At 70.5% G+C, this 109200-nt stretch carries 121 protein-coding genes, 1 tRNA gene and 1 riboswitch; of the genes, 75 read left to right on the forward strand and 47 right to left on the reverse strand.

The window, feature by feature from the left end; all coding sequences use genetic code 11:
* Positions 1-159 precede the first annotated feature (159 nt).
* Positions 160-1602: an MFS transporter gene (locus tag ACLQ28_RS20450; protein WP_425687876.1), complete on the reverse strand. Its 1443-nt coding sequence runs from the start codon at positions 1600-1602 to the stop codon at positions 160-162.
* 85 nt (positions 1603-1687) lie between these two features.
* Positions 1688-1924 (reverse strand): hypothetical protein, encoded by a 237-nt coding sequence (locus ACLQ28_RS20455; RefSeq protein ID WP_030491902.1) that lies wholly within the window; start codon positions 1922-1924, stop codon positions 1688-1690.
* Between the two features lie 145 nt (positions 1925-2069).
* Here ACLQ28_RS20455 and ACLQ28_RS20460 point away from each other — a divergent pair, with 145 nt between their 5' ends.
* On the forward strand, positions 2070-3227 hold the full coding sequence (locus ACLQ28_RS20460; protein ID WP_425687877.1) for a geranylgeranyl reductase family protein: 1158 nt from the start codon (positions 2070-2072) through the stop codon (positions 3225-3227).
* Between the two features lie 82 nt (positions 3228-3309).
* Positions 3310-3483 carry a hypothetical protein gene (locus tag ACLQ28_RS20465; RefSeq protein ID WP_425687878.1) on the forward strand — a complete coding sequence of 58 codons (174 nt, stop codon included), beginning with the start codon at positions 3310-3312 and terminating at the stop codon, positions 3481-3483.
* 54 nt (positions 3484-3537) lie between these two features.
* On the opposite strand, the gene ACLQ28_RS20470 is transcribed toward ACLQ28_RS20465, so the two are convergent.
* A complete protein-coding gene (locus ACLQ28_RS20470) occupies positions 3538-5328 on the reverse strand; it encodes a bifunctional metallophosphatase/5'-nucleotidase (RefSeq protein ID WP_425687879.1) in 1791 nt (596 codons plus the stop codon).
* A 180-nt stretch (positions 5329-5508) separates the two neighbouring features.
* Between ACLQ28_RS20470 and ACLQ28_RS20475 the strand changes: the two genes are divergently transcribed.
* Complete coding sequence (locus tag ACLQ28_RS20475) at positions 5509-6414, forward strand: SDR family oxidoreductase (protein WP_425687880.1); 906 nt, start codon at positions 5509-5511, stop codon at positions 6412-6414.
* 212 nt (positions 6415-6626) lie between these two features.
* Here the strand turns inward: ACLQ28_RS20475 and ACLQ28_RS20480 are convergent, their stop codons facing one another.
* The 3 genes from ACLQ28_RS20480 to ACLQ28_RS20490 are packed head-to-tail and all read right to left on the reverse strand — an operon-like array spanning position 6627 to position 8424.
* Positions 6627-7286 (reverse strand): nucleotidyl transferase AbiEii/AbiGii toxin family protein, encoded by a 660-nt coding sequence (locus tag ACLQ28_RS20480; RefSeq protein ID WP_425687881.1) that lies wholly within the window; start codon positions 7284-7286, stop codon positions 6627-6629.
* Entirely contained in the window at positions 7283-7624 is a 342-nt protein-coding gene (locus tag ACLQ28_RS20485) for a hypothetical protein (RefSeq protein ID WP_425687882.1), read from the reverse strand. Before ACLQ28_RS20485 ends, ACLQ28_RS20480 begins: the two co-directional genes overlap by 4 nt.
* 35 nt (positions 7625-7659) lie before the next feature.
* Positions 7660-8424, reverse strand: coding sequence for an alpha/beta fold hydrolase (locus ACLQ28_RS20490; protein ID WP_425687883.1), 765 nt, complete (start codon positions 8422-8424; stop codon positions 7660-7662).
* Positions 8425-9308: 884 nt separating this feature from the next.
* Here ACLQ28_RS20490 and ACLQ28_RS20495 point away from each other — a divergent pair.
* The 11 genes from ACLQ28_RS20495 to ACLQ28_RS20545 all read left to right on the forward strand — a co-directional run bounded on the left by ACLQ28_RS20495 (position 9309) and on the right by ACLQ28_RS20545 (position 21738).
* Positions 9309-9893 (forward strand): hypothetical protein, encoded by a 585-nt coding sequence (locus tag ACLQ28_RS20495; RefSeq protein ID WP_425687884.1) that lies wholly within the window; start codon positions 9309-9311, stop codon positions 9891-9893.
* Between the two features lie 646 nt (positions 9894-10539).
* A complete protein-coding gene (fdh, locus tag ACLQ28_RS20500) occupies positions 10540-13812 on the forward strand; it encodes a formate dehydrogenase (RefSeq protein WP_425687885.1) in 3273 nt (1090 codons plus the stop codon).
* Positions 13802-14731 (forward strand): 4Fe-4S dicluster domain-containing protein, encoded by a 930-nt coding sequence (locus tag ACLQ28_RS20505; protein ID WP_425687886.1) that lies wholly within the window; start codon positions 13802-13804, stop codon positions 14729-14731. Before fdh ends, ACLQ28_RS20505 begins: the two co-directional genes overlap by 11 nt.
* Positions 14728-15837 (forward strand): NrfD/PsrC family molybdoenzyme membrane anchor subunit, encoded by a 1110-nt coding sequence (gene nrfD, locus ACLQ28_RS20510; protein WP_425687887.1) that lies wholly within the window; start codon positions 14728-14730, stop codon positions 15835-15837. Before ACLQ28_RS20505 ends, nrfD begins: the two co-directional genes overlap by 4 nt.
* 38 nt (positions 15838-15875) lie before the next feature.
* Positions 15876-15971 (forward strand) — tRNA-Sec (locus ACLQ28_RS20515).
* 22 nt (positions 15972-15993) lie between these two features.
* Entirely contained in the window at positions 15994-17298 is a 1305-nt protein-coding gene (gene selA, locus ACLQ28_RS20520) for an L-seryl-tRNA(Sec) selenium transferase (RefSeq protein ID WP_425687888.1), read from the forward strand.
* Between the two features lie 2 nt (positions 17299-17300).
* Positions 17301-19085, forward strand: coding sequence for a selenocysteine-specific translation elongation factor (gene selB, locus ACLQ28_RS20525; protein WP_425687889.1), 1785 nt, complete (start codon positions 17301-17303; stop codon positions 19083-19085).
* A gap of 58 nt (positions 19086-19143) precedes the next feature.
* Positions 19144-19893, forward strand: coding sequence for a hypothetical protein (locus ACLQ28_RS20530; RefSeq protein WP_425687890.1), 750 nt, complete (start codon positions 19144-19146; stop codon positions 19891-19893).
* 40 nt (positions 19894-19933) lie between these two features.
* A complete protein-coding gene (locus ACLQ28_RS20535; protein ID WP_030327722.1) occupies positions 19934-20131 on the forward strand; it encodes a hypothetical protein in 198 nt (65 codons plus the stop codon).
* Positions 20132-20204: 73 nt separating this feature from the next.
* A complete protein-coding gene (locus ACLQ28_RS20540; RefSeq protein ID WP_425687891.1) occupies positions 20205-21482 on the forward strand; it encodes a hemolysin family protein in 1278 nt (425 codons plus the stop codon).
* Between the two features lie 70 nt (positions 21483-21552).
* Entirely contained in the window at positions 21553-21738 is a 186-nt protein-coding gene (locus ACLQ28_RS20545) for a hypothetical protein (RefSeq protein WP_036410487.1), read from the forward strand.
* 6 nt (positions 21739-21744) lie between these two features.
* Here ACLQ28_RS20545 and ACLQ28_RS20550 read toward each other — a convergent pair whose 3' ends face one another.
* Positions 21745-22395 carry a hypothetical protein gene (locus ACLQ28_RS20550; protein WP_425687892.1) on the reverse strand — a complete coding sequence of 217 codons (651 nt, stop codon included), beginning with the start codon at positions 22393-22395 and terminating at the stop codon, positions 21745-21747.
* 134 nt (positions 22396-22529) lie between these two features.
* Between ACLQ28_RS20550 and ACLQ28_RS20555 the strand changes: the two genes are divergently transcribed.
* On the forward strand, positions 22530-22733 hold the full coding sequence (locus ACLQ28_RS20555) for a hypothetical protein (RefSeq protein ID WP_425687893.1): 204 nt from the start codon (positions 22530-22532) through the stop codon (positions 22731-22733).
* On the opposite strand, the gene ACLQ28_RS20560 is transcribed toward ACLQ28_RS20555, so the two are convergent.
* From ACLQ28_RS20560 to ACLQ28_RS20570, 3 genes are all read right to left on the reverse strand, one after another.
* On the reverse strand, positions 22734-23210 hold the full coding sequence (locus ACLQ28_RS20560; protein WP_425687894.1) for a hypothetical protein: 477 nt from the start codon (positions 23208-23210) through the stop codon (positions 22734-22736).
* Positions 23207-23419, reverse strand: a complete 213-nt coding sequence (locus tag ACLQ28_RS20565) for a phosphatidylethanolamine-binding protein (RefSeq protein WP_425687895.1) — start codon at positions 23417-23419, stop codon at positions 23207-23209. Before ACLQ28_RS20565 ends, ACLQ28_RS20560 begins: the two co-directional genes overlap by 4 nt.
* A gap of 89 nt (positions 23420-23508) precedes the next feature.
* Positions 23509-24390 (reverse strand): universal stress protein, encoded by an 882-nt coding sequence (locus ACLQ28_RS20570; RefSeq protein ID WP_425687896.1) that lies wholly within the window; start codon positions 24388-24390, stop codon positions 23509-23511.
* A 117-nt stretch (positions 24391-24507) separates the two neighbouring features.
* Between ACLQ28_RS20570 and ACLQ28_RS20575 the strand changes: the two genes are divergently transcribed.
* The 15 genes from ACLQ28_RS20575 to ACLQ28_RS20645 all read left to right on the forward strand — a co-directional run bounded on the left by ACLQ28_RS20575 (position 24508) and on the right by ACLQ28_RS20645 (position 36198).
* On the forward strand, positions 24508-25254 hold the full coding sequence (locus tag ACLQ28_RS20575) for an SAM-dependent methyltransferase (protein ID WP_425687897.1): 747 nt from the start codon (positions 24508-24510) through the stop codon (positions 25252-25254).
* Positions 25255-25325: 71 nt separating this feature from the next.
* The gene (locus ACLQ28_RS20580; RefSeq protein WP_425687898.1) at positions 25326-26504 is read left to right on the forward strand and encodes a PP2C family protein-serine/threonine phosphatase; all 1179 of its coding nucleotides are present in this window, start codon (positions 25326-25328) and stop codon (positions 26502-26504) included.
* Between the two features lie 56 nt (positions 26505-26560).
* Entirely contained in the window at positions 26561-27025 is a 465-nt protein-coding gene (locus ACLQ28_RS20585) for a MarR family winged helix-turn-helix transcriptional regulator (protein ID WP_425687899.1), read from the forward strand.
* Between the two features lie 291 nt (positions 27026-27316).
* Positions 27317-27949: a CDP-alcohol phosphatidyltransferase family protein gene (locus ACLQ28_RS20590; RefSeq protein ID WP_425687900.1), complete on the forward strand. Its 633-nt coding sequence runs from the start codon at positions 27317-27319 to the stop codon at positions 27947-27949.
* Positions 27946-28890, forward strand: a complete 945-nt coding sequence (locus ACLQ28_RS20595) for a DUF881 domain-containing protein (RefSeq protein ID WP_425687901.1) — start codon at positions 27946-27948, stop codon at positions 28888-28890. Before ACLQ28_RS20590 ends, ACLQ28_RS20595 begins: the two co-directional genes overlap by 4 nt.
* Positions 28887-29219, forward strand: coding sequence for a small basic family protein (locus ACLQ28_RS20600; protein WP_030327710.1), 333 nt, complete (start codon positions 28887-28889; stop codon positions 29217-29219). Before ACLQ28_RS20595 ends, ACLQ28_RS20600 begins: the two co-directional genes overlap by 4 nt.
* Positions 29220-29230: 11 nt before the next feature.
* Positions 29231-30250: a DUF881 domain-containing protein gene (locus ACLQ28_RS20605; RefSeq protein WP_425687902.1), complete on the forward strand. Its 1020-nt coding sequence runs from the start codon at positions 29231-29233 to the stop codon at positions 30248-30250.
* A 60-nt stretch (positions 30251-30310) separates the two neighbouring features.
* Entirely contained in the window at positions 30311-30691 is a 381-nt protein-coding gene (gene gcvH, locus ACLQ28_RS20610) for a glycine cleavage system protein GcvH (protein ID WP_354996485.1), read from the forward strand.
* Positions 30692-30905: 214 nt separating this feature from the next.
* Positions 30906-31358, forward strand: a complete 453-nt coding sequence (gene odhI / locus ACLQ28_RS20615; protein ID WP_007071101.1) for an oxoglutarate dehydrogenase inhibitor Odhl — start codon at positions 30906-30908, stop codon at positions 31356-31358.
* Positions 31359-31408: 50 nt separating this feature from the next.
* Positions 31409-32110 carry a MerR family transcriptional regulator gene (locus ACLQ28_RS20620; protein WP_425688066.1) on the forward strand — a complete coding sequence of 234 codons (702 nt, stop codon included), beginning with the start codon at positions 31409-31411 and terminating at the stop codon, positions 32108-32110.
* A 186-nt stretch (positions 32111-32296) separates the two neighbouring features.
* Positions 32297-32761: a bifunctional nuclease family protein gene (locus ACLQ28_RS20625; protein ID WP_354996482.1), complete on the forward strand. Its 465-nt coding sequence runs from the start codon at positions 32297-32299 to the stop codon at positions 32759-32761.
* Positions 32762-32955: 194 nt separating this feature from the next.
* Positions 32956-33552 (forward strand): MerR family transcriptional regulator, encoded by a 597-nt coding sequence (locus ACLQ28_RS20630; RefSeq protein ID WP_425687903.1) that lies wholly within the window; start codon positions 32956-32958, stop codon positions 33550-33552.
* A 259-nt stretch (positions 33553-33811) separates the two neighbouring features.
* Complete coding sequence (locus tag ACLQ28_RS20635) at positions 33812-34210, forward strand: group I truncated hemoglobin (protein ID WP_425687904.1); 399 nt, start codon at positions 33812-33814, stop codon at positions 34208-34210.
* Between the two features lie 2 nt (positions 34211-34212).
* Positions 34213-35394, forward strand: coding sequence for a globin domain-containing protein (locus ACLQ28_RS20640; protein WP_425687905.1), 1182 nt, complete (start codon positions 34213-34215; stop codon positions 35392-35394).
* Positions 35395-35502: 108 nt separating this feature from the next.
* On the forward strand, positions 35503-36198 hold the full coding sequence (locus tag ACLQ28_RS20645; RefSeq protein ID WP_425687906.1) for a DivIVA domain-containing protein: 696 nt from the start codon (positions 35503-35505) through the stop codon (positions 36196-36198).
* 167 nt (positions 36199-36365) lie between these two features.
* On the opposite strand, the gene ACLQ28_RS20650 is transcribed toward ACLQ28_RS20645, so the two are convergent.
* A complete protein-coding gene (locus ACLQ28_RS20650; protein WP_425687907.1) occupies positions 36366-37286 on the reverse strand; it encodes an AraC family transcriptional regulator in 921 nt (306 codons plus the stop codon).
* A gap of 78 nt (positions 37287-37364) precedes the next feature.
* On the opposite strand from ACLQ28_RS20650, the gene ACLQ28_RS20655 reads away from it, so the two are divergent.
* Positions 37365-38468, forward strand: a complete 1104-nt coding sequence (locus tag ACLQ28_RS20655; RefSeq protein WP_425687908.1) for an alpha/beta hydrolase family protein — start codon at positions 37365-37367, stop codon at positions 38466-38468.
* Positions 38469-38664: 196 nt separating this feature from the next.
* On the opposite strand, the gene ACLQ28_RS20660 is transcribed toward ACLQ28_RS20655, so the two are convergent.
* Positions 38665-38943, reverse strand: a complete 279-nt coding sequence (locus ACLQ28_RS20660) for a DUF1905 domain-containing protein (RefSeq protein ID WP_357113245.1) — start codon at positions 38941-38943, stop codon at positions 38665-38667.
* A gap of 22 nt (positions 38944-38965) precedes the next feature.
* A complete protein-coding gene (locus ACLQ28_RS20665) occupies positions 38966-39622 on the reverse strand; it encodes an NAD(P)H-binding protein (protein ID WP_425687909.1) in 657 nt (218 codons plus the stop codon).
* A gap of 145 nt (positions 39623-39767) precedes the next feature.
* Here ACLQ28_RS20665 and ACLQ28_RS20670 point away from each other — a divergent pair, with 145 nt between their 5' ends.
* The 3 genes from ACLQ28_RS20670 to gcvP all read left to right on the forward strand — a co-directional run bounded on the left by ACLQ28_RS20670 (position 39768) and on the right by gcvP (position 45046).
* Entirely contained in the window at positions 39768-40835 is a 1068-nt protein-coding gene (locus ACLQ28_RS20670; protein ID WP_425687910.1) for a MerR family transcriptional regulator, read from the forward strand.
* A gap of 277 nt (positions 40836-41112) precedes the next feature.
* Complete coding sequence (locus ACLQ28_RS20675; protein ID WP_425687911.1) at positions 41113-41964, forward strand: NAD-dependent protein deacetylase; 852 nt, start codon at positions 41113-41115, stop codon at positions 41962-41964.
* 87 nt (positions 41965-42051) lie between these two features.
* A riboswitch (glycine riboswitch) is annotated at positions 42052-42150 on the forward strand.
* Between the two features lie 73 nt (positions 42151-42223).
* Complete coding sequence (gene gcvP / locus ACLQ28_RS20680) at positions 42224-45046, forward strand: aminomethyl-transferring glycine dehydrogenase (RefSeq protein WP_425687912.1); 2823 nt, start codon at positions 42224-42226, stop codon at positions 45044-45046.
* Between the two features lie 123 nt (positions 45047-45169).
* On the opposite strand, the gene ACLQ28_RS20685 is transcribed toward gcvP, so the two are convergent.
* Entirely contained in the window at positions 45170-45370 is a 201-nt protein-coding gene (locus ACLQ28_RS20685; protein ID WP_007460326.1) for a DUF5999 family protein, read from the reverse strand.
* Between the two features lie 123 nt (positions 45371-45493).
* Here ACLQ28_RS20685 and ACLQ28_RS20690 point away from each other — a divergent pair, with 123 nt between their 5' ends.
* Complete coding sequence (locus ACLQ28_RS20690; protein ID WP_425687913.1) at positions 45494-46768, forward strand: chorismate-binding protein; 1275 nt, start codon at positions 45494-45496, stop codon at positions 46766-46768.
* Between the two features lie 30 nt (positions 46769-46798).
* Entirely contained in the window at positions 46799-47308 is a 510-nt protein-coding gene (locus ACLQ28_RS20695) for a peptide deformylase (protein WP_425687914.1), read from the forward strand.
* Positions 47309-47322: 14 nt separating this feature from the next.
* Here ACLQ28_RS20695 and ACLQ28_RS20700 read toward each other — a convergent pair whose 3' ends face one another.
* Complete coding sequence (locus tag ACLQ28_RS20700) at positions 47323-48105, reverse strand: GNAT family N-acetyltransferase (protein ID WP_425687915.1); 783 nt, start codon at positions 48103-48105, stop codon at positions 47323-47325.
* Complete coding sequence (locus ACLQ28_RS20705; RefSeq protein ID WP_425687916.1) at positions 48105-48878, reverse strand: sulfite exporter TauE/SafE family protein; 774 nt, start codon at positions 48876-48878, stop codon at positions 48105-48107. Before ACLQ28_RS20705 ends, ACLQ28_RS20700 begins: the two co-directional genes overlap by 1 nt.
* A 184-nt stretch (positions 48879-49062) precedes the next feature.
* Here ACLQ28_RS20705 and ACLQ28_RS20710 point away from each other — a divergent pair, with 184 nt between their 5' ends.
* The 4 genes from ACLQ28_RS20710 (at position 49063) to ACLQ28_RS20725 (ending at position 53780) form a co-directional block, all read left to right on the forward strand.
* Positions 49063-49842 (forward strand): endonuclease/exonuclease/phosphatase family protein, encoded by a 780-nt coding sequence (locus ACLQ28_RS20710; RefSeq protein WP_425687917.1) that lies wholly within the window; start codon positions 49063-49065, stop codon positions 49840-49842.
* Positions 49843-49952: 110 nt separating this feature from the next.
* On the forward strand, positions 49953-50753 hold the full coding sequence (locus ACLQ28_RS20715) for an alpha/beta hydrolase (protein ID WP_425687918.1): 801 nt from the start codon (positions 49953-49955) through the stop codon (positions 50751-50753).
* Positions 50754-50904: 151 nt separating this feature from the next.
* Positions 50905-53013 carry a M14 family zinc carboxypeptidase gene (locus ACLQ28_RS20720; protein WP_425687919.1) on the forward strand — a complete coding sequence of 703 codons (2109 nt, stop codon included), beginning with the start codon at positions 50905-50907 and terminating at the stop codon, positions 53011-53013.
* A gap of 89 nt (positions 53014-53102) precedes the next feature.
* Positions 53103-53780: a fasciclin domain-containing protein gene (locus ACLQ28_RS20725; protein WP_425687920.1), complete on the forward strand. Its 678-nt coding sequence runs from the start codon at positions 53103-53105 to the stop codon at positions 53778-53780.
* An 8-nt stretch (positions 53781-53788) separates the two neighbouring features.
* Here the strand turns inward: ACLQ28_RS20725 and ACLQ28_RS20730 are convergent, their stop codons facing one another.
* Positions 53789-54784 carry a tyrosine-type recombinase/integrase gene (locus ACLQ28_RS20730; RefSeq protein WP_425687921.1) on the reverse strand — a complete coding sequence of 332 codons (996 nt, stop codon included), beginning with the start codon at positions 54782-54784 and terminating at the stop codon, positions 53789-53791.
* A gap of 58 nt (positions 54785-54842) precedes the next feature.
* On the opposite strand from ACLQ28_RS20730, the gene ACLQ28_RS20735 reads away from it, so the two are divergent.
* From ACLQ28_RS20735 to ACLQ28_RS20745, 3 genes are all read left to right on the forward strand, one after another.
* Positions 54843-55394: an AAA family ATPase gene (locus tag ACLQ28_RS20735; RefSeq protein WP_425687922.1), complete on the forward strand. Its 552-nt coding sequence runs from the start codon at positions 54843-54845 to the stop codon at positions 55392-55394.
* Between the two features lie 187 nt (positions 55395-55581).
* On the forward strand, positions 55582-56151 hold the full coding sequence (locus tag ACLQ28_RS20740) for a hypothetical protein (protein WP_425687923.1): 570 nt from the start codon (positions 55582-55584) through the stop codon (positions 56149-56151).
* A 265-nt stretch (positions 56152-56416) separates the two neighbouring features.
* Complete coding sequence (locus ACLQ28_RS20745) at positions 56417-56773, forward strand: DUF6193 family natural product biosynthesis protein (protein WP_425687924.1); 357 nt, start codon at positions 56417-56419, stop codon at positions 56771-56773.
* A gap of 120 nt (positions 56774-56893) precedes the next feature.
* Here ACLQ28_RS20745 and ACLQ28_RS20750 read toward each other — a convergent pair whose 3' ends face one another.
* Positions 56894-57745: a helix-turn-helix domain-containing protein gene (locus ACLQ28_RS20750; protein WP_425687925.1), complete on the reverse strand. Its 852-nt coding sequence runs from the start codon at positions 57743-57745 to the stop codon at positions 56894-56896.
* 119 nt (positions 57746-57864) lie between these two features.
* Between ACLQ28_RS20750 and ACLQ28_RS20755 the strand changes: the two genes are divergently transcribed.
* Positions 57865-59052, forward strand: coding sequence for an MFS transporter (locus tag ACLQ28_RS20755; RefSeq protein WP_425687926.1), 1188 nt, complete (start codon positions 57865-57867; stop codon positions 59050-59052).
* A gap of 86 nt (positions 59053-59138) precedes the next feature.
* Here the strand turns inward: ACLQ28_RS20755 and ACLQ28_RS20760 are convergent, their stop codons facing one another.
* From ACLQ28_RS20760 to ACLQ28_RS20770, 3 genes are all read right to left on the reverse strand, one after another.
* Positions 59139-59585 (reverse strand): hypothetical protein, encoded by a 447-nt coding sequence (locus ACLQ28_RS20760; protein ID WP_425687927.1) that lies wholly within the window; start codon positions 59583-59585, stop codon positions 59139-59141.
* 278 nt (positions 59586-59863) lie between these two features.
* A complete protein-coding gene (locus ACLQ28_RS20765) occupies positions 59864-60586 on the reverse strand; it encodes an alpha/beta fold hydrolase (protein WP_425687928.1) in 723 nt (240 codons plus the stop codon).
* 213 nt (positions 60587-60799) lie between these two features.
* The gene (locus ACLQ28_RS20770; RefSeq protein ID WP_425687929.1) at positions 60800-62389 is read right to left on the reverse strand and encodes a beta-N-acetylhexosaminidase; all 1590 of its coding nucleotides are present in this window, start codon (positions 62387-62389) and stop codon (positions 60800-60802) included.
* Positions 62390-62591: 202 nt separating this feature from the next.
* Here ACLQ28_RS20770 and zwf point away from each other — a divergent pair, with 202 nt between their 5' ends.
* On the forward strand, positions 62592-63971 hold the full coding sequence (gene zwf, locus ACLQ28_RS20775; RefSeq protein WP_425687930.1) for a glucose-6-phosphate dehydrogenase: 1380 nt from the start codon (positions 62592-62594) through the stop codon (positions 63969-63971).
* A 139-nt stretch (positions 63972-64110) separates the two neighbouring features.
* On the opposite strand, the gene pip is transcribed toward zwf, so the two are convergent.
* Positions 64111-65085, reverse strand: a complete 975-nt coding sequence (pip, locus tag ACLQ28_RS20780) for a prolyl aminopeptidase (protein ID WP_425687931.1) — start codon at positions 65083-65085, stop codon at positions 64111-64113.
* 183 nt (positions 65086-65268) lie between these two features.
* Here pip and ACLQ28_RS20785 point away from each other — a divergent pair, with 183 nt between their 5' ends.
* On the forward strand, positions 65269-66681 hold the full coding sequence (locus ACLQ28_RS20785) for an OFA family MFS transporter (RefSeq protein WP_425687932.1): 1413 nt from the start codon (positions 65269-65271) through the stop codon (positions 66679-66681).
* Positions 66678-66803 carry an MFS transporter small subunit gene (locus ACLQ28_RS20790; RefSeq protein ID WP_425687933.1) on the forward strand — a complete coding sequence of 42 codons (126 nt, stop codon included), beginning with the start codon at positions 66678-66680 and terminating at the stop codon, positions 66801-66803. The genes ACLQ28_RS20785 and ACLQ28_RS20790 overlap by 4 nt, the downstream gene beginning before the upstream one ends.
* 30 nt (positions 66804-66833) lie before the next feature.
* On the opposite strand, the gene ACLQ28_RS20795 is transcribed toward ACLQ28_RS20790, so the two are convergent.
* Complete coding sequence (locus tag ACLQ28_RS20795) at positions 66834-67562, reverse strand: SDR family NAD(P)-dependent oxidoreductase (RefSeq protein WP_425687934.1); 729 nt, start codon at positions 67560-67562, stop codon at positions 66834-66836.
* 218 nt (positions 67563-67780) lie between these two features.
* Between ACLQ28_RS20795 and ACLQ28_RS20800 the strand changes: the two genes are divergently transcribed.
* Entirely contained in the window at positions 67781-68242 is a 462-nt protein-coding gene (locus tag ACLQ28_RS20800) for a peroxiredoxin (RefSeq protein ID WP_425687935.1), read from the forward strand.
* 83 nt (positions 68243-68325) lie between these two features.
* A complete protein-coding gene (locus ACLQ28_RS20805; RefSeq protein WP_425687936.1) occupies positions 68326-69015 on the forward strand; it encodes a hypothetical protein in 690 nt (229 codons plus the stop codon).
* A gap of 6 nt (positions 69016-69021) precedes the next feature.
* Here ACLQ28_RS20805 and ACLQ28_RS20810 read toward each other — a convergent pair whose 3' ends face one another.
* Positions 69022-69474: a MarR family winged helix-turn-helix transcriptional regulator gene (locus ACLQ28_RS20810; protein WP_425687937.1), complete on the reverse strand. Its 453-nt coding sequence runs from the start codon at positions 69472-69474 to the stop codon at positions 69022-69024.
* A 96-nt stretch (positions 69475-69570) separates the two neighbouring features.
* On the opposite strand from ACLQ28_RS20810, the gene ACLQ28_RS20815 reads away from it, so the two are divergent.
* Positions 69571-70017, forward strand: coding sequence for a hypothetical protein (locus ACLQ28_RS20815; RefSeq protein WP_425687938.1), 447 nt, complete (start codon positions 69571-69573; stop codon positions 70015-70017).
* Positions 70018-70255: 238 nt separating this feature from the next.
* On the opposite strand, the gene ACLQ28_RS20820 is transcribed toward ACLQ28_RS20815, so the two are convergent.
* From ACLQ28_RS20820 to ACLQ28_RS20830, 3 genes are all read right to left on the reverse strand, one after another.
* Positions 70256-71449 (reverse strand): GNAT family N-acetyltransferase, encoded by a 1194-nt coding sequence (locus ACLQ28_RS20820; RefSeq protein WP_425687939.1) that lies wholly within the window; start codon positions 71447-71449, stop codon positions 70256-70258.
* Between the two features lie 131 nt (positions 71450-71580).
* Entirely contained in the window at positions 71581-72579 is a 999-nt protein-coding gene (gene cydB, locus ACLQ28_RS20825) for a cytochrome d ubiquinol oxidase subunit II (RefSeq protein ID WP_425687940.1), read from the reverse strand.
* Positions 72580-72593: 14 nt separating this feature from the next.
* Positions 72594-74006 carry a cytochrome ubiquinol oxidase subunit I gene (locus tag ACLQ28_RS20830; RefSeq protein ID WP_425687941.1) on the reverse strand — a complete coding sequence of 471 codons (1413 nt, stop codon included), beginning with the start codon at positions 74004-74006 and terminating at the stop codon, positions 72594-72596.
* A gap of 159 nt (positions 74007-74165) precedes the next feature.
* Between ACLQ28_RS20830 and ACLQ28_RS20835 the strand changes: the two genes are divergently transcribed.
* The gene (locus ACLQ28_RS20835) at positions 74166-74933 is read left to right on the forward strand and encodes a lysophospholipid acyltransferase family protein (protein WP_425687942.1); all 768 of its coding nucleotides are present in this window, start codon (positions 74166-74168) and stop codon (positions 74931-74933) included.
* A gap of 181 nt (positions 74934-75114) precedes the next feature.
* Positions 75115-76005, forward strand: coding sequence for a hypothetical protein (locus tag ACLQ28_RS20840; RefSeq protein ID WP_425687943.1), 891 nt, complete (start codon positions 75115-75117; stop codon positions 76003-76005).
* Positions 76006-76022: 17 nt separating this feature from the next.
* On the opposite strand, the gene ACLQ28_RS20845 is transcribed toward ACLQ28_RS20840, so the two are convergent.
* The gene (locus ACLQ28_RS20845) at positions 76023-76985 is read right to left on the reverse strand and encodes an SAM-dependent methyltransferase (protein ID WP_425687944.1); all 963 of its coding nucleotides are present in this window, start codon (positions 76983-76985) and stop codon (positions 76023-76025) included.
* A gap of 38 nt (positions 76986-77023) precedes the next feature.
* On the opposite strand from ACLQ28_RS20845, the gene ACLQ28_RS20850 reads away from it, so the two are divergent.
* Positions 77024-77161: a hypothetical protein gene (locus ACLQ28_RS20850; protein WP_425687945.1), complete on the forward strand. Its 138-nt coding sequence runs from the start codon at positions 77024-77026 to the stop codon at positions 77159-77161.
* On the opposite strand, the gene ACLQ28_RS20855 is transcribed toward ACLQ28_RS20850, so the two are convergent.
* The gene (locus tag ACLQ28_RS20855) at positions 77147-78046 is read right to left on the reverse strand and encodes an alpha/beta hydrolase (RefSeq protein ID WP_425687946.1); all 900 of its coding nucleotides are present in this window, start codon (positions 78044-78046) and stop codon (positions 77147-77149) included. The genes ACLQ28_RS20850 and ACLQ28_RS20855 overlap by 15 nt on opposite strands.
* A 56-nt stretch (positions 78047-78102) precedes the next feature.
* Between ACLQ28_RS20855 and ACLQ28_RS20860 the strand changes: the two genes are divergently transcribed.
* The 4 genes from ACLQ28_RS20860 (at position 78103) to ACLQ28_RS20875 (ending at position 81617) form a co-directional block, all read left to right on the forward strand.
* Positions 78103-78579: a MarR family winged helix-turn-helix transcriptional regulator gene (locus ACLQ28_RS20860; RefSeq protein ID WP_425687947.1), complete on the forward strand. Its 477-nt coding sequence runs from the start codon at positions 78103-78105 to the stop codon at positions 78577-78579.
* Between the two features lie 87 nt (positions 78580-78666).
* Positions 78667-79434: a glycerophosphodiester phosphodiesterase gene (locus ACLQ28_RS20865; RefSeq protein ID WP_425687948.1), complete on the forward strand. Its 768-nt coding sequence runs from the start codon at positions 78667-78669 to the stop codon at positions 79432-79434.
* 18 nt (positions 79435-79452) lie between these two features.
* Positions 79453-80844: an MFS transporter gene (locus ACLQ28_RS20870; protein ID WP_425687949.1), complete on the forward strand. Its 1392-nt coding sequence runs from the start codon at positions 79453-79455 to the stop codon at positions 80842-80844.
* A 56-nt stretch (positions 80845-80900) separates the two neighbouring features.
* A complete protein-coding gene (locus ACLQ28_RS20875; protein WP_425687950.1) occupies positions 80901-81617 on the forward strand; it encodes a thymidine kinase in 717 nt (238 codons plus the stop codon).
* Here ACLQ28_RS20875 and ACLQ28_RS20880 read toward each other — a convergent pair.
* Together ACLQ28_RS20880 and ACLQ28_RS20885 are read right to left on the reverse strand one after the other, a co-directional pair.
* Positions 81584-82822 carry a low temperature requirement protein A gene (locus tag ACLQ28_RS20880; RefSeq protein ID WP_425687951.1) on the reverse strand — a complete coding sequence of 413 codons (1239 nt, stop codon included), beginning with the start codon at positions 82820-82822 and terminating at the stop codon, positions 81584-81586. The two genes, ACLQ28_RS20875 and ACLQ28_RS20880, sit on opposite strands and share 34 nt — an antisense overlap.
* On the reverse strand, positions 82809-83267 hold the full coding sequence (locus ACLQ28_RS20885; RefSeq protein WP_425687952.1) for a hypothetical protein: 459 nt from the start codon (positions 83265-83267) through the stop codon (positions 82809-82811). Before ACLQ28_RS20885 ends, ACLQ28_RS20880 begins: the two co-directional genes overlap by 14 nt.
* A 147-nt stretch (positions 83268-83414) precedes the next feature.
* Between ACLQ28_RS20885 and ACLQ28_RS20890 the strand changes: the two genes are divergently transcribed.
* From ACLQ28_RS20890 to ACLQ28_RS20900, 3 genes are all read left to right on the forward strand, one after another.
* The gene (locus ACLQ28_RS20890; protein WP_425687953.1) at positions 83415-85118 is read left to right on the forward strand and encodes an acyl-CoA dehydrogenase family protein; all 1704 of its coding nucleotides are present in this window, start codon (positions 83415-83417) and stop codon (positions 85116-85118) included.
* A gap of 31 nt (positions 85119-85149) precedes the next feature.
* Positions 85150-86322 carry a PQQ-binding-like beta-propeller repeat protein gene (locus ACLQ28_RS20895; RefSeq protein WP_425687954.1) on the forward strand — a complete coding sequence of 391 codons (1173 nt, stop codon included), beginning with the start codon at positions 85150-85152 and terminating at the stop codon, positions 86320-86322.
* A gap of 68 nt (positions 86323-86390) precedes the next feature.
* Positions 86391-86762: a VOC family protein gene (locus ACLQ28_RS20900; RefSeq protein ID WP_425687955.1), complete on the forward strand. Its 372-nt coding sequence runs from the start codon at positions 86391-86393 to the stop codon at positions 86760-86762.
* A gap of 26 nt (positions 86763-86788) precedes the next feature.
* Here ACLQ28_RS20900 and ACLQ28_RS20905 read toward each other — a convergent pair whose 3' ends face one another.
* The 6 genes from ACLQ28_RS20905 to ACLQ28_RS20930 form a co-directional block, all read right to left on the reverse strand.
* Complete coding sequence (locus ACLQ28_RS20905; RefSeq protein ID WP_425687956.1) at positions 86789-87787, reverse strand: tyrosine-type recombinase/integrase; 999 nt, start codon at positions 87785-87787, stop codon at positions 86789-86791.
* Between the two features lie 84 nt (positions 87788-87871).
* Entirely contained in the window at positions 87872-88297 is a 426-nt protein-coding gene (locus ACLQ28_RS20910; protein WP_425687957.1) for an Hsp20/alpha crystallin family protein, read from the reverse strand.
* 102 nt (positions 88298-88399) lie between these two features.
* On the reverse strand, positions 88400-88894 hold the full coding sequence (locus tag ACLQ28_RS20915; protein WP_425687958.1) for a GNAT family N-acetyltransferase: 495 nt from the start codon (positions 88892-88894) through the stop codon (positions 88400-88402).
* 42 nt (positions 88895-88936) lie between these two features.
* On the reverse strand, positions 88937-89350 hold the full coding sequence (locus tag ACLQ28_RS20920) for a DUF6069 family protein (protein ID WP_425687959.1): 414 nt from the start codon (positions 89348-89350) through the stop codon (positions 88937-88939).
* A 76-nt stretch (positions 89351-89426) separates the two neighbouring features.
* Entirely contained in the window at positions 89427-89903 is a 477-nt protein-coding gene (locus ACLQ28_RS20925; RefSeq protein ID WP_425687960.1) for a MarR family winged helix-turn-helix transcriptional regulator, read from the reverse strand.
* Positions 89904-89955: 52 nt separating this feature from the next.
* A complete protein-coding gene (locus tag ACLQ28_RS20930; protein WP_425687961.1) occupies positions 89956-90471 on the reverse strand; it encodes a DUF2087 domain-containing protein in 516 nt (171 codons plus the stop codon).
* Between the two features lie 109 nt (positions 90472-90580).
* Here ACLQ28_RS20930 and ACLQ28_RS20935 point away from each other — a divergent pair, with 109 nt between their 5' ends.
* Complete coding sequence (locus tag ACLQ28_RS20935; RefSeq protein WP_425687962.1) at positions 90581-91198, forward strand: GrpB family protein; 618 nt, start codon at positions 90581-90583, stop codon at positions 91196-91198.
* A 24-nt stretch (positions 91199-91222) separates the two neighbouring features.
* Here the strand turns inward: ACLQ28_RS20935 and ACLQ28_RS20940 are convergent, their stop codons facing one another.
* The gene (locus ACLQ28_RS20940) at positions 91223-91738 is read right to left on the reverse strand and encodes a MarR family winged helix-turn-helix transcriptional regulator (RefSeq protein WP_425687963.1); all 516 of its coding nucleotides are present in this window, start codon (positions 91736-91738) and stop codon (positions 91223-91225) included.
* A 69-nt stretch (positions 91739-91807) separates the two neighbouring features.
* Here ACLQ28_RS20940 and ACLQ28_RS20945 point away from each other — a divergent pair, with 69 nt between their 5' ends.
* A complete protein-coding gene (locus tag ACLQ28_RS20945) occupies positions 91808-93040 on the forward strand; it encodes an MFS transporter (RefSeq protein WP_425687964.1) in 1233 nt (410 codons plus the stop codon).
* A gap of 17 nt (positions 93041-93057) precedes the next feature.
* Here ACLQ28_RS20945 and ACLQ28_RS20950 read toward each other — a convergent pair whose 3' ends face one another.
* Both ACLQ28_RS20950 and ACLQ28_RS20955 read right to left on the reverse strand, forming a co-directional pair.
* Entirely contained in the window at positions 93058-93249 is a 192-nt protein-coding gene (locus ACLQ28_RS20950) for a DUF397 domain-containing protein (protein WP_425687965.1), read from the reverse strand.
* Positions 93240-94007 (reverse strand): DUF5753 domain-containing protein, encoded by a 768-nt coding sequence (locus ACLQ28_RS20955; RefSeq protein ID WP_425687966.1) that lies wholly within the window; start codon positions 94005-94007, stop codon positions 93240-93242. The genes ACLQ28_RS20950 and ACLQ28_RS20955 overlap by 10 nt, the downstream gene beginning before the upstream one ends.
* Here ACLQ28_RS20955 and ACLQ28_RS20960 point away from each other — a divergent pair.
* From ACLQ28_RS20960 to ACLQ28_RS20975, 4 genes are all read left to right on the forward strand, one after another.
* Positions 93930-94454, forward strand: coding sequence for a hypothetical protein (locus ACLQ28_RS20960; protein ID WP_425688073.1), 525 nt, complete (start codon positions 93930-93932; stop codon positions 94452-94454). The two genes, ACLQ28_RS20955 and ACLQ28_RS20960, sit on opposite strands and share 78 nt — an antisense overlap.
* A gap of 82 nt (positions 94455-94536) precedes the next feature.
* Entirely contained in the window at positions 94537-95112 is a 576-nt protein-coding gene (locus tag ACLQ28_RS20965) for a GNAT family N-acetyltransferase (protein WP_425687967.1), read from the forward strand.
* Positions 95113-95191: 79 nt separating this feature from the next.
* Positions 95192-95938 (forward strand): hypothetical protein, encoded by a 747-nt coding sequence (locus ACLQ28_RS20970; protein ID WP_425687968.1) that lies wholly within the window; start codon positions 95192-95194, stop codon positions 95936-95938.
* Positions 95935-96096, forward strand: coding sequence for a hypothetical protein (locus ACLQ28_RS20975; protein WP_425687969.1), 162 nt, complete (start codon positions 95935-95937; stop codon positions 96094-96096). Before ACLQ28_RS20970 ends, ACLQ28_RS20975 begins: the two co-directional genes overlap by 4 nt.
* Here the strand turns inward: ACLQ28_RS20975 and ACLQ28_RS20980 are convergent.
* Genes ACLQ28_RS20980 through ACLQ28_RS20990 form a run of 3 tightly spaced genes read right to left on the reverse strand, consistent with a single transcriptional unit; the run spans position 96093 to position 98261 of the window.
* A complete protein-coding gene (locus ACLQ28_RS20980) occupies positions 96093-96698 on the reverse strand; it encodes a GNAT family N-acetyltransferase (RefSeq protein ID WP_425687970.1) in 606 nt (201 codons plus the stop codon). The two genes, ACLQ28_RS20975 and ACLQ28_RS20980, sit on opposite strands and share 4 nt — an antisense overlap.
* A 22-nt stretch (positions 96699-96720) precedes the next feature.
* Positions 96721-97227, reverse strand: a complete 507-nt coding sequence (locus ACLQ28_RS20985; protein WP_425687971.1) for a DUF664 domain-containing protein — start codon at positions 97225-97227, stop codon at positions 96721-96723.
* Positions 97224-98261, reverse strand: a complete 1038-nt coding sequence (locus tag ACLQ28_RS20990) for an aldo/keto reductase (RefSeq protein WP_425687972.1) — start codon at positions 98259-98261, stop codon at positions 97224-97226. The genes ACLQ28_RS20985 and ACLQ28_RS20990 overlap by 4 nt, the downstream gene beginning before the upstream one ends.
* Positions 98262-98383: 122 nt before the next feature.
* Here ACLQ28_RS20990 and ACLQ28_RS20995 point away from each other — a divergent pair, with 122 nt between their 5' ends.
* Positions 98384-99937 (forward strand): ArnT family glycosyltransferase, encoded by a 1554-nt coding sequence (locus ACLQ28_RS20995; protein WP_425687973.1) that lies wholly within the window; start codon positions 98384-98386, stop codon positions 99935-99937.
* Positions 99938-99970: 33 nt separating this feature from the next.
* Here ACLQ28_RS20995 and ACLQ28_RS21000 read toward each other — a convergent pair whose 3' ends face one another.
* Positions 99971-101500, reverse strand: a complete 1530-nt coding sequence (locus tag ACLQ28_RS21000; protein WP_425687974.1) for a GMC family oxidoreductase — start codon at positions 101498-101500, stop codon at positions 99971-99973.
* A 79-nt stretch (positions 101501-101579) separates the two neighbouring features.
* Here ACLQ28_RS21000 and ACLQ28_RS21005 point away from each other — a divergent pair, with 79 nt between their 5' ends.
* Together ACLQ28_RS21005 and ACLQ28_RS21010 are read left to right on the forward strand one after the other, a co-directional pair.
* Positions 101580-101975 carry a VOC family protein gene (locus ACLQ28_RS21005; protein WP_425687975.1) on the forward strand — a complete coding sequence of 132 codons (396 nt, stop codon included), beginning with the start codon at positions 101580-101582 and terminating at the stop codon, positions 101973-101975.
* Between the two features lie 216 nt (positions 101976-102191).
* Positions 102192-102770: a nucleotidyltransferase family protein gene (locus ACLQ28_RS21010; RefSeq protein WP_425687976.1), complete on the forward strand. Its 579-nt coding sequence runs from the start codon at positions 102192-102194 to the stop codon at positions 102768-102770.
* 221 nt (positions 102771-102991) lie between these two features.
* On the opposite strand, the gene ACLQ28_RS21015 is transcribed toward ACLQ28_RS21010, so the two are convergent.
* Complete coding sequence (locus ACLQ28_RS21015; RefSeq protein ID WP_425687977.1) at positions 102992-103483, reverse strand: MarR family winged helix-turn-helix transcriptional regulator; 492 nt, start codon at positions 103481-103483, stop codon at positions 102992-102994.
* 148 nt (positions 103484-103631) lie between these two features.
* Between ACLQ28_RS21015 and ACLQ28_RS21020 the strand changes: the two genes are divergently transcribed.
* The 5 genes from ACLQ28_RS21020 to ACLQ28_RS21040 all read left to right on the forward strand — a co-directional run bounded on the left by ACLQ28_RS21020 (position 103632) and on the right by ACLQ28_RS21040 (position 106363).
* Positions 103632-104183 (forward strand): TetR/AcrR family transcriptional regulator, encoded by a 552-nt coding sequence (locus ACLQ28_RS21020; protein WP_425687978.1) that lies wholly within the window; start codon positions 103632-103634, stop codon positions 104181-104183.
* Between the two features lie 10 nt (positions 104184-104193).
* Positions 104194-104664, forward strand: coding sequence for a hypothetical protein (locus tag ACLQ28_RS21025; RefSeq protein ID WP_425687979.1), 471 nt, complete (start codon positions 104194-104196; stop codon positions 104662-104664).
* A 311-nt stretch (positions 104665-104975) separates the two neighbouring features.
* The gene (locus tag ACLQ28_RS21030; protein ID WP_425687980.1) at positions 104976-105593 is read left to right on the forward strand and encodes a TetR/AcrR family transcriptional regulator; all 618 of its coding nucleotides are present in this window, start codon (positions 104976-104978) and stop codon (positions 105591-105593) included.
* Positions 105594-105644: 51 nt separating this feature from the next.
* Entirely contained in the window at positions 105645-105992 is a 348-nt protein-coding gene (locus ACLQ28_RS21035) for a DUF6069 family protein (protein WP_425688067.1), read from the forward strand.
* 5 nt (positions 105993-105997) lie between these two features.
* Positions 105998-106363 carry a VOC family protein gene (locus ACLQ28_RS21040; RefSeq protein WP_425687981.1) on the forward strand — a complete coding sequence of 122 codons (366 nt, stop codon included), beginning with the start codon at positions 105998-106000 and terminating at the stop codon, positions 106361-106363.
* 393 nt (positions 106364-106756) lie between these two features.
* On the opposite strand, the gene ACLQ28_RS21045 is transcribed toward ACLQ28_RS21040, so the two are convergent.
* Complete coding sequence (locus ACLQ28_RS21045) at positions 106757-107239, reverse strand: NUDIX hydrolase (protein ID WP_425687982.1); 483 nt, start codon at positions 107237-107239, stop codon at positions 106757-106759.
* A gap of 35 nt (positions 107240-107274) precedes the next feature.
* The gene (locus ACLQ28_RS21050; RefSeq protein WP_425688068.1) at positions 107275-107502 is read right to left on the reverse strand and encodes a zinc-binding dehydrogenase; all 228 of its coding nucleotides are present in this window, start codon (positions 107500-107502) and stop codon (positions 107275-107277) included.
* 229 nt (positions 107503-107731) lie between these two features.
* Between ACLQ28_RS21050 and rox the strand changes: the two genes are divergently transcribed.
* Positions 107732-109153 (forward strand): rifampin monooxygenase, encoded by a 1422-nt coding sequence (gene rox / locus ACLQ28_RS21055; RefSeq protein WP_425687983.1) that lies wholly within the window; start codon positions 107732-107734, stop codon positions 109151-109153.
* The last annotated feature ends 47 nt before the right edge of the window (positions 109154-109200 follow it).

A 109200-nucleotide genomic window follows, 5' to 3' on the forward strand; every position in this document is an offset into this window, starting at 1 on the left:
GCCTACCCCGACGCCTACGCCCAGTGGGAACAGCAGGCCGCCGACCTCGTCGGCCAGTACTGGAACAGCTGACCACCGCACCACCGCACAACCCGAACGGCAAGAACGACCGCTGGCCGGCACCCCAAACCCGGGGTGCCGGCCAGCGGCGTACCCCTGTCAGTTCTTGTTCTGGTTGTGGGTGCGGACGATGTCGATCAGCGCGGCGATCAGCGCGAGCGTGATGATGCCGGCGGCCAGCATGAGGGACTTTTCGAAGGCCATGCTCCAGTTGCCGCGGCTGTTGGCCACCGACGAGAAGAACAGCGAGCCGACGGCGGCGATGCCAGCGGCGGCCCCGATCCGCTGCCCGGTCTGGAGCATGCCCGCGGCACTGCCTGCCTGCGGTAGCGGCACCTCGGCGAGGGTGAGCGTCTGGTTGGGGGCGATCACCAGCCCGCTGCCGATGCCGGCGATGAGCAGTGGGCCGGCGGTGACCCAGGGCGCTGGGGCGTCCGGCGCGAGGTGTAGCGCGACCACAGTTGCGGCCAGCCCGACCACCACGGCGAGCAGACCGCTGGCGACGAGTGGTCGGCCGAAGCGGTTGACGATGCGGCCACCCAGCACCGCGGCCGCCGCCGAACCGAGGGCGAACGGGGTGATGGCCAGGCCGGCTACGAGCGCGCTGTAGCCGAGACCCATCTGCAGGAACAGGGTGAAGATGAAGAAGATCGCCGTGAATCCGCCGAAGTAGACGAGCGCGATGAGCGACCCCAGGGTGTACGACTGGAAGCTGAACAACCGAAGGTCGAACAGGGGTTGGTGGTGGCGTGCGTACCGCCGTTCCCAGAGCCCGAAGGCGATCAGCACCGCCAGGCCGGCCGGGATGAGCGCCCATTTCCACGGGGTGTGCCACTGCTGTTCCTGCACCAGCGGCAGCAGGAGCAGGAATACGCCCACGCCGAGCAGCAGGATGCCGACCGGGTCGAGTCGGTGCCAACCGCGTTGACCGGCGGGGCGGCCGGGCAGCAGGCGCCAGCCGAGGATCACCGCGAGGATGCCGACCGGCACGTTGACGAAGAAGACCCACCGCCACCCGTGTTCCTCGCCGCCGATGGCGATGAGCAGCCCGCCGAGCAGCGGCCCGACGGCGGTGGAGATTCCGATGGTGGCGCCGAGCAGGCCGAACGGGCGGGCCCGTTCCGGTCCTCGGAAGAGTTGTTGGATCAGCCCGATGACCTGCGGGTTGACGATACCGGCGGCGGCGCCCTGGAGTAGCCGGGCGATGACCAGCCACGCCGGTGAGGTGGCGAGGCCGGCGAGTGCGCTGGTCAGGGTGAACAGGGCGATACCGAAGACGAACGCGTTGCGCCGACCACGGGCGTCGCCGAAGCGGCCGGCGGGCACCAGTGCCAGGCCGAAGGTGAGCGCGTACCCGGAGAGGATCCACTGCAGGTCACTCGACGAGGCGTGCAACGCCCGGTCGATGGACGGCACAGCGACGTTGACGATGCTCACGTCGAGCAGCGTCATGAACGCGGCGACCAACCCGACGCCGACTGCCTGCCAGCGTCGCCGGTTCTCGGCCGCGTCCACGGGCTGCGGCGTTTGTGCCGCACTCATCCTGCCCCCCGTTGACCGTCGATCACGAATTGCTGACTGCTACCCCGGTCACCGGGGGGCGAATCCTCTCGGGTGGTTCCGCGGGTCACGCCATCTGGCGGGCGCAGAACCGGGGGCCGAAGTCGAGGCCCGCCATCGGCGAATCCTCGCGGTGCAGCAGGCCTTTTTCGGTGAGCAGGTGCAGGGGGCTGCCCACCTGCTCCTCGGTCAGCCCGGACTCCTCGGCGATCAGGTCCGGGTACGGCACCTGCCCGCGTGCCTCAAGGGTGGTGACCGCCTGGTACACCCGTTGCTCAGCCTCCGACAGTTGCACCTGCTGCATAGTTTCCTCCTTCGTTCGTCCGCCATCGCGGCGGCGGTTGCCCCGGCCGGTTACCCCCTCGGTGACCGAAGATGCCCACCCGATCGGGCGGTCGGTGTGGTGTGCTGGCCGGCCTTCTCGGCAGGTGGTGCCCTAGGCTGCTTTCGTGATCATTTGGGATCTCGTCGTCGTCGGTGCCGGCCCCGCCGGGCTTTCCGCTGCATACGCTGCTGCCCGCGCGGGTGTCTCCACCCTGGTTGTCGAACGCGCCGCGCACCCGCGGTACAAGACCTGCGGCGGTGGCCTGATCGGCACCTCCCTGGCCGCCGTTCAGGATCGGATCGAGGTGCCGGCGCACGACCGGGTGGACCGTGTCACGTTCACCCGTGACGGCCGCCGGGAGTTCACCCGCCGCAATGACAGTCCAGTGGTGACCATGGTGCGCCGCGAGGAGTTCGACGACCGGCTGCGGGCGGCGGCGGTCGCCGCCGGCGCGCAGATGCGTGAGCGGGTCGCGGTCCGCGCGATCGAGCAGGACCCTGAGGGGGTACGCCTGCGGCTGGCCGACGGTACGACGATCGCGGCTCGCGCGGTGATCGGGGCGGACGGTTCGTCGGGGGTGACCGCCCGGCATGTGGGGGTCCGCTACCGGCAGGTGGACCTGGGTCTGGAGCTGGAGATTCCGGTGCCGCCCGCGGAGCAGGAGCGCTGGCGGGGGCGGCTGCTGCTGGACTGGGGTGCGATGCCGGGCTCGTACGCCTGGGTCTTTCCCAAAAACGACACATTGACTGTCGGTGTGATCGCCGGTCGGGGCGCGGGGGAGGGGACCCGGGACTACCTGCGGCAGTTCGTCGACCGGTTGGGGCTGACCGGGTTGCCGGCGGAGCACGACTCCGGTCACCTGACCCGTTGCCGCGAGGAGGATTCGCCGTTGCGCAACGGCCGGGTGCTGGTCGTGGGGGATGCGGCGGGGCTGCTGGAGCCGTGGAGCCGGGAGGGCATCAGCTTTGCGTTGCGCTCTGGTGAGCTGGCCGGTGCGGCGGTGGCTGGCGGAGATCTGGCCGGGTACGAGCGGGCGGTCGCCGAGCGCCTGGTGCCGGAGATGCGGGCGGGGTTCCGGCTGCTCGACGTGTTCACCCGCCGCCCGGACGTGTTCCACGCCCTGTTGGCGACTCCGCCGGGCTGGCGGATGTTCGTCCAGTTCTGTCAGGGGCGGTCGAGCTTCGACGAGATGCTGCGCCGCCGACCCATCCGGGCTGCCCTCGCGGTGCTCGATCGGCTACCCAACCCGCGCCGGCCCACAGCTATTCACCCAGGATCCTAGGATGCCGTACGCGGTGTGACGTCGCGCTGGTGCTGAACGCCCCGGCCGCTGGACAATGGCAGGGGAGTAGCAGGGGGTGCTGATGACCGAGCAGCCGTTCACCGACGACGAGTACGCGTTCCTGCGCCAGATCCGGTTCGGCGAGTTACCGCCCGCCGTGCGCCCGGAGGACCGCGTCGCCCTGACGGAGACCGACCCCGGACGTGACCGGCCGGAGGAATCCGAGGACCCGGTCCGCTGGAACGTGCAGGGCTGAGAACGCGCGACGGGCCGCAGGTGTCACCACCCACGGCCCGTCGGTGATGTGCGATCAGAAGACCGGCACGCCTTCGCGTACCAGCCGCCAGTTGGGCTGGAAGAAGTCGTCCGGGTTGATCGTCCCCTTGGCCTGCGCCCAGTCGATGAGCAGCTGACGGATCTCCTGCTGCGCGTTGTAGACCTGCGTCTTCACGATGCCGGGGAAGTTGCCGCCGCCGCTGCGCCGGTAGTTGTTCACCGCCACCACGAACTGCGCGTTGTCGGCCACCGGCGTGTCGGTGCCGGTCAGCACCAGCCGGGTGATCCGCTGGCCGACCGGCTTCGAGATGTCGATGTCGTAGTCCACACCGGAGAAGACGTCGTAGTTGTAGTCCGGCACCGCCGGGTCGCTGATCTGCTCCGGGTCGACCGGGGCGCCCGGCGCGAGGGTGCGGAAGAACTTCGCCGAGTACTCCAGGTACGCGCGCACCTCCGCGCCGCTGAGCACGACCGCCTCGAGGGTGTTGTCGTACACGTACAGGCCGGCCACGTCGCGGATCTTGACGTCACCGGCCGGGAAGACCGCAGTGCGGCTGAACGGTGCCGCGATCGACAGCACCGGCAGGTCCGCGTACGTGGTGCCGGCCAGTGCCGCGCCGACGACCTCGGTCTGCACGTGGTTGATGAAGTCCAGGATCGGGGTGTCCTTGTACCGCGACTCCGCCGCCGACAACTCCACAGTGGACGTGGCGACGACCTGGTTGACGTACGCCACGGTCTTCTGGTGCTGGGCCCGCACGGCGGCGAGCACCTTCGGGTCCTCGACCACCGTGTTGGTGTTCAGCATGGTCGCGGCCTTCTTGGTGATCGTCCAACGGCCACGCGCACGGGTGAGGGTGAAGTCCATCCGGGTGAGCCGCTGACCCCACTTCGACGGCTCGGAGAGCAGCACCTGCGCGCCAGTCCGCTCGTTGGTGACGAACCGCTCGACCACCTCGTTGTGCGCGTGCCCAAAGAGGATCGCGTCGATCCCCGGCACCTGCTGGGCGATCAGCGCCACCGGGTTCTCGTTCGGCAGCTCCGGGCCGTAACTGGAGGTGCCGCTGTCACCGCCGTGCGCGGAGATCAGGACGAGGTCCGCGCCGCGGGCCCGCATGATCGGCACCCACTTCGCGGCGGTCGCCACCATGTCGTCGAAGCGCAGCTTGCCCTCGACGTTGCCCTTGTCCCAGATGGCCACACCGGGGTTGGTCAGCCCCAGGATGCCGACCCGCAGCGTCGGCGCGGCGAAACCGAGAGAGACCTTCTTGATGACGTACGGCAGGAAGGCCGGCTTGCCGGTCTTCGCGTTGACCGCGTTCGCAGCGAGGGCCGGAAAGCCGAGCTGGCGGATCCACAGGTCCAGCAACGGCAGACCGTAGTTGAACTCGTGGTTGCCCAGCGTCACCGCGTCGTAGTCGATGACGTTCATCGCCCGGGCCATCGGGTGCTTCTCCCCGGTGGCGGTGATCGGCTCCTGCTTGGCGTAGTACGTGGCCAGCGGCGTGCCCTGGATGGTGTCGCCGGCATCGAGCACCAGCGTCGCCTTGCCGTGCCGCTCCCGACGGATCTGGTTGATCAGGGTCGCCAACTTCGCGACGCCGATGTCGTTCTGCTTGCTGTCGTCGTACTCGACGTCCCGGTAGTAGTCCCAGTTGTAGACGTTGCCGTGGGTGTCCGACGTGCCGAGGAGGGTGAGGTCCCAGGTGCGTGAACGGGCCGGGCCGGACGCCTGCGCGGGCGCGGCGGCGATCAGTGGGGCGGTCGCCGCCGCCGCTGCGGCGACGAGCACCTGACGGCGCGACGGGCCGGGGGGAGAGGTCATGACGTGCCTTTCCATGGGGGTGGACGCGCCTTGTGGGCGCCTCGCGCACCATAACCAGCGGTCAGCGCTCCCGCCACGCCAGCCCTGATCGTTACAGCGGTTTTCGCAGGCTGCCGCAGGGTAGGGCGGTGAGGGACGAGATTTCGCGGGAGAAACCCCGCTTCCGCACGGCGCGAGGAGATGTCGGTGAGTGACCAGCACACCCCGCAGGACCCAACCAACCAGTACGGACAGCAGTCTGGCCAGCCCGCTCAGCAGCAGTCAGCGCCCGGCTCGACCGGGAAGATGACTCCGAAGCCCGACCACGGCGAGAAGTCGTACCGGGGCAGCGGCAAACTCGACGGCAAGCGGGCGCTGATCACCGGTGGTGACTCGGGGATCGGGAGGGCTGTGGCGATCGCCTTCGCCCGCGAGGGCGCGGACGTGCTCATCTCGTATCTGAGCGAGGAGGAGGACGCCGACGCCCAGGAGACCGTGCGGCTGGTCGAGGACGCCGGCCGGCGGTGCGTCGCCGTACGCGGTGACGTCACCGACGAGGCGCACTGCCAGGAGTTGGTCGATCGGGCGGTGCGTGACCTGGGTGGCATCGACATCCTGGTCAACAACGCGGCCTACCAGATGTCGCAGGACAAGGGGATCCTCGGCATCAGCACCGAGCAGTTCGACCGGGTGCTCAAGACCAACCTGTACGCGATGTTCTGGCTCTGCAAGGCCGCCATCCCGCACCTGGCCGAGGGGTCGGCGATTATCAACACGGCGTCGATCCAGGCGTTCGACCCGTCACCGCAGCTGTTGGACTACGCGACCACCAAGGCGGGGATCGCCAACTTCACCAAGGCACTCGCCGCCGACCTGGCCGAGCAGGGCATCCGCGTCAACGCGGTCGCACCGGGCCCGGTCTGGACGCCGCTGATCCCGTCCACCATGCCGGAGGAGAAGGTGAAGCAGTTCGGCACCGACACCCCGGAGGGCCGTCCCGGCCAACCGGCAGAGCTGGCTCCCGCGTACGTCTTCTTCGCCTCGCAGGAGTCCAGCTATGTCACCGGCGAGATCCTGGGGGTCACGGGCGGTCGACCGACCAAGTGAACCGCCGCTGGCGGGCGTTCTTCGGGTCGCCCCGCCCAGCGGCGTGGCTCGTCCCGGGTTCGCGGCTGGTTCGCGGGTATGCGGCTGGTTCGGGCGGCGCGGCGTCGGGGCGGCTGGGCTTGTTCGGGGCGGCTCGTTGCGGGTTCGTTGGTCGCTGGTCGCTGGTCGTTGGTCGCCGAGTTGCGGTCTGCGGTCGCCGGTCTGGTGTCGGCTCAGCGCGGCCAGGCGGCGAAACGGTGCCGGATCTGGGCGACGTCGGCGGTGCCCAGGCCGTAACGGCCGAAGCGTTGGTCGGACAGCCGGTCCAGGTAGCGGCCGGCGGCCCGCACGTCCGCCGGATCCAGCACGGGGTCGACCTGCCGTGCCAGCACCAGCAGTTCGGTCACGTCGTAATGCTCAAGCGCCGCCGCCACGTCGATGAAGTCACGGACCTCCCGCCGGTTGACCAACGCCGCGATCTTGTTGGCCACCAGGTCACGGACGTCCATCACCGGGCCCAAGTCCATCACCACCGGACTCTGCTGGCGGTCCAGCCGGGCGAGGCTGAGCCGGATCTGCCGTCCGTCACGGCTCACCACGAAGTCCTTCATGTCCTGGTCGTACCCGTCGAACAGCTCGTGCAGCTCACTGTCCGGGTCGGCATCGGTGACGACGAACCCGGCCCGCTCCAAGGCCACCCGCACCCCAGCGGACGCCGCCGCGGCGGCGCCTTCCACGTCTGCGAACAGGTCGACGTCCTCCGTTGGGCGGGCGACCAGCCCGTGCGCCGCCCAGGCCACCCCGCCACCCAACACGAACCGGTACGGCCCGGCGGCGGTCAGCGCCACCCGGGCCACCTCCCGGTAGAACTCGTGCAGATGAGGGCCGATCACGCCGCGCGCAGGCTGCGGTGCCGGCTCTCCCACGCCTGGCGTACGCCCCGAGGCAGATTGAGCAGTCGCCACACCCGGCGCAGCGTTCGCCCATTGATGAGGGAGCGCAGGTCGTCGGCACGGGTGGTTTCGCGGAGCACGTTCTCGTACATCCAGAGCAGTTGGTCGGGGTCGCCGAGGTCGAACGTGCGCTCGGCGTTCCACATTAACCGCAGCGGCAGTTCCACCACGCCCCGGGTGGGGCCGGCCAGCTCAGCGAGGGTCCTCGCCACCACGGCAGGGCGACCCGGACGTGCCAGGAAGGTGACGCCGGTCGAGGTGGGAGAGACTGCCTGCATGGTGCCAGGGTAACGCCCACCGGAGCCGGTGTCGCTCAGGACGACGATCCCAGAAAGGCGCGGACAGTGGCGGCGAACTGCACTGGAGCGTCGTGATGCACCACGTGACCGGCTGGCAGCTCGACAAGATGGGCCTGGCCGGTGTGACGGGCGATCATCTCGCGAGCGTGGTCAGCTGTCAGTCCGTCGCTGCGCGTTCCGCGGATCAGGAGGGTGGGGCTGCTGACGGATACCCAGTCCTGCCAGTGGTCACCGTCGAGTGCTTGCTGCGATGCCACCGTGTCATCGATCTCGAATGAGTAGCCCCAGCCATCCTCCGTCTGCCGGAAGGAACCCTCCAGGTAGGGGGCCATCGCGCCCAGGGCCGAGGCCAGCGCCTCGCGGGATGGCGCGTGGCGGGGAAGTTTGGTGGTGGTTACCCAGTCGACCTCCACAACCGCGCCGATGTCCTCGACGATCAGCGCGGTGACCTGGCCCGCATGCCGGGCGGCGTACTGGTAGGCGTTGACCCCGCCGAGTGAATGGCCCAGCACCGCCACGGGGCCGACTCCCAGATGCTGATGAAAGGCGGCGACGTCGGCAACATAGTCGTCCCGCTCGTAGCTCTCGGCGCGGTCTGACTCTCCATGCCCACGCTGATCGAGTGCGATCACCCGCCACTGCGGTGCCAACGCCTCAGCCAACGGCGCCCAGGCCAACGCTTCGTTGTAGTGCCCGTGCAGAGCCAGGAGTGGGGTACCCGGACCGCCAAAGTCCAGGTACGAAAGCCGCCGACCCTCAACCGCGAAGAACCCACGCATGACCCAGGATGCTAGATCATCTCTGCCGACCGTGCGTCAGAGTTTTGTCCCGGTCTCATGCGGTTTAAAGCGCACCGTGCGCAGTGTCGAGGTCGACGCGCTCTCCTGCCGTCAGCACGACAAGGCCCGGCGCGACGGGGTCTTTGCGTGGTTAATCGGGTTTGGCCTCGCCTGCCGGAAGGTGGGCCGCAATGGTTTCCGCCCCACCGTGATCGACCTGGCCGGTGATCGCCGCCGTGCAGGGGCAACGCGATCGTCACGATGACGTTGGCGCGTGACAGCGCCCCGGACGCCGCATGTCGGCGATGTCCCGTGCGGGTGATCTGGCACCAGCCCGGACGGGCTCCCGGGTGATTTGCCCGGTATAGGGAGTGCCAGGCCTGTGACCGGTCGCACCCGTGGCTCGGAATCATGGCCGGGTCGGGGTCGTTGCATACCCTGACGATCGCAGGACCACGGCCCGGCACCCCGCGACCCGGGGTTGGAATGCGGGCCCTCGCCCGGTCGTTGCAGTCCCCGCGAACGACCACCCGGCTACCGCCTCCACGAGGGTGCCAGCGGATGGGCCAGCCCGGAATGACCCCGGTCCCCGGGTCGTTACACACAGACCCGGCGGCACGAGCCCTGCGCCCGTTGCCGCCACCGGGGAATGGCCCCGGCCCCCGGGTCGTTACATCTGGCCTGGCCGCCCGTAGCCGCCGCCCGGAATGACTCCGGCCCCCGGGTCGTTACACCTGGACCCGGCGCCACGAGCCCTCCGCTCGCAGGCCGCCGATCCCCGCAGACTTTCCCCTTTGTGTATGTGCAGCGCCGGACGAGGTGCTCACACCCTGAACCGGCCCCCGTCGGTGCGGGTGTTTCCTACCCCCGAAGGAGCTACCCCCATGAACACGATCATGCGTAAGAGTGTGCTGTCCGTTGCTGGTCTCGCGTTCGCCGGTGGTGTGTTCGCCGGTCCGATCGCCGCTCACGCCAACCCGGTCGACGCCAAGCCGGTCGCGGTCGCCGTGCAGGCCGACAAGCCCGACACGGCCAAGCTGATCCCGCACGGCACCCAGGGCGACCAGTCCCACATCACCCTCGACGACGAGCAGACCGCCAATGCCAAGGCGATCATCGCCGCCACGAAGAAGGCCGGTCTGCCCGAGCGGGCCGCGGTGATCTCGATCGCGACGAGCCTGCAGGAGTCGAAGCTGGAGAACCTGGGTCACCTCGGTGACATGAACGACCACGACTCGCTGGGCCTGTTCCAGCAGCGCCCGTCCAGTGGTTGGGGTACTCCGGAGCAGATCACCAACCCTGAGTACTCGACCACCGCGTTCCTGAAGGGTCTGAAGCAGGTCGACGGGTGGCAGGACATGCCGCTGACCCAGGCCGCGCAGACCGTGCAGGTCTCGGCTTACCCGGACGCGTACGCCCAGTGGGAGCAGCAGGCCGCTGACCTGGTTGGCCAGTACTGGAACAGCTGACCACCGCACAACCCGAACGGCAAGAACGACCGCTGGCCGGCACCCCCAACCCGGGGTGCCGGCCAGCGGCATACCCGCGCCGCCCCGCATCCGTACCGCCCGCACCCGCCCCGCACTCGCGCCCCCGGGCCCGGCGCTCCATGCCCGGCGTCCGCAGCAACCACCGGTTGAGTCCGCCCCCGGACGGAAACTGTCCAAGATCTCAGCCGCCGAGCCGCCGAGCCGCCGAGCCGTCGAGCCGCCGAGCCGGATGGTGTGGCCAGACGAGCCGGGCATTGGGCGACAGCGCAAGCGGGGCGAACCGAGCGGCCAGGCCGGTCGTGCCGGTCGTGCCGGTCGAGCCGGTCGAGCCGGTCGAGGTGGGTCGGGCCGGTCGGGCCGGTCGGGAACATCGTGGGGGTCGGGCTGGTTGTGGACAGTGTCGGTGTGACTCAGTGTCCCCGGGCCTCACCTAGTATCGCCTTCGCGGAATACCGTTCGGCTGGAGCCGCGTCGCGCCACTCGCCGAGAGGCGACCTGCACACCGACACCAGCGCCGCCCCCGACCAACCGGCCGGGGGCGGCGCTGTTTGATTTCCCCACTCGCGTACGTGCCCCAGTTGACCTATCTTCATGGGGTCGCTCGCGTGGGAGGGGGTGTCGGGGCATGGGGTTGCGTACCTTCATTGAGGGTTGGCCGGTCTATCGCCAGCTGACCGGCACCGATCCGCTCGGCAGGGGTGCCGCGGCGAAGTCCGCGGGATCCCGTGCGCTCACCGCCCGTACCGACACCGCCGACTCGGTGGCCCGGTCTGTCTGCCCGTACTGCGCCGTCGGCTGTGGTCAGCGGGTGTTCGTCAAGGACGGGCAGGTCAGTCAGATCGAGGGCGATCCGGACAGCCCGATCTCGCGGGGTCGGCTGTGCCCGAAGGGCTCGGCGAGCAAGAGCCTGGTGACCAGCCCGTTGCGGCAGACGAAGGTTCGCTACCGCCGGCCGTACTCGACGCAGTGGGAGGATTTGGAGCTCGACACCGCGCTCGACATGATCGCGGATCGGATGCTCGCGGCTCGCGAGCAGACCTGGGAGGACGTCGACGACGAGGGTCGGCCGCTCAACCGGACGTTGGGTTTCTCCAGTCTGGGTGGGGCGACGCTGGACAACGAGGAGAACTACCTCATCAAGAAGTTGTTCACCGCGATGGGGGCGCTCCAGATCGAGAACCAGGCCCGTATTTGACACTCCGCCACCGTCCCCGGTCTGGGGGCCAGCTTCGGTCGTGGCGGTGCGACGGATTTCCAGCAGGACATCGCCAACGCTGACGTCATCGTCATCCAGGGTTCGAACATGGCGGAGGCACACCCGGTGGGCTTCCAGTGGGTGATGGAGGCCAAGCGGCGCGGTGCCAAGGTGTTCCACGTCGACCCGCGGTTCACCCGGACCAGCGCGGTGGCTGACTCGTACCTGCCGATCCGGGCGGGCACGGACATCGCGTTGCTCGGTGGGGTGGTGCGTTACATCCTGGACAACGAGTTGGACTTCCGGGAGTACGTGCTGTCGTACACGAACGCGGCGACGATCGTCAGCGAAGAGTTCGTTGATACCGAGGACGGCGATGGCTTCTTCTCCGGGTTCGATCCGGAGACCGGCACCTACGTGCAGGACAGTTGGCAGTACGAGGGGCACGGGAGCTCGTCGGGCAGTGGGCACACCGCTCAGGAGCGGGACAGCGCAGCGGGGCTGGCGCACGAGTCGCACGGCGCGCAGGTGGGTGGGCAGACCCGGCGCGACGAGACGTTGCAGCATCCGCGTTGCGTGTACCAGATCCTCAAGCGGCACTTCTCCCGCTACACCCCGGAGATGGTCGAGCGGGTCTGTGGGATTCCGCAGGAGAAGTTCCTGGAGTTGGCGAGGGCCTGGACGGCGAACTCAGGTCGGGAACGCACCGGCATGTTGATCTATTCGGTGGGCTGGACGCAGCACAGTGTCGGTGTGCAGTACATCCGTACCGGGGCGATCATCCAGTTGTTGCTGGGCAACATGGGTAGGCCGGGTGGCGGGGTCATGGCGTTGCGCGGGCACGCCAGCATCCAGGGCTCGACGGATATCCCGACGTTGTTCAACCTGCTGCCCGGCTATCTGCCGATGCCGCATCACGCCGAGCACCCGAGCTTCGACGAATGGGTGGACAGCATTCGGCATCCGGGGCAGAAGGGGTTCTGGGGCAACGCGCGGTCGTTCGCGGCCAGTCTGTTGAAGGCGTACTGGGGTGACGCGGCGACACCGGAGAACGACTACTGCTACGGCTACCTACCCCGACTGACTGGTGATCATGGGACGTACCAGCAGGTGCTCGACATGATCGACGGGAAGATCAAGGGGTACTTCCTGTTGGGTCAGAACCCGGCGGTCGGGTCGGCGCACGGTCGGGCGCAGCGGCTGGGGATGGCCAATCTCGACTGGTTGGTGGTTCGGGACCTGTTCGAGATCGAGAGCGCCACGTTCTGGAAGAACGCGCCGGAGGTCGAGACCGGCGAGATCGTCACCGAGGAGTGTCGTACGGAGGTGTTCTTCCTGCCTGCGGCGTCGCATGTGGAGAAGGAGGGCACGTTCACCCAGACGCAGCGTTTGTTGCAGTGGCGGGAGAAGGCCGTCGAGCCGCCGGGCGACGCCCGCTCGGAGTTGTGGTTCTTCTACCACCTCGGCCGCATCATCCGGGAAAAGCTGGCCGGTTCGACGCTGCCGCGCGACCGGGCGTTGCTCGACCTCACCTGGGACTACCCCACGCACGGTCCGCACCTGGAGCCGAGCGCCGAGGCGGTGCTGCGTGAGATCAACGGGTACGACGTGGCGACCGGCCGCCCACTGTCCAGCTTTGCCGAGGCACGCGCGGACGGTTCCACGGCGATCGGTTGCTGGATCTACACGGGGGTGTACGCGGACGGGGTGAACCAGGCCGCTCGGCGCAAGTCCCGACACGAGCAGGACTGGGTGGCCGCCGAGTGGGGTTGGGCCTGGCCGGCGAACCGGCGCATCCTCTACAACCGTGCCTCCGCCGACCCGGACGGCAACCCGTGGAGTGAGCGCAAGCGCTACGTCTGGTGGGATGCGGAGAAGGCCGAGTGGACGGGCTACGACGTGCCGGACTTCGAGAAGACGAAACCGCCGTCGTACCGGCCGCCTCCTGGCGCGTCCGGAACGGAGGGCATCGCCGGCGACGATCCGTTCGTCATGCAGGGCGACGGCAAGGGCTGGCTGTACGCGCCAAGTGGTGTCCTGGACGGCCCGTTGCCGACGCACTACGAGCCGGTCGAGTCGCCGGTGCGTAACCCGTTCTACGGGCAGCAGGCCAACCCGACCCGCAAGATGTACGCGCATCCGGTGAACTCGGTGAACCCGAGCCCGCCGGAGGAGCACAGTCAGGTTTTCCCGTATGTGTTCACCGTCAGCCGGCTCACCGAGCATCACACCGCCGGTGGGATGAGCCGCACGGTGAGCCCCCTGGCCGAGCTGCAACCGGAGATGTTCGTCGAGGTGTCGCCGGAGTTGGCCACCGAGGCTGGTCTGACGCACCTGGGCTGGGCTCATCTGGTCACCGCACGGGCGGCGATCGAGGCGAAGGTGTTGGTGACGGATCGGCTCACTCCGTTGCGGGTCGACGGCCGGATCATCCACCAGGTGTGGTTGCCGTACCACTTTGGTTTCGAGGGTTTGGTGACCGGTGACTCGGCCAACGACCTGTTCGGGATCAGCCTCGACCCGAACGTCCTGATCCAGGAGAGCAAGGTCGGCACCTGCGACGTTCGCCCCGGCCGGCGCCCGAGAGGAGGCGACCTGCTCGACCTGGTCGCCGATTACCGGCGGCGCGCCGGGATCGCCCCGGGCCGGAACGCCCCGGCGGTCACCACCGACAGCTCGGGGGAGGAGCGCGGTGCTTCCTGACCCGAACAGCCTGTACGGGCCGCTCGATCCGGCGCCGGAGGCCGGATACGAGGATGCGCCACCTCGGATGGGGTTCTTCACCGACACCAGCGTCTGTATCGGCTGCAAGGCATGTGAGGTTGCCTGCAAGGAGTGGAACGGTGTTCCGGAGAGTGGGCTCGACCTGCTCGGGATGTCGTACGACAACACGGGCGCGTTGACCGCGAACTCGTGGCGGCACGTCGCGTTCGTCGAGCAACCCCGCCCGGCCGACGTGTTGGGTGAGCCGGTCGCCACCAGTGCGGGGCCGCAGTTCCTCGGGATGCCGGGGTCGCAGCCGCCGGGGCGGGGGTCCGGTGCGCAGGGTCGCACGGACTTCCGCTGGTTGATGATGTCCGACGTGTGCAAGCACTGCACCCATGCGGCCTGCCTGGACGTCTGCCCGACGGGTTCACTGTTCCGCACCGAGTTCGGCACGGTGGTGGTCCAGGAGGACATCTGCAACGGATGCGGGTACTGCATCTCCGCCTGCCCCTACGGCGTGATCGATCAACGAAAGGATGACGGCCGGGCGTGGAAGTGCACACTCTGCTACGACCGGTTGGGTGCGGGCATGACCCCGGCCTGTGCCCAGGCGTGTCCGACCGAGTCGATCCAGTACGGGCCGCTGGACGAGTTGCGGGAGCGGGCTGCCGCGCGGGTCGAGACGTTGCACGAGCGGGGGGTCCCCGAGGCGCGCCTGTACGGTCACGACCCGGCCGATGGTGTCGGTGGTGACGGCGCGTTCTTCCTGCTCCTCGACGAGCCCGAGGTGTACGGGTTGCCACCCGACCCGGTCGTGACCACCCGTGACCTGCCGGCCATGTGGAAACGCGCCGGCTTCGCCGCGCTGGCCATGGCGGCGGCGACCGTCGCCGCGTTCGTCGGAGGTTCCTCGTGAGTCCAGACCGTCCCCCGGTGGGTGAGCGCTTCCGTCGCTTCCGCGACCGGCTCACCGCCGAAGACCCCGTGAATGGCGCACCGACCGACCTGGCCGCACAGCAGCCCCGCAACCCGGGCCGCCGGGGTGGGCGTCGCGGCGGTGGCGAGGAGTTGCGGGTGCCGGAGGCGGCGTTCACGTCCTACTACGGTCGGCCCATCCTGAAGGCGCCGGTCTGGAAGTGGGACATCGCCGCGTACCTGTTCACCGGCGGGCTGGCCGCTGGCTCGTCGCTGCTCGCCGCGGGTGGGCAGCTCACCGGGCGTCCGGCGTTGCGTCGCGCCGGTCGGGTCACCGCGCTGGCAGCCGTCAGCGCCAGCGCGGTCTTCCTGGTAAAGGACCTGGGTAGGCCGGCGCGGTTCCATCACATGCTCCGGGTGGCCAAGCCGACCTCGCCGATGTCGATGGGCACCTGGATTCTCACCGTGTACGGGCCGGCTGCGGGCGTCGCGGCGATCGCCGAGGCCGCCGGTCGGCTGCCCCGCCACGGCCTGCTCGGCCTGGCCGGTCGGGCGTTGCCGTCGATCGGGCACACCGCCGGGCTGGTCGCCGCCGGCACCGCGCCCGCGCTGGCCACGTACACCGGGGTGTTGCTCGCTGACACGGCGGTGCCGTCCTGGCACGAGGCGTACCCCGAACTGCCCGTCATCTTCGCGGGCAGCGCGCTGGCCAGCGGTGCCGGCGTGGGTCTGCTCGCCGCGCCGCCGGCCCAGGCCGGGCCGGCCCGCCGGATGGCGGTGGCGGGCGCGGCCCTGGAGCTGTACGGCGCACATCGGGTGGAGACCCGTCTCGGCCTGCTCAGCGAGCCCTACCGGCTGGGCCGGCCCGGTCGGCTGCTGCGCGCCGGGCGGCTGCTCACCGTCGGCGGGGTCGCCGGTGCTCTGCTCGGCCGGCGCAGCCGGTTGGTCGGCGCGCTCTCCGGTGTCGCGCTGCTGGCCGCGTCGGTGGCGACCCGGTTCGGCATCTTCTACGGCGGCGTCGCCTCCGCCCGCGACCCGCAGTACACGGTGGTGCCGCAACGCGAGCGGGTGAATGCGCGGCGGACCGGGGGCGGATCTGGCGGCTGACTGAGCGGCCACACCGCCGTTGTGATCGAATGTCCGACGGAGGCGTTCAGGAGGCTGGTGCCCCTCCCGGTCTTCAAAACCGGAGTGGTCCGGGACCCGGGCCAGGCGGGTTCGATTCCCGTCCGTCTCCGCCAAACGGCTGCAGGAGATGACGCGATGGGCGACGGCCCGGTGGACCCGCGACGCCGCGTGCCCCGCACCGACAGGCTGCTCGCCGACCCGCTGCTGGCCGCGGCCACCGCGACGCTGGGCCGCGACCAGGTCAAGGCGGTCGTCACCCGGGCGCAGGACCGGGCCCGCCGCGGCGAGATCAACCCCGACGAGGTACGCGACGCAGCGGTCGCGGCGTTGCCGACGTCCGGCCCTCGCGTGGTGCTCAACGCCACCGGCGTCGTGCTGCACACCAATCTGGGCCGGGCGCCCCTGTCGCCTGCCGCGGTCGCCGCAGTGGTGGCCGCCGCCGGGCACACCGACGTCGAACTGGACCTGACCACCGGCCGGCGTGCCCGGCGAGGCCGCGGCGCACTCGACGCGCTGGCCGCCGCCGTGCCCGACGCGGGCGCCGTGCACGTGGTCAACAACGGCGCCGCCGCGCTGGTGCTGGCCGCCACCGCGTTGGCCGCCGGTCGGGAGATCGTGGTCAGCCGAGGCGAACTCGTCGAGATCGGCGACGGCTTCCGCCTGCCCGACCTGCTGGAGAGCACGGGTGCCCGCCTGCGGGAGGTGGGCACCACCAACCGCACCACCCTCGCGGACTACGCCGCAGCCCTCGGCCCGCAGACCGGCTTCGTGCTCAAGGTGCACCCGTCGAACTTTCAGATCACCGGGTTCACCTCCGCCACTCCAGTACGCCAACTGGCCACCCTCGGCGTGCCGGTGGTCGCCGACATCGGCTCCGGCCTGCTCTCCGCAGATCCGCTGCTGCCCGACGAACCGGACGCCGCCAGCACCCTCCGCGCCGGCGCCGCACTGGTGACCGCCAGCGGCGACAAACTGCTCGGCGGCCCGCAGGCGGGTCTGCTGCTCGGTGCCGCGGACCTGGTCGACCGGCTGCGCCGCCACCCGCTGGCCCGGGCGCTGCGCGTGGACAAGCTCACCCTGGCCGCGCTGGCCGCCACCCTGCACCAACCGGACACACCAACCCGGGCGGCCCTGCACGCCGAGTCGGGTGCCCTGCGCCAGCGCGTGGAGCGGCTGCGCGACCGGCTCGGTGTGGACGGCCGCAAGGCGGAGGTGGTGCCGGCCGTCGCGGTGGTCGGCGGCGGCGGCGCTCCCGGGGTGGAACTGGACTCGTGGGCGCTGAGCCTGCCCGAGCGGTACGCGGCCCCGCTGCGCACCGGCGACCAACCGGTCCTGGGCCGGGTGGTGCGGGGCCGCCTCCTGCTCGACCTGCGCTGTGTGCCCGCCGACGCCGACGAGGCCGTCCGAGTGGCCGTGCTGCGCGTACCCGGGGACGACTGAAAATGTTCGTCGTCGCCACCGCCGGGCACGTCGACCACGGCAAGTCGACACTGGTCCGGGCGTTGACCGGGATGGAGCCCGACCGGTGGGCCGAGGAACGCCGCCGGGGGATGACCATCGACCTGGGCTTCGCCTGGACGACGCTGCCGTCCGGCGGCACCGTCGCGTTCGTCGACGTGCCCGGGCATGAGCGGTTCGTGCCGAACATGCTCGCCGGGGTCGGCCCGGTGCCCGCGGCGTTGATCGTGGTGGCCGCCGACGAGGGGTGGATGCCGCAGTCCGCCGAGCACCTGGCCGCGCTCGACGCGCTCGGTGTCGCGTACGGCCTGCTGGTGGTGACCCGCGCGGACCTGGCCGACCCGGGACCGGCGACGGCCCACGCCCGCGCCGAGATCGCCGCGACCAGCCTCGGCGCGGTGGAAGCGGTGGCGGTCAGCGGCCTGACCGGTGCCGGTCTGCTGGAGCTGCGTGCCGCCCTGGACCGGCTCGCCGCCCGACTGCCGGCCCCCACGGTGGACGACCCGGTCCGGCTCTGGGTCGACCGCAGCTTCACCGTGCGGGGCAGTGGCACCGTCGTCACCGGCACCCTCGGCGCCGGTCGCCTTCGGGTGGGTGACGAGCTGGAGTTGGCCGGTCACGACGAACCGGTCCGGGTCCGCGGCCTGCACGCACTCGGCGAGGCCCGACCGGAGGCCACGGCGGTGGCCCGGGTGGCGGTCAACCTGCGCGGTACGCCCCGCGACCGGCTCGGCCGCGGCGACGCGCTGCTCACTGCGGGCCGGTTCCACCACACCGACCTCGTCGACGTTCGGCTCACCGGGGACCCGGCCGCTGACCTGCCGGCCACCCTCACCCTGCACGTCGGGTCGGCGGCGGTGCCGGTACGGGTTCGCCCGCTCGGCCCGGACACTGTGCGGCTGCGGTTGGCCCGTCCGCTGCCGCTGCTGGTCGGTGACCGGGCTCTGCTGCGCGACCCGGGCCGGCATCACGTGGCCGGCGGGGTGCGGGTGCTGGACGTGGCACCGCCACCGCTGACCCGCCGGGGCGCCGCCGCCGCCCGCGCGCAGGTCCTCGCCGAGCTGGACGGTCGACCAGACCTGGCCGGTGAGCTGCGCCGCCGCCGGCTGGTCCAGGCCGGTGCGCTGATCCGGATGGGCGTGCCGGTGCACACCGAATCGGGGGCCGGTGCGGTGAAGGCCGGCGCGGTGGTGGCCGGTGACTGGTTGGCCGACCCCGCGCATTGGCAGCGGCTCGGCGACCAGCTGACCGAGGAGGTCGCCCGCTACACCCGGGAGCACCCGTTGGAGCCCGGGATGCCGGTGGACGCGCTGCGTCAGCGCCTCGCCCTGCCCGACCGGATCCTGGTCGAGGCGCTGGTCCGGCCGCCGCTGCGGATCCATGCCGGGCGGGTCGGTGCGGCGGGCGCCGACGCGCTGCCCGAGCCGGTCGCCCGGGCCGTGCAGCGGGTCCGCGCCGAGTACGGTGACCGGCCGTTCCGCGCCCCCGAGGCCGACCACCTCGTCGACCTCGGGCTGGGCCCCCGGGAGATCGGAGCCGCGGTGCGCGCCGGCGCCCTGCTGCGGCTGGCGGACAACGTGGTGCTGCTGCCCGACGCGCTCGACGACGCGGTCCGGGTGTTGGCCGGGCTGCCGCAACCGTTCACCCTCTCCGCGGCCCGGCAGGCGTTGGACACCACCCGCCGGGTGGCGGTGCCACTGCTGGAGCTGCTGGACCGTCGAGGCGCGACCCGGCGACTGCCCGACGACGCCCGGGTCGTCGTCACCTGAGCGCCAGCCCGGCGGTTCGGGGCTGACAGGGCGGCCGCCGGGGTGCGACCGTAACGGGGTGCTCGAGGCGTCCCCCACCCCGTCGCGGCCGTTCGGCGGCCGGTGGCGGGTCGTCGTCCCGGTGGCGCTGCGCTGGGGGCTGCCGCTGCTCTGGGTGCTGTGGGTGCCGCTGGCCTGGTGGGTGGAGCCCCGCGAGTCGACCGAGGCCCAGCTCGACCGCGATCTCGCGACCGGCCAGGTGGTGGCCTTCCAGCGGGCGTCCGGCTGGGCCGACGGCGGCGCGTACTGGGGGAGCCGGCCTCGGCCGCAGTATGCGACGAACGGCGGGATGCTGGCCTGGACCGTGCCGAACGGCCAGATCCGGTACACCTTCGGTGCACCGCCCGCCTCGGACTCGTACCTCGCCGAGCCAGACGCGTCGGCGGGCACCTGGCCGAGCTGGCGGGACACCCAGCTCGCCGCCATTTCTGCCACCGGGCCCGCGGACAGCGGCCCCGGCCCGCGGATCGGGAACGCCGCGGCGCTGCTCGCTGGCGCGCTGACCGTGCTCTGGCTGGGCCGGTTGATCGGCGGTGCGCCGCCGCTGGTCGGCACCCGGTGGTTCTGGTTCTGGGTCGGTTTCCTGCCGTTCGGGGTGGGTGTGCTGGCCTGGACCTACCGGGAGCTGTGGAGACCACCGCCGGTGCCGGTGCCCGACCGTGGCTCGGGGTGGCGTGGGTTCGGCTGGCTGATCCTCGCCGCAGTCGGGATCAGCCTGGTGGTGTCCGTTGCCCGCATCGTGTTCGGGACGACGGTGGTGCCGGGCTAACCCGCCCCCGGGGTCGGCGGCGGTCACCTACCGTGACGCCATGGACCCTTCGGCGGTCTGGCGGGACCGGCAGCACCGGTGGCGGATCGAGGCGTACCGCGCCCCCGACCTGCGCTTCGCCATCTACGCCACCAACGGCCCCACCGAATCGGTGCCGCTCTGGCTGTTCGGTATGTCGGCGCTGGCCCGCTGGTTGATGACCCACGCCATCTCGCTGGACGACCTGGAGGTCGACTGAGCGGGGCCGGAAACGGACCCGGAGCCGGCCGCGCTGCGGTTGAGTGACCTGAGGCGGCGGACGGGGGTGCGCGATGGGCGGTCAGCTCGGGCAGTTGGCGCTGGTGGCCGTGCTGGTCCTTGTCAACGCCGCGCTCTCCGGCAGTGAGATGGCACTTGTGACGTTGCGCGAGGGGCAGCTGCGGCGGCTGGGCCGACGGACCCGCGCCGGTGACCGGTTGGTGCGGCTGTCCCGCGATCCGAACCGCTACCTGGCCACGATTCAGCTCGGCATCACCCTGGCCGGGTTCCTCGCCTCGGCGGCAGCCGCGGTGTCGCTGGCCGGGCCGCTGGTCGGGCCGCTGGGCTTCCTCGGGGGCTTGGCCCGCCCCGCCGCGGTGCTGGTGGTGACCGTGCTGCTGACGTTCGTCACGCTGGTGCTCGGAGAGTTGGCCCCGAAGCGGCTGGCCATGCAGCGGGCAGAGCGCTGGGCGCTGCTGAGCGCCGGCCCGCTGGACCTGCTCGCCCGCGTGTCCCGACCGGCGGTGTGGCTGCTCAGCCGGGCCACCGACGCGGTCGTCCGGCTGGCCGGCGGTGACCCGCGAGCCAACCGTGAGGAGATGACCGAGGAGGAGCTGCGGGAGATGCTGGCCAGCCAGCGCGGCCTGTCGGCCCAACAGCGGGAGATCCTGACCGGCGCGTTCGACATCGCCGGTCGGACGTTGCGGGAGATCCTGGTGGCCCGGCGGGAGGTGACGACACTGGCTTCCGGTCTGACGGCCGATGAGGGGGTTCGTCAGCTCGCCGCCGCCGGGCGGTCCCGCGCTCCCGTCACCGGCCCGGGTGGCCTGGACGAGGTGCTCGGGGTGGTGCACATCCGCGATCTGGTGCAGGCCGGCACCGCCTTGGTGGGCGAACGGGTCCGTTCGCCGTTGTTGCTGCCGGTCACCCTGCCCGTCGCCGACGCGTTGCGTCAGCTCCGTCAGGAGCATCAGCAACTCGCCCTGGTGGTCGACGAGCACGGCGGCATCGACGGCATGGTCACCATGGAGGATCTGCTGGCCGAGGTGGTCGGCGAGTTGTACGACGAGACCGACCGCGACGTGCACGGGGTGATCCGGGAAGCGGACGGGTCCCTGCTGGTGCCCGGTGATTTTCCGCTGCACGACCTGCCCGACCTGGGGGTGCGGTTGAGCTTTCCGTTGTCACGGGACTACACCACGGTGGCGGGGCTGGTGCTGGCCCGGCTACGGCACCTGCCGAGTGAACCGGGGGAGACGGTGCGGCTGCCCGGGTTGACCCTGGAGGTGGTGGAGGTCGGTGACCGGGCGGTGCGTCGGGTGCGGCTGCGGGGTTTCGCCGCCAACCGCTGACCACCCCCAAAGAGGGATATTAGGGTCAAATTACTCCTTGCGTGGATGTGGCCCACCTAGCGTGCGACACGTGAAGGACCGAGGATTGCGTACGTTCGTCACGGTGCTCGCCGGCCTCGCGGTGATCTATTTCGGCAGCGCCGGCCGCAGCCCCGAGGAGGGCCGAGGCATCTCCGGCGGGGTGGTGGTCCTGGCGTTGCTCGCCGCATTGCTGGTGTGGCACCTGACCCGGCCGGGCGACAAGACGGTGAAGTAGACCGCCTCACCGGGCGGCGACGCGGGTGACCTCGCCGGCGGACTCCTCGCCGAGCGCCACGCGCACCAGCGCTGAGGCGAGCCGGCCGAAGTCCGGCTCGTCGACGAGGCCGGCCAACCGGTCCGGAGAGCCCGGCAGGCCCAGTCGCTTCGCCCCGGCCAGGGCCCGACGGTCGGCGTACGGGCGCAGATCCGACCAGACCGTCTGAGCTTCGCGCAGGTAGATGTCCGCCCCGGTGGGGCCGATGCCGGGGAACTCGGTGAGCCGCCGCCGCAGACCAGCGGGGTCGCCCTGGGCGTCGCGGTGCAGCCGTCGCAGGTCACCGTGCCAGCGGTCCAGGCACAGCCGGGCACCGGTGCCGAGCATGGTGGCGGTCCGCTCGTCGTAGCGGCGGTAGTGGGCCCGGCCCAGCGCGTCGACGCGTTCCTGCCAACTGGCCGCCTCCATCGCCTGCGGCGTGCGGTAGCCCGCGGCGAACAACTCCCGTGCGGCGTCCACCGCCAGACACGCCCGGATCCGGGTGCTCAGCAGGGTGGCCAGCACCAACAACTGGTAGAGCGGACCGGGGCGGTTGGAGAGCCGGATACCGGCCTCTTCCGCGTACGTGCGGCCACGCCGGTCCAGGAGGACTCGCACCACTGTTCGATCGTTGCCCACCCGGACGGGTTACCCGATCCGGAACCCGCTAGCCGTTCCCCCGGTGACCGGGGCCGGAATGCCGCCGGAGCGGGCGGGTATGCCGAGGCGTGGAGGCGGTCGATGCCGCCTGCCGTACCGGAGGGAGACACCCCGTGACGAACCCGCAACAGCAGGAGCTTCGCCGCAACGCGCTGGGCGCAACCAGTCAGGACAACAAGGGCCCCGCCCCGGGTGGGCACCCGGCCAACCGTGGCACGTCGCGCGGCGACGACGGTCGACCGGTGCCCAAGGGGCAGGTGTCGCCGTACGGGCCGGCCGGTGAGCCGGTGGCCGACGACGACAGCGACAACCGCTAACTAGTGACCGCGACCTGACGGCCGCCGTAACCTGTTCCAGGTTGCGGCGGCCGTCAGTCCGTATGCCAGGTGCGGGATGATGTCGGAGATCCAGTCGGAGCGCCGCCAGGTGCGCGGGTCACTGATTCCGAGCGCGGTGATGGACCCGTCGGTCATGGTCATGACGCCGGCGCCGAGCAGGCCGGTGGCCATCGGCAACGGTTGGCGCCGACCACCCGCGTACAGCGCGAACGCGACGCCCGCGGCGATGCCGAGCCCGTAGCCGATCAGGGGCCCGAGGCCCGAGCGGCGGTTGGCCGCCTGGTCCCCGGACCCCAGGTCCACGTGCGCGATCCCGGCCAGCCGGTCGACGGTCTCCTGCGGGACGTTGCTCTCCGGCCGCCCCCGTAGCGCTATGTCGAGGTAGCTGACCACGTTCAGCGCGGTGCTGCCGACGGCGCCCGCGATGGCGCCGTCGGCCACGTCGACCTTCCTCACTTCGGGTCGCCCGGTTCACGCTCGCTCTTCGGGCCGTAGGTGCGTTCGCCGCGCACCACGCCCCGTTGGCCGCGATCCTCCTGGAGGATCTTGTTGGCGACCTGGTTGGCCTTGCCGTCGGGCACCCGGCGTCCGGAGTCGTCGATCGCATTGCGCAACCGCGCCCGCTGCTTGTCGTAGGCGTTACTGCCCGGCCGTGGTCCTGCCATCTGGAGCCTCCTTCGTCGCCATGGGCGTACCGCGGCCGTCTACCCGTCTGGTGGCGGGCCAACCTCGGGTCCTACCGGTGCGCCGGGTCCTACCGGGGCTCGTGGACCACAGCGACAGGGCACTGCGCATGGTGCAGCATCGACTGGCTCACCGACCCCAGCAGTAACCCGGTCACCTCGCCGCGCCCCTGCCCACCCACCACCACCAGTTGGGCGCAGCGGGACGCCTCGGCGAGCACGGCGCCGGTGCGGCCGCGTACCGCCCGGCAGGTCAGCCGCAGCTCCCGGTGGTCCTCGGTCAGCCCGGTCAGCCACCCGGCGAGCGCCCGCTCCTGCTCGCCGTGCAGCTTCGCCTCGTCGTACACCAGGGGTTGCATGTCGCCTGGGCCGTTGCTGCCCGGGTGTCGGTAGGCGTGCACCGCGACCAGTGGCACGCCGCGCGACACGGCGGTCTCGGCGGCGAAGTCGGCCGCCAGTCGGGAGGCCGGCGAACCGTCCACCGCGACCAGCACCGGCTCGTCGGGTCGTTGCGCGCCGCGCGCCACCAGCACCGGACAGTCGGCGTACGCGGCGACCTGCACCGCGACCGAGCCGACCACCAGCGCGGAGAAGCCACCCAACCCGCGGTCGCCGAGCACGATGAGCGCGGCGGTGGGGGACTCGCCCACCAGCACCGCGGCGGCCTCACCGTCGATGATCTCGCCGGAGATCGACAGCCCGGGTACGGTCGCCTCGGCCTCGGCCACCGCGGCCTGGACCAGTTCCTCGGCCCGATGGCGCAACCCGCCGCCGGGCGGCGCGTTCGGGGCGGGGGAGACTGGCACGTGCAGCAGCGGCCAGCTGAACCCGTGTACGACACGTAGTGGCCGATGGCGACGCGCTGCCTCCGTGGCGGCGAGGCGTACGGCGCGCAGCGCCGGCTCCGAGCCGTCCACGCCGACCACCACTGCCGCGCTGTTCGCCGAGTTCACCGCCCACCTCCCGCCCGGGGCCAGTATCACGGGAGCGAACGCCTCCGCGCCGCGATACCGCTGAGCGCGTCGGGGTCGGTACGCTGGCGACGACCGGTCGGGGAGGGAGCATTGTCGATGGGTGAACCGGAGCAGCCGAGCACCGCACGCATGATCGACTTTTGGCTCGGCGGGGAGCACCACTTCCCGGTCGACGTGGCCGGTGCGAACGCGTTCGAGCAGGCGTACGGGCCGTGCGGGCCGGTTTTCCGGGAGTTGCGGGCGTTCCTGGGTCGGGCGGTGCAGGCCATGGTCGCCCACGGCGTGGACGGTTTTCTGGTGTTCGGTGCCGGGGTGCCGACGATGGGCAACGTGCACGAGGTCGCGACCGAGGCGACCGTGCTCTACACCGACGTCGATCCGGTCACCATCCGGCTGGGGCAGAGCATCCTCGCTGGCAGCGACCGGGCCGGCTACGGCTTCGGTGACGCGACCGACATCGGCACGATCGACCCGGCGCAGCTGCACCGATTCGTTCCGGGTTGGGGCCGCAGGCCGGTCGGCGTGGTCTTCCTCGGGCTCGCCGCGTTCCTCGACGACGCTTCGCTGACCCGCACGCTCGACGAGTTGTACGCCGCTGCGGCGCCGGGCAGCCTGCTCGCCGTGGACTTCGACACCGAGGAGCTGGTGGGTCATCCGCAGGCGCTGGCGATGTTGGGGCCGCAGTTCCGGATGCGCTCACCGGCGACGTTCGCGCCGCTGCTGGGTCGGTGGGCGCCGACGGGGGACGGAATCGTCCCGATCGCCCAGTGGCGGCCGGAGGGTCCGCCGGCGCAGGTGCCCGATGCGTTCCATGGTGTGCTGGCGACTCGCGGAGGCGACTGACCGGGCGGATTCGCCGTCCGGGGTCGTCCGTATGATGCTTGCCCTGTAGCAAGCTTCTGGAGAGGACGACCATGGTGGACCCGCCGGACGTGGTGTCGCGCGCGCTGCGCGAGGCCCCGCCCGACCAGTTGGCGGAAGCGGCCGACCAGGCGATCCGGTCGACGCTGGGTGCGCTGCGCACCGACGTGTTCGTCGCCGACTACCGGATCAGCGGGCTCTGGCCGGTGCTGGATCCGGACCTGCCGGCGGCCGGGTTCCTGGCCTGTCACACCGTGGCGCAGCGGTGCTTCAGCAGCCAGCAGCCGGTGCGCGACGGCGTCGGTGACGGTCCCTGCCGGCTCTACCTGCCGTTGACGGTGTGGGGGGAGCGGCTGGGCGTGCTGCTGATCGAGCTTCCCGCCGTCCCGGGTCCGAGCGTCACCGGCCAGGCGGCCGACATCGCCGGTGCTCTCGCGGTGGCGATGCGCGCGGCGGACCGGGAGACCGACCGTTACCGGCGGGCCCGTCGCCGTGAGCGACTGACGATGGCCGCTGAGATGCAGTGGGACCTGCTACCCGGTCGCGGTGTGGCGCACCACGCGTTCGATCTGGCCGGCCAGCTCGAACCGGCGTACACCGTGGGTGGGGACCACTTCGACTGGTCTCTGGACGGCGACTGTCTCACCGTGACGGTGCTCAACGGTGAGGGCAGTGGCTTGCCCGCGTCGATGCTGACGGCTGTCACGGTGAACGCGATGCGCAACGCGCGCCGCTCGGGTGGCGGCCTGGTCGAGCAGGCCGAGCTTGCCTCGGACACGGTCTTCTACCAGCACCGGGGCCGCCGGTACGTGGCTACCCTGCTGCTCGAAGTGGACACGCGCACCGGCCGGGTGCGGGCGGTCGACGCGGGCTCCCCGCACCTGCTGCGGATGCGTGGGGCCGTGGTGGAGCCGATAAAGCTGGATCAGCAGTTGCCGCTGGGCATGTTCGCGGAGACCCGCTACGAGCTACAGGAGTTGCAACTCGTGCCGGGTGACCGTCTCTTCGTGGTCAGTGACGGGGTGTGGGCCGCCGAGCCGCCGGGCCAGGAGCCGTACGGGCAACGGGTGATGGCCCGTTCCCTGCGCGCCACACGGTTGCAGCCGGCGGCCGAGGCGGTTGGTACGGTGATGCGCGAACTGCACGCCTACCACGCGGACTCCGATCTGCGCGACGACGCCGTCGTGGTCTGTTTGGACTGGCATGGTCCGCGTGAGCGGGGCAGCGGGTGAGGATCACCGCCGCTCCGTCGGGCCGGCACCAGCGCGACGACGGCAGGGGACATCAGGTGGAGCGACCTGCGGATCTCGCCGCGGCGATCGACGCGGCTGCCGGGACACTGATCGCTGTGCTCGACTCGGCCGCGTCGCGGCACCAGGTGCCGCCCACGCAGTTGCGGGTACTGACCCTGATCAGCAGCAGATCGGAAACCAATGTCAACGGCTTGGCGGAGCTGCTCGATGTGGTGCCTTCGTCGGCGAGCCGCCTCTGCGACCGGCTGGAGGCGACCGGTCTGCTGCGCCGGGTGCCCGATCCGCGTGACCGGCGTGAGGTGCGGTTGGTGCCGACCGCGGCCGCGCTGACTCTGCTAAGGCAGTTGGCCGAGCAGCGGCACCGAGCGGTGCAGTCGGTGTTGGATCGGATGCCGGCGAGGGTGCAGCACGATCTGTTGTTGGCGTTGGTCGCGTTCGGTCGGGCGGCGGCTCAGTCGGTGCCCGAGCAGCAGACGGATCCGGTGGTTCAGACGGCCTGAGCCCGACCACCTCATCCTCTAGTATCCTAGGACGCTTTACGCGTGGTGATCCACGCCACAGTGCGGCAAAGCCGCACCGACCCGCACATGGCGGCGCCCGGGGCGCCGAGGGAAGCCCGATATAGTGACAGCGCACTTACCCGGCCCGTGATCATCGAGATCGCGGGCCGCGTCAGGGAAGAGGCCCCGCCCGGGGCCGTAGGGGAGCCGGCGCTGGCCGGCCCGACAGCGCGTACGACCCTCCGCCGCGCCCGACGTCGGCGGGGGCCTGCGTGCCGTGGAGGAGGATCGGTGTCGCGTCGGCCGGCTCGGGCAGAGCAACCGCCGGACACCGGTGACGAGGCCCCCGGTAACCAGGTGCTCACCGTGCCCAACCTGATCAGCTTCGTGCGGCTGCTGGGCGTCCCACTCTTTCTCTACCTGTTCCTGGTCGAGCGAGCCGACGTGGCGGCGATCGTCGTCCTGGCCATCGGCGGCACCACGGACTGGGTCGACGGGTGGATCGCCCGCCGCTTGCACCAGGTGAGTCGCCTCGGGGAGCTGCTCGACCCGTTCGCCGATCGCCTCTACATCCTCGCCACGCTGGTCGCCTTCACCGCGCGGGAGGTGGTGCCGTGGCAGTTCACCGCGGCGCTGCTGGCCCGTGAACTGCTGCTGCTCGGCTCGCTGGGGGTGCTGCGCCGCTTCGGGTACGGGCCGCCGCCGGTGCACTACGTGGGCAAGACCGCCACGTTCCTGCTGCTCGCGGCGTTCCCGGTGCTGTTGTTGGCCACCGAGTGGAGCGCGGCGGCGACGGCGACGGCCGCCATCGGTTGGGCGTTGGCCTGGTGGGGGCTGGTGCTCTACTGGGTGGCCGGTGGGATGTACGTGGTGCAGGCGGCTCGGCTGGTGCGCGCGGCGCGCGGCCGTGGAGCGGCGGCGTGAGCGCGCCACGGCCCGGGAAACCCCGCCAGGACCGGGTGTACGCGCCGGATTTCCTCACCGAACTGTTTCGCAACCCGTTGGACCCGGGGTACGCGGATGCGGCGGCTGCCCGGCGAGGCTCGGGGTCCGGTGAGCCGGCCCGGGGGTGGCGTGCCTGGCCGACACGGTCGGTCAGCCTGGTCGTGGTGGTGATGCTCGGTTTCCTGTTCGCGGTCGCGTACCGACAGACGTTGGCGGACGAGCCGGGGCGCAGCAAGGCCCGGTCCGGTCTGGTGGCGCAGATCCGGGATCGGGAGAGTCAGACCGATCGGTTGTCCACGCGTGCGGACCAGCTGCGCGAAGAGGTCAGTCGGCAGCGGGACGCGGCGTTGAGTGGGTCGGCCGCCGCCCGGTTGCGGGACCTGGAGGCGAGCACGGGGCTGGGTCGGGTGCGCGGCGATGGTGTGGTGGTGCGGTTGGCGGACGCACCGGACAACGCGGACGCGGTGACGGGTGCCGGCGCTGGGCCGTCGCGGGTGCTTTACAGCGACCTGCAGGGGGTGGCGAACGCGTTGTGGAGTGCTGGCGCGGAGGCGATCGCCATCAACGGGCAGCGGTTGACGGCGACGTCGACGATCCGGTCGGCGGGTGAGGCGATGCTTGTGGATTTCCGGCCGGTGACCGGGCCGTACGAGGTGTCGGCGATCGGTCCGGGTTCGCTGCGGCGCAAGTTTGAGGACAGCCCTAACGCGGATTTGATGCGGGATGTGGCGCAGAAGACGGGTTTGTCGTTCGGTGTGCGGGAGTCGGACGACCTCACCCTGCCGGCGGCACCGGAGCCGCAGCTACGCTACGCGAAGCCTTCGGTCAGTCCGAGCCCTTCTGCGTCGGGTGTCCCGTCCGGCAGTCCTGGGTCGTCCGGCCCGAAGACGACCACTAGCCCCTCCGGAGGTGGCCGATGATCGCGGTGCTGGCGTTGCTCGCCGGTGTGGTGCTCGGTGTGTGGCTTGATCCCACGGTGCCGGCGGCGTTGCAGCCGTACCTGCCGATCGCGGTGGTGGCCGCGTTGGACGCGGTGTTCGGTGGTGTGCGGGCCAGGTTGGACCGCATTTTCGACGACAAGCAGTTCGTGGTGTCGTTCATCTCGAACGTGCTGGTTGCTGGTCTGATCGTGTATCTGGGTGACCAGTTGGGGGTGGGCGGGCAGTTGTCCACCGGTGTGGTCGTCGTGCTGGGGGTCCGCATCTTCGGCAACGTGGCGGCGATCCGTCGGCACCTGTTCCGGGCGTAGGTTTGACAGCGATGAGTGACGAGCAGACCGACACGGGGACCGGGTGGCCGCAGCCGGCGGGGCCGGCGCGGCCGGGTGGGCCGGCGGGTGAGCCGGATCCGCGGCCGGATGCGCCGGATCCGGACGAGTTGAGCCCGTTGGCTCCGCAGGAGCCTGTGGAGCCGGAGCAGCCGGACGAGGATCCCGCTGTGGAGCCGGTTGATGATGGTGCGACGGTGGACCTGAGGGCGGTGTCGCGGTCGGGGGAGCCGGTGGCGGGGTCCGACGGGTTGGCGGAGCCGGCCGTGGAGTCGGAGCCGGCCGTGGAGTCGGCGGCGCCGGTGGCGGCGGGTCGGTCCCGGTTGAGTACGGCCGGCGTGATGATCGCGGCGTTGTTGGCGTTGCTGGGCTTCACGTTGGTGGTGCAGCTGAAGACGACGTCGACGGATCCGACGTTGGGGGCGACGCGCCAGGAGGACCTGGTCCGGATCCTGTCGGATCTGGATGCGCGGGAAAGCCGTCTCCAGCAGGACATTCGTGCCCTGGAAGACAGTCAGCGGCAGTTGCGCTCGGGTGAGCAGGGCCGTCAGGCGGCGTTGGACGAGGCGACGCGGCGGGCGGACGAGTTGGGCATCCTGGCCGGTACGTTGCCGGCGGTCGGGCCGGGGTTGACGGTGCGGTTCGACGCGGCGACCAAGCCGATCACGGCGAACCGGGTGCTGGACGCGGTGCAGGAGCTGCGGGGCGCGGGTGCGGAGGCGATGCAGATCTCGGGGAGTGACGGGGCGACGGCGCGGATCATCGCCTCGACGTACTTCCTGGGTGGGGAGAACGGGCCGCTGGTGGTGGACGGTCGTCGGTTGGCGGCGCCGTACACGATCACGGTGATCGGTGATCCGGCGACGATGCGTACGGCGTTGAACATTCCTGGTGGGGTGGTGGCGTCGGTCCGGGGTGTCGGCGGTAACGTGACGTTTGGGGAGCATGAGGTTGCCGAGGTTTCGGCAGTGCATGCTCCGATTAAGTTGGAACACGCCCGTCCGGTCTCCTGACCGGCGCGGCCGCGCCGGGCCCGGGTGGTCCGGGGCACCGATGGATGAAGGACGCGTCTGGTGATTCCTGAGGATCTGCGATACACCGCCGAGCACGAGTGGGTGGCGGGTGACGGCACGGGTTCGATCCGTGTCGGCATCACGCACTTCGCGCAGGACGCGCTGGGTGACATCGTGTACGTGCAGTTGCCCGAGGCGGGCGCGGTGGTCGCGGCCGGTGATTCGTTGGGCGAGATCGAGTCGACCAAGAGTGTGTCGGAGATCTACGCGCCGGTGGCCGGTACGGTTGCGGCGCGCAACGAGGCGTTGGGTGACACCCCTGAGCTGATCAACACTGATCCGTACGGTGAGGGTTGGTTGGTGGAGATCACGCCGAATGATCCGACGGCGACGGACGGGTTGTTGACGGCTGGCGCTTATCAGAAGATCACCGAAGGCTGAGTGTGCTTGATCCGGTGCGTGGGCTGTCTGCGCGCGTCCGGTTGCCCTGCATTTCGGCGCTGGCTAGGCTCGCCCAGTCGACCGAGAAACCAATAGTTGAGCGTTGCGGAATTGCCTTCCCGGGCACGGGGAGCCAGCCGCCGGGTGAACGATCGCCCGGCGGCCAGACCCGCCATTACCCGACGCCGACCGAACAGATCCGTGAGGTGGTCCCATGACGCGGCCAGACGACGAGTTCCCCCCGCTCGACGTCACTTCGACGCTCAATCTCGGTTCGCTCGACGAAGTGCTTGAGGGGCCGGACACCGATGTGGTTCCGAGCCGGATGTCCGGTTCGTTGCCGCCGGGTATGGCGCTGCTGGTGGTTCGTCGAGGCCCGAATGCGGGTGCCCGGTTCTTGTTGGACCACGATGTGACGACCAGTGGCCGGCATCCGGACAGTGACATCTTCCTCGATGACGTGACGGTGTCGCGTCGGCACGCGGAGTTCCACCGTGACGGTGGCACGTTCACGGTGCGGGATGTGGGCAGCCTCAACGGCACGTATGTGAATCGTGAGCGGGTTGAGGCTGCCACGTTGAGCAATGGTGACGAGGTTCAGATCGGTAAGTTCCGGGTGGTGTTCATCGCCGGTCCGCGCCCGGAGGAGGAGGCCGGCCGGGGGTGAACGAGCCTGCGGCCTCCACGTCACCCGGGGCGGCTCGGTCTCAGCCGCTGATGAGCATCGGTGAGGTGCTTGGGCAGTTGCGGGTGGATTTTCCGGACACCACGATTTCGAAGCTGCGGTTCCTTGAGGCTGAGGGTTTGGTCGAGCCGCAGCGGACGGCGGCTGGTTACCGGAAGTACAGCTGGGACGATGTGGCGCGGTTGCGGTTCGTGTTGACCGCGCAGCGGGACAAGTACCTGCCGTTGCGGGTGATCCGTGAGCAGTTGGCGGAGTGGGACTCGTCCGGTGAGCAGCCGGGGCGGTCGCGGCCGGCGTTGGTGGCGGTTGGTCCCGATGGTGCGGTGCCGGGTCGTGAGTCTGTGGAGCCGGCCGAGTCGTCGCAGGTGCGGCTCGGCCGGTCGGATCTGGTGTCGCGTAGTGGGATCGACGAGTCGACGTTGGTGGAGTTGGAGCGGCTCGGTGTGCTGGTGTCGGATCCGCCGGGTTGGTATGACGCGGACGCGTTGATCATTGCGTCGGCGGTGGCGGGTTTGGCGTCGTACGGGTTGGAGCCGCGGCACCTGCGGGGTTATCGGACGGCGGCGGACCGTGAGGTTGGTTTGTTCGCGCAGTTGGTGGCGCCGTTGGCGCGGCAGAGTGATCCGGCGGCGCGGGCTCGGGCGGCGGAGACGGCGCGTGAGTTGGTGGCGTTGTCGGAGCAGCTGCATGCGGCGTTGGTGCGGGTGGGTTTGCGTTCGACGTTGGGTCGTTGAGGGTGCCCGGCGGGTGGGTGGCTGAGCGGAAAGATCTCTTCCGGGAAGCGTGCCGTAGGCTTGCCGGGGTAACCCCTTTCTGGCGCGGACGTGGTGCTGTAGCGCATGGGACGGCCGTGTCGCGGTCCGTGTACCGTGCAGGGAAGGGTGCGGTGCGGCGTAGGTGACAACGACACGGAGGCGGCGGTGCGCGAGCTGAGCGTGGTCGGAGTTCGGGTGGAGCTGCCCAGCAACCAACCGATCGTCCTGCTCAGGGAGGTCGAGGGGGACCGCTACTTGCCGATCTGGATCGGCGCGGTCGAGGCGACGGCTATCGCTTATGAGCAGCAGGGGGTCAAGCCGGCCCGGCCGTTGACGCATGATCTTCTGCGGGACGTGTTGGCGGCGTTGAAGGCGCCCTTGCAGGCGGTGGAGATCACCGAGCTCAAGGAGAACGTCTTCTACGCGGATCTGTTGATCGGCGATGGGGTGCGGGTGTCGGCGCGGCCGAGCGATTCGATCGCGTTGGCGTTGCGTGTCGGTGCACCGATTCGTTGTGCGGAGCAGGTCCTCAGCGAGGCGGGGATCATCATCCCTGATGAGCAGGAGGACGAGGTGGAGAAGTTCCGTGAGTTCCTGGATCAGGTGCGTCCGGAGGATTTCGCGGGTTGAGGTGGGCTTCGGCTCTGGTTCCCGGTGTCACGGTGTGTGATTCTGGTGCGGTTGGTGATCTTTCTCGGTGGCTGCGCGGCGTGTCGCGTCGGTTCCTCCGTGGTAACCCCTGAAGGTGGCTATAGGGTTTGCCGTGTCGAGGGGTGCGCGTCCCGGAAACGACGCGTCGCCGCACTGACGGGGAGGTTGTCCGGATGCACGAGCCGCAGGATTCCGATCCGGGTGGAGAGTTGGGCGAGTCGGGTGCCTCGTCGCCAGGTGTGGCGACTGAGGGTGACGGTTCGGTTGGCTACCGGGGTGTGACGGCCTGCCAGGCGGTGGGCATCAGCTACCGGCAGTTGGATTACTGGGCGCGGACGACGCTGGTGGTGCCGAGCGTGCGTGACGCCTCTGGTTCGGGGACGCAGCGGTTGTATTCGTTCCGGGACCTGGTGGTGTTGAAGGTCGTGAAGCGGTTGTTGGATGCGGGGGTGTCCCTGCAGAACATCCGTAAGGCGATCGAGGCGTTGCGGTCGCGTGGTGTGGAGGATCTGGCCGGGATCACGCTGATCTCTGACGGGACGACGGTGTATGAGTGTCGGTCCCCGGAGGAGGTGGTCGACCTGTTGCAGGGCGGTCAGGGTGTCTTCGGGATCGCGATCGGTGGTGCTTTCAAGGAGATCCAGGGGTCGTTGTCGCATTTGCCGGCGGAGCCGGCGACGAGCGGCCCGGTGGAGCCGGCGGTGGCGTCGGAGTCGGATCCGGTGGGTGACGAGTTGGCGGCGCGGCGGGCGCGTCGGCGGGCTGGCTGAGCGCCGGAACGTTCCGTTTTTTTCGGGCTGGTTTTCTCGCAACGGACGGTAACGGTGGGTCAAGTCGGTGGGCTTTTGTGCTCCACTGTGGATACTGTCGGTGTCATTGTGGTGGCCGACTGTGGAGATGCCAGTCGGTGGTGGTGACGGTGCGTTCCGGGCAGCTGTCGGGAATGCGATAGGGCGGCGCTGACCGGAAGCGGTTGACACGCTATGGTCCGACACGGTTATCGACCCTCCACCCCCGGAAGGAACGACCGTGACGGTTACTGAAGAGACCGCCCCTGTCTCGCACTACAACCGCATTGGCGGTGCCAGTTCGGTCAAGGCGGCTGTTGAGCTGTTCTACGACAAGGTCCTCGCCGACCCGGAGTTGGCGGGTTACTTCACCGGTGTCGACATGCCGGGTCAGCGGCGGCACCTGGCGTTGATGTTGACCGTGGTGCTGGGTGGCCCGAACGAGTACACCGGTCGCGGGTTGGCCGAGGCGCACCAGCCGTTGAACATCACGGTGGAGCACTACGCGAAGGTGGGCGAGCACCTGACGGCGACGCTGACCGAGCTGGGTGTGCCGGCCGACATCGTGGCCGACGTGCAGACGGTGCTGGGGCAGGTGCAGGACCAGGTGGTGGCCTCCGGGAACCGGTCGGACGCCTGAGCGTGGACGCGGCCCGACTCAAGCAGAGCTGGTCAGTGGTCGCCGGCAACGGCGACCAGGTCCCGCTCTATTTCTACTCGACGTTGTTCCTCGCTCATCCTGAGACGCGGCAGATGTTCCCGACGAACATGGCCGGGCAGCGGGATCGTCTGGTGACCGCGTTGGGGCACATTGTGTCCAATGTGGACCAGGTGGACCGCCTCGTGGGTTTCCTGCAGGATCTCGGCGCGGACCACCGCAAGTTCGCGGTACGCGCGGAGCACTACCCGGCGGTCGGTGAGGCGCTGTTGGCGACGCTGCAGCATTTCCTCGGGGAGCAGTGGACCGACGAGTTGGCTCAGGAGTGGACGGCCGCGTACGGGTTGGTCGCGCAGGTGATGATGGAGGCCGCGCAGGCCGCCGAGGCGGTGAACCCGCCGTGGTGGGTGGCCGAGATCGTGGCGCACGAGCGGCGGGCGTTCGACGTGGCCGTGTTGACGGTGCGTCCGCAGTACCTGTTGCCGTTCACCCCGGGTCAGTCGATCGGGGTGTCGCATCCGTCGGTGCGTTCGTGGCGGTACTACTCGCCGGCGAACGCACCGCGGGCGGATGGCACCTTGGAGCTGCATGTGCGGGCCGCGCCGGGTGGCGCGGTGTCGTCGCGGCTGGTGTACGGGTCGGCGGTGGGGGATCGGATCCACCTGGCGGCGCCGGTGGGCGAGCGGCTGGGATTGTGGTCGGCTGGTTCCAGTGATCTGTTGTTGCTGGTCGCGGGTACGGGCTGGGCGCCGGTGAAGGCGTTGGTGGAGCAGGTGGCGGCGGAGGGTTCCCGCCGGCGTGTGGACCTGTATGTGGGGGCCCGTTCCCGCAGTGAGCTCTACGACATCGACGCGATCGACAAGTTGGCGTCGTCGTACCCGTGGTTGACGGTGACCTACGTGGTGGGTGCCGATGTGAACCGGCCGGGGGAGTTCGTGCAGGCGGTGGACCGGGCGTTGGCCGACGGTGACTGGCGTTCCCGGCACGTGTACGTGTGTGGGTCGGACGAGATGGTTTCGCACGCGGTGCAGGCGTTGGGCCAGGCGGGTTTCCACGCGGGTCAGGTGCACCACGAGGGCCTGGGTAGTCAGTGGTACGGCCCGGCTTGGCGTACGACGGTGCAGCAGTCGCCCGTCGGTGACACTTCGGGAGGTGGGCACAGGTGAGCGCGAGGAGTGAGCTTGCGAGCCCCGCAGTCGCGAACGGAGGCGAGCACAGGTGAGCGCGAGGAGTGAGCTTGCGAGCCCCGCAGTCGCGAACGGAGGCGAGCACAGGTGAGCGCGACCCCGATCAGCCGGTATGACGGGATGCAGGTTTCCGGCGGTGTGCAGGTGCGGATCACCGCCGATCGGGTGCGGCGGTGGGAGTTTGGTGCCGCGTCGTTCACCCGGCGTGGGTATGACAATGCCGACGTGGACCGGTTCCGGGTGCAGGTCGCTGATGAGTTGGACCTGCTGGCGACGCAGATCGCGACGCTGCGGGCGGAGAATGAGCGGCTGAACGACCGGGTGGAGTTGCACCGGCACGGGGTGATTCCGAGCACGGCGGCGGCGGGGAAGGTCCCGGCGGCGCGGGAGGTGAATCTGCTGTCCGCGGCGCAACGGGAGGCGGAGCAGATCATCGCGCAGGCGCATGACTATGCGCGGCGGGTCGCCGAGTATGCCCGGGTGCAGTACGAGAGCTACATGCATGCGGCGGAGGCCGATGCGAAGCAGGCGGCGGAGCGGGCGGTGACGGAGTACCGCAGCGCGGCTGGGTCGAGCTTCGACGACTCGGTGGCCACTCGGGAGGCGTTGCGGATTTTCGGCGAGATGATGGTGTCGCACATGCAGGCGGCGGCCCGACATCTCGACGATGGCAGTGAGCAGCTGGCCCGCACGATGGACCGGATCGCGGCGGAGACGCCGGGGGTGCCGTTCGCCGTTGGTGCGGAGGGGCAGGCGGCGTTGCCGCGGCACCACCAGCGGTGAGGCCGGCGGGTGGGGTCCGCTGATGCTCCCCACCCGCCGGTGCTGGTGGGCCGGCTGGTCGACAGCCGGGGCAGGATCCGGGCGTGCGGGGTTTCCTCGGCGCGGGCGCAGGTTTCGTAGAGCATCCGTCACAGCGCTCGTCGGAGCTTCGCCGTCGGCGCCGCTGGTCAGGACGTTTGTCGGAGCCGGTGTCGGTAGCGCAAGGGCGCCTCTCCTACCTCTCGTTTGAAGGCAGTGCTGAAGGCGCTTTCCGATGTGTAGCCAAGTTGCACGGCGAGGGCCCCGATCCGGACGTCGGCGTCGCTTAGCGCCCGCTGGGCCAGCAGCATCCGCCAGGAGTTGAGGTAGGTCAGAGGGGGGACACCGGCCACGGAGCGGAACCGCACGGCGAACGACGTCCGCGACATCGCCGCCGCACGGGCCAGTTCCTCCAACCCCCAGGGCCGGCCCGGTTCGCGGTGCATGAGGGTCAGCGCGGGACGCAGCCGGTCGTCGGTCAACGCCCGCAGCCACCCCGGCGGCAGTTCGGCCTGGCCCAGGTAAGCCCGAAGCACCTCCAAGATCAGCAGCTGGGCGTGCTGACGTACGGCAAAGGCAGCGCCCAGCCGCTCGGCCGTCACCTCCTCGACCAGGCGGTCGACGCACGCCCGTAGGGCGGGCGCGGCGGCGTCGCAGGAGCGAATGAGCGCCACGGGCGGCAGCGTCTGCGTCAGCAGCGCCGCGCCGGCCTGGTTGAGCTCGACGTGGCCGCCGAGGATGACGTCGTCGACGGCGAAGTCCGCGCCGCCGACGCGCAGGGCATAGTGTCCCGGCTCGGGCGCGAACTCCGCGGGCGGGCCGTCGCCGGTTCCGCCCTCGGCACGCAGCCACGAGCGGCCGGTCAGGACCGCGACGTCACCGGCCTCCATCTCAATCGGGGCATCCAGCCCGTCGGTCGACAGCCAGCACCGGCCACGCACCATCACTGTCAACTTCAGCGGGCTCGCGATCACCGACCGCGTGACCCAGCGTCCTCGCACCGCGAACGCGCCGGAGACCTGGCTGCGCACTTCAAGGAGATCGAACACCTCGGACAACTGATCAACCATCACGGTTTTGAACTATCGCGAAGGAAATCCGCACCGTCAAGCATTCAAAGTTCGTCCGATCTCGCTCACGCTGGATGCATGACCCACTCCTCGGAATTCCAGCGGCCGCTCGGCTCCGGCTTCGCGGCGGCGTCGACGGCAGACGAGGTGCTCGCCGCGGCATCCACCCGGACAGTGGGAACGACTCGCAAGGAGCACTCCATGGAACTCAACGACTCTGCAAAAGACCCGTCGACGTACGCTGCGGGTCTCCCGGTGACGGACCCTGAGCCCGTCTACTCGTACCACCCCGTCCTTATCGATGTTCCGGGGCGCCCGGTCTCGCTGGCGGTTCGCGTGACGGCTCCGGCCGTCGGCAGTGATCTGCCGGTCATCGTTCTCTCGCACGGGCACGGCCCGTCGACCTTTGTCTCCTCGTTCTACGGGTACGGTCCGCTGGTCAACTTCTGGGCCGCGCACGGCTTCGTCGTGCTCCAGCCCACGCACCTCGACGCCACCTTCCTCGGCCTGCGAGAGGCCGAGGACCCGGACGCGCCGCTGTACCTCACGTCACGCGCCGACGATCTCCGCCAGGTCGTGGACCACCTCGGCGAGATCGAACGCGCCGTTCCGGGACTTGCGGGTCGCCTGGACACCGGCCGCATCGCCGCCGTCGGTCACTCGGCCGGCGGTCACACCGTCGGCCTGATCTCGGGCCAGACCATCACCGACACCAGCGACGGGTCAACGGTCGGAGCCGTCGACGCCCGTTTCAGCGCCCGCGTCATGATCGCCGCCCCCGGCTGCGGCGAAGACCTGAATGGCCTAGCAGCGCAGCCCTACGTCGCACTCACCAGCACCAACTTCGACGGCATGACGCCCAAGGTGCTCATCGTCGTCGGCGAGAAGGACTGGCACCCCTTCTTCTCCAACCGGCAGGACTGGCGCAGCGACCCCTACACCGCGGCGCCCGGGCCGAAGACCCGGCTGGAAATCTTCGACGCCGAGCACGGGCTCGGCGGCATCTCCACCTTCGACGCGGCCGAGACCACCGACGAAAACCCCGACCGAGTTGCCGCCGTACGCGCGCTCATTTGGGCCTACCTGCGCAGCGAGCTCTACCCCGAAGACCCGGCCTGGACGCGGGCCATCGCAGCGCTCGCCGACAGCACCACACCCATCGGACGCGTCGAGTCGAAGTAGGCCCTGCGTGCGCGACAGCGCCGCATGGACCAACAGCGCATCACAGCAGGCCAGCGCGTCACGTCCGCTGACCTAGACGGTGGTGGGCGCGCTGATCTGCTCGGCGGCTTCGTGCGGCAGCCGCTATCGCCCCAGTGCGCCCACTGCTGCGCGGTGAGCCGGTGACCGTTCACCCCTGCCGGCGGGCCGGCTGCGGTCAGCTGAGGCGTTGCTCGAGGTGGAAGGTGACTTCGGCGCCGGCTTCGCTTTTGCCGATGGCTTTGCACAGGGCAGCCCGGATGGGTAGCCAGTGCGGGCCGGTGCCGGAGGGCATGAGGGTGGCGTTGAACGGGTGACCGTCGATCGTGCCGGTGACCTTGACGGCGCGGCGGGTGCCGAGCAGTTCGGCGGAGTCGGGCACGGTCACGTAGGTGGCGAACGCGCCGTCCTTCTCGATGGGCGCGGTGAAGCGGTGGTCGAGTGGTTGCGGGTCCATGTGGTTTTCCTCCGAGGTGCGGTCAGGTGGTGGCCGCGTGGACGGCGTCGGCGATCGGTGTGGACCCGCCGACGAGTTCCAGGGTCGCTCCGGTGGTGCCTGGTTCGTCGAGCAACGCGACGAGGACGTGGGCGACGTCGGCGCGGCTGATCGCGCCCCGGCCCGCGTGGCGGGTGAGGGTGACGCGGCCGGTGGGCTGGTCGTCGCTGAGCCGCCCGGGGCGTAGCACCGTCCAGGCCAGGTCGCGGCCGCGTAGGTCGTCCTCGGCGGCCTTCTTGGCCCGCAGGTACGCCGCCCACACCTCGTCGGTGCCGGCGGAGGGTGGGGCGTCCACGCCCATCGAGGAGATCAGCAGGTAGCGGCGGACACCGGCGCGGGTGGCGGCGTCGGCGAGCAGCGCGGCGGCGCCCCGGTCGACGGTGTCCTTACGGGCGGCGCCGCTGCCGGGGCCGGCACCCGCGGCGAAGACCACGGCGTCGGCGTCGGCGAGGTGCGCGGCGACCTCGGCGACGTCGGCGTGTTCCAGGTCGCAGATGACGGGGGTGGCGCCGGCGGCGGCCAGCGTGGGGGCCTGCTCGGGGTTGCGGATCAAACCGACGGCGCTGTCACCGCGCCCGGCGAGGTGGCGCTGCAGCAGTAGGGCGATCTTGCCGTGGCCTCCGGCGATGACGACACGCATGCGCCCAACCTACCGGCGGTGTCGGTGGGAGACGCGATACCAGGGGCCGGTTGGTTTCCTGGGTTGCGCACTTGACCTTGCCCTTTGGGCAACCCCCAACCTGGTGCGTGCCGGTCGCTGTGGCCGGCACGAGGAGGATGTCGACGTGGAGCTGTTGACCATCGGGGCGTTCGCGCAGGCGGCGAGACTGACGCCGAAGGCGTTGCGTCTGTACGACCAGGTGGGGCTTCTGGTGCCGGCCACGGTCGATCCGGAGTCCGGATACCGGCTCTACGACCCGGACCAGTTGCCGTTGGCGCGGCTGGTCGCCCAACTGCGCCGCATCGGCATGCCGCTGGCGACGATCCGCACCGTGTGTGGTCTGGAGCCTGCGGCGGCGGCTGAGGCGATCACCGCGTACTGGCAGCAGGTCACCGCCGATACCGCGGCTCGGGCGCGGCTCGCCACCTTCCTCGTGGATCACCTTTCTGAAGGGGGTACCACCATGTCTCAGACGAATCCGACCCTTGCCGTCCGCTGCGCCGCTGGTTGTGACACCGGGATCGTGCGCGACAGCAACGAGGACGCCGCGTACGCCAGTGGGCGGTTGTTCGCCGTCGCGGACGGCGTGCGCGGACCGGGCGGCGCCGCGGCCAGCGCCGCCGCCATCGACGCCCTCAAGCCGTTGGAACTCACCGATGCACCGGCCGTTGATCTGCTGACGATGGTGGCCGCTGCGGTCACCGACGCCGATCGGGTCGTGCGGGGGTTGGCGACCGACGAGCACCAGCCGGCCACCACCCTGACCGCGCTGCTGCGCAGCGGCTCCCAACTGGCCCTGGTGCACATCGGTGACACCCGGGCGTACCTTCTGCGCGGCGGTGAGTTGTCCCTGCTCACCCAGGACCACACCTGGGTGCAGGCTCAGGTGGATCAGGGCAAGCTCGACCGGGAGCAGGCCGCGGCGCACCCTCAGCGCGCCGTGCTGGTGCGTGCCCTCGGTGGCGGACAGCAGGTCGAGGCGGATCTTGCGCTGCGCACCGCCCTGCCCGGTGACCGGTACCTGCTGTGCTCCGACGGCCTGTCCGCTGTCGTGGACCGTGCCGACCTGCTGTCGACGCTGAGCGCGGCAACCGATCCCGAGCAGACGGTGCGGAACCTGATCGGTCTGGCTCAGGCCCAGGGGGCGCCGGACAACATCGCCTGCGTCGTCGCCGACGTCGTCACCGCGTAGAGCGGCCAGCCACCGGCGCCCAGACGAGCAGGTCGTGACTCAAGATGGGGCTGCGGGCGCAGCGAGGGACGCTCGGCATCCGCTGTGGCTGCCTGCCATGAGGGTGTGCTGTTGAGCGGTATACCTCAGAGGTATGAATATGACTCTGAGGTATACCGCTCACTGCCGCATCCGCCCTGACGGAGGTGACCGACGGTCACCGCCGGCTGCGGCTGCGCCCACAGCCGGGGCCCGGCTGCCGTCGGCGTCGGCGGGTGGGTTGAGGCAGCATTGAGGGATGACGGAGAGCCTCGACCTGTTGACCTCGCTGGTGGCCGGCGGTGGGGTGGTGGTGCTCAGCGGCGCCGGCCTGTCCACCGAGTCGGGCATCCCGGATTACCGGGGGCCCAGCGGCGTGGCGCGGCGGCACACCCCGATGACCTTCCAGGCGTTCACCCGGGATCCGCTCGCGCGGCGGCGCTACTGGGCGCGTAGCCACCTGGGATGGCGGTTGATCGCGGGTGCGGCGCCGAACGCCGGGCACCGGGCGGTGGCGGGGCTGCAACACGCCGGTCTGGTCGACGCGGTGATCACCCAGAACGTCGACGGTCTGCACGGCGCGGCCGGCAGCACATCGGTGATCGAGTTGCACGGTCGTCTGGATGAGGTGACCTGCCTGGACTGCGGCAACCTGACCTCCCGGGAGGAGTTGGACCGGCGGCTGCGCGAGGCCAACCCGGACTTCGTGGCCCAGGTCGCCGCGGTCAACCCGGACGGTGATGTTGATCTCCCTGATGAGCAGGTGGCGGCGTTCCGGCCGGTGGACTGCGGGATCTGCGGCACCGGGATGTTGAAGCCGGACGTGGTGTTCTTCGGGGAGACGGTGCCGCCGCAGCGGGTGGCGCGCTGCTTCGCGGCCGTGGAACAGGCCCGGTCGTTGCTGGTGCTCGGGTCGTCGTTGACGGTGATGTCCGGGCGCCGTTTCGTGATTCGGGCGGCGAAACAGGGCATCCCGGTCGCGATCGTCAACCAGGGGCCGACTCGTGGTGACGGCCACGCCACCGTGTGCGTCGACGCGCCGCTGGGTGCGCTGCTGCCGGAGTTGGCCGCGCGGGTCGGAGGTGTCGCGGCGACGACGGTCGGGGTGTGACCGCGCAGACGCGCACCGCTGCGGGCGGGAGCCAGGGGTAGGACATCTGCCGGAAACACCGGCGCTGGTAGCGTTGACCATGCCGGTAACACCCACGTGGGAGAGACCGCCCGACAGCACGCAGGGCGGCGCCGAAGGGGCAAATCCTCCCCGGAACCTCTCAGGCAAAAGGACCTCGTGGGCAGGCACTGTGGAGCGCCCCTGTGGGTGTGACAGAGGGGGAGGCCGACACGTCGACCTCGCCCCCGGGAGTGCCCCCATGACCGCAGAGCAGTTCGCCACCCGTCACATCGGTCCCGGCCCCGATGATGAGCGCCGGATGCTGGAGGTCGTCGGACACGGCTCGATCGACGAGCTGATGGACGCCGCGATCCCCGAGGTGATCCGCTGGCACGGCATCCTCGACCTGCCGGACCCGGCCACCGAGGCCGAGACGATCGCCGAGCTGCGGGCCCTGGCGGCGCGCAACACCGTCGCCGTTTCCATGATCGGCCTGGGTTACCACGGCACGCACACCCCGGCGGTGATCCGCCGCAACGTGCTGGAGGACCCGGCCTGGTACACGGCGTACACGCCGTACCAGCCGGAGATCAGCCAGGGCCGCCTCGAAGCGCTGCTGAACTTCCAGACGATGGTCACCGACCTGACCGGGTTGGCCACCGCGAACGCCTCCATGCTCGACGAGGGCACCGCCGCCGCGGAGGCGATGACCCTGGCCCGCCGCGCGTCCAAGAGCAAGAGCCCGGTGTACGTCGTCGACGCCGACGCGTTGCCGCAGACCATCGCGGTGATCACCAGCCGGGCGGAGCCGCTCGGCATCGACGTGCGGGTCCTCGACGTCGATGCCGACGAGTTGCCGGCGGAGTTCTTCGGCCTGCACCTGCAGTACCCGGGGGCATCCGGGACGGTCCGCGACCACGTGACGCTCATCGAGGCGGCGCACGCCGTCGGCGCCCTGGTGACCGTCGCCGCGGACCTGCTGGCGTTGACGCTGCTACGCGCACCGGGGGAGATCGGCGCGGACATCGCCGCCGGCACCACGCAGCGTTTCGGCGTACCGATGGGCTTCGGTGGGCCGCACGCCGGTTACCTGGCGGTGCGTTCGGGCCTGGAGCGGATGCTGCCCGGGCGCCTTGTCGGGGTGTCGCGCGACGCGGACGGCAACCCGGCCTACCGGTTGGCGTTGCAGACCCGTGAGCAGCACATCCGGCGGGAGAAGGCCACCAGCAACATCTGCACCGCGCAGGTGCTGCTCGCGGTGATGGCCGGCATGTACGCGGTCTACCACGGCCCGGACGGGCTGCGGGACATCGCGACGCGTACCCATGACATGGCGGCGCGGCTCGCGGCCGGGCTGCGCGCCGGCGGCGTGGACGTCGCGGACGTCGCGTTCTTCGACACCGTCACCGCGCGGGTGCCGGGTGCGGCGGCGACGGTCGTCGCGGCGGCCGCCGAGCGGGGCGTGAACCTGCGGCTGGTCGACGCCGACCGGGTGGGCGTGTCGTGCGACGAGACGACGACCGTCGCGCACCTGAGCGCGGTGTGGGCGGCGTTCGGTGTGGCGACCTTCGACGGCGCCGTCGACGCCGCCCTGCCGAGCGGTCTGCGCCGCAGCAGCGACTTCCTGACCCACCCGGTGTTCCGCAGCCACCACTCGGAGACGGCGATGCTGCGGTACCTGCGGCGGTTGTCGGACTTCGACTACGCCCTGGACCGGGGCATGATCCCGCTCGGGTCGTGCACGATGAAGCTGAACGCCACCACGGAGATGGAGCCGGTCAGCTGGGCGGAGTTCGCGCACATCCACCCGTTCGCGCCGGACGACCAGACCGTCGGGTACCGGGAGATGATCGGTCAGCTGGAGTCGTGGCTGGCGGAGGTGACCGGCTACGACGCGGTCAGCGTGCAGCCCAACGCCGGGTCGCAGGGTGAGCTGGCCGGGCTGCTGGCGATCCGCTCGTACCACGCGTCGCGGGGTGAGTCGCACCGCGACGTGTGCCTGATCCCGTCGTCGGCACACGGCACGAACGCGGCGTCGGCGGTGATGGCCGGCATGCGGGTCGTCGTGGTGGCCTGCGACGACAACGGCAACGTCGACCCGGTCGACCTGGACGCGAAGATCGAGAAGCACCGGGACACGCTCGCCGGGATCATGGTGACGTACCCGTCGACGCACGGGGTGTACGAGACGGGCATCGCGTCGCTGTGCGCGAAGGTCCACGACGCCGGTGGGCAGGTGTACGTCGACGGGGCGAACCTCAACGCCCTGGTCGGGTTCGCGAAGCCGGGCAAGTTCGGGGCGGACGTGTCGCACCTGAACCTGCACAAGACGTTCTGCATCCCGCACGGCGGCGGTGGCCCCGGTGTCGGTCCGGTGGCGGTACGCGCGCACCTGGCGCCGTTCCTGCCCGGTGACCCGCTGGGCGCGCACGTCGACGCGACGCCGGCGATCTCGGCGGCGAAGTACGGGTCGGCGGGGATCCTGCCGATCCCGTGGGCGTACCTGCGGATGATGGGCGCCGAAGGGCTGACCCGCGCCACCGGCGTGGCGGTCCTCGCGGCGAACTACGTGGCGGCGCGGCTGCGGGAGCACTTCCCGGTGCTGTACACCGGCAACAAGGGCCTGGTGGCGCACGAGTGCATCCTCGACCTGCGGCCGTTGACGAAGGCGACCGGGGTGAGCGTCGACGACGTGGCGAAGCGGCTGATCGACTACGGCTTCCACGCGCCGACGATGTCGTTCCCGGTGGCGGGGACGCTGATGGTGGAGCCGACCGAGAGTGAGGACCTTGCCGAGCTGGACCGGTTCTGCGACGCGATGATCGCGATCCGTGCCGAGATCGAGCAGGTGGCTTCGGGGCAGTGGTCGGCGGGGGACAACCCCCTGGCCAACGCGCCGCACACCGCGGCGATGGTCAGCGGTGACGAGTGGTCGCACCCGTACCCGCGGTCGGTGGGCGCGTACCCGGCCGGGGTGGACCGGGCCGGGAAGTACTGGCCGCCGGTGCGGCGGATCGACGGCGCGTACGGCGACCGGAACCTGGTCTGCTCGTGCCCGTCGCCGGAGGCCTTCGAAGACTGACAACGGGCGAGCCGGGGCGGGCGGTGTGGCCGCCCCGGCGGGCGCCGCGACCTGGGCGGGACGTCCCTTACCGGGGGACTAGCCTGGGTCGACGGCGGCTATTCGGTGACGCTGGGTGGTCGTTCAGGCCACGAGGGCGTGGCGGGCGGGGCCGCGGTGCGGTGCGATGCTGCTGCCGTCGGGGAGCAGCTCGCCGGTGTCCTCGAAGACGATGACACCGTTGCAGAGCAGGCTCCAGCCCTGCTCACGGAAGCAGGCGAGGACTCGTGCGGCTTCCCGGTCGGTGGCTTCAGCGGAGGGGCAGGTCGGTTGGTGCTGGCACATCAGGGTCTCCGGACTGTGGGGGCACTGTGTCATGGTTCACATGACCAGTGACGCACAGTACCAAGCGAAAGTGTCCAGCATCGAGCAGGTGTCGGCCTGGCGCACGGGAAATCCACTGAACGGATGAGGAAGGTCGGACCGTACGGCGTGGAAACGCTCCCAAAGGTGTGCGCCGCGGACAGCGGCCCGGCTGGATATGCCGCGGACAGCGGCCCGGCTGGATATGCCGCGGACAGCGGCCCGGCTGCGTTGGTCGATGTACCCGCGGCACCGGCCGCGTGCCGAGGCGCGCTCACCGAACGCGCCCGCCTGCAATGGCGCCTCGGCGACGGCGGTGACCCCGCCGCCCTCGCCGAGGAATTCCTCGCTGCGCACGGCCTGCCACTGCACGACCTCACCCGACCCGCCCCCACCCACCACGACACCGGGGCCTGCGGCGCCGCGCTCTACCTGTCCGCCGCGGCCGGGGCCCTCCTGGCCGGCGCACCCACCACGGCACCCGAGCCCGCACCGGTGCTGCCCGACCTCACCGTGGTCGTCTACGACCACCGCCGCACCCCGGTCACCCCACCCCGGCCACCATCAGCGTGGTGGCTCGGCGCATGGACCGAAAGCTGGACGCCCCGCCAACACGCCGACGCCGTCACGTGCGTCCGCGCCGCCATCGGCCGCGGCGACGTCTACCAGACCAACCTCGTCGGGCACGCCGCCGCCCCCTACACCGGTGACCCACTGCCCGCCCTGAGTCGCCTCGGCGCGCTCCCCGGCGCCCGCTACGGCGGCGTGCTCACCGGCGACGGCTGGGCGATCGGCTGCGCCTCCCCGGAAACCCTCGTCGAGGTCAGCGACGGGCACCTGATCACCCGACCCATCAAGGGCACCCGCCCGGCCACCGCCGCCGGCCGCACCGAACTCCTCGCCAGCGCCAAGGAACGCGCCGAACACATCATGATCGTCGACCTGGAACGCAACGACCTCGCCCGCATCGCCCGCACCGGCACCGTTCGCGTCGACGACCTGTTCGCCGTGCGCCGCTGGTGCGACCTGTGGCAGGCCGAGTCGACCGTACGGGCCGCCGCCGCCGACGGCCTCGGCCTCGCCGACCTGCTGCGCGCCACCTGCCCCGGCGGCTCCGTCACCGGCGCGCCGAAACACGCCGCCCTGGCCCAGATCAACGCCCTCGAACCCGTCGGTCGAGGTGCCAGCATGGGCGCGCTGGGCTGGGTCGCCCCCGGCCGCGTCGACCTCGGCCTGACCATCCGCACCGCCGCCGCCGACACCGAGCTGCTGCACACCTGGGCCGGCGGCGGCATCACCTGGGACAGCGACGCAGACGCCGAGGTCGCCGAAGCCGCCGCGAAGACCGCCCCGATCCGCGCCACCCTGGCCGGACGCTGACCCCGCCACCACCGCAGATACGCTGAGCGCATGACCATGCGGCCCATCCGGATCATCGGCGACCCCGTCCTGCGCACCGAATGCGAGCCGATCACCACTTTCGACGCCGAGCTACGTGCCCTCGTCACCGACCTGATGGACACCCTGCTCGGCGCCCCCGGCCGCGCCGGCGTCGCCGCACCACAGATCGGCGTCAGCGCCCAGGTGTTCGTCTACGACGCCGACGGTCACCGCGGCCACCTGATCAACCCGACCCTCGAGCTGTCCGACGAAGTCCAGGACGACGAAGAGGGCTGCCTGTCCATCCCCGGGTTGTACTTCCCGACCGTACGGGCCCTGCACGCCACCGCCCACGGCGTCGACCAGCACGGCGAACCGCTCACCATCACCGGCAGCGGGTTCCTCGCCCGCGCCCTGCAACACGAGACGGACCACCTGCTCGGCACCCTCTACGTCGACACCCTGCGCGGCGACACCCGCCGCCGCGCCCTGCGCGAGATCCGCGCCGGCCGCTTCGACTCACCCAGCCGCCGCCGCTAGAGCCGTGAGGGCCGTCAACGTTCAGCCGTGAGGGCCCTCAACGTCCACTCGTCGTAGTCGGCGACCCGGGTGAAACCCACCCGCTCGTACAGGCGCACCGCGGCCACGTTGTCCGCCTTCACATTCAACGTCACGTGCTCAACGCTCTCCCGCAGCCGCGCGCACAACGCCGCCACCACCGACGCGCCCAGCCCCCGCCCCCGCCAGCGCGGATGCGTCGTGACGTTGCCCAGGGCCGCCACCCGGTACGCCGGCGAGAACACGTGCACCCCGGCCACCGCCACCAACGCACCGCCCTCGCATACCCCCACGTACTGCCCGGTCTGAAGCATCCGCTCGTCGAACCAGTTGCCCGGGTACGCCTGCGCGTACAACTCACGCACCTGCGGCAGGTCCGCCGCGCCGAGCACCACACCCGCCGGCGCCGCCGCACCCAACCGCGCCGGGTCGGTCAACGCCATCCGGTGGTGCCGGCCACCCGAGGCCAACCGGAACGACCCGGCCAGAGCATCGGTCAGACCGGGGGACAGGTGCGCGTACAGCCGGGCGGGCAGCACCGGCGCCAACTCCGTCAGCAACACCGCCAACGCCTGCGTGTCCGCCGGCGCGGCGAACGCCAGCAGCGTCGGCACGTCGACCCCGTGGTACAGCAACGCGACCTGCTCACCCCGACGAAACCACGACGTGTACGGCCAGAAGAAGTCGTCCAGGTCGCCCAACTGGTAGGCGTGCAGCACCGGGTCACGCCCCAGCAACCGCGCCAGGACCGCACGATCATGCTCCGCGCGCACCGGCATCAGCGGGCCACCCACTGGTCATGGCCGAGCTTCACGACCAACGCCACCACCACCACCAGCAGCACCACCCGCACGAACCCCGACCCGCGGCGCAACGCCATCCGCGCCCCCAGCACCGCGCCAGCGATGTTGCACACCGCCATCCCCGCGCCCAGCAACCACCACACGTGCCCGGTCACCCCGAACACCACAAGCGCACCGAGATTCGTACCCGCGTTGACGACCTTCGCCATCGCCGAGCCGTGCACGAAGTCCGCGCCCACCAGCGCGGTGAACGCCAACACCAGGAACGTGCCGGTGCCCGGACCGATCAGCCCGTCATACAGGGCGATGCCCACCCCGGCCACCGCGATCACCGCCGCCACCCGCACCGGGGTCCGCCGCTGCGGCGCCGCCACCACCCCCAACCGGGGACGCAGCAGCACGAACACCGCCACCGCCACCAGCACGACCAGCACCACCGGCCGGTACGCCGACGCCGGCACCGCCCCGGCGAGCGCGGCACCCACACCCGCGCTGAGCACCGCCAGCCCCGCCGCCGGCGCCACCACCCGCCAATCGACCTTGGTCCGGCGGGCGTACGTCGCCGCCGCCGTGCTCGTACCGAAGATCGCGGCCAACTTGTTCGTGCCCAACGCGGTCGCCACCGGCAACCCCGGGGCAGCCACCAGCAACGCCGGCAGCAGCAACAACCCACCACCACCGACCACGGCGTCGACCCACCCGGCCATTGCGGCAGCGGCCAGCAGAGTACTCAGCGATACGGCGTCCACGGGCGGCAATTCTCCCCACCCGGCCGCCCCCGACAGGCACCGGAGTGGCCAGCCTCACCCAGTCAGCGACCCCGCGTACGCCGCACCCACACCCCTAACGCGCCAACCGCCACGAACACCAGCACGGAACACAGCAACACCTTCACCACCCGGCAACCATGCCACGGGGACGTAAGGTGCAGGAGTGCGCCTGGCCACCTTCAACCTGCTGCACGGGCGGTCCCTCACCGACGGGCTCGTCAACCCCGACCGACTCGCCGCCGCCGTACGCGACCTCGACGCCGACGTGCTCGCCCTGCAGGAAGTCGACCGCGACCAACACCGCAGCGGCAACCTCGACCTCACCACCATCGCCGCCCAGGCCCTCGACGCACCCCAGCACCGCTTCGCCGCAGCTCTCGTCGGCACCCCGGGCGAACAGTTCCGCCCGCTGCGCCACGACGACGACGGGCACGGCGAACCCTGCTACGGCATCGGCCTGATCAGCCGACACCCGGTCCGCAGCTGGCACATCACCCGACTCAAGCCCGCCCCCGTCCGCTCACCGATCTACGTCCCCGGCCCCCGCGGCGGCCTCATCCTGCTGCACGACGAACCCCGCGTCGTCCTCGCCGCCATCCTGGACACCCCACACGGCCCACTCACCGTCGCCGCGACCCACCTGTCCTTCGTGCCCGGCTGGAACGCCCGCCAACTCCGCCAGACCGTCCGCGCCCTGCGCGCGCTGCCCGGCCCCCGCGTCCTGCTCGGCGACCTCAACCTGCCCGCAGGCCCGGCCCGGCTCATCTCCGGCTGGCACCCCCTGGGCCGACGCCCCACCTACCCTTCCGGGCAGCCCCGCGTCCAACTCGACCACATCCTCGCCGACCGGCACGCCCTCGACCAGCTCCCACCCGTACGCGCCGTCACCGCACCACCGTCCACCATCTCCGACCACCGCCCCCTGCTCGTCGACCTCGGCTGAAAGTCGTCGCCCGGATAAGCCGCCATCGCGGGTCACGAATGTCTAGGGTGGACCCACCGACACCACCGCCGTTGCGCCATCGCCACCCCCGGGACACCACGGAGCTGACCATGAGCGACACGCCGGACACGATCGTGCTCATCCACGGATTCTGGGTCACCCCCCGCAGCTGGGAACACTGGGTCACCTACTACCAGGCCAAAGGCTTCCGCGTGCTCACCCCGACGTACCCGGGGCTGGAAGTCGAGGTCGAGGCGCTCAACGCCGACCCCAGCCCCTTGGAGACGCTGACCGCACCGCAGGTCATCGAGCACCTCAGCGCGGTCGTCGAGGCGCTGCCCAAGCCGCCGATCATCATGGGTCACTCCGCCGGTGGGGCGTTCACCCAGGTGCTGCTCGACCGGGGGTACGGCGCCTCGGCGGTCGCCCTCAACTCGGCGCCCACCGAAGGCGTCAAGGTGATCCCCTTCGCACAGCTGCGCTCCACCTTCCCGGTGCTGAAGAACCCGGCCAACCGGCACCGGGCCGTCGGGTTCACCTTCGAGCAGTGGAACTACGCGTTCACCAACACGTTCGACGAGGACGAGGCCCGCGCCCTGTACGAGCGCTACGCCATCCCCGCCGCCGGCGGCATCCTCTGGGACAGCGTCCTGGCCAACCTGCTACCCGGCCCGCAGGACATCGCCGTCGACTACCACAACGACCAACGCGCGCCGCTGCTGTTCATCTCCGGCTCCGAAGACCACATCATGCCGCCCAGCGTGCAACGCTCCAACGCCGCGCACTACCAGGGCGACACCATCACCGAGGTCGAGCTCTACGACGGCTACGCCCACCTGCTGCCCGCCCAGCGGGGCTGGCAACAGATCGCCGACCACGCCCTCGACTGGGCCCTGCGCCACGCGCGCTGAGCACCGCGCCGCGCGCCCACACCATCACCGCCTGACCACGGCGGGGGAGCGCGACGCCCGAATCGCAAGAATTTCCTCAAGATCATTGCATCGATGGACCCCGACGATCATGCTGGCCGATACACGCCACGATCATCTCGTCGGAGGCCACATGAGACACCAGCGACCCACCCTCATCGCCGTATCAACCCTCATCGCCGTCACCCTCACCGCCGCACCCACCCCCGCCAACGCCCAGAGCGCGGCGCAACCGAACCAGGTCAGCGCCCTCACCGTCCGCCAAGCCGACGGATTCGCCACCCTCGCCTGGCAACCCGTCGACGGTGCCACCGACTACCAGATCGAACGCACCCCCGTCGACGCCAACAGCACCCCCACCGGCGCACCCACCATCGTCGGCGTCTGGCGACCCAACCGCCAGATCAACCAACAGGCACCCACCTTCGCCGACGCCGGCTTCAACCCCGGCGACACCTTCCAATGGCGGGTCCGCGCCCGCGCCGGCACCACCGAACAGCCCTACTCCGACCCGGTCACCGCCACCACCACCGCACCCTGGGGTAACCCCGAAAGCCCCGGCCAACAACTGCGCACCCAATGGGAAACCACCCACGCCGCGCAATACACCAGCGACACCAACGAGTACGCCTACACCGAAGCCATCGACGCCCTCAGCGACCGCGTCCGCGTCGTCGAACTCGGCCGCACCGTCCAGAACCGACCCATCAACATGCTCGTCATCGGCAACCCCGCCCCACCAGCCACCCCCGCGGCCGTCGCCGCCACCGCCCCGGTAGCCGTCAACTGCAACGTGCACGGCAACGAACCCGGCGACCGCGAAGCCTGCCTCATCATGGCCCGCGAACTGGCCTTCAGCACCGACCCCCGCGTCACCGACCTGCTCAGCCACACCACCGTCCTGATCGTCCCCACCATCAACGGTGACGGCCGAGCCGCCAACACCCGAGGCAACTCCACCGGCCAGGACCTCAACCGCGACTACTCCCTGATCCGCCAACCCGAAACCGCCGCGTACATCAAAATGGTCCGCGACTACCGACCCGTCGCCGGCTACGACGGCCACGAGTTCGGCAACTCCCGCGCCGGTGACCTCCCGATGCTGCCACCGCGCCACCAGAACGTCGCCCAACCCATCTTCGACCAGTCCCAGGACATGATCGAAGGCCACATGTACACCAAGGGCGCCGAAGCCGGCTGGTGGGCCTGCCCCTACGGCTGCGAAGGCGGCGGCAACGTCGGCCTCAGCGAGGAAACCATCCTGCGCAACACCCTCGGCCTCAAGAACGTCACCAACTCCCTCCTGGAACTGCGCAGCTCCGGCGGCCCGACCCGACCCGACGAGGGCAACACCGCCAACAACCGGCGCCGCAAGACCTACTCCGCCCTGTGGACGTTCCAACAGTTCCTCGACTACCACCGCGCGGACCTCGCCGACATCCTGAAAGCCCGCACCGAATCCATCGAAATCCAGGCCGCCAACACCGGCCGACTGGTCTTCCGCGGATCCCGCCCCATCCCCGCCCACCCGGCACCCCACCCCGGCGACAGCCCGCCACCGCTCGACGCGCCCCCCGCCAACCTCATCCTCGACAACGCCCCCTGCGCCTACAAACTCACCGACACCCAGTACAACGGCGCCCGCACCGACGGACCCGGCGGCGTCGGCACCACCGTCGCGCAGCGCATCGCCGCACACGGCTGGAAGGTCATCAAGACCAGCGACGGCTACTACGTCCCCCTCAACCAACCCGAACGCGGCCTCATCCCACTGCTCCTCGACTCGCTGGGCGTGGAGAAGCTGACCGACGGCGAACGCATCTACCCGACCCTCACCGGCCGACGCAACGGACCCCTGACCGTCTCCGGGTTCACCTGCGCCGCCAACGCCACCATCAACGGCCCGGTCACCGTCCGGGCCGGCGCGGCACTCGTCACGACCGCAACGACCATCAGCGGCCCCGTCACCGCCACCGGCGCCGCCGGCGTCCTCCTCGCCGACAGCACCGTCAACGGACCAGTTCGCATCGCGAACACCACCGACGCGGTCTCCATCATCGACGTCACCATCGCCGGACCAGCCGACCTGTCCGCCAACACCACCGGCACCGACACCCCACTACTGGCCGGCACCACCATCCGCGGCCCGCTCACCTGCACCGGCAACAGCCCCGCACCGAGCAACCTCGGCATCACCAACACCGTGCACGGCCCCCGCACCGCCCAGTGCGCGGCGCTGTGACCGTCAGCTAGCCCAGCCGGCGGCGCGGGCCTGGTGCCCGCGCCGCCGGCACACCCCACCCCACCAACCCCGAACCCGTGGAGACCGCCGTGTCGCACCCCGCCTCCCCGAACGGCACCGCAGCGCGGCACCCCCTACTGCGGGCCCTCAGCCTCCTCGCACCGACCCTGCTGCTGGCCGTCACCGCCTGCACCGGCGCCCCTGCCGACGCCCGCGCGGACGCCGAACCAGCGACACCCCAGGTCACCGGACCGCTGTGCGCCGCCCTGCCCACCGGCACCGACCCCGGCAACCCGACCTTCCTCGCCGGCCAACCCGTCGACCAGGCGCTGCGGTGGATCCCCACCCTCACCACGTTCGAAGCGGCCCTACGCACCAGCGGCGTCCTCGCCGACCTGCCCGCCGGCACCAGCGTCACCGTCCTGGCGCCCACCGACGACGCCTTCGCCGCCACGTTCTCCGAGGACAACTGGGACGACCTCATGACCCACCACACCGACCAGCTACGCACCCTGTTGAAGGCGCACCTCATCACCGGCACCCACCCGATCGACGACCTCGCGACCGCCGGTAGAACCACCACCCTCGACGGCGTCACCGTCACCGTCACCGTCACGCGTACCGGGCCCACCGCCGCCCGCCTCGCCGACCGCGCCGACACGGTCTGCGCCGACTACCAGGCCACCAACGCCCGCATCCACATCATCAACGCCGTACTCGGCCCACTGCCCGTCACCGCCGACGGGACCGACCACCGCGCCCACTGACCGCGCCCTCAGTCCAGGTCCGAGGGCACCAGAGCCGCCAACGCGCGGTTGGTCCGATTGGCCCGCACCGCGTCGCGCTGCTGCCCGGCCGTCACCTCGATGTACGTCTGCGACGACGCCAACGACGCGTGCCCCAACAACCGCATGATCTCCGCAGCGCTCGCCCCATCCTCGGCCAGCCGAGTCGCGAAGGTGTGCCGCAGCGCGTGCAACCGCGCGCCACGCGGCACCCGGTCACCGATACCAGCCCGCCGATAACACGACTCCACGAGATACTGCAGCCCACCACGGCGTAGCGGCTCACCGCGCCGATCCACAAGCAACGCAGAGTCGGGGCGTACCGAGCGCGAACCGAATCGCCGCGCCCGACTCGCCAGGTAGTCCATCAGCACCCGGTCCAGATCCGCCTCGATCGGCACCACCCGGGGCCGCCCGCCCTTGCCAGCCACCTCGACCCGCCGCTCACCGGGCCGGCCACCCAGCGAGCCGACCCGCAGCGCCAGCAACTCCGACAGGCGCAGGCCGGCGCAGAGTGCCACCGCCAACACCGCAACGTCCCGTTCCGGCCACGGGTCGCGTTGCCGACCGTCGTCACGCGCGGCCGACGCGAGCAGCACTTCGGGGGTGTCCGCGCCGCGCAGTGGCTTCGGCTGGGGGAGTAGCGCCCGGGGTCGGCCCACCGCCGGCATCGGGTTGCCCGCCACGATCCCGTCGGCGACCAGGAACGCGAAGAAACTGTTCCAGGTGGACCAGGCGCGATGCACCGACGCGGGTGCCCGGGGACCGGCGAACCGGGCGAAGGCCGCCCGCATCACCCGGGGGGAGAGGTCGGTGATCAACAGCGCGTCCAGGGGGAGGGGAGTGGCCTCGGCGACCAGGGCGGCCACCGCGTGCAGGTCCCGCCGGTACGCGGCCAGAGTGTGGGGGGAGGGCTTGCGGGTGGCTCGGGCGGTCAGGAACTCCTCGATCAATGCGGTGAGCGATTCGTCCTGTTTTTCATGCATAACGGATATTATGCAGCATTTTCGGGTTCCCCGGAAGTGCGGGGAGAGGGGGAGTGCGGTGACCCAATCGCAGCGCTACGTCCTGACCGGAGCCCCGGGAGCCGGCAAGACCACACTGATCGAGGCACTGAGCCGCCGCGGACACCTGGTGGTCCGGGAAGCGGCAACCGACATCATCGCGGCCCGCCAGGCGAAGGGGTGCGCCGAACCCTGGCGCGAACCCGGCTTCATCGACGCCGTCGCGCGCCTACAGCGCCACCGTCGACTCGCGGCCGACGTACAAGGCGACGTGCAGATCCACGACCGGTCACCGTTGTGCACCCTCGCGCTGGCACTCCACCTGGGCCGCGACGTCGGCCCCGACCTCGCCGCCGAAATTGACCAGATCACCAGTACGGGGACCTACCAGCCACTGGTGTTTCTGACCGCCCCGCTGGGCTTCATCCGACGCACGGCCGCGCGCCGGATCAGCTACGCCGACTCGCTGGTCTTCGCCCGGGTGCATCAGGAGGTGTACGAGGCGTACGGGCACCGGCTCGTGGACGTGCCTGCGGGGCCGGTGCGGGAACGAGTCGCGCTGATCGAGAAGCACGTAACGTGCCCGGTATGACGCCACCAGCCGCCACCTGTCCCGACTGCGCGGGTCCGGCAGGCCGACCGTGTACCGGGAGCCCGACGATCCCATCGGCTGGGCCTGCTCCGAGGGGCACCAGTGGCGGGCGGCCGATCGGCCTGGCTGGGCTCCCTGGGCGACGCCAACCGTTGTCGCCGGAGGCAGCGATGCCGGTGACGCATCAGTGTCGACCGACCCCAGGGACTTCGTCAGGGACGGCCGGAGTTGGCGAATCGGCACGGCCAGCGACGTCGCCTGGCTCGCCGGCCACCCCACACAGGGCGTCTCGATCACCGCGGCGATTCCGCCGGTGTTCGACGCGTACGCCACCTTCTATCCGCCCGACGACGTCAGCTTCGTCGACCACGAGCGCGCCGTGGTCGACGAACTGGTCGCGTACACCCCGGACCAGCCCTGGTGGCTGGGCTATCTCGAGACCGGTGTTCACGACATCGTCTTTCCGCGTGCGCCGAGAGTGCGCCTGTACTGGGACTGGTCCTACGTGCTGGTCGAAGCCGGACCCGAGCAGGCCCTGACCTGGCGGACCGGTCACTCGCGCGGTGACGGGCCGCTGCCTGACCTGTTCTTTCCCGCGGATCGCTCCTGGCTGGTCTCCGCCCTCTGGGACGACACCTGGACCGACATCGGCGGCAGCGTCGCAGTTGTCGCGGCTCTGCACCGCAATCCGCTGGTCAACGCCCGCCGCGTCGGGCCCGATGAGGACGCCCTGCCGCCCGGGCTGACGCGCGAGTAGCCGTCGCTCGCCCCACGGCGAGGGGACCGCCAGATAACGCAACTTTACATAATGTGCATTATCGAATCAGCACTCCGATGAGTCGAAGTAGAGGAGAAGCTTCTCGGTGACAGGCCCGTGCTTTGTCTCCTTCTTGATCCGCGAGGCATCATCGGACGTGTCTGACCAACGTGGTCCAACGCGGCCAGACCCAGTTCTCTACCCTGACGTCGCTCACGCGGGCAGCCTGAACCGCATCCTGCAAGCCGAGTTCGATGGAGTCTGCATGGCGCGGGGCAACACCGACGACCTGCACGCGGTCGCCGGCGCGATGCGGACCTGGCAGGCCGGGGCGCGAGTCCGGGAGTTTGGTTCCGAGTGGCCGTTCGTTACCTTCAGCCCTCTCGCCGAGGCCCACGAACGCGGTGAAGCAGCCGAGTACACCTGGCGGCGATACCACGAAAACGCCCGTCGGGCTCCGCACCTGCTCCGCCTGCACTCCTTCATCACCGTTGCCATTCGCGAACCGCGACTGCGCCAACTGATGCCCTTCACCAGCCACTGGAACCTCGGCTTCAGCAGAACCGTCCTCAACGGTCTGGCCGCGTCTGGAGCGCCGCCCTTCCGCAGCACTTTGGCGTAACAGCGACACCCGCTCCCCCGCTGGTTGCCGCCCTCGGTGAGGACATCGACAGCGGCTACCGTGTGCCGAGCTTGCCGGGCTCGTAGTTGTAGGGCCGGGTGATGGGCCGTCTTGAGGCAGTCACACAGACGCGACGGGTGTATCCAGCAGCGCGCGGGTGCGCGTGCCGTCGGGGTCGTCGCGCAATTCGTAGATCTCGATGCGCTGGTCGGGCCGGTCCGACTGGGCCCAGAGCTGGAAGTCGACGGTGAATCCGCCGGCCCGGGGATGGATCATGCGTTTGGTTCCGGCGACGCATTCGCCGACGCGCCCCGAGGCCCACAGGGAGGCGAAGGCGTCGTCACGGACGCACAGTTCACCGATCATGCCGGTCAGGACTTCGTCGTCCGGGTATTTTCCGCTGATCAGCCGCAGGTAGGCGACGTAGTCGGCGGCCTCCTGGTCCCAGTCCTGGTACAGGGCGCGGGCTTGCGGATCGAGGAAGAGCAGGCGGGGCAGGGAGGGCCGGGTGCCGGGGTGGTCGGGTGCGTTGGCGGGCAGGTGCGGGGCGACCAGGGCGCGCCCGAGGTCGTTCCAGGCCAGGACGTCGTTGCGCCGGCCGAGGATGACGGCAGGCCGTGCGGCGATCAGCGACAGCAGGGTCCGCGCGTTCGGGCTTACCGCCTCCGGGCCGGAGTCGATGGCGGCGGGGCGTTTGGCGCGCGCCAGGTCGAGCAGGTGCTCGGTCTCGGTGACGGACAGCTGCAGCGCCCGGGCCAGGGCCAGCAGGACCTCGTCGGAGGCGTGGCGGCTGTGGCCCTGTTCCAGGCGGGTGTAGTACGTGACGCTGACCCCGGCCAGTTGCGCGACCTCTTCCCGACGCAGCCCGGGAACGCGGCGGCGCACCCCGAAGCCGTTCAGCGGGGTCGCCTCCGGCGACAGGGCAGCACGCTTGGCCCGGAGGAATACGGCCAAATCGCCCGGATCACTCATATATCAACTATATGCGGTGTTCCTGGTACGCGACCATATCCCTGCCAGTGCCACCCTTCTCGGGGAGTGCATAAGGCGGGATCTGGTAGCTGACCTGCACATCTTTCACGATCGAGAGCATGCCTCTACCGATCATCGCTCTCGCTCTGACCGCCTTCGCCCTGGGAACAGCCGAACTTGTTCCCAACGGCCTGCTGCCGCTCATCAGTGACGATCTCGGGGTGTCGGTGTCCCAAGCGGGCTGGGTGACCACCAGCTTCGCGCTCGGCGCGATGATCGGCGGCCCGCTCGTGGCGGCTGCCACCCTCCGCCTGCCACGCAAGCCCCTCGTGACCGGCCTGGCCCTCGTATTCCTGATCGCCAACGCCATCACCGCTCTCAGCGGCAGCCTGCTCGTGGTGTCCGCCTCCCGCGCTCTCGCCGGAGCGATGCTGGGCGGCTTCCTCGGCGCCGCGATCACCATCGCCGGCGGCCTGGTCGCCCCCACCCGGCGGGCCATGGCCATCGCCGTGGTCTTCACCGGTTTCACCGTCTCCAACGTGATCGGCGTCCCCATCGGCAACATCGTCGGACGCGCGGTCGGCTGGCAGTCCGCCTTCTGGGTCGTCTCCGCCCTCGCTGCCATCGGCGCCGTAGCCATGTGGCTGCTCCTGCCCAGCCCACCCGCGGGCGGCGACGGCGCGGACGAGGACCGCGGCTTCGCCGTCCTGCGCAGCGGAGCGTTGTGGGCCGCGTTCCTCGCCATCGCGCTCAGCTACGGTGGCCTGTTCGTCGCCTATACCTACATCGCCCCCTATCTCACGACCGTCACTGGCGTGTCCGCCGACTCCCTCACCTGGCTGCTGCTGCTGTTCGGCGCGGGCCTGATCGCCGGCAACGCCCTCGGCGGCCGCTACGCGGACCGGTCCGTGACCCGAACGGTCATCGTCGTCCTCGGCATCCTGATCGTCGGGCTGCTGGCCCTGTGGGCGCTGGGTTCGGTCCTGCCCGCCGTGCTGGTTCTGCTGGTGCTGCTCGGCGGCGCGGGCTTCGGCATGGTGCCCCCGCTGCAGTCCTACGTCCTGTACCTCGCCGGCACCACGTCCGCCCTGGTCTCCGCCCTCGCTGCCGCCTCGTTCAACGGAGGAGTCGCCCTGGGCTCCGCGGTCGGCGGCCTCGTCCTGGACCGCACCCCCCACTACCCGGTGCTGGCCGTGGTTGGCGCCTTGATGACCCTGCTCGGGCTGCTCGTCTTCCTGCTCACCCACCGCAGGCACCACGCCCGCCAGGCCACGGCACAGGACGATCCAGTGGCCCAGTACGCGTGAACCGGCTCCTGCCCGTCCTGCCACCGGCTCAACGTTGTGCGGGCGGGGACTGTCCCGGTTCGGCGACGTCGGCCAGCGGCGGACGTTCAAGCCACCGGCCCGGCGACAGGCGGTCTCGTGCTTACCGTTGTTTTTGGTCTGGAAACTACGGGCGGCCCATCAGGACGACGTGGCAGGTCCTCCTCGTCCTCGTACTCCGCTCCGGGGTCCTGCGGGAACTGGACGAACGGGGTCTTCGGCTGGTCGGGGTGGGTGGGTTCCACCGGGTTGCGGTGCCACACCGTGCCGTAATTGCGGTTCAGGACCTCGCCGAGATACCACCCCGGCACCGCGACCGTGGGCTGCTCGACTGCCTCGGCCGCGAGCAGGTCGTTCCGGCCGGCCAACCGCTCACGCAGCAGTTGCTCCAGGCGGTCCATTGAGTCCACGGTGAAGTCCCATGCCTGCCCGGTTTCACGGGACCAGACCGGAAAGGCCGTCTGTTGGGCCGTCAACCAGGTGTTCAGCCGCGGGTTGTCGGCCCAGTCGCTCATGCCCGGTCTCCGCTCAGCGCTTGATAACGAAAAGATACCCATAGTTGTTAGTCGATCGCATTGGGGCGCGCCAATGCGGATCGACAGCGTGCCGGTGCCGGTGCTGGTCTCCGTCGCGCTCGCGCTGATCCTCGCGGGCGTGGCCCTGACCTGGCGGGCCCGCCGGCGGCGGCGCATCTTCGTCAGTTAGAGGTCGTGTTTCGTACGGCGGCGGCATCGTTCCCGGTACCGCCGCTGCACGAATTCGGAGGCTGTCTCGGCCAGGACGGCCCGGTTCGTTAGCGCGTACGGTGCAGCCAGTCCTGGGTGAGCGATCGCAGCATCGTGGGCTGTTCGTACGGCAGGTAGTGGCCGGCGGCGTCGATCACGGTGAAGGTGCCGCGGGGATAGCGGCGCATAGCGCGGAACTGGTCGGCGTAGCCGACGATCCTGTCCTGTCGGCCGGTGATGATGGTGACCGGGCCGTCGAAGACGTTCTCGGCGCTCTCGTCGGGCAGTGCGTAGTCGGGGCCGGTCTGCAGCTTCTCCTGGAAGGTCGCGTCACCGGGGCCACCGGAGTTCAGGGCGGTGAGCACCGTCGTGACGACGGCGGCGTTGCGATGGCCCAGGGCGGCGTCGAGGTGGGCGTGCAGTGCGGCGGGGGCGGCGTCGAGCCAACCTGTGGGCGCTGCGAGCGGCGGGTCTTCGGGCAGGTCCCGGCTGTCGCGGGCGATGGTGATGCCCGGGCAGACGAGGAGCAGGCCTCGGACGAGTTCGGGGCGTTGGCGGGCGATGCCGGCGGCCAGGTAGGCGCCGTAGGAGCCACCGGCGAGCAGGACGGGTGTGTCGACGTGCTGGTCGAGCCACGCGCAGACGGTGTCCAGCATCGCCTGGGACGTGGGTGGGCAGGTGGCGGGGCTGTCTCCGTGGCCGGGCAGGTCCAGGTACGTCTCCCGCAGGCCGGCACCGGCGAAGGCTGGGCCGAAGGCGGCAGCCGTGGCGGTGCGGGTCATGCTGAACATGGGCAGGCACACCACCTCCGGTCCGGTCCCCGCTGATTGATCAAACGCCAGGTTCATGGTCGACTCTCAGTGGAGATGATGGCGATGGCACCGAGCACCCGACCGGTCCGCGGATGCTGGTGGGGGCCACCGCCACGATTGCCAGTCGGTGAGTGGTTCCCGGCCTTCGCGGGCACCGGACGGTGCCCGCGAAAGCGTGGGATGGGGTACGGCTCAGCGCCACGGCACCTGGGGTGACGGGTAGAAGTCGACCTGTTGCAGGCGCCAGCGGGGTGCCTGCTCCCCCAGTCGCGTCCGGAACGATTCCCAGTCGTGGCTGGCGGCTGTGGACCAGCCGAGTTCGGCGATCGCGGGCAGGCGCGGGAAGGCCATGTACTCGATGTCGTCCAAGGTACGCAGCGTTTCCGACCACAGCGGGGCTTCGACGCCGAGGACGGAGTTCTCCCCGACACCGGTGACGCGGGTGGCGGGGTCCCAGCCGTACGCGTCGGAGACCTCGATGTAGGCGGCCCAGCTCAGTCCGAGGCGGGTGTTGCGGTCGTACTTCATGTCCAGGTACGACTTGTTGGCCGGCGACATGATGACCTTGTTGCCGCGGGCGGCGGCTTCGGCGAGGTCGGCGTTGGTGGTGCCGGTGCCCCAGAACTGGGCGACGGCGTCGGTGGGCGGGTCGACCTGCATGATCTCGTTCCAGCCGGACGCGCGTTTGCCGTACTTGGTGACCAGCGGCAGGACCCGCTGCATGAAGGTGCGGTAGTCCTCGTCGGTGGTGGCGTGGGCTTCGTCGCCGCCGACGTGTAGGAACGGTCCGGGTGTGATGGCGGCGATTTCACGGATGACGTCCTCGACGAACCGGTAGGTCAGGTCGTCGTTGATGCACAGTGAGCTGTAGCCGACGGCGGTGTCGGTGCGTGGGGGTGGTGCGACGCCGTCGCAGTTGAGTTCGGGGTACGTCGACTGGGCGGCGTTGGTGTGCCCCGGCATGTCGATCTCGGGGACGATGGTGATGTGCCGTGCGGCGGCGTACGCGACGACGGCCTTGTAGTCGGCCTTGGTGAGGTATCCGGGGCCGGTGCCGTCGACGCCGGTGCCTGGTCCGCCGCCGACGGTGGTGAGGCGGGGCCAGGAGTCGATCTGGATGCGCCAGCCCTGGTCGTCGGTCAGGTGCAGGTGCAGGTAGTTGATTTTGTACTGGCTGAGCAGGTCCACGTAGGCGGTGATCTCGTCGACGGTGTGGAAGTGCCGTGCGATGTCGAGCATCGCGCCTCGGTACGCGAAGCGTGGATAGTCGACGATCCGTCCGCCCGGGACCGTCCAGGTGGTGCGTTGCCGCTGCGGTGACTCGATGTCGGCGGGGAGTAGTTGGCGCAGTGTCTGTGTGCCGGCGAAGAGGCCGGCGGGGGTGTTGGCGCGGATCGTCACGCCGCGGCGGGTGACGTCGAGTTGGTAGCCCTCCTGGCCGACGCGGCTGTCCGCTCCTCCGATGAGCAGGGCGATCTCGGGCAGCGGGGTGGAGCGGACGGGGAGGACGGGCAGGGGGTAGCCGGTGGCGGGGCGCAGGGTTTCGGCGAGTTGACGGCCCACCTGCCAGGCGGCGGCCGAGCCGGGTGTGGTGCGGATGACGGTCAGGGGGCTGATCTGGAAGGTGCCGTGGGCGTCGGGTCGGGTTTCGACGGGCGCGGGGATGACGTCGGCCAGTTGTCGGGCCGGTGCGGTGGGTGCGGCGGTGGCGGGGGTTGCGGGCAGGATGAGTGGTAGTCCGAGCGCGGTCATGGCCAGTAGTCGCGTGACGGTGCGACGCATGGGCGCCTCCAGGCCTCGTCGTGATTGACGTGTTTCGATCAGGCCCATACGTTAATCGCGCCACCCGCGAACTGTAAACCTTCCTAAACGTGGGGTCGTCGCTGTCGCCGACCTCACGTGCGCCGCTCGCGGGGAATGCTCGGAGCGCGCCGGACCGTTGTCCGTTCGGAAGATCAGGATCAGATGATCGAATGGAAGTGCCATGAACATGCGCTCAGACGCGGTAGTGCTGTTCGGCGTCACGGGAGACCTCGTCTCGAAGAAGCTGTTCCCGGCGCTGTACGAGCTGACCCGGCGCGACCGCCTCGACGTCCCGGTGATCGGTGTGGCCCGCTCCCCCTGGGATGATCAGCAGCTCGTCACCACGGCCCGCAAGTCGGTCACCGAGGCCAACGACGAGGTCGACGACGAGACCTTCGACCGGCTGGCGACCAACCTTTCGATGATCTCCGGCGATTACGCGGACCCGGCGACCTACCAGCGGCTGGCGCAGCGCCTGCGCGGCGCCGAGCGGCCGGTCTTCTACCTGGCGATCCCTCCGGCGGTGTTCGGTGCCGTCGTCGAGGGCCTCGCGTCGGCCGGCCTGGCCGACCGCGGCCGGGTCATCGTGGAGAAGCCGTTCGGGCGCGATCTGGAGTCCTCCCGCGAGTTGGACCGGACGCTTCGCGCGGCCTTCGACGCGGAGCGGGTGTTCCGCATCGACCACTACCTCGGCAAGGAAGCCGTCGAGGGCCTCTACGCCTTCCGGTTCGCCAACCGGCTGTTCGAGCCGCTGTGGAACAACGAGCACATCGACAATGTCCAGGTCACCCTCGCCGAGGGTTTCGGCACGCAGGGCCGCGCCGGCTTCTACGACACGGTGGGCGCCACCCGGGACGTGTTGCAGAACCACATTCTGCAGGTCGTCGCGCTGATCGCGATGGAGGCGCCGGTCGCCGACGACACCGACGCGTTCAACGCCGCGGAGGTCGCGGTGCTGCGGCAGATCGAGTCGCTGTCGCCGCAGTCCACCGTCCGGGGGCAGTACGCCGGCTACCGCGACGAGCCGGGCGTCGCGCCGGACTCGAACACGGAGACGTTCGTCGCCACCCGGTTGACCCTCGACTCTCCCCGCTGGGCGGGCGTGCCCTTCTACCTGCGGACCGGCAAGTCGCTGCCGGGCACGGCGACCGAGGTCGTGGTCGAGTTCAAGCAGCCGCAGCGCTCCCTCATCCCCGCCGAGGGTGGGGCCGAGGCGCCCGCGAACCTGCTGCGGTTCCGGCTCGGCCGCGGTGACGGCATCACGATGTCGATCCAGGCGAAGAGCCCGGGCGCCGAGGTGACCAGCCGTCCGGTGGACCTGTCCGTCGACTTCGGCGCGGCTCTCGGCCGCCGGCAGGAGGCGTACGAGCGGCTGCTCGACGACGCGATGGATGGTCAGCACCTGCGCTTCGCCCGCGAGGAGACGATCGAGCAGGAGTGGCGAATCGTCGAGCCGATCCTGGATCTGCCCGCCGCAGTGCAGTCGTACGAGAAGGGCACCTGGGGTCCGGCGGACGCCGACGCGCTCGCTGGTGGCTGGCACACCCCGGACCTGCGGTAGCTGCTGATCGTCGAGGGCTGGCTGACCGGGTTGAGGTCGACGGTTCGCCCGGCACCTTGCGCCCCGGCGACACCTCATCAGGTGGAGGATCGACGGCTCGGCCGCAGCCTGCGCGACCTGGGGGCCCAGCACGGGTGGCTTACACGCCAGGGGCATCGTTGACCGCGAACTGGTCGAGGGCACGAAGAACCTGCTCGCGCGTCTCGGTGGTGCCGAGATGTCCGGCGTTCTCGATCACGATCAACGTCGAATCGGGCCAGGCGCGGTGCAGGTCCCACGCTGTTTGCAGCGGCCCGCCCAGGTCAAGTCGGCCATGGATGAGGACGCCGGGGATGCCGGCCAGTTGGTCGGCATCGCGCAGCAGTGCGCTTTCCTCCAGCCACGCACCGTGGGAGAAGTAGTGCGCGCAGATTCGCACGAAGGCCAGCCGTGCCGCGGGAGGGCGGTCGCCGTACGGATTGGATGCACTGCCGGTCTCTCCGGACAGGACCACGTCTTCCCAGGCGCACCAATCGGTCGTGGCCCTTTCTCGCACGGCGGGGTCAGGATGTTCCATGAGGCGGGCGTACGCGGCGACGACGTCCCCGTCGCGGGGTGTGCCCGGGGCGCCTTCGAGGAATCGTTCCCACTGCTCGGGGAAGAACCGGCCGACGCCCCGGTAGAGCCAGTCGATGTCGGCGCGTCGGGTCATGGTGACGGCGGCGATGACGATCTCGGATACCCGCCGGGGGTGTTGCTGCGCGTAGGCCAGGATGAGCGTGCAGCCCCAGGAACCGCCGTGCAGCAGCCAGCGGTCGATGCCGAGGCGTTCGCGTAGCCGCTCCATGTCGGCGATCAGGTGCCGGGTGGTGTTGTGCCGCATGTCGGTCGCCGGGTCGCTCGCGTGTGGTGTGCTGCGGCCACAACCACGTTGGTCGAACAGGACGACCCGGTACCGGCCTGGATCGAAGTACCGACGCCAGCCGGCCCCACGCCCCGAGCCGGGCCCGCCGTGGACGACCAGCGCCGGCTTACCGGCCGGGTTGCCGCACACCTCCCAGTACACGAGGTTCCCGTCGCCGACGTCGAGCATGCCGGTCTCGTACGGCTCGATCGGCGGGTACAGCTCGGTCATGGTCCAGACCTCCAAGAACTGAGGAAGGTGTATCGGATCCACGGGCACAACGCAACAAACCCCGCTGACTGACCGCTCAGCTCAGCGCGGCGACCGTCCGGCGATCGTGAGGTTTGCCGCTTCCGCCTGATGTGGGCACGTTGTGCGGGACGTTTCTCGTCCTCATCGGAGAGGAAGCAGCGCATGCTTTCCGCACTCGATCGTCGGCACACCATCGCGCCACCCGGCTACAGCCGGTGGCTCATACCCCCGGCGGCACTGGCCATCCACCTCTGCATCGGCCAGGTCTACGCAACCAGCGTCTACAAGAACTCGCTGATCGCCCACTTCGACACCAGCCAGACCGCGATCGGGGTCATCTTCAGCATCGCGATCGTGATGCTGGGCTTGTCCGCCGCGATCGCCGGAACCTGGGTGGAGGCGAACGGACCGCGTAAGGCGATGTTCGTCTCCGCCTGTTTCTGGGCGGCGGGCTTCCTGGTGGGTTCGCTGGGCATCGCCACGACGCAACTGTGGCTGTTGTATCTGGGCTACGGGCTGCTCGGCGGCATCGGTCTGGGCATCGGCTACATCTCCCCGGTCTCCACCCTGATCAAGTGGTTCCCGGACCGGCCCGGCCTGGCCACCGGGTTGGCGATCATGGGGTTCGGCGGCGGGGCGATGGTCGCCTCTCCCCTGTCCCGGCAACTGCTGTCGTTCTACGACCCCAGCTATGATCCGGCCAACGCGGGTTCGACGGCGTCGGGCAGCGCCCTGGTGTGGCTGTTCGTGACACTCGGCCTGGGCTACTTCGTGATCATGATGTTCGGGGTGGCAAACGTGCGGGTGCCCGCGCAGGACTGGCGGCCGGCCGGCTTCGACCCCGCCAGCGTGGCGGCGAAACCACTGGTCACGACAGCGAACGTGTCGGCGGCGAACGCGGTGAAGACCCGTTCGTTCTGGCTGCTCTGGGTCGTGTTGTTCTGCAACGTGACGGCCGGCATCGGCATCCTGGAACAGGCCAGCCCGATGATCCAGGACTTCTTCCGGGACAACGGCACCTCGGCGGTGACCGTCGCGGCGGCCGGCGGCTTCGTGGGTCTGCTGTCGCTGTTCAACATGGCCGGCCGGTTCGTGTGGTCGTCCACCTCGGACGTCATCGGCCGCAAGCCGATCTACCTGGTGTATCTGGGTGTCGGCATGGTGCTGTACGCGCTGCTGGCCCTGGTCGGGCAGACCGCGACGGCGCTGTTCGTGCTGTTGGCCTGCGTGATCCTGTCGTTCTACGGCGGTGGGTTCGCCACGGTGCCGGCGTACCTGCGGGACCTGTTCGGCACGTTCCAGGTCGGCGCGATCCACGGCCGGCTGCTGACCGCCTGGTCGGCGGCGGGGATCGCGGGCCCGCTGATCGTCAACGGGTTCCTCGACGCAGAGGGTAAGCCGGGCACGTTGACGGCCGCGGCCTACCGGCCGGCGCTGTTCACGATGGTGGGTGTGCTGGCCGTGGGCTTCGTGGCGAACCTGCTGGTGCGGCCAGTGCCGCAGCGCTACCACGAGCCGCCAGCGGAGCAGAGCGTAAACGAGGACGCGACGGCGCTAAGGAGTGGCACGCGATGAACGACGACAGCCGACAGGGGCAGCAGGCCCGGTTGTGGATCTCCTGGTTGGTGGTGGCGGCGCTGCTCGGCTACGGGGTGGTGCAGACGCTGATGACGGCAGCGAAACTGTTCACCAACTGAGCTGTGAGCCGGGGCGCGTGGCGCCCCGGCTCACAGACCGCCGGAGACGCGTAGCACCGTCCCGGTCGCGTACGAGGCGTCCGGGCCGAGCAGCCAGGCGATGGCGGCGGCGATCTCGTCGGGTTCGCCGGCACGGCCCAGCGGGATACGACCGACAGCGGTGTCGGCACGATCGGGTACGCCGGAGTCGGCGTGGATGTCGGTGCGCACGATGCCCGGTGCGACCGCGTTGACCCTGATGCCCTTCGGGGCAAGCTCCTTGGCGAGGCCCACGGTGAGGGTGTCGGTGGCAGCCTTCACCGCGGCGTAGTGCACGTACTCCCCGGGGCTGCCGAGCGTCGCGGCGGCCGACGAGACGTTGACGATGGCACCGCCGTCGGTCATCCGGCGGGCGGCCTGCTGGGCGCAGAGGACGTAACCGACGAGGTTGACGTCGACCACGCGGCGCAGGTCGTCGACGCGCAACTCGGTGAAGGGCCCGATGGGGCTGGTGACGCCGGCGTTGTTGACCAGGCCGGTGAGCGGGCCGAGCTGTGCGGCGGCGTCGAACAACTCGGTGACCTGGTCGGGGTCGGTGGTGTCGGCGCGTACCGCGACGGCCTCTGCGCCGGTGGCGCGCAGGTCGGCCAGGACGGCAGCGGCGGCGCCATCGTCGCGCCGGTAGCACAGGGCGATGTGATGACCGGCCCCGGCGAGGCGGCGGGCGGTGGCCGCACCGATGCCGCGACCGCCGCCGGTGATGACGGTGACGGGTGCCACAGCGCCCTCCCTGGAGTCTTGATTGCTGCGTACGGGTCGCGTCGACGCTACCGTGACCGGCACGGGTTGGTCCTCAAGAGGGGCAGCCACTCGGGGTGTCGCCGCCGGTGACGATCGGCGCGCGCCGTTTCGTCGACGGCGGGGTGGACGAGGTGGCTGCGCTCTGGGTGTGATCGCTTACGCTCACCGCGCGTTCGATCGGACAACGGAGGTGCGCGGTGGCGGGTGTGGGTGTCGGCGACGTGGTGGAGGATTTCGAGCTGCCGGATGAGACGGGCACGCCGCGGCGTCTGTCGGAGTTCCTGGCGGCGGGGCCGGTGGTGCTGTTCTTCTACCCGGCGGCGATGACCCGGGGGTGCACGGCGGAGAGCTGCCACTTCCGGGACCTCGCCGCGGAGTTCACGGCGCTTGGCGCTTCGCGGGTGGGCATCAGCCGCGACCCGGTGGCGAAGCAGGCGGAGTTCTCCAAACTGCACGGCTTCGACTACCCGCTGCTGTCGGATTCCGACGGCGTGGTGGCGCAGCAGCTCGGGGTCAAGCGGCGGATGCCGTTGGGGCCGTTGAGTATGAAGCGGATGACGTTCGTGATCGGCACGGACCGGCGGATCATCGAGGTGATCCACAGCGAGGTCAGCATGAACGACCACGCGGACCGGGCCCTGCGGGCGCTGGGCGGCTGAGCGGGCACGAGCCCCGTGCGGCGGGTGTCGCAGCCTGCTGGTATCAAGACAGCAATCAAACAGGTGTACGGAAGAGGGTTGTGATGGATGCCGGCCAGGGTTTGTCCACTAGCGAGGTGCAGAGCATCCGGGAGGCGTTGGCTGCCGGGCGTAAGCCGCGGGTGGTGTTCACCGCATCGGCGGGGCAGATCGCCGGTCAGGTCGGTCAGGTGATCGAGCTGACCGACCCCGAGGTGTCCGACGAGTTCGTGGTGGTGCGCTTCGGCCGTGACGAGTTGCCGTTCTCCCCCGCCGACCTGGCCGTGGCGCCCAAGGGTGTGACGCGGCGGGTGGTGGAGCCGAAACCGGAGCCGGAGCCGCAGGAGTCGCCCGCGGTGGCCGCGCCGGAGTTCGTGTTGGACACGCCGCGGGTGCCCGCGCAACGACAGGAGGAGCCGAAGGTGGAGCAGCAGACGGAGAAGCCGCCGGCGCGGCGGGCGGTCAAGGCCGTCAAGCCGAAGAGCCCCGCGGGTCTCACTGTCACGCTGGCGTACGCCGACGGTGAGTGGACCGTCGCCGCGCAGCAGGGCAGCAAGGCCCTCGCGAAGCCGTACGTGGTGAAGCCGGCGGAGGCGTTGAAGATGGTGGGGCTTGTCGACGTGCCGGGTGTGCAGGAGGCGGTGGAGCAGATCCTCGGCACCGAGCGGGCTGAGGCGGAGCAGCAGGCGGAGAAGCTGCGTGCCGAGCTGGCCGAGATCGAGGCCCGGTTGGCGGAGCTGCGCGAGGCCCGCTGAGGCGGGTCAGTGGCGGCTGTGGTGCTCCAGCAGTCGGGTGAGCAGTCGCGTCAGCTGCGCACGTTCGGTGGTGGACAGTGGTGCGAGCAGGTCGTCCTGGACTCGGTCGACGGTTTCGCCCATCCGGCGGGCCGCGTCGGCGCCGGCGTCGGTGCTGCTGACAATGTTGCGGCGGCGATCGGCCGGGTCGGGGGCGCGCACCACGAGCCCTCGGCCGGCCAGGTCGTTGATGGCCGCGACGACGTCGCTGCGGTCGATGCCGCAGCGGCGGCCGAGGTCGGCCTGGCTGGCGGGCCCGTCCTCGGCGAGCGAGGCGAGCAGCCGGTAGTGGTAGCCGCGTAGGTCATGAGCGGCGAAGCCCTCGCCGATGAGGCGGCCGGCGTAACTGGCGGCCTGGTTGAGCAGCCAGCTCGGGGTGGTGCGTAACCCGCCGGGTGACTGCGGGGCGGTGGACTCCATGGCGGCAGCCTAACAGTAATCGTTGGTGCTACCCACGATCTCATGTTACGTTGGCTTCACCAACGTTGGTCAAGCCAACGTTTTGAAGGAGGCGTCATGTCCACCACTCCCACCCTCAACGGCCAGGTCATCGGCCAGGCCCACTACGCCACCCGGGCCCTGCTCGAACGTGCCGTCGCCCCCCTCGGGCTCAGCTTCGGGCATGTTCTCGCGCTCAACGTCCTCGCCGACGGTGCCGTCGACCCGGCTCGGCTCGTCCACCGGATCACCAGCACCCTGAAGACCGATGAGCAGGCGGTGCGCGAGGTGATCGCCCACCTCGTCGACGCCGACCTCGCGCGGGTCGACGACGGCGTTCCCGAGCCGCAGCTGCGGCTCACCGACGCCGGTCACGCCACGCAGCGCCGCGTCGGGGCCACCATCGCGGACACCACCACCCGGCTGTACGGGGACATCCCGACCGACGAGGCGAGGGTGGTCGCCCAAGTGCTCACCCTCGTCACCCAGCGGGCGAACGCTGAACTGGCGGCGCTTCCGGCCTGACCGGGCCACCGCCACCGCCACCGGCCAGTCGACCTCGCGAGCGGCCGGGTGACCGCAGTGCTACCGGCGCGCGACCGGGCACGCGGGAGTGGGGGTCGGCGGTGGGGGTCGGCGGTGGGGCCGAGTGTGTCGAGGCGGTTGATCCACTCCAGGTCGACGATGTGGGGGTATCGGGGCGGGTGTGATGCCGCGATGTCGCCGACCTGGTGTCGATCAACCGCGCTCCGCCCGCCGTCGGTCAGAAGTAGTCGAGCAGCTGCGCCGGCCCGCCGGCACCCAGAAGGTCGAGGGAGCACGGGTCGACACCGGCAGCGTGGTGCAGCAACCCGGCCTGCGCGACCGACCGGGCCTGCGCCGCCCCGGCGTAGAGCAGGGCGAAGCCGCGGACGTCCAACCGAAAATGCGCCTCGCCGCTGATCCGGCTCAGCTCGGCGGCACCGTCCGCGACGGTCAACCGCCAGGTGCCGGTGTTCCACTCAGCGAGCGGATCGGCGAGGCTGAAGTCGACCGCACCACGGGCGTGGGCGGGCCAACCGCGCCCGCTCACCGCCCGGGTCACGTCGACCGGTCGGTGCATCCACAGGGTCCGTTCGTGGTCGCGGGCCGACTCCAGCGGCAGGATGGTGCTCACGGCGTCACCGTCGAGCGGGCACAACCGCAGGGTCGGTGCGACGCTGGCCCAACTGCCGAGCACCCCGACGAGCTCCCGGGCGGCGTCGGCGGTGGTGGCCAGGGCCTCGTCGACGGTGAGCACAGAGTCGGCGCCGTAGCCACGGCCCCGCTGCCAGGTGGCGTAACCAACCAGGTCGCCGGCGGCCTCGACGAGGGTGAGCCCGTCGCCGGGCAGGCCCTTGTCGGCGGCGAAGAAGTCGAACAGTTCGCCCCGGCGGGTCAGCATCCCGTTGCGGTGCCGACTGACCCGCTCGTACAGGGCCGCGACGGCGGGTAGGTCGGCTGGTGTGCCGGCACGAACGCTGAGATGTGGGGCGGGCCGGTGCCGGGGCAGCAACGCGGTGGCCAGGTCGACGGTGCGCAGCACCCCAGCGGCCTCCCACCCGCAGGCGCGGTAGGGGGCGGCGACGGTCGGGTAGAGCGCGCTGATCGCCGCGCCGCGCTCGTGGGCGCCGCGCAACAGGGCGGTCAACATGGCCCGGGCCACGCCCCGGCCACGGGCCTCAGGGGCGACCGCCACGCCGCCGACGTCGGCGCAGGGCACCGCCCGTCCCGACCACCACTGGTCGTGGTGCAGGTCGACCGCCTTGCCGACGAGCCGACCGGCGTCGTCGAACGCGCCGTAGCGGGTCAGGCCGGGCACCACGGCGGAGGCGTGCGAGGGGCGCTGCGGGTCGGAACCGAACGCGAACCGGCCCAACTCCCAGGCGGCGTCGAGGTCGTCGGCGGTGAGTTCACGTACGTGCACGGGAGCGGGCATCGGCACAGGCTAGCGGGAGCGCGGGGCACGATCGACTCCATGTCGGCGACGTTGCGGTTTCCCGTGGCGCGGATACCGCAACGTCGGCGACGTGGAGTCGATCTGGGGCCGGGGGGCCGGCCACCCGCCGCTCAGTGTTGCGGGATGTTGGCCACGCCGATGCGCTTGCGGAACACCCAGTACGTCCAGGCCTGGTAGCCCAGCACCACCGGAGTGAAGATCACCGCCACCCAGGTCATGATCTTCAGGGTGTAGGGGGTGGAGGCGGCGTTGCTGGCCGTCAGCGTGCCGGCCGCGTCCAGGGTGGACGGCAGCACGTTCGGGAACAGCGCCGCGAACAGGGTGGCCACGGCCAGGCCGATCGCCACGGCAGTGCCGGTGAACGCCCAGCCCTCGCGGCGTACCCGGGCGGCGGCGAGCCCACCGAGCAGGGCGAGGACCGCGCCGACGGCGAGCACGACGGCCGCCGCGCTGGAACGGATGGTCAACGTCCAGGTCAGAAACCCGGCCGCGAGCACGGTGGCGCCGACACCCAGGCGCACCGCGAGGGCACCCGCGCGCTCACGGATGTCGCCGGTGGTCTTCAGGGCGATGAACACCGCGCCGTGGGTGAGGAACAGGGCGAGGGTGGTCGCCCCGCCCAGCAGGGCGTACGGGTTGAGCAGGTTGAACAGGCCACCGACGTAGTCGTGCTCGGCGTTCAGTGGCACACCGCGCAGGATGTTGGCGAAGGTGACGCCCCACAGGATCGCCGGCACCAGCGAGCCGACCACGATGGCCGCGTCCCAGCGGCGCTTCCAGGACGCCTCGGGGCGCTTGTGTCGGTATTCGAAGGCCACACCTCGGGCGATCAGGGCCAGCAGGATCAGCAGGAGCGGCAGGTAGAAGCCGGAGAACAGAGTGGCGTACCACTCGGGAAACGAGGCGAACATGGCGCCGCCGGCGGTGATCAGCCAGACCTCGTTGCCGTCCCAGACCGGGCCGATGGTGTTGATCAGGACGCGGCGTTCCCGGTCGTCGCGGCCGAGTACGGGCAGCAGCATGCCGACGCCGAAGTCGAAGCCCTCCAGGATGAAGTACCCGGTGAACAGCACGGCGACGAGGAGAAACCAGATGGTGGTCAGTTCCACGATGGGCTCCGGGATCAGTAGGCGAAGGCGAGCGGGCGCTCGGACTCGTCGGTGTCGTCGGCGGGGGGATGTTCGGTGACGTCCGGCACGCCGGCCTTGGCGTAGCGCAGCAGCAGCTTGACCTCGATCACGGCGAGGGTGGCGTAGATCAACGTGAAGGCGGTGAACGAGGTGAGCACCTCGGCCAGCGAGACGCTGCGGGACACGCCGTTGCGGGTGAGCATCTCGCCGAAGACGATCCACGGCTGGCGGCCCATCTCGGTGAAGATCCAGCCGAAGGAGTTGGCCAGCAACGGCAGCACCGGCATGACCAGCCCGGCGCGCAGCAGCCACTTGCTGGTCGGGGTGCGGCCCTTGCGCTGGCTCCAGAGCACCAGCAGGGCGATCGCGCCGGCAGCCAACCCGAAGGTGATCATGAAGCGGAAGCTCCAGTAGGTGACCGGGATGATCGGGGTGTAGCTGCCCGCCCCGTACTGGGTGGCGTACTGGGCCTGCAGGTCGTCGATGCCGCGTACGGTGCCGTGCGGGTCGCCGGTGCCCAGGAACGACAGCAGGTACGGGATCTTGAGCGCGAACACCTCGCGGCTGCCGTCGAGGCTGCCGATGGTGAGCACGGAGAACGAGGCGGGGCTCTCGGTGGTGTAGAGACCCTCGGCGGCGGCCATCTTCATCGGCTGCACGTCCGTCATGATCTTGCCCTGGATGTCGCCGGTGAACAGCACGGCGGCGGAGGCGACCAGGACCACCCAGGAGCCGAACTTCGTGGCGAAGCGGTAGGCGCCGGTGTCGGCGGAGTCGCGGTTGCGGATGACGTGCCAGAGCCCGACGGCGACGATCACCGATCCGGCGACCAGGAAGGAGCCGGCCAGGGTGTGCGGGAAGGTGATCAGGGCGACCTTGTTGGTCAGCACGGCCGGGAAGTCGGTCAGTTCGGCGCGCCCGCTGTCCGGGTTGATCCGGAAGCCGACCGGGTTCTGCATGAACGAGTTCGCGGCGAGGATGAAGTACGCGCTGAGGTTGGTGCCGATCGCGGCGGCCCAGATGCTGGCCAGGTGCGCCCGTTTGGGCAACCGGTCCCAGCCGAAGATCCACAGGCCGATGAAGGTGGATTCGAGGAAGAACGCGACCAGGGCCTCGATGGCGAGCGGGGCGCCGAAGATGTCGCCGACGAAGCGGGAGTAGTCGCTCCAGTTCATGCCGAACTGGAACTCCTGCACGATTCCGGTGACCACGCCCATGGCGAAGTTGATCAGGAAGAGCTTGCCGTAGAACTTGGTCAACTTGAGGTAGCGCTCGTTGCCGGTGCGGTGCCACATCGTCTGCAGGATCGCCACCAGCACGGACAGCCCGATGGTCAGCGGTACGAAGAGAAAGTGATAGACGGTGGTGACACCGAACTGCCAGCGGGCAACGTCCAACGCGTCCACTCGAACCCCCAGCCATTCGTACTACGAGACGTAGTAAATACTACTGCTCGTCGTAGAGGCCGGGACAGTCGGAACCCGCCCGGGACGAATGACCCTGATCACCCCGGTCCCCCGACCCGCCCTCGCGACCCCGCCGCCACGTGCGACGATGTCGCGCTGATGGACACCACGCACTGGCAACCGCCGCTGATCTGGCGCGCCGCCCTCCTGCTGATTCGGGGCCTGGTCGGCCTGCTGGCCCGACTCGAGGTCACCGGCGACGTTCCCGCGCACCTGCGCCGCGGCCCGTTGGTGCTGGCCGCCAACCACATCAGCCCGTTCGACCCCCTGGTGATGGCCGCCGCCTGCCAGACCCGCGGCATCGCCCCCCGGATCATGGCGACCGCCGGGCTGTTCCGCGTACCGGTGTTCGGCGCCGCCATGCGCCACGCCGGGCACATCCGGGTCGACCGGGGCACCAGCGCCGTCCACCGAGCCCTCGACGATGCCGCCGTCGCCGTCGCCGAGGGGTCGGTGATCCTCATCTATCCCGAGGGACGCATCGGCCTGGACCCCGGCATGTGGCCCGAACGCGGCAAGACCGGCGCCGCCCGGCTCGCTCTGGCCTGCGGCGCTCCGGTCGTCCCGATCGCCCAGTGGGGCTCGCACGAGGTGCTGCCCTACCAGACGCCCCGGGGAATGCTGCGCGGCATCGCCCACTCGCTGTGGCGCCGCCCGGTGATCCGGGTGCACTTCGGCGCGCCCGTCGACCTGGGCGAGGCGACCGCCGACAACCCCGGCGCCGCCCGCTGGGCCACCGACCGGATCATCGACGCGCTCACCGACACCCTCGCCCCGCTGCGCCCCGACGAACCCGACCTGCCCCGGCACGTCGACCCCGGCCGCCCGACCGACCTCAGCCGGGCGCACCGCCGCCACTCAGGCTGAGGCCGCCACCTTCTCCCCCACGCACGGGAGGCACCTCACGCGGTCGTGGGAACCCTGGCGTTCACGGTCCGTCGATGATCGAGGAATGACCGTCCGTGCGGGCTCACAAGCGAGATCCAACGTTGCAGGACCGGGGTGGACGAAGACAAGGCGCGTCGCCGGGTACGGAGCCGCTCTCGCCATGGTGCCCTACTTCGTCGTCAAGGTCATCTGGACGGTGGACGGTCTGCGCGGCGGCGGACCGCACGACGGCGCCTGGAGCAAGCTGGACTGGACGGCGCTCAACGGCCTGACCGTCGTCATGGCCGGAGCCGCCATCCTGCTCGGCCTGGCATTGGGGCAACGGTGGGGCCTGCGGATTCCCGGCTGGCTGATCCTCCTCCCGGCGTGGCTCGGCACCGGGTTTCTCGTACCGATGATCCCGATCCTGCCGGTGCTGCTACTGACGGCCGGTGGCGGTGACACCGCAGCCGACGTGGTCGTGCCCGCGTGGGAGATCGCGCTCGTGTCGGTGTCCTTCGCCGGGTTCGGCCTCGGGGTGGCGGTCGCGGTTCCCCTCTACGTCTGGCAGCGCTGGCCGCACGCCTTCACCGGCCGGACACCCACGGACCCGGCTGCGGTCAGCACGACCGGGGCGGTGGAACGCACCGTGGCGAACCTCGCGGCGGCCGTCAGCGTCGCGCTTGGCCTGCCGCAGCTGTACTGGGCGCTGGGCGGCACCTTCGGGCTCGATCCGGCATCCCTCGACCATCGTGATGCCCAGTGGCACATCCTGACCGGCAACAGCGGGCTGTGGGCCCTGATCGCCGCCTGGGGCGTGTGGACGGTGACGCGCCGGAGCGCTGGCGCGGTTTCCCGGACGCCCATGCTGCTGACGTGGGTCGCATCCGGAGGGCTGTTCGCCTGGGGGTCGTGGAAGGCGATCTTCACCTACGCGGTCACCTCCTCGTATCCATCGCCGGAACGCCCGTTGACGCTGGCGGTGGAAAACCACTTCGGGGCGCTCGCCGGGACGATGGTGTTGGTGCTGCTGTTGCTGGTCGCCGAACGCCGGCACGCCCTTCAGGGGTGACGCTTTCGGCGTGTTCGTTAGTGGGGGCGGACGACCACGACGATGCGGCCGAACGGCGTCGCCGCCACCCGGTCCAGCACGAAGCCGGCCGCCTCGGCCTCGGTGGTCAGATCCTCGGCCGACCGCGCGAACGGCACGCCCCAATTGGCGAACACCAGCCGCCGCAGCGCGAAGGCGCCCCGCTCGGCCTCGTCCTCGGGCATGCTCTCCATCTCCTGCATGTACAGCTTCGCCCCCGGCTTGAGCGCGCGCCGGATCGCGGCCAGCGTTTCGGGCCGGGACGCAGCCGGGAAGAACGGTTGCGCCCAGAACGCCGAGTCGAACTCGTCCTCCTCTTCGAGATCGCGGGCGTCCATGCACCGGATGTCCACCCGGTCGGACACGCCGAGCGCCACGGCCCGACGCGCCCCCTCGGCCGCCACCTCGGGCACGAGTTCGACGCCGACCGCCCGCATCCCTGGGAACACGGGGGCGGTGGACAGCAGGAAGCCGCCGATGCCGCAGCCAACGTCCAGGTAGCGACCGTCACGCAGCGCCTCCTGGAAGTCTGGCAGCACGTCCAGGAGTTGGCCGAAGACGTCCTGCGCGACCGCCGTGGGCCGCAGCCCGTACGCGTCGGCGACGGTCAGCGCGTCCCCCGTCGTCGGCGGCAGGCCCTCCAGGGCGTCGACCACCAGCCGACTCATCATCCGCGCCTCGCCGAGCAGGTCATCCAACGAGAACGGGGCATCATCGGACAGCAGGTCGGCGTACTCCGGAGTCAGCCACACCTTCAGGTCGGCCAGCTCAACGATGCCGTTGGCCTCCAGTGCCCCCACCACGTCCCGCAGCCGGTCGGCGGGCAGTTCGGTGAACGCGGCCAACTCGGCCAGGTCGCGAGGCTCGGTGAGGTAGGTCGTCCACTTCCGCTCGTGCACCGCTGTCAGCAGGGCCAGCGCCTGCGCGCCAGCCGACCATGTCTTTACCTTGTCGGTTTCCATCCCCTGTCAACGCCGTGGCGACCACAAGAGGTTCAAGGATGTTGGGTGCGCCACAACCGCGGCAGGCGTACGCCCTGGTCGCCGAGCGTCGGCACGCCCTGCTGGATCGCGCCGCCGGCGTCCGGGTTCGCGACGAGGAAACCAGCCTTCGTGCGGGGCGCTCAGAGGGTCTGTAGTCGCTGCGTGATGAACAAAGCGGCGCGGTCCAGGGCGTGGTCGGCTTCGTCGAGCTGGCCGATGAAGGACTGGAAGACGTGCGGAACGCCCGCGGTGATGTCGAGGATGACGTCGACCTCGGCATCGCGGGCGCGTTTCGCCAGCCGGACCGAGTCGTCGAGCAGCAACTCGTTCGTGCCGACCTGCAGCAGGATCGGCGGGAACCCGGTCAGGTCGGCGAGCACGGCTGGCGCGGCGAGCTCCTGGTTCGGGTCCTGGCCGCGCAGGTAGAACTCCGCTGTGTGGGCCATGCCCTGCCGGGTGAAGAACGGGTCGATGCCCTCTTTGGTGTCCATCGACTCGCCCGTTCGGGTGTGGTCGAGGCCGGGTGAGAACGCGACAAGCGCGCCCGGCAGAGGCAGCCCGGCGTTTCGGGCGGCGAGGGTGGTGGTCACCGTGAGGCCGCCACCGGCGGAATCGCCCGCGAACGCGATCGACTCGGCGGCGACGCCGCTGTCGAGCAGGGACCGATACGCCGCGAGGCAGTCCTCGATCGCGGCCGGGAACGGGTTCTCCGGGGCCAGCCGGTAGTCGAGGGAGAAGGCCCGCACTCCTGTCCGCGTGACCAGACTCGCGGTCAGACCCATCGCGGTCTGCGGAGATCCGAGCGCGAACGAGCCGCCGTGAAAGTAGAGGATCGTGCCCGGACGGGTCTCGCCCTCCGGTTCGACCAGCACGGCCGGACGGCCGCCGAGGGTCAGCTCCGAGGTCCGCACCGGAGGAACGGGGAACTGCGCCATGAGCGCGGCGAAGTTCTCCCGCATCGTCTCGACCGGCTCCGGCGTGAAGCCCTTGGGGCCGTTACCCAGCATGGCGCCGATGGCCGCGCGCTGTTGCCTGCTCATATCCGATGCCTCCCATAGGCGATAAAGTAGATGCCGTGGAAGCTAACTTACCTGCCGTGGCATCTTTTTCCGGTGCCGGGTCCGTCACACTCGCTCAGGTCTTCAGTGACCTGGTCCGCTGTGAGACGCGGCTCTACAACGCCTTGAACGAGACGTTGCGTCGGAAGCACGGCATCGTGGCTTCGCAGTTCGAGTTTCTGCTCTACCTACGTGACCATCCTGGTTCGCGGGTCGCCGATCTCGCCGAGTTTTTCGCGATCGGGGTCGGGGCGACCAGCAAGGGCGTGGGCCGGCTCGAGGCCCGGGCCTGGGTTCGGCGGGTGCCGAATCCCGCCGACGGCCGGTCACTGCTGCTGGAGTTGACTCCGCAGGGCGCGGAGCTCGTCGGGGCCGCCGAAGGCACCTTCGAGGAACACCTGGCCACGCACATCGGCCGGTCGATCGCCCCGGCCCAGATCGCGGAACTCGGTCAAACGCTGGCACGGCTGCGCGCCACCTTGGAGCACGGCGGTGTCGGCACGCCGGTCGGCTGACGCGGCACCGCCGCCTGGCCTGCGCGGGAGGGCGACAGACGCCGGCCGGCCACCCGCAGGCCACCAACCGAGGGCATACTGCGTCGCGTGTTGACCCGATTCGGTTACCTCGACGCGCCCGCGCCGCTGGCGTTCGCCCACCGTGGCGGCGCCGCCGAGGGCGACGAGAACACCACCGAGGCGTTCGCCCGCGCCGTCGGGCTGGGCTACCGGTACGTGGAAACCGACGTGCACGCCACCGCGGACGGCGTGGCGGTGATCTTCCACGATCCGACGTTGCGTCGGGTCACCGGCGAGGCGGGGCGCATCGCCGACCTGAGCTGGGCCGACCTCGCGTCGGTACGCGTCGGCGGCGCTGCCGTCGTACCCCGGCTCGACGAGGTGCTGGGTGCCTGGCCGCAGGTCCGCTTCAACATCGACGTGAAGGCCGACGGCGGCGTCGAGCCGACGGTCGCGACCGTGACCCGGGCCGGTGCCGGCGACCGGGTTCTGCTCGCGTCCTTCAGTGACGCCCGCCTGACCCGGATGCGCGCGCTCACCGAAGGGCGGATCGCGACAAGTCTCGGCATGCGCGGAGTCGCCCGGCTGCGGCTCGCCTCCCTGCACGGGCGTCCACTGCGGCTGCCCCCGTCGGTGGTCGCCGCGCAGGTCCCGCCCCACTACGGGCGGGTGCCGGTGGTGGACCGTCGGTTCCTCGCTTACTGCCACCGACTCGGTCTGCAGGTGCACGTCTGGACGATCGACGAAGCCGCCCAGATGCACGACTTACTGGATCGTGGTGTGGATGGCATCATGACCGATCACGTCGGCGTGCTGCGCGACGTCTACCGCAGCCGCGGCCACTGGGCCGCCTGAGGCATCGAAGGACCCCCGATGGCCGAGACCGTGACCCCCACGGTGGACGACACCCCGCCCCCGGCGAGCACCCGCCGCGAGCGCAGGGGCTGGTACATCTACGACTGGGCCAACTCGGCGTTCCAGACCACGGTGATCACCGTGTTCCTCGGCCCGTTCCTGACTACCGTCGCCGAGTTGGCCGCCGGCTGCGAGCTGGGCGCGGACACCTGCGACGGCTTCGTGTACCCGCTGGGCATCAAGGTCGCCGCCGGGTCCTACTACCCGTACCTGATCTCGCTGTCGGTGTTCCTCACCGTGTTCGTGTTGCCGGTGGTCGGGGCGATCGCCGACCGGTCCGCGCACAAGAAGCGGCTGCTCGGCGGGGCCGCATTCACCGGTGCCGGCGCCACCATCCTGATGGCCTTCGTCACCGGCGACCGCTACCTGCTCGGTGGGGCGTTGTTCCTGGTCGCCAACATCTCCTTCGGCGCGGCCGTCGTGGTCTACCACTCGTTCCTGCCGCAGCTCGGTGGCCCCGACGAACGCGACGGCATCTCCAGCCGCGGCTGGGCGATCGGCTATCTCGGTGGTGGTCTGCTGCTGGGGCTCAACCTCGTCGCGATCACCCTGCTCGACAAGGGGGACGACCCGCAACGCACCCTGGACCTGGCCCGCTGGTCGATCGTGTCCGCCGGGGTGTGGTGGGCGGTGTTCACGCTGGTGCCGCTGCGCTGGATGCGCGAGCACCCCAGCGCCGCGGCGATGGCTGGCGGCGGCAACGTGGTCACCGACGGGTTCCGGCAGCTCGGCCGGACCATGCGGGAGATCAAGGCGTACCCGTTGACGTTGTTCTTCCTGCTCGCCTTCCTGGTCTACAACGACGGCATCCAGACCGTCATCACCCTGGCCAGCCAGTACGGCACGGAGGAGTTGCGCCTGGAGCAGAGCACCCTGATCGTCACGATCCTGCTGGTGCAGTTCCTCGCCTTCGGCGGCGCGCTGAGTCTGGGCGCGCTGGCCAAGCGCATCGGCGCCTGGAAGACCGTGCTGCTCAGCCTGGTGCTCTGGACCGGTGTGATCATCGCCGCGTTCCGGCTGCCCGCCGAGGCGCCGGTGCCGTTCATGGTCCTCGGGGCGGCCATCGGCGTGGTCCTCGGCGGCAGTCAGGCGCTGAGCCGGTCGCTGTTCAGCCAGCTCATCCCGGTCGGCAAGGAAGGCGAGTACTACGGCTTCTACGAGATCAGCGACAAGGGCACCAGTTGGCTCGGCCCGCTCGCCTTCGGCCTGGTGTTCCAACTCACCTCCTCCTACCGGGTGGGCCTGGTCTCACTGCTGATCTTCTTCGTGGTCGGGTTCGCGCTCCTCGCCGCCGTGCCGATGCGCCGTGCCATCGTCGCCGCCGGCAACACCCCGCCCCGGGTGCTCTGAGCACGCGTCCCGCGCGCGACAGATCAGCCTCGGCCGATCGGCTAGGCTGCCCGACCGTGACTGACGCCGCCGCCACCGCTCCGACCTGCCTGGCCCACCCGTTCCCCGGCCAGCCGCACGCTCCGGCCGGGTGCGCGGCTGCGCGCGGGCTCGACGGGCGTCCGGTGCACGCCGCGGCGTTGAAGTTCTTCTGGGGGCCGATGGACTGCGGCAAGTCGACGATGGCGCTGCAGATGAACTACAACCACGCCCGGCAGGGCCGTCGTGGGCTGGTCACCACCCGTATCGACCGGTCGATGGGCCCGCAGGTCACCACCCGCATCGGTCTGGCCCACGAGGCCATCGAGGTCACCGACGATCTGGACCTGCGTGCCCTCGTCCGCGGCCGGTGGGCCGACGGGGTACGCGTCGACTACCTGATCTGCGACGAGGCGTGCTTCTACACCGTCGAGCACGTCGAGCAGATGGCTGAGCTGGTCGACAGCTACGACGTCGACGTGTTCGCGTTCGGCCTGGCCACCGACTTCCGGTCCCGGCTGTTCCCCGCCGCGCAGCGTCTGTTCGAGTTGGCCGACGAGGTGGCCCGCATCCAGGTCGAGGTCCTCTGCTGGTGCGGCCGGGAAGGGTTGCTCAACGCCCGCGTCGTCGACGGGCGGGTCGTCCGCGAGGGCGCGCAGGTCGTCATCGGTGACACCGTGGACACCGCCGAGGTGCGCTACCAGGTGCTCTGCCGCCGGCACTACCGCAGCGGCGACCTCGGCCCCCGCGACTGATTCGGCCCCCGCGACTGATACGCCCGCCGCACCCGGAACCGGTCGGTCACGATCACGGCGACGGTCACCGCCAACGACAACGAGGCGCACGCCGCGACGGGCACCCCCAGCGGCACACAGACCGGTATCAGAACCAGGAGCACCATCACCGCCGCGATCCGGCTGGTCGGCAGGATCCGCCACAACAGCGCCTTGTACGCGGCGTGCCCGGCCAGGAACAGCGCCGGACCACCGAGGGTGAACAGCGCGGCGACCGTGGTGGCGGGCGCGCCGGGCTCGCGCAGCAACCGCTCGTCGCCCGCCGAGGTGACGATCACGCCGGCGACGATCACCGGGTGCAGGTAGTTGAACGCCACCCGGCTCAACGCCCCGGTGCGCTCGCCGGCGTTGGCGATGACCTCCGTCGCGGCCGGCGCCGATCGGGCGAAGTACACCCACCACAGCGCCACCGAACCGGCGAACGCCAGCAGGAACGCCCCGGACGTCACCAGGTCCACGTGCTGGGTGAGGGTGCTCCCGGTGACCAGAATCGACTCACCCAGCGCGATCAGGACGAACGCGGCGGACCGCTCGGACAGATGCCCACCCTCCACCATCCACCGCTCGGGGCGGCTGCGGCCCCGCTTCGGCAGCGGGTAACCGATCGACAGGCCGACCACCTCTATCACGATCACCGCCGCCCACAACACCTCCCGGGCAGCCCCGCCGACCAGCCCGCCGAGCACCACCAGCACCGATGTCCCCACGATCCAGGGCAGCGATTGCTGAAACCCGTCGACGAGCCACGGGCTGCCCCGCACCGCCCACAATCCGAAGATGGTGCGGCCCACCTGCACGCTCACGTAGACCACCGCGAAGAGCAGCCCGGTCCGGGTGAACGCCTGCGGGATCGCCGCCGACAACAACAGGCTGCCCAGCGTCATCCCGATCAACATCGCCCGCACCGGCCCCTGATCCGGTTGCAGCCAGTTGGTCACCCAGGTGGTGTAGACCCAGACGAACCAGACCAGCGCCAGCAACAGCGCGGTGCGCGCGGCGCCACGCCAGTCCGGGTGCTCGATCAGGTAGTGCGACAACTGGGTGATCGTGAAGATGAAGACCAGGTCGAAGAAGAGTTCCGTCGAGGTGGTCGGTTGCACCCCCTGGCGCGGTCGCAGCAACTGTGGGCGTACCGGGGCGGCGGCCGGCGGCTCAGAAGGGGTCACCGCACACCCGCCAGTCCCCGCCTTCGCGGACCACTGGCACGCGGCGTTCCTCCGTGAGCCCGCCATCGCGGGTCACCTTCACGGTCACGGTGCCGTGCGGCCGCCCGCTGCGGGTCGCCACCGACACGTCGGTGATCTCGTAGTCGGTGACCATCGGCGGCGTACGCATCCAACTGGTGAAACCGATCGCGCTCCACCGGCTGCGCGCGTCGGCACAGAGCCGGTCGTACGCACCGTCGCTGTCGCCGAGGGCCACCTCGCTGAGGAACCCGTCGGCGGTCTCCCGGATCGGGCCGGCGGCCTGACGGACGGTCTGCAGGTTCCAGGCGCCCAACCCGGCCACCCCGACGCAGCACAACGCGACACCGAACCCGGCGAAGGCCAACCCGGTGCGCATCGGGCGGTTACGCCGGGCCGGTCGGCTCCACGGCTGGCCGGCACCCACGACTACCGACCGTAGAGAACCCAATCGCATCGAAGTGCGACAAGCCGGAAATCCGCCGTACGCGCTGGGCGGGACGGCTCTGTTCGGACCGGCCACGGATCGTCTACCGTCGGCGCACACCCCCCGAGCAGTGCCAGGAGTCGATCGATGAGCCGCTTCGTGCAGCCGGTACCACTCCCCGTCGACCCGTACGCCGGTGATGCCCTGCTGCGGTCCTGGCTGGAGCGTCATCTGGGCCCGAGCGGGCACGCCGCCGCGAAGGGTCGCCTCGCCGACCTGGCCGCCGACGTCAGCGGGCCGCTGCGCGCGGCGCACGCCGACGCGGAAGCGCATCCGCCGACCCTGGTCCGCTACGACGCGTGGGGTGCCCGCATCGACCGGATCGACACCTCCGCGGGCTGGCAGACGCAACGCGCCGCCGCCGCCCGCCACGCCGTGGTCGCGCTGCCCTACCTGGCGGACGCGCGCGGCACCTGGGGCGCCGCCGCGCGGGTCGTCCAACACGCCCTGCTGCACCTGTACGGGCCGGAGTCGGCGACGTTCTCCTGCCCGGTGGCGATGGCCGACGGCGCCGCGGCGCTGCTCAGCATGCCTGAGGTGGACGCTGGGGTCCGCGCTGCGTGGCTGCCCCGGCTGATCTCCACGGACCCGGCCAGGGCGATCACCAGCGGCCAGTGGATGACCGAGTCGCAGGGCGGCTCCGACCTGGGCCGTTCGAGCACGATCGGCCGACCCGCAGCTGATGGTTCGTGGCGGCTGACCGGGGAGAAATGGTTCTGTTCCGCCGCCGACGCGGCGATGGCGGTGGCGCTGGCCCGACCGGAGGGCGCCGGGCGCGGCAGCCGGGTGCTCGCGCCGTTCCTGGTCCCCCGGTACGCGGTGGACTCACCGCTGACCGACGGCGTGGCGCCGGGCGCACCCGCACCGGGCGTCACCGTGCACCGCCTGAAGGACAAGCTCGGCACCCGGGCGCTGCCCACCGCCGAGATCGGTCTGCACGACGCCTACGCCGTACCGCTGGGTGACCCGGCGGTGCCCGGCCTGGTCCGGGCGATGACCCTGGTGGTGGTGACCCGGGTGCACAACGCGGCGGCGGCGGCCGGCGGGATGCGACGCGGTCTCGACTACGCCCGGGCGTACGCCGATGTGCGGCACGTCGCGGGCGGCGCGCTGGCGTCCTCGCCCCTGCACCGGGCCACCCTGGGCACCCTCGCGGTCGACGCGGCGGGCGCGTTCGCGCTGGCTGGGCACGCGTTCGCCCTGCTCGGGCGGGTCGAGGTCGGTGCCGATCCGGCGGCCGCGGCGGAGTTGCGCATCGTGGCGCCGCTGGCGAAGTTGGCCACCGGCCGGCTCGCCGTCAGCTCCGCCAGCGAGTACGTGGAGAGTTTCGGCGGGGCCGGTTACGTGGAGGACACCGGCGTTCCCCGGCTGCTGCGCGACGCGCAGGTGCTGCCGATCTGGGAGGGCACCACCAATGTGCTGGCCTTGGACGTGCTGCGCGCGTTGACCCGGGAGGATGCCGGGGTGCCAGTGCTGAGCCGGCTCGCCGCCGCCGTCGACCTGGCCCGGCCCCTGTCGCCGGCGCTGGCCGACACCCTGGCCGCCGCCGCCGCGCAGTTGGGCGACACCATCACCTCGGTGACCGCCGACCCGGGTGCCGCAGTCGTGCAAGCCGGTGCCCGTGGCCTGGCGCTGCGCCTGGCGTACGCGCTGACCACCGCGTTGCTCGTCGAGCACGCCGCGTGGGGTGACGAACAGGCGGAGCTGGTGGCCCGGCTGTGGGCGCGGCGCTGGCTGCGGCACGAGGAGATCGCCGAGGACGCCCACCACCACCTGGAACTGCTCTGCTGACCGGCCGACGCGAGCGCACGGGTGGGCACCCATGTCGGTGCTGATCGAGTTGGGTGACGACCGGGGCGCGCCCCGGGAAGACAGCAGGCCACCGCGGCAGGTGTCCCGTGGTCGGCGCGTGGCACTGCTGCTGGTGGTGTGCGCCCTGCTCGGCGGGGCCGCCGGGCCCGCGTACCTGACGCCTGAGCTCGGGCCGGTGGCGCCCGCCGGGGCGACCGTGCTCGGCGCGGGGCGGCTGCTGCTGGTCGTCGACCCCGGCACGAACCCGCCGACTTTGAGTGCTTACGACGCCGCCGCGCCGCACGGCCCGGCGCGGTGGCGGGTCGCGGTGCCGCCGGCATTCGGGTGGTCCGCCGAGGCCGTCGGTGACCTTCTGCTGGTCGTCGAACGCGACCAGCTCCGCGGGACGAGGGTGACCACCGCACGGTCGATCCGCACCGGCCAGGCGGTGTGGCGACGACCCGAGCGGGTGTACGCGGCCGGCGACGCCGCGGTCGCGGTGAGCGAGGTACGCAGCGCCTCCGAGCCGGGGCGTCGGGTCGAGGGCACCGTGCACGGCGTCGATCCGGCCACCGGTGCCACTCGTTGGTCGGTGCCGGTGCCCTCCACGGCCGTGTTGCGGGTGCTGCCGGACACGCCCGAGCGGTTACTGCTGGTGCAGGACGACGGGCTGGCCCGGCTGCTCGACACCCGCGACGGCACCGACCGCGGGCGGGGGTGGCTTCCGCCGGCCGACTACGGCCCGGACAACCCCCAGGTCGTTGGCGCGCACCTGGTGCTGCGGCACCCGAGCGGCCGCAGCGGGGTGGCGCTGACCGGTTACGACCTGCCCGGCCTGTCGCCGCGCTGGCAGATGCCGGTCGAGCCGGGCGAGCTGACCCTGCGGCCCTGCCAGGGTCTGATCTGCGGGCAGGACCAGCAGGGCCGTTGGGCCATCGACGCGGGCACCGGCGCGCGGCGTTGGACGTGGCCGGCCGGGGCGCAGTGGGACACCGTCGCGGGCGCTCGGGTCGCCAGCGAGTCGTTGGTGCTGCTGCGCATGGCGTCGGACGGCAAGCGCGTCCTGGTCGCGACGGTGGGCCCGGAGGGCCACCGGGTGATCGCGGTGCTCCCGGCCGGTCTGACCGGCTGCCGGCGGGTCGGCACCCGGCTCATCTGCCGCGACGGCACCCGCGTGACGCTCTGGCCGCTCGACGCCCCGTGAGTCGACCGCGCTTGGCCGCGGCGAATGTCTCGACCGATTTTGTCGGGCGGGAGCGACATACTGCCGACGTGACGATTTCTGCCGACCTCGCAATGGTCAACCTCGACAGTTCCGACCCCGCCGGGCACGCCGCGTTCTACCACGAGGCGCTCGGTTGGGAGATCACCCACAGCCAAGCTGAGTACGCGATGATCAGCTCCGGTGGTGTCTCCATCGGTTTTGGTCTGGTCGACGGCTACCAACCGCCGTCCTGGCCTGACCCGTCGGGCGGCAAGCGCTACCACCTCGATCTGCATGTCGACGACCTCGCTGCGGCGGAGGAGAAGCTCGTCGCGGCGGGCGCGTCCAAGCCGGACTTCCAGCCCGGAGGCGAGCGGTGGGTGGTGCTTCTCGACCCGATCGGGCAGCCGTTCTGCATCTGCCCCCGCCCGCAGAGCTGAGCAGGGTTACCTCGGGCGCGTGACGCTCAGCTGCGGCGGCGCGCCCGAGCCGCCCACACCGCGTAGGCCGGGTCGCGGTCGAGGTTGTGCCGGTCCCTGTCGTAACGACGGGTGGTGCGTGGGTCGGCGTGGCCCATCGCGTCCTGCACATCCTCCAGCGGCACGCCCTCGGAGCGGGCGGTGGTGGCGAAGGCGTGCCGCAGCGAGTGCGGGGACAGCTTCGCCCAGGCCGGGATTCCGGCCGCGCGGGCGAGCCGACGAACCATCCGGAACACCGAGTGCCGGTCCAGCCGGGCGCCGCTCGCGGTGACCAGCAGTGGTCCGGTCAGCTGCGGCACCGGCACCCCGGTGGCGGCGGCCCGCTGGGCCAGGTAGGCGTCCAGCGCGTAGCCGGTGCCGGGGGTGAGGGCGCGGCGGCGCTGCTTGCCGCCTTTACCGATGAAGCGCACGCTGCGGTGTCCGCGTTCGGTGCCGAGGTCGGTCAGGTCCAGCGAGATCAGCTCTCCGACCCGCAGGCCCAGATCGGCCAGGAGCGCGATCGCCGCCCGGTTGCGGGCGGCGGTCGCGCCGGTGTCCGCGTCGGCGGCGCTGAGCAGGGCGTCCACCTCCTCGGGGGTGAGCCCGATGGTGGCGGAGTGGTCCCGGTCGACGCGGGGCCGGTCCGCGCCGGAGACCGGGTTGGCCGGCACGCCGCCGAGTTTGACGAGGAAGTCGTACCAGCTGGACAGCGCGGAGAGACGACGCGCCACGGTCGCCGGGGTCAGCGGTCGGCCGCTGCGGGCACCGATTGTCGACTCGAGCGCACGAGCATACTCGTTGACCTGCAGGAACGTGATCCGCAGCGGGTCCATCTCCCGGCTGGCGCACCAGTTGAGCCAGCCGGTGACGTCGCGCCGGTACGCGTCGCGGGTGTGCTCGGACAGCCGCCGGTTGCGCAGCCACGCCTCGGTGACCTCGACCGGCCCGCTCGGCAGCGCGGGCGGCGCGGACGGGCGGGTCAACACCGGAACGTCGGAGATCACCATGTGAAAAAGGCTCTCAGCCTCGGGTGGGATCAGCGCGCAGGCGCGCCGATCCCACCCGTCTCCGTGTCGATCAGGCGATCGTGATCAGGCGTTGATCTGCCTCCGGCCGTTGCCGTTGGCCGTGATGGTCACACGGCGGGGCTTGGCACGCTCGGCAACCGGGATGCGCAACGTCAGCACCCCGTGCTCGTAGCCCGCCTCCAGCTTGTCGGCGTCCAGTGTGTCGCCTAGGAACAGCCGCCGGGTGAAGGTGCCCATCGGGCGTTCGGCGGCCACCAGCTCGACGCCATCGCCGACGGGCCGGCGACGCTCGGCGCGGACGGTGAGCACGTTGCGCTCGACGGTGCAGTCGATGCTGTCCGGATCAACGCCGGGCAGGTCGAACGCCGCGTAGAAGTGGTCGCCGTCGCGGTAGGCGTCCAGGTGCATCATCGCGGGACGGGCTGCCGTACCGAAGAACTGCTCGGTGAGCCGGTCGATCTCGCGGAACGGGTCGGTACGCATCAACATGGCTATGCCTCCTCGGTTCTCCTGGCCGAAGGTGATGGGTTGAGCCTGGCCGGCTCAACTTCCTCTACTTATTTAGCGCGTCTTCGGGCCCGCGTCAACCGCTCAGCGCAGCCGCTTCTCGAACCAGTGTTCGGCGTACGGGCCCTGCGAGTACGCCGGGATCTCGACGTAGCCGTGCCGTGCGTACAGGGCGCGGGCCTCGACCAGGTCGTTGCGGGTGTCGAGGCGGATCCGGTCCGCCCCGGCCGCCCGGGCCTGTTCCTCGACGGCGGCCAGTAGCGCGGCGCCCCCACCGGCACCACGATGAACGGGGCGGACGAACACCCGGGTCAGCTCGGCCCAGCCTGGCTGCCAGCGCAGCCCGGCGCAGCCGGCCAGGTCAGCGCCGTGGTGGGCGAGCAGCAGCAGCCCGCTCGGGTCGGTCAGGTCGTTGCTGGGCAACTCGGCCAGCGCCTCGTCGACCTCGCCGGGCAGGGCCGGCCGGCGGTGGTAACGAACCACCATCTCGGTCATGTACTCGCGCAACAGTTGCACCGCGTCGGGGTGGTCGGGCCGAGCTTTGCTGGTCGACCAGGTTGGTCGGACGGTGGTGGTCACCTGTTGATCATCACCGCCCGGTCAACGGCTTTATCCATTCGGTCAGCGGCGACGGGCCGGCAGCAGGGCGATCAGCACGACCGCCACGGCCACGTGCGTCGCGCCGAGGGCCAGCTTGGCGCCGCCGGTGGCCTCGGTGCCGATCAGCGGGGCGAAGGACAGCAACGTCACCAGGACGGCCAGCGATATCCAGACAGGACGGGCGAACCGCTTGGCAAACCGCTCCAGCAGGGCCAACGCCGCCCAGCCGAGCACGGCGGCGCCCAGGGCGACCATGACGATCGCGCCGGCCCCGATGACCCTGGCGGGCTGACCCGGGCTCTCGACGGTGTAGTCGACTCCGGCCAGCGCGCCGACCGTCCAGATGGCCAGGCAGGCCACGACGGCGGCGGCGACGCCGAGGGAGCGGCGGCGCAGCAATGGGGTAGTGGGGGTCGCAACGGCGGTAGCACTCATGACGGCTCCTCGTTCAGGGGAAACGAACGAGTACGACCGTAACAGATAGTCTTGTTCGGAACTATCTCAATCGGGATCAGCAGCCGGATCGATTGCCAGGCGCGTACGGGGAGGTGTTGGCCAACGGGCCGCTCAACAGCGCCAGGAGGGCACGAAGGAACGCCTCCCGGTCCTGCTCGGGCAGGGTCGCGAGGAGGTCGTCCTGGATGCGGCGGACCACCTGCTGCGCCCGCCGCAGGACTTGCTCCCCCGCCGGGGTCACCGCGACCATCCGGGCCCGCCGATCCGTCGGTACGGGGCGACGCTCGGCCAGCCCGGCCCGCTCCAACTGGTCGAGCGTGACGACCATCGTGGTCTTGTCCACGCCGCATCGCTCGCCGATCTCCCGCTGGGTCAGATCGCCGGCGCGGGCCTGGGCCAGCACATAGTGCGCCCGCGGTGAAATGCCCAGCTCGGCCAGCCCTGCGGCGTGCTCGGTCTGCAACGCGTGACTCGCCCAGGAGAGCAGGAACAACAGGTCCGGTGGGCCGTCGGCGGGCGGGCAGGAGGTCATGCGCCGAGGCTAGCAAGATGCTCCGCGACCAGACGATTGGCGCAGCGGACGATCAGGTCCGCTGGTAGATGCCCTGCTCGCGGGTGAGTAGTCGCTCGTCGATCAGGAACCGGCGCAGCGTGGCGTGATCCGACGCGCCCGAGGCGCACCACGGCTTGAGGGCGTCGTCGACGGCTCGCTCCGGATAGCGCGTCCCCGGCTCGAACGACCGCTCCGCGATGTGCGCGAGGAGCAACCGCCGCCGGCTCCGCTGCGCCGGCAGGCCTACCAGGACGCCTGCGCGCAGGAAGGTCCGCAGCACCGGATCGGCGGCGGGTTCGGCATCTTCCGCCGGGCGGCTGTCGCGGGCGGCCGCCCGGAGCGACGCCTCGTCGGCCGCGAGCGCGCCGTCCGCACCGGTGACGAGGCCCGCGTCGGTGAGGCGGCGGACCCCGGTGAGCACGACCCGCGCCGGCAGGCCGGTCCGTTCGGCGACTTCCGCCGCGCTGGCCGCCCCCAGCACGATCGCCGCGAAGATTCGTCGCCGTCCGCCGTCGGCCAGGGCCCCGGCCAGAGCATCCACAGTCACGCCGGTCACTCTTCCATCAGCGGTACGCGGGCCGCCAGGCGATTTTCGGGTGTGCGGGCATTCGTGAGGTGTGGCCGATCTTCCCAACCGCTGCGCTAAGTTGCTGCACATGATCGTTCCCGCTTCTGTCGCCTCGACGTTCATCGCTGCGTATGACCCAGCTTGGCAGCAGCAGGGAGCGACTCTCGTCCGCGAGTTGCAGGCTGCGTTGGGACCGGGGGCGCGGCGGGTGGATCACATCGGCAGCACCTCGATCCCCGGCATGGCAGCCAAGCCGGTGTTCGACCTGCAGGTCAGCGTCGCCGACCTCGACGCTGCCGCAGCCGCGTTCGATAAACCACTGGTCGCCCTCGGATTCCGCCGACGACCGTACGAGCAGGACCACGTACCGGCCGGTTGTGACGACCCACCGCACCGGTGGGTCAAGCGGTACTGGAACAAGCGGAGCCCCGGTGAGCAGCACGTCAACCTGCATTGCCGGGTCGCGGGCTCCCCGAATGAGCGGCTCGCCCTGCTGTTCCGGGACTGGTTCCGGGCGCACCCGCAGACAGTGCCGGCGTATGCACGGTTCAAGGGAGCTCTGGCCGCCGCCGTCGGCGAGGTGGACGTCTACACGGATGTCAAAGACCCGGTGGTCGACCTCGTCGTGACCATCGCGGAGGAATGGGCCGCCGCCACCGGCTGGTCCCCGAGCTGCCTTGACCGTGGCGGATTGGCTGCCGGTTAGCTGGCTCGCACCGCATCCGTGCGCTCAGTCCCCCTTCGGTACGCCCGTCGGCTCTTCGGCGACGAGCAGCACGCGGCGCAGCAGGTCGGAGAGCTGTCGCCGCTCGGTCGGGGTGAGCGCGCCGAGAAGCCTGTGCTCCTCCGCGCCCTGGATCTCCATCGCCCCGCGCCACGCCGCGTCACCCTCGTCGGTCAGCTCGACGTCCACCCGACGACGGTCGACTGTCGACGGAATCCGACGCACGAAACCCCGCCGCAGCAGGGCGTCCACGCGTGCGGTGATCGAGGCGGGGGCCATTGCGAGGTCCGCGGCGAGGTCCGAGGGGGCCGCCCGTCCGCGTCGGCCGGCCAGGGCGTGCAGGGTGTCGTACTCGTGGGCCGGCAGATCGAGTTCGACCAGGACCCGTTCCTTGACCGTACGCAGGTGCCGGGTCAGCTTGATCATCCTGGTCACCGCGCCTTCGACGTCCGCGTCGAGGTCGGGCACCACGGGTAGCCAACGCTCGATGTGCCGGTCGACGGCATCCGGAGTGGCGGTCACGGTTCGAGCTTATCTCAGTGGCAAAATATTCGTTGACGAAATGTTTGACACCGAAGTATGTTGCCGGTCATGGCTCACCCTCTGCGCACCCGCCCCTTCCGGTTGCTGTTCCTGGGTCGCACCGTCTCCGCCCTCGGTGATGCGGTGGTGCCCGCCGCGTTGGCCCTCGCCGTGCTGCGCGCCACCGGCTCCACCAGCGCGCTGGCCGTCGTCCTCGCCGCGGCGATGATCCCCCGATTGCTGCTGCTGCCACTGGGTGGTGTCGTCGCCGACCGGTTCGATGCCCGCCGGGTCGCGCTGCTGGCCGACCTGGTCCGCTGCGCGACTCAGCTCGCGGTCGGCGTGGAGTTGCTCGGCAGTGACCCGTCGCTGACCACCGTCGTCGTGGCGTCCGCGCTCGGTGGCACCGCGTCGGCGTTCGCCATGCCGACCGCGTCCCCGCTGGTCGCCGGCACCGTCGAGGCGGCCGACCGGCAGCGGGCCAACGCCCTGATGGGGATCACCGCCAACACCAGCCGCCTCGCCGGGCCGGCGCTGGCCGGCGCACTGATCTGGGCCGCCGGGCCCGGCTGGGCGTTCATCCTGGACGGCGCGTCGTTCGCGCTCAGCGCCGCGCTGCTCGCGCTGGTACGGGTCCGCCACGTGCCGGTCCCGCGCCGCTCCGTCCTCGCCGACCTACGGCACGGCTTCGGGGAGGTCCGCGCCCGTGACTGGTTCTGGACCAGCTTGCTCGGGCATGGTGTGTGGAACGGTGCTGCCGCCGTGCTGATGACCCTGGGGCCGGCCGTCGCCATCGATCGACTCGGCGGCGAGGCGACGTGGGTGCTGTTGTTGCAGGCTGGCGCGATCGGGATGCTCACCGGGTCGCTGCTGGCCGGTCGGGTCCGGCTGCACCGGCCGGTGCTGCTGGCCAACCTCGGGTTGGCCAGCTACGCCGCGCCGCTGGTCCTGCTCGCCGTCGCCGCGCCCGCCCCCGCGGTGATCGCCGCCTACGCGGTGGCGCTGACCTTCCTCGGTTACCTCAACCCGGTCTGGGAGACCGTCGTACAGCACCACTTCCCGCCGGAGGTGCTGGCCCGCGTCACCTCGTACGACTGGCTGGTGTCGCTGGGCGCCATGCCGTTGGGGTACGCGCTGGCGCCGCTGGCCGCCGACGCGTTCGGCGCACCCGTGCCGCTGGCAGTCGCCGGGCTGCTGGTCCTCGCCTCCTGTGCGGGCACCGCGCTCGTCCCCGGCGTACGCCGTCTCACCTGGCCGGCGGCCCCGGCACCGCAACCGGCCGAACCCGCTGGCGTGCGCTGATCAGACCGGGTCGTCGGTCAGTTGGTGTCCCGCGTCATCGCGACGAAGCCACGCCATGACTCCGGGCTGAAGGTGAGCGTGCCGCCGTCGCGGTCTTTCGTGTCACGAACAAGCACCAGGCCCGGGAGGTTGTCGGCAACCTCGACACAGTTGCCACCGTTGCCGCCGCTCTTGGTGCTCTTACGCCACCGCGCACCGGTCATGTCCATGATGCTGCCGCTTCCCTGAGAAGTTGCAAGGAACGCCCTCGGGGCAGTGCCTCTCCGCGAATACGCTCCCACCGTCGTTCCAGGCTAACAAGGTCCGATGCCTGGTCGAGGATCTGCGCCTGCGCTGGGCTGTCGCCGTGCGCGACCCGCGACCCGTCCGGCATGTCCGCGATGGTGAAGGGTCCGTCGAGCCCGGGGTAGCTGGGCGCGTCCGCCGGGACGATGTGGAGCTGAACGCTGCCCATCTCGGCGTGCCCGAGCAGGCGCGCGAGTTGCATCGCCATCAACGCGCGGTCGTCGCCGACGCGCCGCCTGAGCACTGCCTCGTCCAGGACGGCGATCAGCAGCGGTCCCTTCTCCCGGCTGATTATCGCCTGCCGGCTGATTCGAGCTTCGGCGAACTCGGCGACCGCGTCCGGTGTCAGCACCCCACCCGCCAGGGTCGCCCGCGCGTACGCCTCCGTCTGCAGCAGTCCGGGTACCCACGCCAACTCGAACGACCGCAGCGTCACCGCCTCGCGTTCAAGGTCGACCCACGGCCGGAACCACACAGGTTCGCGGCGGCGGACGACGTCCGGCCAAAGTGCGTCGGAGTCTTTTGCCAGAAGCTCTGCGACGGTCGAACGGTGTCGGCTCTGTGGAATGTGCCCCGGGTTTGCCCACCGGGCGACGGTCTTCGGGTGCACACCGATCTGGCCGGCGAGGCTTTCGGCGGTGTGACCAGCCGCGGCGAGCGCTGCGACGAAGGCGTGATTCATGCCGACCCTCCCCTGGGACAAACCAACCGTCCGAAGGAGATTACACAACGCTGTGTGATTGTCCGGCAACCCTTGGCAAGGTGTTCCGTAGACGGCGCGGCCGGCAGGATCCCGAACCCGGCGGACGCGTTCGTAGCGGGGCCGCCTCGACGGGCGAGCACTCACGGGGCGGCCCTTCCCAATGCCATCCAGGGAGAATCCATGCCCGAACGACCGAAGCACTCCCCACTGCGGCCGTCGTGGCGGTGCCCGGTTTGCGGCATCCTGTGGCCGTGTTCGGCGGCGAAGCTGCGCCTCCTCGGCGAGTACCGCGAGGATCGGCCGGGCCTGTTGATGCACCTGGCGAAGGTTCAGGAGACGGCCACAGCCGATCTCACCAAGCTCAACCCAGGGGTTGCACTTCCCGACCTGACCGCGCGTTTCGTCAGCTGGGCTGAACCCCGCTGAGCCCCTCGGCCCGCCGCCAGGCCCTCGCCGGTGCCGTGGACCGGCACGTGCTGCCCGGCGACGAGGCGATAGGTTCCCCGCCATGACTGAACTAGGGTCCGTCGCCTGGCCACCTGCCCCGATCAAGACCGAGCGGCTCGTGCTCCGGGAGCCCGAGGCCCGGGACCGCCCGGCGATCATCGAGCTGTTCGCCTCGCCGGAGGTGGGCACCTACATCGGTGGCGCTCAGGCGCGTGATGAGCTCGAACGCACGGCGCCTGAGATACCCAGGCGGCGCCCCGGTCTTTTCGTGATCGAGCTCGACGGGGCGATGATCGGCACCATCGAGCTCAACCGGCGCGACGCGTCGCGCCGGAGTCCTGCCCATCCGGATACCGGGGAGGCCGAACTCGGCTACCTGCTCCTGCCCGAGGCATGGGGACGCGGGTACGCCGCCGAGGCCTGCGTGGCGGTGCTCGGCTGGTTCAACAGCGAGCTTCCCGGCGAGCGGGTGGTGCTCTGCACCCAGACCGCCAACAACCGCTCCATGCGCCTCGCGGCGAAGCTGGGGTTCACCGAGGTGCAACGGTTCGAGGCGTGGGGCGCCGAACAGTGGATGGGCGTGTGGTCCCCGGTCGCGGCGCCCGCATTATTCACACGCACACCGACGCTTGGATGACTACCGTCAGCCACAGGCTGGTCGGTGAACGGCACCGCGTGCAGCTCACCTGAGCTCTCACCGGTGGAGGAGCTTCGACATGTCGGGCGCAGCGGTAGGCGCTGAACCGTTGCGTCCCACCCGGCTGCTGCGCCGCAACCGATCCTTCCGCACCCTCTTCTCGGCACGGGTTGTGTCGTACGCCGGCGATTCACTCGGCCTTGTCGCGCTCATGTTCCACGTCGCCGAGACGACAGGCCAGGCGCTGGCAATCTCCCTCCTGTTGCTTGTCGGAGATTTCGCTCCATCCCTGTTGGGTCCCTTTACGGGTGCCCTCACCGATCGGCTCAATCTCCGGCGGCTGATGGTCGTCTGCGAACTCGTCCAAGCCGTGGTCCTGCTGGTCATCGTGCTGGCCCTGCCTCCGCTGCCGGTGCTGCTGATCTCGGGCTTCGCTGTCAGCAGCGTCGGCAATCTGTTGACCGGGTTCGCCTGGGCCGTCGCCGCCGCGATCGCTCTGCAGGCCGTCCGCGGGCTGGGGTTGGCCGCCATGGACGTCGCCTCCAACACCCTGCTGCAACGTACGGTTCCAGCGGGCATGCTCGGCCGGGTCTTCGGCAACCTGTACGGCGCAATCGGGGTCGCCGCCGCGACGTCCTACATCGCAGGGGGCCTACTGCTGGACGCAACCTCGGCCCCAGTGACCCTGATAGTCGCGGGCGTCGGCGGCCTGGTGGCCACCGGCATCGTCGCGCTGCGGTTGCCACCGGCGATGCGACGCGCCGACGAGGATGGCGCGACGCCGACGCAGTCCGGGCCGGCCATCGAGTCTACGAGGGTGCCTTGATCGACAACCTGCCAAACTCCGACGTGGCGGCCTACCGGCGAAGCATGGAGTTCCTCGCCGGCCTCGACGTGTCCGTCGTCCATCCCGGCCACGGGCAGAGCTTCGACAGGACACGCCTTCGCGAGTTGGCCGAGACCTACCTGCGTAGGAACGCTTAGGTCGAGTCGGGTGAGCAGAGCGGGCCGTCGGTGCGCAGCCGTGCGTGCAGGTGCATGTCGTGCCAGCCGTCGGCGTGGCGAACCGACCCGCGGAGCACGCCCTCCACGGTGAAGCCGGCCCGTGTGGCCACCTGGCACGACGCCGTGTTGGCGGTCGAGTGCTCCAGGGCCAGCCGGTGCAACCCGGCCCGTGTGAAGCTCCACCGGGTCAGTGTTGCCAACGCGTCGGTGGCGATCCCCCGACCGCGCGCGGCGGGCAACACCCAGTACGACACCTGCGCCGACGCCTCAGCCAGCAGCACGCCCCGCAAACCCACCTGACCGACCGGGCGGTCGTCGGCGTCGACGACCGCCCAACTGGCGGCCGTCTCGTCGCGCCAGCGGCCCGCCCACTGCGCCGTCCACGCCCGCGCCTCGTCGTCGCCGTCGAGGCGGCGGACGTGCCACCGCTGGATCGCCGGACAGTCGAAGGCGACCCGGACGGCCGAGGCGTCGTCGTCGCGCCACGCCCGCAGCGCCAGCCCGGGGCGTACCGGGAGGTGGGGTTGCTCTTGGGCACCGAGGCTCCCGGCGGGCAGGGCGGGCGCGACGAGCAGCGGCATACGCCCAAGCTATCGCGGCTGCCTACTCTCCGGTCGGGCCACCGGCGAGTTCGCTGACCACGTCGAGATGGCCGAGGTGGCGGGCGTACTCCTGGACCAGGTGGAACAGCACCCGCTCCAGCGACGCCGGGTCGGCGCCGTTCCAGCGCGGGCCCGGCGCGCCGATCTCCGCCAGGTCGTGCGCCGTCACCACTTCGGTGGTGTGCACACCCTGAGCCTGCAGCGCCGCCACCAGGTCCGCGCGGGTTTCGTCGGGGGCGACGTACCAGCGGTCCTCGTGACGGTCGCCCCACGGCTCGGCGACGTCCCGGCCCTCGAAACCCCACTCGATCCAGCGCAGCTCGACGTGGCGCAGATGTTTGAGCAGCTCCAACGGGGTCCACCCCGACGGCAGCCGACTGTGCCGTAGCTCCGGCTCGGCCAACGCCGACACCCTGGCCACCGTGGACTCGCGGAAATAGTCCAGGTAACGGAGGAAGACCTCGGTGCGGCTGCCGGCGGGATGGGTGGGCGAGGGGAACACGGTCATTGTCCGGGAGTGGTCGGCAGGTTGCGGGCCCGCTGTTGCACACCCGCGACGCCGTACGGGTAGTCACCCACGAGCGGGGCGCTCGCCTCGTCCAGCAGCCGCATCTGCTCGGCGTCGAGGACCAGGTCGGCGGCGGTCAGGTTGTCGTCGAGCTGCTCGGTGGTGCGCGCACCGAGGATCACCGAGGTGACCGCCGGTCGGGCCGCCAACCAGGCCAACGCCACCGCCGACATGGACGCGCCACGGTCGTCGGCGACCTGACGGACCGCGTCGAGCACCCGCCAGGTGCGCTCCTCGGCGTTGCGACCCTCGTACGCTTCGACGCCGCGCTGCGGGTTCTCGCCCAGCCGGGTCGCCCCGGTGGGCATGCTGTCGCGCTGGTACTTGCCGGTCAGCCAGCCTCCGCCCAGCGGCGACCACGGCAGGATGCCGATGCCCTCGTTCTCGCAGACCGGCACCAGCTCGAACTCGATCTCCCGAGCCAGCAGGTTGTACTGCGGTTGCAGGGTCACGATCGGGGTGAGGTTGAGGTGCTGGGTGAGCAGTGCGGCCTTCTGCAACTGCCAACCGGTGAAGTTGCTGACCCCCGCGTAGCGGATCTTGCCCGCGCTCACCGCGTCGTCGAAGAACCGCAGCGTCTCCGGCAGTGGGGTCAGCGGATCCCAGGCGTGCGCCTGGTACAGGTCGATGGCCTCGACGCCGAGCCGCCGCAGGCTGGCGTCCAAGGCGCGGCTGAGGTGCACCCGGGACAGGCCGGCGTCGTTCGCCCCCGGGCCCATCGGGAACCGCCCCTTGGTGGCGATCACCAGCCGGTCACGAACGTCGGGCCGCGTCCGCAGCCAGCGGCCGACGATGTCCTCCGAGACACCGCGGGAGTAGACGTCAGCGGTGTCGATGAAGGTGCCGCCGGCCTCGACGAACCGGTCCAGTTGGGCAAAGCTGCCGGCCTCGTCGGTCTCCGCGCCGAAGGTCATCGTGCCTAGACACAGGGTCGACACCACAGTGCCGGTGCTGCCCAGAGTGCGATAGCGCATATCGTCCTTTCCGTCCAAATGACTAAGCCGATCTTCGCACCCAGCAGGGCCACCTGCACATGGAGGCCGCCGGAGCGCGGCACGGGCACCCGCACGGCCACCTCGCGGGTCATCATGAGCGGGTGAGTGAGCCCGCGATCGACATCGACCGACCTCACCCGCCGACCCAGTCGCCACCGCCGGGGCGGCCACCCGAGCCCGGCACGCACACGCGCGGCCCGTGGCTGGTCGCCGCAGCGACCAGCGTGACGCTGCTGCTCCTCGCCGGTCGTTACGGCTATCACCGCGACGAGTTGTATTTCGTGCTCGCCGGTCGACACCTCGACTGGGGCTACGTCGATCAGGGCCCGCTGGTCCCGGCGCTGGCCCGGCTGCTCGACACGATCGCGCCGGGCAACCTGGTGGTGCTGCGAACCCCGTCGGCTCTGCTGGCCGGTGGCGCGGTGCTGCTGGTCGCCGCCATCGCCCGCGAGTTGGGTGCGGGCCGGGGCGCGCAAACCGTGGCCGCGGTGCTCGCCGCCCTGTCCGGCATCGTGCTCGCCGGCGGGCACCTGCTCAGCACCACCACTGTCGATCTGCTGGTCTGGCTGGTCGCGGCGTGGTGCGCGGTGCGGTTGCTGCGCACCGGTGACAGCCGCTGGGCCCTGGGCATCGGGCTGGCGCTCGGTGTGGGCATGCTCAGCAAGGTGCTGCCGGCGCTGCTGGCCGTGGGCCTGATCGCCGGGGTGCTCATCGCCGGCCCACGTCGGCTGCTACGTGACCGGTGGGTGCTCGTCGGCGCCGGGATCGCCGTGCTGCTGGCCGCACCGAACCTGATCTGGCAGGCGGCGCACGGCTTCCCGCAGCTCGGCGTGGCGGCCTCCATCTCCGACGGCGACAGCTCCTACAGCGGCCGCCTCGACGCGTTCACCCTCCAGCTCGTCATCATCAGCCCGTACGCCGTACCGATCTGGATCGCCGGCCTCGTCGCGCTGCTGCGCCGAGGCGAGTGGCGGGCCTACCGGGCGGTGGGCTGGGCCTGGTTGGTCGTGGTCGGTGTCGTGCTGATCGCGGGCGGCAAGGGCTACTACGACGCGCCGCTGCTGCTGGTCCTGACCGCCGCTGGCGTGGTGGTCACCGTCGCGTGGGCGTCGCGCGGGTCGGTCCGGTTGCGGCGGGGGTTGCTCGCGCTGGGCACGGTGCCGTTCCTCCTGCCCAACATAGTGCTGCTGCTGCCGGTGCTGCCGGCCGAGCGGTTGCCGGGGTTCGTGGTCGATGTCAACTACGACGCGGGCGAGACGATCGGCTGGCCGGCGTTCGCCGACTCGGTCGCCGCGGTCCACCGTGGGCTGCCGTCCGAGGAACGCTCCCGGGCGGTCATCCTCACCAGCAACTACGGCGGGGCCGGTGCGCTGGCCCGTTACGGTCCGGCCCGTGGTCTTCCCCGCGCGTACTCCGGGCACAACAGCATGGCCGACTTCGGTCAGCCGCCCGCCAACGCCGACGTGGTCATCGCGGTCGGCTGGGCGCGTTCCGTGCCGCTGAACGCCTGGTTCGACGAGTGCACGCTCGCCGGGCGGGTGGACCAGCGGGTCGAGGTGGACAACGACGAGAACGGCGGCCCGATCCTCGTCTGCCGAGGGCTGCGGCGTCCGTGGGCACAGATCTGGGACACCGAGGTACGCCACACGGGCTGACCCCGCCGCGTCGGTGGCCACTCTGCTGCGCCGCTAGCCCGCGATCAGCTCGGCGCCGCGTTCCCCGATCATGATGCTGGTCAACGCGGCGGGCGCGCGCAGCGGCACCGGAACGATGGACGCGTCCACCACCCGCAGGTTGGCCACGCCGCGCACCCTGCACCGGCCGTCGACGACCGCGCCCGCGTCGTCCGCCGCGCCCATCCGCGCGCCGCCCACCAGGTTCAGCCGGCTGTACGTGGTGGCGCGCAACATGTGGTCGAGCTGCTCGTCGTCACCCACGACGGCGTCGTCGACGAGCGCGAACCGGGCCACCGTCTTGGTGAAGGCGGCCTGGTTGGCGATCTCCCACGCGTGCCGGTACGCGTCGCGCATCCGGGCGAGGTCACCGTCAGCGGAGTAGAACCCGAGGTCGACCACCGGTGGGGCCGTCGTGCCGGCGTCACGTACGCCGATCCGCCCCCGCGACCTCATCGCCATGTCGCCGATCATCACGGTGTTGACCTGGTCGGCTCCGATGATCCGGTCCAGACCCGCGCCCGGGCCACGCGACGTGCTCATGCCGGTGAACAGGCTCAGGTAGAACGCCTGGTCGGCGTCGTGCCCCGGGATAGCGGCGAGCCGCGCGATGAGCTGCGTACGCGGCCAGTCGCCACCCACCGTCTCCGGTTCGGGCACCACCAGGATGATCGCGCCGGGCTGGTCGATCACGTCGGCGCCCACGCCGGGCAGGTCGACAAGTGGCGTGATCCCGGCGGCGCGCAACTCGTCGGCGGGGCCGATGCCCGAGCGCAGCAGCAGCGCCGGGCTGTACGGGGAGCCGGCGCAGAGGATGACCTCCCCGGCGCCGATGGTCTCCCCCGCGACCTGCACGCCCACCGCCCGCCCGTCGGCCAGCAGGACGCGCTCGACCTCGGCGTCGCCCCGGACGACCAGGTTGGACCGGGACCGTGCCGGGTCGAGGTGGGTGAGGGCGGTGGACATTCGCAGCCGGTCGCGGCGGTTCTGCGGATACATGCCGATCCCGACGGCGTCGGGGGCGTTCATGTCCTCCTGATAGTCGTGGCCGAGACCGAGCGTGGCCTGCAGGAAGCCGTCCATCGCCGGTGTCAGCTCACCGCGCGACCAGCGGGTGATCGGGACGGGACCGTCGGCGCCGTGGTGGTCGCGGTCGCCGAACTGCTGGTCGGCCTCCAACCGGCGAAACGCCGGTAGCACCGCCGGCCAGTCCCACTCCGGCAGCCCGTGGCTGCCCCAGGAGACGAAGTCGGCGGCTGGGGCACGCATCGCGCCCCGGTCGTTGATCTGCGTCGAACCGCCGACCACCCGGCCGCGCCGCAGCGGCGCTTCCCGCCCGGCCACCACGGTCGCCCGCAGGTCCCAGTCGAAGCCGTCCTCGGCCTCCACCGAGCCGGTCCGCAGCGCCTCGGGCGCCGCCGCCCCGACCAGGTCGGGACCGGCCTCCAGTAGCAGGACGGAACGGGCCTCGTCCGCGCTCAGCCGGGCCGCCAGCACCGCGCCCGCCGCACCCGCGCCGACGATCACGTAGTCGTAGCGAAGCATGGGCTCAGCGTAGCCATACACAGGACATGCCAGGACGCATCGCATACGCTATCCGCGATTGCTCATTAGACTCTCGTCTATGAGCAAGGGTCCTGAAGTCATCCCCACCCTGCGCTACCGTGATGCGCCGGCAGCCATCCAGTGGCTCGTCGACGTCGTCGGTTTCCGTGCGGACCTGGTCGTCCCCGGCCCGGACGACTCCATCAGTCACGCGCAGCTGACCTGGGGCAACGGCATGGTCATGCTCGGTTCGCAGACGGACGGCAGCGACGGCCGCCTCGTTCTGGACACCGGGCCCGCCGCGACCTATGTGGTGCTCGACGACGTGGCCGCGCACTACGAGCGGGTCGTCGCCGCCGGCGCCGAGGTCGTGCAGAAGCTCCGCGACGAAGACTACGGCGGCCAGGGTTACTCCATCAGAGACACCGAAGGCAACCTGTGGAGCTTCGGCTCGTACCGACCCGGCTCGTCCTGACCGCCGTCGTCTGACCCCGGTCAGTAGTCCAGCGGGCCGGTCGAGGTGCCGGGCGACGGCCGGCAGCGGCTCAACCTGGTCCATCCGCAGCGGGCAGAGCCGTTGCCACACGCACGTCTTGTCCGGTGTCATCCGGCACCTCACCCGAAATGCATGCTCGCCGTCCCGGCCGGGCGGTTCACCCCCGAAGGGCGATTGGCTGGCTACGCTCAGCCCATGGCAACGGCGGGACTGCTCCTCGCGGCCGGCGCAGGCCGCCGGCTCGGCATGCCGAAGGCCCTCCTGCCCTACCGGGGGCGACTCCTGGTCGACCACGCGGCGGCGGTCCTCGCGGATGCCGGCTGCCGACCGGTCGTGGTGGTGCTCGGCGCCCAGGCCGACCGGATCCGCGCCCGGACGCGACTGCCCGGCGTGGTGGTCAACGACGACTGGGCGACCGGCATGGGCTCGTCGCTGCGGGCCGGGCTGTCCGCTCTGACCTCCGGTGCCACCGACGCCACCGTGGTAACGCTCGTCGACATGCCCGGCCTCACCCCCGAGGCGGTACGCCGGGTGGCCCGCGACGCCACCGCCGGGTCCCTCGCCGTGGCCACGTACGGCGACGGTCGGCGGGGGCATCCCGTGCTGCTCGGGCGGGACCACTGGGCCGGCGTCGCCGCGGCCGCGACGGGCGACCGCGGCGCGCGCGACTACCTCCGAGCCCAGGGCGCGGCCGTACGACTGGTCCCCTGCGCCGATGTCGCCGACGACACCGATGTGGATCTGCCGGAACAGGCGGCCCGCCTCCCCGGATAGGGTGAACTCGTGCTCAGCGGTGGCGGGAACGCCAGGCCGCCGCACGGTAGGGGCGCACCACGGCGCTGCTCCTGCGGTTTTCGCGCGGTGGCCGCGGGGGTCGACGATGTCGATGGCCGCGAAGAAGTCCAGCTCGGATTCGCCGACGCGCTGGCAAGCCACTCAGTTCGCCAGCGCGTCGTGCGGGCTGCCGGACCCGTACGCAGCCAAAGGGGCAGAACCTAGGAGCCCCCGTTGTCCCCGACGTTGGCGACCATCCTGCGTAGCACCTTGAGCGCGGCCACGTACTCTTCGTCGCTGATGCCGTTGTGGACCACGGCGCGCAGCTCGGTCACCAACTCGCGCAGCCGTACCCTGGCAGCCTCCCCGGCGTCGGTGAGCTGCAGGCGCTGCCCGGCGTCAATCCGAAGCCAGCCGCGGTGGAGCAGTTGGTCGATGACACGAGTGATCTCGTGCGGCCCGTCCGCGAGGGGTGTCAGCTGGATGACGACCTCCTCGCGGCTCGGCGCCACGGCTCCGCCGTTCACCCGGTTGAGCACCCAGTACTGCGGCTGGGTGACGTCGATCCTGGCCATGGCGTCACGCAGATGCCGGGTGACGGCCGCGTGGGCGAGGCCACTCCAGTATCCGATGGGCTGGGTGGCCAGGGAGTCTTCGGTGGCGGCCGGATTAGCCGGTGCCTGGTCGGTGGTGGTGTCAGTCAGCGATTTCATCATCGTCACGCTATCGGCCTCATCGCACCGCCAGTCCTACGGGACGACACCTCAACGATGCGTGGACGACGGACGAGCCTGCGCATCGCTTGCGCCTCCTACCTAACAACGTTAGATTGATCTAACACCGTTAGGTAGGAGGCGGCGGGTGGCCCAGCAACCCTTGAACCCGACATTGATCGTCGACACGGCCATGCACATCCTGGACCGCGAAGGAGCCGCCGGTCTGTCGATGCGAGCCATCGCGGTCCGGCTCGATGTCAAAGCGGCCTCGCTCTACTACCACGTACGCAACAAGGAGGCCCTGCTCCAGGCGCTCGCCGACCGCGTCGCCCACGAGGTAAACGGCAACACCGACCCCGCCGCCGAGTGGCGGCCCATGCTCACCGCGATGGCCGTGCGTCTGCGCAGCATCCTGCGCACCCACCCCGGCGTCACCGCGGTGGTCGCCACAAAGAACGTCTCACCGGCGGTCGCGCAGCAGATCGCCGACCGCATCGGGCCACCCCTGGCCGGCGCGCTGAACACCACAGTGGGCCGGGCGCTGCTGTTGGCCCAGACCCTCTACGTCCTCGTCGCTGGGCTGGCTCTGGCCGAGTTCGGCGACGTGCCCCATGAGCCTGCCGCCCCCCGCGCGTACTACGACGCGTGGTTCGACCTCGCCGTCGGCACCTTCCTCGACGGCATCGACACCCCCTGAGGAAGCCGCGATGTTCCCTGCCGCCATCACGCTTGTGCTGCTCACCGTCGCCTACTTCGCCGTGACGACCCTCATCAACCTCGCCCCGCTCAACAACGTCACCGCCGCGACCCGCCGCGAGAAGACCATCGAGGTCTCGGTCAACGCGCCCGTCATGACGTTGCCCGCCGTCCTGGTCCTGGTCGCGGCCGCGTTGCACAATCCCGTCGCCGCGTACGCTGCCGCTGGTCTCGAACTGCTCATCGTCCTCGGCGGGCTGGCACTGTGGTGGCTGCCCTACCTGGTCGGGGTGACCGTTCCCTGGGCGACCGCCGGCACCGGCGAGACCTGGGCCCAGTTGCACGCCCGCACCTACGCCAAGACCACCATGGTGCTGCCCCGGATCGGCAACCGCCCTCGGCCCAACCTGGAACACATGATCCTGCACTCGCTCCTGCTCGCGGCCACAGTCGTCACCTTCGCCTACGCCTCGACCATCTGACGTGGTGGCGCCTTGTCAGCTCTAGCGGCTGCCGACGCGCTGGCGGGCTACTCGGCTCGCCAGCGCGTCGTGCGGGCTCACGCCCGCCGGCGTGATGACGACGGGTGTTACCTGCCGTCCGTGCCTTGTTTTGCGCTGATGGACTCCTGATGGACGTCCGCGTAGGTGCGAGAGTCCTTGATCTGGTCATCGCAGAAAGCGGCGACGTCATTGCCGGTGAGTTGCAAAACCCCCAGCGCCGGAGCCCCGGATTGATGTCGACTGCGCAAGCCACTTGACGGAGTGAGTATTCACTCCGCTATCGTGTGGGCATGACGGAGACACCCGTCCGGCGTAGAGCGCCGGGAATGAGCCCAGATGAGCGCCGGGAGATGATCGTGGCTGCGGCGATGCCGCTGCTGGTCGAGCACGGTGCCGCGGTCAGCACCGCGCAGATCGCGAAGGCGGCCGGGATCGGGGAGGCCACGATCTTCCGGGCCTTCGCCGACAAGGACGAACTGTTGGATGCCTGCGTGGCCGCTGCTCTGCGCAACGATCATGTCCTGGCCGAACTTGATGCCGTGCCGCTGGATCAGCCCTTGGCCGCCCGACTGACCGAGGCGGCAGCGACCCTGCACGCCTATCTGGAGCGGATGGGCGCGGTGATCGGCGCGGTCCACGCCGCCGGCCGCCGGGGCGAGCGCGGCACACCGCGTGACCGCACCGCGACCGGCGACCGGGCGACCGCGACCGAGCACACCCGGCAAGCGGTGATCCGGCTCCTGGAACCCGACCGGGCTGCGATGCGACTGCCGGCCGAGGAACTCGCCGCCGTCTTCCTCGGCATGCTGTTCGGCCGGCGGGGAGCACCCGGCGGCGAGACCCCGATCGAGACGCTGGTCGACGTGTTCCTGCACGGCGTGGTCGACGGTCGGGAAGGTGCCCGATGAGCCGCATACGCCTCATCCGAGCCGTGGCGGCGGCCGTCGGCCATCTGGACGATCACGGTGCCGCCGCTCGGGCACCGGTTCGCCGTCACCGGTAGACCAGCCGGCCAGGAAACCTTGGACATCGGCCTGGCCCCGGTGGTGGTCATCGCGCTGCTCGCCTCCCTGGCCGGCTGGGCAATGCTCGCGCTCCTGGAACGGCTGCTGCCCCGGACCGCTCAGCGTATTTGGACGATCACCGCCCTCGCGGTCCTGCTGATCTCCTTCGCGCCACTGGTAGCGCCCGGCATGGACTCCGCGACCCGGTTGGCCCTCGCCGCTCTGCACGTCGCGGTCGCCGCCGTTCTGATCCCGGCCATGACCCCCGCCACCGTCCGTCCCGCCTTCACGACCTTTGGATAGAACGCGTGACCATCACCTTGAACCACACCATCGTGCCCGCGGTCGACAACGAGAGGGCCGCCCGATTCTTCGCCGCCATCATGGGACTGACCTACTCGGGCAACGTCCACCACTTCGCTCCCATACGTGTCAATGAGCAGCTCACCCTCGACTTCATGACCGTCGATGACCCGGTCGGACTTCACCTGGCGTTCGACGTCGACCCGGCAACCTTCGACCAGATCCTGGACCGGCTGCAGGCCGGCGGCGTGCCCTACGGCAGCGAACCCGACGAGCCCGACAACGGCCGCACCGACCATCCGTTGTGCGCCCGCGGCCTCTACTTCACCGATGACGCCCGCAACCTGTACGAAGTCATGTCACCGGCATGACCGGGCCGAGCCGAACGGCCGTGAGATCGTTCGCCGATACATCTGCGTGCGGGGTGCGGCCGGGGCCGGGGCGGGTGACGGTCAGTAGCAGCGCATCGGGTTGAACGTCAGAGTCTTCGAGTGCACGGCCTGCGTTCGTCGGTTGCACCGGTGTGCCAGCGCACCCCGATCCGCATGGTGTGCGCATCCGGCTCGGAAAGCAGGGCGACGTCGGCGATCAGGGAGAGAGTCTGGACTCCCACCTCGGTAGACACGCTGGACCAAGTCCAGCAGGGCACCATCCGTGCGGCTACGGGATCACCAGGTCGTACGTCATGCCGATATGCACCGCCACCACCGCGACACGGCGGCCACCGAAGAGGCATAACGAGGACCATCTCGGACGCTTACCGATCAGTGCCGGAGGGATTCAGTCATCTGGATTGTCTCCCCGTGCCCGGTGAGCGGCGCGCTGGCGTGCAACTCAAGCCCGATGTCGACAACCACGGAACGCTCCAGAGTGGCGACCTGTGCCATCGGTATCCACTGCGCCAGGTCGGTCGTGCCGCCCGTTTCGGGTCGAAGCTCGCCAGCAACAATCCGGGCCCGGTAGAAGATGGACAACATGTGCAGGTCGACAACCCCGCCGTCGTAGCTCTCCACGTTCCTCGTTCGCGAATTCACGCCGAGCAACTGCTCGACCTGCACCTCGTACCCCGTCTCCTCAACCACCTCCCGCACGACGGCGTCGAACGGATCCTCGGCGTGCTCGACCCCACCGCCGGGCAGCGTCCAGTGCCGCCGAGCCCCGTCCGGCGAAACCCAACGGGCGAGCAGCAGATGCTCGTCCCGCGAGCACACCGCGTACGCGGCGACTCTCAGCCGTTGCGTGATCACAGTGACCTCCTCGTAGACCCGTCTCCACGCTCCCGTCAGGGCACCAGGACGAGCTTGCCGGTTGTCCGGCCGGTCTCACCTGGTCGGTGTGCCTCGGCCGCTTCCGCGAGCGGAAACATTCTGTCGACGTGAACCCGTAGTTTGCCAGCGTCCACCAGCGCCGTCAGCGCCTCGAGTCCAGCCCGGTCAGGCTCCGCCAAGAGAAACAGTCCGGCTGAAAAAGGGTTGGACGGGACGAGGCTCGGCTTGTAGCCTGCGTGCAGTTGACCGTGACACCGCCCGAGGAGGTGAGACCCATGAACGTTGTAGCGATGTGGGTGCTCCCCTTCCCGTCACGGCCGGGCGATTGATGTAGGTGTCGCCGGGAGCGCCTCGCCAACAAGGCACTCTCGAAAGGCATCACCTATGCATTCTCTGCGGTTCACCGCCGAGTCGTCGTCGACGGACACCGGACTTCCATCGCCGGCCTGCGGCGCCGATCGCGCGCCCAACATGTTCGACGTGATCATTGCCGGGTGCGGGCCGACCGGTTTGATGCTGGCCGCCGAACTGCGGCTGCATGACGTGCGGGTGCTCGTCCTGGAGAAGGACACCGAGCCCGTGTCGTTCGTCCGCATAGTCGGTCTGCACATTCGCAGTCTCGAACTGATGGCGATGCGCGGACTACTGGATCGGATTCTTCCGCACGGAAGGCAGCGTCCGGCCGGCGGCTTCTTCGCCGCCATCAACAAACCCGTGCCCGAGGGCCAGGATTCCGCGTACGCCTATCTGCTGGGCATCCCGCAGCCGGTCATCGTCAACCTGCTCGAAGACCATGCGATCGAACTGGGTGCGCAGGTCCGGCGCGGTTGTGCGGTGGCCGGTTTCGAGCAGGACGACGACGGCGTGACCGTCGAGCTGGCCGACGGGGAACGCCTGCGCTCGCGCTATCTCGTCGGCTGCGACGGTGGGCGCAGTACGGTGCGCAAACTGCTCGGCGTCGGCTTCCCCGGCGAGCCCTCGCGGACCGAGACGCTGATGGGCGAGATGGAAGTGGGTGTGCCGCAGGAGGAGATCGCCGCCAAGGTGAGCGAAGTCCGCGAGACCCATCAGCGATTCTGGCTCCGGCCCGTAGGCGTTGGGTACAGCGTCGTGGTCCCCGCCGCGGGAGTCAGCAACCGCGCGGAACCGCCCACCCTCGAGGATTTCAAACAACAGCTACGCACCATCGCCGGCACCGATTTCGGCGTGCACTCCCCGCGCTGGATGTCCCGCTTCGGGGATGCCACCCGGCTAGCCGAACGGTATCGGGTCGGACGGGTGCTGCTGGCCGGCGATGCGGCACACATCCATCCACCCATCGGCGGGCAGGGCCTCAACCTGGGCGTTCAGGACGCATTCAACCTCGGCTGGAAACTGGCCGCACAAATCCGCGGCTGGGCGCCGGCAACCCTGCTGGACACCTACCAGGCCGAACGTCATCCGGTCGCCGAGGACGTGCTGGACAACACCCGCGCCCAGATGGAACTGCTGTCCACCGAACCGGGCCCACAGGCCGTGCGCAGGCTGCTCACCAAACTGATGGACTTCGACGAGGTGAACCACTATCTGATCGAGAAGATCACCGCGACCGGCATCCGCTACGACTTCGGCGAAGGCCCCGACCTGCTCGGCCGCCGTCTGCGCGACATCGACGTGAAGCAGGGCAATCTCTACGGTCTGCTACATCGCGGCCGTGGCCTGCTGCTGGACCGCACCGAACGTCTGACCGTCGGCGGCTGGTCAGACCGGGTCGACTACCTCGCGGATCCCACTGCGGCACTGGACGTTCCGTGCGTCCTGCTACGCCCCGACGGCCACGTCGCCTGGATCGGTGACGAGCAGCAGGACCTGGACGACCACCTCTCCCGCTGGTTCGGCAAGCCCACCAACTGATTCCGCCCGAGCAGCGGTCCACCGCCCGCTGGCATGGATACCTTCCG

The organism is Micromonospora sp. DT201 (assembly GCF_049841575.1).
Classification (GTDB): domain Bacteria; phylum Actinomycetota; class Actinomycetes; order Mycobacteriales; family Micromonosporaceae; genus Micromonospora.

Excerpts from the sequence above, each read along its gene's own strand:
- ACLQ28_RS20450 (WP_425687876.1), bottom strand. The coding sequence starts at position 1,602 with ATGAGTGCGGCACAAACGCCGCAGCCCGTGGACGCGGCCGAGAACCGG.
- ACLQ28_RS20455 (WP_030491902.1), bottom strand. The coding sequence starts at position 1,924 with ATGCAGCAGGTGCAACTGTCGGAGGCTGAGCAACGGGTGTACCAGGCG.
- ACLQ28_RS20465 (WP_425687878.1), top strand. The coding sequence starts at position 3,310 with ATGACCGAGCAGCCGTTCACCGACGACGAGTACGCGTTCCTGCGCCAG.
- ACLQ28_RS20470 (WP_425687879.1), bottom strand. The coding sequence starts at position 5,328 with ATGACCTCTCCCCCCGGCCCGTCGCGCCGTCAGGTGCTCGTCGCCGCA.
- ACLQ28_RS20475 (WP_425687880.1), top strand. The coding sequence starts at position 5,509 with ATGTCGGTGAGTGACCAGCACACCCCGCAGGACCCAACCAACCAGTAC.
- ACLQ28_RS20485 (WP_425687882.1), bottom strand. The coding sequence starts at position 7,624 with ATGCAGGCAGTCTCTCCCACCTCGACCGGCGTCACCTTCCTGGCACGT.
- ACLQ28_RS20490 (WP_425687883.1), bottom strand. The coding sequence starts at position 8,424 with ATGCGTGGGTTCTTCGCGGTTGAGGGTCGGCGGCTTTCGTACCTGGAC.
- ACLQ28_RS20495 (WP_425687884.1), top strand. The coding sequence starts at position 9,309 with ATGAACACGATCATGCGTAAGAGTGTGCTGTCCGTTGCTGGTCTCGCG.
- selA (WP_425687888.1), top strand. The coding sequence starts at position 15,994 with ATGGGCGACGGCCCGGTGGACCCGCGACGCCGCGTGCCCCGCACCGAC.
- selB (WP_425687889.1), top strand. The coding sequence starts at position 17,301 with ATGTTCGTCGTCGCCACCGCCGGGCACGTCGACCACGGCAAGTCGACA.
- ACLQ28_RS20535 (WP_030327722.1), top strand. The coding sequence starts at position 19,934 with ATGGACCCTTCGGCGGTCTGGCGGGACCGGCAGCACCGGTGGCGGATC.
- ACLQ28_RS20540 (WP_425687891.1), top strand. The coding sequence starts at position 20,205 with ATGGGCGGTCAGCTCGGGCAGTTGGCGCTGGTGGCCGTGCTGGTCCTT.
- ACLQ28_RS20565 (WP_425687895.1), bottom strand. The coding sequence starts at position 23,419 with ATGGCAGGACCACGGCCGGGCAGTAACGCCTACGACAAGCAGCGGGCG.
- ACLQ28_RS20575 (WP_425687897.1), top strand. The coding sequence starts at position 24,508 with ATGGGTGAACCGGAGCAGCCGAGCACCGCACGCATGATCGACTTTTGG.
- ACLQ28_RS20580 (WP_425687898.1), top strand. The coding sequence starts at position 25,326 with ATGGTGGACCCGCCGGACGTGGTGTCGCGCGCGCTGCGCGAGGCCCCG.
- ACLQ28_RS20600 (WP_030327710.1), top strand. The coding sequence starts at position 28,887 with ATGATCGCGGTGCTGGCGTTGCTCGCCGGTGTGGTGCTCGGTGTGTGG.
- ACLQ28_RS20605 (WP_425687902.1), top strand. The coding sequence starts at position 29,231 with ATGAGTGACGAGCAGACCGACACGGGGACCGGGTGGCCGCAGCCGGCG.
- odhI (WP_007071101.1), top strand. The coding sequence starts at position 30,906 with ATGACGCGGCCAGACGACGAGTTCCCCCCGCTCGACGTCACTTCGACG.
- ACLQ28_RS20620 (WP_425688066.1), top strand. The coding sequence starts at position 31,409 with ATGAGCATCGGTGAGGTGCTTGGGCAGTTGCGGGTGGATTTTCCGGAC.
- ACLQ28_RS20630 (WP_425687903.1), top strand. The coding sequence starts at position 32,956 with ATGCACGAGCCGCAGGATTCCGATCCGGGTGGAGAGTTGGGCGAGTCG.
- ACLQ28_RS20650 (WP_425687907.1), bottom strand. The coding sequence starts at position 37,286 with ATGGTTGATCAGTTGTCCGAGGTGTTCGATCTCCTTGAAGTGCGCAGC.
- ACLQ28_RS20655 (WP_425687908.1), top strand. The coding sequence starts at position 37,365 with ATGACCCACTCCTCGGAATTCCAGCGGCCGCTCGGCTCCGGCTTCGCG.
- ACLQ28_RS20660 (WP_357113245.1), bottom strand. The coding sequence starts at position 38,943 with ATGGACCCGCAACCACTCGACCACCGCTTCACCGCGCCCATCGAGAAG.
- ACLQ28_RS20665 (WP_425687909.1), bottom strand. The coding sequence starts at position 39,622 with ATGCGTGTCGTCATCGCCGGAGGCCACGGCAAGATCGCCCTACTGCTG.
- ACLQ28_RS20675 (WP_425687911.1), top strand. The coding sequence starts at position 41,113 with ATGACGGAGAGCCTCGACCTGTTGACCTCGCTGGTGGCCGGCGGTGGG.
- gcvP (WP_425687912.1), top strand. The coding sequence starts at position 42,224 with ATGACCGCAGAGCAGTTCGCCACCCGTCACATCGGTCCCGGCCCCGAT.
- ACLQ28_RS20685 (WP_007460326.1), bottom strand. The coding sequence starts at position 45,370 with ATGTGCCAGCACCAACCGACCTGCCCCTCCGCTGAAGCCACCGACCGG.
- ACLQ28_RS20690 (WP_425687913.1), top strand. The coding sequence starts at position 45,494 with ATGAGGAAGGTCGGACCGTACGGCGTGGAAACGCTCCCAAAGGTGTGC.
- ACLQ28_RS20695 (WP_425687914.1), top strand. The coding sequence starts at position 46,799 with ATGACCATGCGGCCCATCCGGATCATCGGCGACCCCGTCCTGCGCACC.
- ACLQ28_RS20700 (WP_425687915.1), bottom strand. The coding sequence starts at position 48,105 with ATGCCGGTGCGCGCGGAGCATGATCGTGCGGTCCTGGCGCGGTTGCTG.
- ACLQ28_RS20715 (WP_425687918.1), top strand. The coding sequence starts at position 49,953 with ATGAGCGACACGCCGGACACGATCGTGCTCATCCACGGATTCTGGGTC.
- ACLQ28_RS20720 (WP_425687919.1), top strand. The coding sequence starts at position 50,905 with ATGAGACACCAGCGACCCACCCTCATCGCCGTATCAACCCTCATCGCC.
- ACLQ28_RS20730 (WP_425687921.1), bottom strand. The coding sequence starts at position 54,784 with ATGCATGAAAAACAGGACGAATCGCTCACCGCATTGATCGAGGAGTTC.
- ACLQ28_RS20745 (WP_425687924.1), top strand. The coding sequence starts at position 56,417 with ATGGCGCGGGGCAACACCGACGACCTGCACGCGGTCGCCGGCGCGATG.
- ACLQ28_RS20750 (WP_425687925.1), bottom strand. The coding sequence starts at position 57,745 with ATGAGTGATCCGGGCGATTTGGCCGTATTCCTCCGGGCCAAGCGTGCT.
- ACLQ28_RS20755 (WP_425687926.1), top strand. The coding sequence starts at position 57,865 with ATGCCTCTACCGATCATCGCTCTCGCTCTGACCGCCTTCGCCCTGGGA.
- ACLQ28_RS20760 (WP_425687927.1), bottom strand. The coding sequence starts at position 59,585 with ATGAGCGACTGGGCCGACAACCCGCGGCTGAACACCTGGTTGACGGCC.
- ACLQ28_RS20765 (WP_425687928.1), bottom strand. The coding sequence starts at position 60,586 with ATGTTCAGCATGACCCGCACCGCCACGGCTGCCGCCTTCGGCCCAGCC.
- ACLQ28_RS20770 (WP_425687929.1), bottom strand. The coding sequence starts at position 62,389 with ATGCGTCGCACCGTCACGCGACTACTGGCCATGACCGCGCTCGGACTA.
- zwf (WP_425687930.1), top strand. The coding sequence starts at position 62,592 with ATGAACATGCGCTCAGACGCGGTAGTGCTGTTCGGCGTCACGGGAGAC.
- pip (WP_425687931.1), bottom strand. The coding sequence starts at position 65,085 with ATGACCGAGCTGTACCCGCCGATCGAGCCGTACGAGACCGGCATGCTC.
- ACLQ28_RS20785 (WP_425687932.1), top strand. The coding sequence starts at position 65,269 with ATGCTTTCCGCACTCGATCGTCGGCACACCATCGCGCCACCCGGCTAC.
- ACLQ28_RS20790 (WP_425687933.1), top strand. The coding sequence starts at position 66,678 with ATGAACGACGACAGCCGACAGGGGCAGCAGGCCCGGTTGTGGATCTCC.
- ACLQ28_RS20805 (WP_425687936.1), top strand. The coding sequence starts at position 68,326 with ATGGATGCCGGCCAGGGTTTGTCCACTAGCGAGGTGCAGAGCATCCGG.
- ACLQ28_RS20810 (WP_425687937.1), bottom strand. The coding sequence starts at position 69,474 with ATGGAGTCCACCGCCCCGCAGTCACCCGGCGGGTTACGCACCACCCCG.
- ACLQ28_RS20815 (WP_425687938.1), top strand. The coding sequence starts at position 69,571 with ATGTCCACCACTCCCACCCTCAACGGCCAGGTCATCGGCCAGGCCCAC.
- ACLQ28_RS20820 (WP_425687939.1), bottom strand. The coding sequence starts at position 71,449 with ATGCCCGCTCCCGTGCACGTACGTGAACTCACCGCCGACGACCTCGAC.
- ACLQ28_RS20835 (WP_425687942.1), top strand. The coding sequence starts at position 74,166 with ATGGACACCACGCACTGGCAACCGCCGCTGATCTGGCGCGCCGCCCTC.
- ACLQ28_RS20840 (WP_425687943.1), top strand. The coding sequence starts at position 75,115 with ATGGTGCCCTACTTCGTCGTCAAGGTCATCTGGACGGTGGACGGTCTG.
- ACLQ28_RS20845 (WP_425687944.1), bottom strand. The coding sequence starts at position 76,985 with ATGGAAACCGACAAGGTAAAGACATGGTCGGCTGGCGCGCAGGCGCTG.
- ACLQ28_RS20850 (WP_425687945.1), top strand. The coding sequence starts at position 77,024 with ATGTTGGGTGCGCCACAACCGCGGCAGGCGTACGCCCTGGTCGCCGAG.
- ACLQ28_RS20855 (WP_425687946.1), bottom strand. The coding sequence starts at position 78,046 with ATGAGCAGGCAACAGCGCGCGGCCATCGGCGCCATGCTGGGTAACGGC.
- ACLQ28_RS20870 (WP_425687949.1), top strand. The coding sequence starts at position 79,453 with ATGGCCGAGACCGTGACCCCCACGGTGGACGACACCCCGCCCCCGGCG.
- ACLQ28_RS20890 (WP_425687953.1), top strand. The coding sequence starts at position 83,415 with ATGAGCCGCTTCGTGCAGCCGGTACCACTCCCCGTCGACCCGTACGCC.
- ACLQ28_RS20895 (WP_425687954.1), top strand. The coding sequence starts at position 85,150 with ATGTCGGTGCTGATCGAGTTGGGTGACGACCGGGGCGCGCCCCGGGAA.
- ACLQ28_RS20905 (WP_425687956.1), bottom strand. The coding sequence starts at position 87,787 with ATGGTGATCTCCGACGTTCCGGTGTTGACCCGCCCGTCCGCGCCGCCC.
- ACLQ28_RS20910 (WP_425687957.1), bottom strand. The coding sequence starts at position 88,297 with ATGTTGATGCGTACCGACCCGTTCCGCGAGATCGACCGGCTCACCGAG.
- ACLQ28_RS20920 (WP_425687959.1), bottom strand. The coding sequence starts at position 89,350 with ATGAGTGCTACCGCCGTTGCGACCCCCACTACCCCATTGCTGCGCCGC.
- ACLQ28_RS20925 (WP_425687960.1), bottom strand. The coding sequence starts at position 89,903 with ATGACCTCCTGCCCGCCCGCCGACGGCCCACCGGACCTGTTGTTCCTG.
- ACLQ28_RS20935 (WP_425687962.1), top strand. The coding sequence starts at position 90,581 with ATGATCGTTCCCGCTTCTGTCGCCTCGACGTTCATCGCTGCGTATGAC.
- ACLQ28_RS20945 (WP_425687964.1), top strand. The coding sequence starts at position 91,808 with ATGGCTCACCCTCTGCGCACCCGCCCCTTCCGGTTGCTGTTCCTGGGT.
- ACLQ28_RS20950 (WP_425687965.1), bottom strand. The coding sequence starts at position 93,249 with ATGGACATGACCGGTGCGCGGTGGCGTAAGAGCACCAAGAGCGGCGGC.
- ACLQ28_RS20955 (WP_425687966.1), bottom strand. The coding sequence starts at position 94,007 with ATGAATCACGCCTTCGTCGCAGCGCTCGCCGCGGCTGGTCACACCGCC.
- ACLQ28_RS20965 (WP_425687967.1), top strand. The coding sequence starts at position 94,537 with ATGACTGAACTAGGGTCCGTCGCCTGGCCACCTGCCCCGATCAAGACC.
- ACLQ28_RS20970 (WP_425687968.1), top strand. The coding sequence starts at position 95,192 with ATGTCGGGCGCAGCGGTAGGCGCTGAACCGTTGCGTCCCACCCGGCTG.
- ACLQ28_RS20980 (WP_425687970.1), bottom strand. The coding sequence starts at position 96,698 with ATGCCGCTGCTCGTCGCGCCCGCCCTGCCCGCCGGGAGCCTCGGTGCC.
- ACLQ28_RS20985 (WP_425687971.1), bottom strand. The coding sequence starts at position 97,227 with ATGACCGTGTTCCCCTCGCCCACCCATCCCGCCGGCAGCCGCACCGAG.
- ACLQ28_RS20990 (WP_425687972.1), bottom strand. The coding sequence starts at position 98,261 with ATGCGCTATCGCACTCTGGGCAGCACCGGCACTGTGGTGTCGACCCTG.
- ACLQ28_RS21000 (WP_425687974.1), bottom strand. The coding sequence starts at position 101,500 with ATGCTTCGCTACGACTACGTGATCGTCGGCGCGGGTGCGGCGGGCGCG.
- ACLQ28_RS21005 (WP_425687975.1), top strand. The coding sequence starts at position 101,580 with ATGAGCAAGGGTCCTGAAGTCATCCCCACCCTGCGCTACCGTGATGCG.
- ACLQ28_RS21010 (WP_425687976.1), top strand. The coding sequence starts at position 102,192 with ATGGCAACGGCGGGACTGCTCCTCGCGGCCGGCGCAGGCCGCCGGCTC.
- ACLQ28_RS21015 (WP_425687977.1), bottom strand. The coding sequence starts at position 103,483 with ATGAAATCGCTGACTGACACCACCACCGACCAGGCACCGGCTAATCCG.
- ACLQ28_RS21025 (WP_425687979.1), top strand. The coding sequence starts at position 104,194 with ATGTTCCCTGCCGCCATCACGCTTGTGCTGCTCACCGTCGCCTACTTC.
- ACLQ28_RS21030 (WP_425687980.1), top strand. The coding sequence starts at position 104,976 with ATGACGGAGACACCCGTCCGGCGTAGAGCGCCGGGAATGAGCCCAGAT.
- rox (WP_425687983.1), top strand. The coding sequence starts at position 107,732 with ATGTTCGACGTGATCATTGCCGGGTGCGGGCCGACCGGTTTGATGCTG.